Here is a 115343-nt window from a genome sequence, read left to right as displayed (position 1 = left end):
TGTCGATGCCCATGCTGCTGCGTTGGCGATGTTCGTTGGTCTGCGCGTCGAGGCCGCTGATCAGTTGCACATCGGCCCAGTGCCAGGTGGCCTTGATCCGCGCGCCAAGGGTGCGGCGGTCGACGTTGGAAGCCATGGGGCCCGCCATCATCCCGGTGCCGGACGGCGTGCGCAGGGTGTAGTTGTCCATCACGTGGTCGGCATAGTTGTAGTAGACCTGCGCCTCGACCTTATCCAGCACGTCGCCGATGTTGGATTTCTCGAAGCGCAGGCCGAGGCTTTCGCGCTTGAACTGCGAACCGTCCATGCCGCGCCCGGCGTACCGCGCCTCGCCATCGCCCTTGCCGGCGGTCAACTCCAGCAGGGTGTCGGCGTCCGGGGTCCAACCCACCGCGACGTCGCCGTTCCATTTGTCATAACGCGACGCCACGGTGTCGTTGTTGCCGTCCCTGTAGTCGTCGGCATGGGCGGTGTTGCCGATCACCCGCACGTAGCCCAACGGCCCGCCAGCAGCGGCGTCCACCACTTTGTCGAAGCGACCGTTGGAACCGGCCAGCACGCTGGCGTTCACCCGCGTACCGAGTTCGCCGAAGCTTTCAGGTTCGCGATCAAACAGGATGGTCCCGGCCGATGCGCCCGGCCCCCAAAGTACGGTTTGCGGGCCTTTGATCACGGTAAGTTTGTCGTAGGTTTCCGGCGAGATGTACGAGGTCGGTGCGTCCATTCGGCCCGGGCAGGCGCCGAGCAGCATGCTGCCGTTAGTGAGGATGTTCAGCCGCGAGCCGAACATGCCGCGCAGCACCGGATCGCCGTTGGTGCCGCCGTTGCGTACCAGGGCGAAGCCGGGAATGGTCTTCAGATAATCGCCGCCGTCGCTGGCCGGCACCGGTTGGCGCGGATCCTTGGGGTTGGTGACGATGGTCAGCGGTGAACTCGGTGCAATGGCGGTGATCACCGTCGGGGTCAGTTCTTCGGCGTGGTCGGCGTGTTCCTCGGCCAGTGCCAAGGGGGCCAGCAAAACGCCGCAAAGGACGGCGGTGACAGGGGTGCAACTCAAGCGTGTGTCAGCAGAAAACCTGGACATGACAATTTCCATCGAACAGTCGTAAACGACACGGCCGGCAGCCTGCGGCTGTCTTCTAAACCGTGTGAGATCAGCGGTGCGTGCTTACGAAGCGATGGGCGGGGCGCGGGTTCGGGCGCCGGGGAAGAAGGGTTGCCGGGCGTGGCCCAGGCGCGGGGAAGGTGTGGCGAAGGTGGTGGCGGGTGGGGTGTCGAAGGCGACGAAGGACTGGCCGCCGGTCAGCGCCGGGCAGTTGAATAGCAGGCTGCAATAGCCGCATTTCTCCCAGAGCGCGTGATGTTCGGCGGCTGGCGGGCAATGTTCGCTGGCTTGTTTTTCGGCGTGTTCGCCGTGTGAATCCATGCTCATGTCCATCGACATGCTCATGGCCATCGAGGCGCGTTGATCCATCGGCATCGACTGGGAAATCAGCGGACCGATAAAGATCATCATCATGGCGAACAGGCTGATCCAGCTACCGCGGGTCAGGCTCAGGGACTGACGGCGAGGCCTGAATGACCTGGCGCTAAGGGCGCGCATGGCGTTTTCTGCTCAGGTGTCTATTGGGCGTGAGCGTGCATCTGCATGTCTTCAGGCGGCTTTTTCTGCACCGAGACTTCAATCGTTACGTTGCCGGACTTCTCGAAATGCAGGGTCAACGGGAACTGCTTGCCGTCACTCAACAGGCTGCGATCTTTCAGGTTCAGCAGCATCACGTGATAGGCCATCGGCGCAAACGTGACGTTGCCGCCCGCAGGAATTTCGACGCTCGGCACCTGCTGCATTTTCATCAGATCGTTCTGCATGACGTGTTCATGCAACTGCGCTTCACCCGAAATCGTCGAGTCGACACTCAACAATCGATCAGCGGTTTTGCCGTTGTTGTGAATCACGAAGTAAGCCGCGACGGTCGGCGCGTTGGGTGGCAACTCCTGCGACCACGGATGGGCGATTTCCAGTTCGCCGGCCTTGTATTCGTGAGCATTGGCGAAACAGGCAGGCAGCAGCAACGCGGCCAGAACGATGAGTTTGTTCAACATGGCAGTTCTCCAGGACGATTCAAAACGCAGGTCAATTGCGAGAAGGAATCACACCAGAGGGGAGGCGCGGGGGTTGAGGCTCGGCCATTGCTGGCGCGGCGTAGGTGTATCGAGAGAGGCGGCGGGCGGGCTTCGATTAGCCTCGAACCGCGCGAAATACAGCTGCGGCACATGCCCCGGCAACGCCACCAGTGGCGCCGAGCCTGAGCAGCACCAGCAATGCTGCATGTTGGAATGATCGTCGTTTTGCGGGGTTTTCTGGTCGAGTTTACCCAGGGAAATCGCCACCATCTTCGTCCCGCTGGACGTGCAGAAACTGCCCCACAACAACTGCTCGGCGGGTGACTTCGCCGACTGCGCCATCGCTCCGGTCATCGGCATGGCGAGCATATTGAACAGCACTGCAAAGCAGGCGATCCAGGCAAATGCGAGCCGTTGTCGGGACATGGGACAGATCCGGTGGGGTGGGCGATCAGGCGCGGCTATTTAGCCTGATCAGGGCCGATAAGTAAAAAAGCGGTGTGCGGTGTGGTGTCGCAGCAAGCTGCCTTCATAAGCTTCATGATAGTCGTCATTTTCAGTTTGCCAGTGCCGTACAACTCAGGACTCCCACTTTTTTGTAGCCGCTGGCGAAGCCTGCGTTCGGCTTCGCCAGCTGCTACAGGTGTGTGGTGGTTTCCGCTTTCAGGGCTGTCAGCACGTCCGCCACCGACCCAAACTCCCGATCAACCCCCGCCAACACCGGTCGCTTCAACACCAGCACCGGCACCCCTCGCTCCCGCGCCACTTCCAATTTCGGCTCGGTGGCGGTGCTGCCGCTGTTTTTGCTGATCAGTACATCGATCTGCCGACGTTCGAACAAATCCCGCTCATCCTCGACCACAAACGGTCCACGGGCGCCGATGACTTCGCAGCGTTCGTTACCGGGGTAGACGTCGAGTGCGCGCAAGGTCCAGAACTGCTCTGGCGGGATTTCGTGCAGGTGCTGTAACGGCTCGCGACCCAGGGTGAACAGCGGTCGCTTGAAGGGTTTCAGCGCATCGATCAATTGCGTCCAGTCACTGACTTCGCGCCAATCGTCCCCGGCCTGTGGTTGCCAGGCCGGACGCCGTAGCGCCCAGCACGGGATGCCGCTCAACTGCGCGGCGGTGGCGGCGTTTTGACTGATTTGCGCGGCATAGGGATGGGTAGCGTCGAGCAGCAATTCGATGCCTTCATCGCGAATGAACTGCGCCAGACCTTCGGCTCCGCCGTAACCACCGACCCGCACTTGGCAAATCAAATCCGTCGGCACCCGACCGACACCCGCCAGGCTATAAATATGTTCCGGCCCAAGCGTCCGGGCGATGGCCAACGCTTCCGTCACGCCACCGAGCAACAACACACGCTTCATTGGAACGCTCCCGCATGGCCAACAATCCCGCCCTGGCGATCAATCGCAAACACCTCGACCTGCACCTGCGCCGGCACCACGCTGCGGGCGAATTCCAGCGCATGTCGGCACACTTCGTCCCCCAATGCGATGCCGACAGCGCGGGCCATGGCCAACGCCTGCTGACTGGTATTGGCCTCACGAATCGATTGCTGCAAAGAACCATCAGCACCCATCGCCGCCGCCCACTCAGCCAGTTGCGGCAGGTCGATGCTCGAATGCCGACTGTGCAGATCCATATGGCCGGCCGCCAGTTTGCTGATCTTGCCGAAGCCGCCGCAGATACTCAGTTTATCCACAGGCACTTTACGCAGATGCTTGAGCACCGCGCCGACGAAGTCGCCCATTTCGATCAGAGCGATTTCCGGCAGGTCGTAGACCCGGCGCATGGTGTCTTCGCTGGCATTGCCGGTGCAGGCGGCGATGTGCAGGTAGCCGTTGGTTTTGGCGACGTCGATACCTTGGTGGATCGAGGCAATATAAGCCGCGCAGGAAAACGGCCGGACGATGCCGCTGGTGCCGAGGATCGACAGCCCGCCGAGAATCCCCAGGCGCGGGTTCATGGTTTTCAGCGCCAGGGCCTCGCCGCCCTCGACGTTGACCGTGACCTCGAAACCGCCGCTGTAACCCGATTCCTCGGCCAGCAACGTCAGGTGCTCGGTGATCATCTTGCGTGGCACCGGGTTGATCGCCGGTTCGCCGACGTTCAACACCAGACCGGGGCGCGTCACTGTGCCGACGCCACGGCCGGCAATAAAGCGAATCCCCGGTTCGGCGCCCAGGCGCACATGGGAATAGAGCAGCGCGCCGTGGGTCACGTCCGGGTCATCACCGGCGTCCTTGATCGTTCCGGCCTCGGCGCCATCGTCGTTCAAGCGACAGAATTCCAGGCGCATCTGCACCTGTTTGCCCTTGGGCAGAACGATCTCGACAGCGTCCGCCGTCATGCCGCTGAGCAGTAGTCGCGCAGCGGCGAGGCTGGTGGCCGTGGCGCAGCTGCCGGTGGTCAGGCCGCTGCGCAGGGGCGCGGGTTGTTCGGCGGTTTCGTCACGCATCGAGTGGCTTCGTCACATCTAGCAAGGTAATCGGCAGCGCCTGGCGCCAGGTGTCGAACTCGCCCAACGGTTGCGCCTGGGCGACATGAATGCGCGTCAGTTCGCCGCCATGTTGTTCGTACCAGGCCATCAGGGTCATTTCACTTTGCAGGGTCACGGCGTTGGCGATCAGTCGGCCGCCTGGCTTCAATGCCGCCCAGCAACTGTCGAGCACACCGTCGCGGGTCACGCCGCCACCGATGAAGATCGCATCCGGGCGTTCGAGCTCTGCCAGTGCCTGCGGTGCGCTGCCGCGAATCAATTGCAGGCCCGGGACGCCCAAGGCATCGCGGTTGTGTTCGATCAACAACTGCCGACCGTCATCGGCCTCGATGGCCAGTGCCCGACAGCTCGGGTGAGCACGCATCCATTCGATGCCGATCGAACCGCTGCCGGCGCCGACGTCCCACAGCAATTCGCCGGGTGTCGGCGCGAGGCGGGCGAGGGTGATGGCGCGCACGTCGCGTTTGGTCAGTTGGCCGTCATGTTTGAAGGCCGAATCCGGCAAACCGGCGAGGCGCGACAGGCGTGGGGTGCCGGGCTCGGCGATGCATTCGATGGCGATCACATTGAGATCGGCAACGCCTGATAAGGTCCAGTCGTTGGCAACCCCATCGATGCGCCGCTCGGCCTCACCACCCAGGTGTTCCAGAACGGTCACCCGGCTCGGTCCGAAACCTCGTTCACGCAGCAGCGCCGCAATCGCCGCCGGACTCTGCCCGTCATTGCTCAACACCAACAACCGTACGCCACTGAACAGCTGCGCATTGAGCGCCGCCACTGGGCGCGCCACTACCGAAAGCGTCACCACGTCCTGCAACGGCCAACCCATGCGCGCCGCTGCGAGGGAGCAGGAAGACGGCGCCGACAGGATCAGCATCTGCTCCGCAGGCACCTGTCGCGCGAGGCTGGCGCCCACGCCAAAGAACATCGGATCGCCACTGGCCAGCACGCAAACCGGTTCGCCGCGATGCTCAAGCACCGGGGCCAAGGAAAACGGACTCGGCCACAACTGCCGCTCGCCACGGATGCACACCGGCAGCAAATCCAGTTGGCGCTGGCCACCAATGATCCGCGAAGCGCCCAGCAAGGCCCGCCGGGCATTCTTGCCCAGGCCTTTGAAGCCGTCTTCACCGATGCCTATTACTGTCAGCCAGGGTGTCATGTCGTATCTCAACCAGCAGCGTGTTTTAAAGTCAGCATGATAACGCGGTCGTCAGGGCCTGACGCTTTCAATTGTGCATTGACATGGGGAGTGGAGTTATTGGCTTTGAGCCTGGTCCGCCCGAAATTCGATGTACAACATTGATGGTTAACTTACTAAATGTTTGTTGTTAGTTTGGCGGTGTTGCAGGTTGTTGATTCATTACTAGTTAGAATAGTCAGGAGAAAATGTGATCATGGAAGAAGATGTGAGTGCCAGGCGTGACTTGGGTTTGTCAGAAGAAGCCGAAGGGCAAAGTGCCTCGATGGTGCAAAGTAATGTGATGAGTTTTTTTGCGGGCTTATCGAAACAAGACAAGCGTTTTGTAAAGGACAGTATTGCGTATGCTGAGGCGCGCGCGGATGCCAGAGCTAATCGCAAGTACTATCCAGCCGATTGGTTTGAACAATATACCGGGGCGTTATGGTCCGTTGGCTGGGTTATTGAAGGTCAACCCGTAGAAAAGATCGATAAACAGTATCGAGGAAGCCTGATGGCCGCCTGGGTAGACGTGATGAAATCAAAAATCAGCCCTAACAAGTTAAAGGTGTCCCTGGATGCGGTATCGATGATTGAAAGCCATCAGGAGACGCGTGAAACCTTCAATGGGAGTATTCGAAGGGATGGCGATATGCGAGTGTTGCCGATTTCGATAATCGGCGATAACAGAATTGAGCTCTGGGTCACTGATATGCGCCTGATTGTAAGCTCGTGGAGTTCCGATTATCTGTTCTGGAAAGTCCAGCACGTCATGTCTCAATTGGATATTAGAGCGCAGCGTTTTACGATCAATCGTCGGAATATGGACGCTAGCCGGTCGGAGTTGCGACAAGTAGTGGACTCCATCGAGTTTAATCTTCCGGTTTGAAAATTGCCCGGTGTAGCCTGTGGCCAGAGTATGTCCACCAAAATGTCCGGTGCTGGATCCGGTCTGTGATGAGACGGCGGCGACGGCATTCTGCCCGCCGGCTTTTCATGCTTGGGGGCAAAGCAGGCATAATGGCGGCTTTTCGCCCCTCAGGCACTCCTAGCCAGCCGGTCACCCCTTGAACGAACGCCCGATGTCCACCGCCTTACGCCCCTCGGCTTGCCCGGGGTTGCTGCGTATCGTCCAGGCATTGGACGGCGGTATCTGTCGGATCAAGTTGAATGGCGGTTCGATCAGTGCCGATCAGGCTGACGCAGTGGCCAATGCCGCCGAGCGCTTCGCCTGCGGCGTGATCGAGGCGACCAACCGCGCCAATCTGCAGATTCGCGGGATTGGCTGTGAAGAAGCGGCGTTGATCGACAGCCTGTTGGCTGCCGGGTTGGGACCACGCACCGCAGCGGGCGACGATGTGCGCAACCTGATGCTCAGCCCGAGCGCCGGGATTGATCGGCAGATGTTGCTCGATACGCGGCCGTTGGCCGAACAGATCCTCAACAGCCTGCAAAGCCATGAACGTTTCCACGGGTTGAGCGCCAAGTTCGCCGTGCAACTCGACGGCGGCGAAGGCTTGGCGATGCTCGAACATCACCATGACCTGTGGTTGAGCGCGGTCGAGCAAAATGGCGAGTGCCTGTTGGCGTTCGGCCTGGCCGGCTGCCCGACGGACGTGGCCCTGGGCGCGGTGCAACTGGAGCACGGCCACGCACTGGTGATCGCAGTGCTCGATGTGTTCCTCGACCTGGCGCGCCCCGAGCAGACCCGCATGCGTCATCTACTGGCCGAATACCCGCTGGCCGGGTTTGTCGCGCAACTGGCCGAGCGTGTACCGCTATTGTCTGTCGTCGGTGTGCCGCGTGCTTCGGGTGTCCTGCATCTCGGCGCACATCCACAACGTGAAGCAGGCCGAGTTTATGTCGGCGCGGTGCCGCCGCTGGGCCGGCTCGACTCCGGCATGCTCCGGGGCGCCGCACAACTGGCCCGCGAACACGGCGATGGCAGCCTGCGCTTCACACCGTGGCAAAGCCTGCTGCTGCCCAATATCCACGAGGGCGACGCTGCTGAAGTTATCCACAACCTGGAAAAACTGGGCCTGCGCTGTTCCGTCGACGATGCCATGGCGCATCTGATCGCCTGCACCGGTTCCGCCGGTTGCGGCAAAGGCCTGGCCGACACCAAGGGCGATGCCCTGCAACTGGCGGCATTGCTGCAACGCCACGGCCAAGTGCTGGATGTTCACCTGTCCGGCTGCCCGCGTTCCTGCGCCGCCGCGCACATTGCGCCAGTCACCTTGCTGGCGATTTCTGCCGGTCACTACGACCTCTATTTTCGCGATGCCACGCTGCCGGGTTTCGGCGCGCTGCATGCAAGCAACCTTACTATTGAAGCGGTCGCGGCCTTGCTCGACGCCCGCTCACGGAGCCCCCTTGATGCTTGATTACATCCGCGACGGTCAGGAGATCTATCGCAACTCCTTCGCGATCATTCGTGCCGAGGCCAACCTCGAACGCATCCCGGCCGACCTGGAAAAACTCGCGGTGCGGGTGATCCACGCCTGCGGCATGGTCGAGGCCATCGACGGTCTGCAATTCTCCGAAGGTGCCGGCAAGGCTGGGCGCGATGCCTTGGCCGCCGGTGCGCCGATTTTGTGCGACGCACGGATGGTGTCTGAAGGCGTGACCCGCGCGCGCCTGCCCGCCAACAATCAAGTGATCTGCACCCTGCGTGACGACAGCGTTCCAGAGTTGGCCCGAGAGTTGGGCAACACCCGTTCCGCCGCCGCGCTGGAGCTATGGCGTCCGCACCTGGAAGGCAGCGTGGTAGTGATCGGCAATGCGCCGACCGCACTGTTTTACCTGCTGGAGATGATCGACGCCGGCGCGCCAAAACCGGCGCTGATCCTCGGCTTCCCGGTGGGTTTCGTCGGTGCCGCCGAATCCAAGGCGATGCTCGCGGCGGACAGTCGCGGTGTGCCGTTCGTGATCATGCAAGGCCGGCTGGGCGGCAGCGCCATGGCCGCCGCCGCCGTCAACGCCCTCGCCACGGAGATCGAATGATGCAGCCAACTGGACGCTTGATCGGCCTGGGCGTCGGCCCCGGTGATCCGGAACTGATTACCGTCAAAGCCCTGCGCCTGCTGCGCGAATCGCCGGTGGTGGCGTACTTCGTCGCCAAAGGCAAAAAGGGCAATGCGTTCGGCATCATCGAAGCGCATTTGCAAGAGGCGCAGAACCTGCTGCCGCTGGTGTACCCGGTGACCACCGAAGCGTTGCCGGCGCCGTTGTCCTACGAGCAAGTCATCAGCGATTTCTACGACACCGCCGCCGAACAGCTTGCAGAGCATCTGGATGCCGGCCGCGATGTGGCGGTGATCTGCGAGGGTGATCCGTTCTTCTACGGCTCCTATATGTACCTGCACGATCGCTTGGCCGAGCGCTACGTGGCCGAAGTGGTGCCGGGTGTCTGCTCAATGCTCGGCGGCGCTTCGGTACTGGGTTCGCCGCTGGTGTATCGCAATCAGAGCCTGTCGGTGTTGTCCGGCGTGTTGCCTCACGACGAGCTCAAGCGGCGTCTGGCCGATGCCGATGCGGCGGTGATCATGAAGCTGGGGCGCAACTTCCCCAAGGTGCGTCAGGTGCTGGAAGAACTCGGTCTGGCCGGGCGCGCGCTGTACGTCGAGCGCGCGACCATGGCCAACCAGAAAATCGTCCCGCTGGATGAAGTAGAGCCGATGTCCTCGCCGTACTTCTCGCTGATCATCGTGCCCGGCGAGCGGTGGCAAGGGTGATGGGCCGTCGTGCTCCGGCCATTGTCATCCTCGGCAATGGCAGCCTCGCTACGGCGCGGCGGATTCAGCAGCGCTACCCGGATGCAGTGATCCACGGCCTGGCCGGGCGGGTCGACGGTGCCGACCACGACTATCAAGCGTTCGGCGCGACCCTGCGCGAGCTCTATCAGCTCGACACGCCAATTATCGCCCTGTGTGCGGCGGGCATTGTCATCCGCACCCTGGCGCCGTTGTTGCTGGAAAAAGGTGTCGAACCGCCTGTGCTGGCCGTGGCCGAAGACGGCAGCGCCGTGGTGCCGCTGCTCGGTGGCCTGGGCGGCGTGAATGTGTTGGCGCGCGAGATCGCGGCTGCGCTGGACGTCGCCGCCGCCATCACCACCAGCGGTGAACTGCGTTTTGGCACCTGCCTGCTCAACCCGCCCAGCGGTTACGCCCTCGGCGATCTGGAGTTGGGCAAGCGCTTCGTTTCGGATTTGCTGGCGGGCGAATCGGTGCGCATCGAAGGTCCGGCGCCGTGGTTGGCCGAAGCGCAATTGCCGGAGGATCAGCAGGCACGATTGGCGATTCATGTCGGGCATGTCGAGCGTCAGCCGGACGCTAATGAACTGCTGATTTATCCGCGCAATGTGATCGTGGCGCTGACGGCGGGAGCAGCCGAAGCCATTCGCACCGCATTGCATGACGCCAATATTGCCCTGCAATCACTGGCCTGTTTGTTGGCCGATGACAGCGAAATGGCCAACCCGGCGCTGCGCGAGGCGGCGCTGGAACTGGGTGTGCCGCTGCGTTTCAGTGCATGCCCCGGCAGTGTGCTTGAGCTGGCCGAAAGCGCAGTGCCGGGGCTGCTGACATCAATTGAAATCAACGACTCGATGGCCATCGCCGTCGCTTCCGACCCCCTCGATCCATTGCTGATCGGCCGCCCCCGCGGGCGTCTGGCGGTGATCGGCCTCGGTCCCGGCGCCGCCGAGCTGATGGTGCCGGCAGTCAAGGCCGAACTGGCCCGCGCCAATGACGTGCTGGGTTATGAGACGTATGTGCGCATGGCCGGGCCGTTTCGCCCCGATCAGGTGATGCACTGCACCGACAACCGCGAAGAAATGCAGCGTGCCCGTCACGCCTTTGAACTCGCGGCGCAGGGGCGCTCGGTGGTGGTGGTGTCGTCCGGTGATCCCGGCGTGTTCGCCATGGCCGCCGCAGTGCTCGAAGCCTTGCACGAGTCGAGCGATGCCACCTGGCACAACGTCGATCTGGAGATTCTTCCCGGCGTCTCTGCCTCCCTGGCCACGGCCGCCCAGGCCGGTGCGCCGCTGGGGCATGACTTCTGCGTGATGTCGCTGTCGGACAACCTCAAGCCGTGGTCGATCATCGAGAAACGCCTCGATCTGGCCGCTCAGGCCGACCTGGCCCTGGCCTTCTACAACCCGATCTCCCGTTCGCGCCCGTGGCAATTGGGACGCGCCCTGGAGATCGTCGCGCAGCACCGAGCTGTCGCAACGCCGGTGGTGTTGGGGCGTGACATTGGTCGCCCGGGCCAGACTTTGCGTGTGACCACGCTGGGGCAGTTGACCCCGGATCAAGTGGACATGCGCACGATGGTGCTGATCGGTTCGTCTACCACCTGCGTATTCCCACGTGTCGGCGGCGGCGAGTGGGTCTATACGCCGCGATGGTATGGCGACAAGCCTGCGGGTTGAGTGAAAACGCCTCTTCTGAGGCGTTTTTTTTTAGCACTCGTTATATCCAGTATTAGTTATCGGGTAGTTGCTGGAGTTTCAAGTTGTGTAGAAACTAATTGAATATCTTTGCGATTTGATAAGTCTGGGATGAGTCGTTAGTTTGGATGGCCGGTGATGATCCGGATCGCGAATAAATATTACCGTCTGATTAGCCTGTTACAAGCGCCGTATTGCCGCGCCTGTTCTATGTGCTCGGCTGTGCCCAATGATGTGTTTTGTTAAATAAGGATATTTAACTATGAGTCAACAGGAAGTTGTGAGTGGTCATGAGTATGTCGGTGTTGCCGATCTTATAAAGTTTTCCGAACTGGAGCGCGTGCTTGAGCCTTATAAATCGACGGATGAGTACAAGGCCATTTTTCGTTATTACCAGGGCTGCATTGACGCCGAGAATGATCAGGCGCTGCTTCACCCGTTGGCATTGCTGGATGAAGCATTGGGCTCACTGACTTCCCCGGTACGCGCACGCCGGGATACGGAGGAACCGCTGTCTGCCGACAACAGTGCAGAGACTGTACTCGATCTTTATCAAAAGGTTAGCGACTACGGCGTCCGCGTGGCGCAGAGTGTCGAGACGCTGAACAGCGCATTACCGCAAGTTCCCAAGAAGCTGCATTTTGTCTGGCTCGGCGGTGGCATTGGGGAGATTCAGCGAGACTATATAAATGTCTGGAAACAAGTATTGGCGGCAGAAGGCTATGAACTAAAACTGTGGTATGACAGTGACGCCTTACTGGCGTACGAGACCAATCGTATCGTGGTAGAAGCGGCCAAGGCTGACGCCATGAAAGAGGGCGGTGACGCAGCGGGCATTTCAGGTTTCGAACTGGCCGATTTGTACGAGGAGCGCGTAGCCGCTTCGAAAGAACAAGTGTTCAACCACGTTACGAACGCGCCAGTCAGTGCCGATGAGGCGCGAATCGATTTGCTGGTTAGAGGCTATGCGCAAAACGAAAGTGCGCTCAGAGCGCTTCGGGAACGCAACCTGAACACCTTGCAGGCACTGACTGACGCTCAATTGCAATTGGTGGATATTCGTCCCGCTGCCGGGTCCTTTCCCTTGTTTGATATCTATGAACGGGAGATTGGGTTACGCGCTAATCTTGCCGCCGCCTCGGATGTTGTGCGCTACCAGGTACTCTATAACGAGGGTGGTATTTATTGTGACAGCGATTATCTCCCTGCATTTGTGGATGAACTGGGTGAGACGCCATCAAAAGATATTATCGGACCGAAAGCCAATCTGGGTGTCTTGCAACTGATCTTTGAACGTAACCCCCATCTCATGCCCGGCCGTGTGAAGGTGGCCGAAAAATATGCCAGGTACATCGAAGAGATTCCTGCGCAATACTTGAGTAAGTTGGAGCAATTCGCCAATAGCCATCCGTCCATTCCTGATATTTTTACGGCGACTCGGGATCTGAATGTTGCCAGCAACGCATTACGAGCGGCTTTTGTCGATAACACAAGTTTGAACAATTCGTTCCTCATGGCTCATCCAAAATCCAAGGTCATTGAGTCGGTGATGGACCGTGTGCGATTCATGTACGAATTACGAGATGAGTTCGTTGTTCTGTCGACTACTCAAGGGGTCTCCATCACTGATCAAAAACGAGTGCAAAACGCCGAGGAGCTCTTTGCAAGCAGAGAGCATTCGCTGGCGTTGGCGGAACCCCAATTTATCAATCGCGCGGACGCGCTCACGAGCTATATGGCGGATGGGCTCATCCCCAAGGCCCAAACAACGATTTTCATGACCGGCCCGGATGCCATGCGGGTGGGCATGGACCTCTACGAAGCGGCAAATCTTACGCCCGATGCGGCCATACAGTTCCGCAAGGAAGCGGAACTGAGGCAAGGTTTCAATTACTTCACTGAAGAAGAGCAAGATCATAGTTGGAAGGAATCGATAACAGACTGGGAGCAATGGCGCGACAGCGAACAGGGAAAATGGAAACAAGGGCTATTCAAAGCCCACTACAAAGGTGACATGGCAGAACTGCTCAAACGCCAATCCATCGAGTTCGACGCAGGCTGGCCTTTGATCGAAGGCCGACATGTGTTGTTGACCGATATCCTCCAGCGGCTGCTCGATCACTTCGGCGAGCCATTCTTCAAAGCGATGAGTCAAGGCATTGATGGCATCGTAACGTTCGACAAGTTACTGCCGCTGAGTTTTGACGATCGACAGGCGATCATCGCTCAAGACCCTTTGGCACTCCCGCCCGTCACGCTGAGCGACGCCACGACTCGGGACCTTTCCCTTATTGAAGTGCTTGAACGCCTGGCCAGTGGTTCGTGGCTCAAGGAGCATTTAAGTGCCGCCCAGCGCTTGCTGCTCGGTCCAGTGCTGGGGCTTGAGTCACTGGATAATCGCAGCTTTGCAGCGATGACCGGAGAACTCGATGACCTGGCTGCAAGACTGAGTAATCAAGGCGTCGCGAGCCAGTATGCGGTGATCGAAGAGCAGTTGCTCAAACACAAGGGCTCGGAGTTCGTGGCGGGGCTCAAAAATTCGGAGCACGGTGATTTGGCGCTAACCGAAACGGCGTTGCTGCTGAAGAAAAATGCCCTGCAGTCGCCCTTGAGCCTGCGCCAATGGGGGCGGCGGGTCGCCAGGATCGAGAAAGTCGCCAAAGCCGAATTCCGTGACCGGCTTACCGAGCGTGCCGCTGACCTGATGGAAACTTTCAAAGAAGGTGAAGCCCGGTTTGTGCCTCAGAACCTGTTGTACGATGGATTCGGTGACACCATCGGTCGACGGTGTTACCCGTTGGTGCTTGCCATGGCGGCAGCGATTGCCAAGGGTGACGCGGCTGTCACAACACTGCGCGAGCGGTTCTTCCTGAGCGTTGAGACGCGTGAGCAGAGCCATTCGCAAACCTTCATGCGCGCCATCGAAGCGCTGCATAGCGTGGATGTGAGCGAGGTCGGAATTCCCCCGCGCCTCAGCTTGCAACACGTCGTGAAGGTACTTGAAGCCCGGACGACGACCGGTACCCTGATGCTCAACGCCGACAACCACGCCATGCTGGTGGCCAAGACGTGGGACGGTGATCGCAGTGCCTATCACTTCTACGATCCGAACGTGTGCGTTGTTGAGTTTGCGACGCCCGAGGCCATGCTCCGTGAGCTCAACAGCTATTTCGGGTCGATGGGCATGGCCGAGTTTTACAGCGCCTACGGCGAACGCAGTCTGCCGACCTTTGACCTGATCGAAGTGCAAGGCGCACAGATTGCGCAACTGGAACTGGCCCCCGGCGTGCGGGTAGAAGATGTGCTGTCGCCCGGCGACTTGAAAGGGATCGACGCGCCCGGTGGGCGAAAACGCCTGGCCAGTGCCCGCGGCCAGTCACTGGTGAACAACCCGCGACTGGGTAAAAGCCTGATGGAGCTGGACAGTCACTGGTGGGGACAACAAATCACCGAGGCCAGCAATGATTTGCTGGGCAAAAACAAGCTGACCTCCGACTTCATCCCGTTATTCGAGACCCTGGAAATCAACGCCAGTGGCGACTATCACCTGAGCCTGATCAAACCTGAAAAGCCCGGCAGCCCCGAGCAACTGGTGCGGGTGACAACCGACGATTCGCGGTTCTTGCGCATCAAGAACCATCTCACCGAACTCTTCGACCAATTGACCACGCGCCGGGTCGGCTCGCTTGATCCGACCAACGTTGGCGCGGTACACACCCTCAATGTCGGTTTCGCGATCCAGGCCCTGATGAAGCTGTTACGCAGCCACGACGGAGAGGATCGGAACCTGACCCTGGCGGTGCGCCTGCACGCCTATGTGAACTACGCACAGTTGATCCATGGTCTGGTCACGGATATCGCAGGTGTCATTAGCCTGGTGCGTCAGGGTCTGGCCCAGGAGCGGCTGATTGCCGAGACCAGTTCCACGGTGGCGGGCGAAGCGCTGGGACGTATAGCGGGGGAAGGTCTCGGTACGGTGCTGGGGATGGTCAACGTCGGGTTCGATCTCTACCAATTGAGCCAGGCGGACAACGATGTCGACGTCGCCCGGTTCAGCACTCAACTCGCTTTTGACTACGCCAGTCTCGTGCTCGGTGCTGCCGGCATGGGCGCCGGCCTGGCGTCGGCTGCTACGGCGGCTGCTTTCCTGGGCGGGGCGTCGGTGATAGTCGGCGGGCTGGCCGTGGGCGTGGCGGCATTGGCCGAGGGCTTCGCCATGGTCGCCGAACGGTCGAAACAGGTTGGCGTGTTTTTCTACGAACTGGATCAGGCCTATCGCGGCGCTGCCTTCAGTTGGGACAAGAAACAGAAGGCCTGGCAGGCGCATCCGAAACTGGTGATCCAGAGCCTGAACCTGCGCGACGGCGTGGTGACGTATGGCAGTCAGCGGTTGTTCCCGCTGCGCGATCATTTCGGCGTACCGGATTTCGATGTCGATTACGACCGTGCGATCAATCTCCGCCAAAGCCTTGGGTTGCCTGGCTCGGCCAGGTTCAGCCCGGCCGCCGGTGAGGTGATTATCCTGCCCTGCACACCTCAAACGTTTTATGGCTACGACTACCATTCGTTGCCCTTTGCCTCGACGCGGCATGACACCGGTTTTGATATCGCTCGTCGCCTGGAAACGAAGAACGCGCAGGGACAGTGGCAGTTTCTCTTCACGTTTTATTCGTTCCCCGGGGAATACATCGTCCAGGCGATTCACCCGGCTTACCGCCCCGGGACCAGAACCGTCATCCAGGTCACACTCGACGATGAGTCCCGTACGCTGGTGGTGCCGACGCTGCTCAAAAGCTGGCATGACCGGATCGCCTATGAGATCGAAGCGGGCGATGCGCCTTGCACGCTGATGCTGAGCGAAGGCATCAACGTGGAGCTCAAGTCTTCGCTGCTCAAGACCCTGCAATGGGTGTTAGTGGCGAGCTGGGCGCAGGTGGAGGACGTTCAGTTCGTGCGCGGCGCAGGCCTGAAAATCGGCGGGGTCGACATCACATTCAGCGGCAAGGCCGGCTTCGATATCACCCTCCATCTGGCGGGCAATAACCGCTATCGGATCGACCATCATCAACAGGTGCTGATGCCCCTGGAGGTGGACGCGACGCCGGGAACGGATGCACGGGCCTTGCAAACGCACTTCAAGGCACTGGCGCGGGAGCATCGCCTGGAGCAGCCGTACACCCCGGTGCACAAGTTTTTGATCCCGTTCGATGACCCGCAGGAACAACGCTACACCACCGCCTACTACGACTCGGCCCAAGACCGTTTCCTCTACATTCAGGACGACGATGCCCGGGTGCCCGACGATTCGCAGCTGGGTGCCGTGGTCGATGGTTCCGCGTATTTCTATCACCCGCAGGGGGCTGACGTGTTCAAGACCGATGCGGTGAGCGGCTTGATCAGCCACCGCTATCGCCTGATGCTCAAGACCGGAACGTCCACCATCACTCAATGCACCGCATTACCCGGTGGCGAGGTCAAGGTTGTCCAGGCATTCATTCAGGATGACCAGAACTACAGTGTCGAGTATTTACTGACCGACGACGGCGCGTTCCTGAGTTCGCTGGCCCGAGGTCTCGATACCACCCTGGAGGACGTTCTGGGGCTGGCATCGACGCTGGTCGACTGGAAACCGTTACTGGGCGATTACATCGCATGGCCCACGGTGCCCTCGCTCGAACGTTTCGATACATCGACCTGGCAGTTGGCGGCGTTCGTTGCCATTCACTGGAATCCGGAACAAGGCCGCAGCGACATGAGTTGGGTGCGCAGCAGCGACGGCTTGATTGTTCGACCGATACCGCCGCGACACCACGCCCGGGGGTGGCCGGACTTGGAGAAAGACCAGAACCAACTGAGTCTGCTGACGCCAGCCGGCACTGACGGCGATGTATTTGTCATCTACAGACACGCCAGCGCGCGACTGTGCGTACAGCGTCGCACCATGGTGGATGAACAGGTAGCGCTGACGGTCGAGTGGAAGTCCCTCGAAGGTCTCAAAAACGTTGTGGTGGCGCAAGAAGGTTGCGTGGCGCTGACCGAGAAGGGGGTGTACTACGAGGTGACACCTCAGGGCGAGTTGCAATTGAGGGGAGTGACCGAGGCCTGGTTCAAGGACCGGCCGCAATGGTGGTTGCAGTTACCTGCGGTCGTCGCGCAGGTACCTTCGGCCACGCTGGCCCTGATCGGACTGAGCAATGCTCGCGGTGATGCGCGGTTATGTGCCTGGTACCTTGAAGGTCGCTTGCTGCTGGCCGATCCGGGGCATGGCAAGGAAGTGCGATTGCTGGGGCCTACCCCGGACAGTAAGGCGGCCTGGCTGTTTGACGTCACTACTGGCGAGATCTATCGCCAGGCCTTTATCGACGACAAGCAACTGTCAAAGGCCTTTGGTGAGGGCACCCGGCTGCTGGCGCCTGAAGCACTGCCAACACCACAACCGTCATGGAGCCCATGGGTCTTCACCGACGTGACGCGCCGTGGCGCCGGCCTGCTGGCCACGACCGTGGAAGGCATCGAGATGGCGCTGAACCATCAAGAGCCTGCATTGATCACCGGTGTCGACAGCCAATGGGTGCGGACACACGACAGTGCCTTGACCAGACACCTGCGTGCGCTCGTGGAGAACTGGCAGCATTGCGCGCCGTTGCTTCGCGTGGCTCATCCGTGGCGCCAACAATGGTTTGTCAGCAGCAGTGGGCGTTTGATCGACGCGGCCAACGTCGCCCATCCCGACTCATCCGTTGTGGTGGGTACTCGGCAGCAGACCAACGTCATGCTGTTCGACGGCGCCGATGGCGTATTGCGCAGCTATCCGCTTACCGAGACCGTCGTGCCGTTGGCGTACATGCAACGCAACGTCGACACGCTGACCGTTGAAAGCAACTCGACACTCGATGATGTACTGCCGCTGATTCCCGATGACGTGACTACCCTGGTTTTGCGGCTGGGCCATGGCGGTACTACGTGTCGACTGTCGCAGGCGGCCTGGCGAAGACTGGAGTCGGTGATCGTCGACTGCCGGCCACCCTTGGGCAGCCAGGCCACAGTACCGGTAATCCTGGCATTGACGCTGGATTCACCTGAGCAACTGATCGTCAGTCTGACGGATGAACACTTGGTGATACTCGATCCTGATACGTGCCATAGCCTGATCTTTCGTGACGCCAATGCGAAAGATGTCACGCTGCGGGGGGAGGTGTTGCTGTCGATAAGTGGTTATCGGGACTTTGCCGTTTCGGCCTTGGCGCGTGTTTTGGCGGTCAACCCGGAGCCTGCGGCGGGTGAAGCGCTAAAAGCGTTTCTGCCAGCCGTGCAAGTTGCAGAAGAAGAATTGCAAGCATGATCTCTGACACTCGGTGCGCTTCAGTCTGAGGATTGGAGAACAAGTCATTGTTCGATCGTCGGTGGCCGTGGTAGGGCCACCTTATATTCGTCTGTTTGTTTGATTTTTATAGGGGGTCGTGGGTATTTGATCTCTTGTTAGTTTGAGTTGTGATAGTGCGTAATGTTCTTCTTTAGTTGCTGGTGCGCCGGCTTTGAAATGTTTTGTTCTTCTTGTTGAGTTGAAGTTGGAGCGCGGAGTGCGTTAATTTTCTCGTCGGGCCGGAGTTGGCTCATATCTATTAAAAAGGAACTTTGATTGTGAATGATGTACTTGATCTGAAAATGACCGAAGCCGAAAGTCTGGCATTTATTAATGACTGTATGGAAACTTGCATGCCAGTGCTCCAGGCATTGGCACCCCGTCAAACAATGCGTGCTGCAGTGAGTTTGCCCATTGATACAGATAAATTGAATGCGGCCATTACGAATTCAACGCTGATTGGTTTTCCCCAAGGTATGAGTCGTCGTTATAAGACCATTATCAAGCGGACTCAGTTTTTTGCAGACCTTACCGCTGAAATCAAATATCCAAAAAAAGAACAGCAGGTTCAACGCTGGGAGCACTACATCCTTGGTATGAAGGCGATGGGGTGGACCAAAATGCACGAATCTTATACGGGTTATGATTCCAAATACAGTGGTCTTACCATGAGCAATATTGTTCTCGATATTGTTCAGGCAGCCATCGGTGGTGTTGCTGGCTCCACCGCGGCCGTCTTGAAAGCGGTCGCGAACAAGACGATCGAAGGATTGGCGAAGAGCCCGGAAGCGCTGAAGTTGTATGAGAAAAACGGCCAGAAAGCCTACGGCGCCTCGATGGGGGTAATGACCGTGGCGCAGGACGCCGGAGAGGATGTCTGGGCGGTGCTGGGATCAACTTCCTATTTCACTGACGCAGGCAACACAAAAGTAGCCTTCTTCGACAAATTACATTCCGGAGCACAGGTGTACCAAGGTAAAGCCACTTTTACCATTTATGAAGATGACTACACCGCCAGGAAAGAAGCTAGAGCCAATGAGTTCTTTGAGGCCGCGGACAGAGCGCTGGAACTGGAATTTGGCATCAAGTAATTTTTTGGAAGCCAAGCGTTAACGCGCTTGGCTTTTTTTTGCCAGGAGGAGGTTCAAATTATGGGCAGTCACAGTTATGTCAGTGGGGGTAGTGTTTTAGTTTTATCTCCAATGCTGGAAAGTTCGCAGCGTGATGACTTTACGGCTTCTACGCTTTACATGCAGCTGGCATCAACTAATAAGTATCCGGAGTTTAAAGACTTTGATTCGTGGTGCGAGGTGTATTCGATATTGCTGCGCAGGTTGCATTTTAGTGTTTTTGGAACGGTGGGGGATGTTTATACATTAGGGCGAGAAGGCCACGTATCGGTTGCCAGTGTTTTCGACAACGTGTTGGGCCGTTTTTTTTCACATGAGCAAATAGCGTTAATCAGTCCGGCTCTACAGTCTCTTTCCGCTGGTGCTTCGCCCCGCACGAGCCTGCAAGTGCTGACGCGGCACGCTGTGGAGCCGGTTAATGGACCGAGCGATTCAATGGATAGCCAAGGCCTGACCAGAATCCGGATGCAAGTCGGCCTTGTCGACGAAACCGCGACGTTAAAGATGCTGAGAATTAGCTTTGCAGTCGCCGAGCCGTTGAACTCAAACTTAATGAATCAAAAGTTTATGGCTGACCGTATCAATGGCAGCGTTCATCTATCGTGCTTTCAGGCCCAGCTAAGTGAGGAGTACGAAGAGTTTTCCCGATCAACGGTTCTGTCGATACTCAGTACGCGGCGCGAGGGCGAGATTGTAAAACTGGATTGATCTCTTTTACACCGCGCGACAGGTCAAGGCGCACAAGGAGGCGGGGTGCCAGCGTCTGACAAAACGTCTACGGCACCAGGTACCCCTTCACCCCGGTAAAAATAATCTGCGCCGCCAATGCGCACACAAACAACCCCATCAACCGACTGACAATCTGCAACCCCTGATCACCCAGAATCCGCTCGATGCGATTGGACAGATACAACACCACCCCTACCGTAAAACTGGCCAGGGCAATACTGAGAATCGCCGTGAGTTTGTCGTCCCAATGCGGTTGGCTCACGCCCATTACCAACAATGCACCGATAGTGCCGGGGCCGACCGTCAGGGGGATGGTCAATGGCACGATGGTCACGTCCTGCTGCACGTTGTCGGTCTGTACCGCCGACTTGCCTTGGGCCATGCCCAGTGCCGAGATGAACAGCACGCTGCCGGCGCCGATGCGGAACGCATCCACGGTGATGCCGAACACGCTGAAAATTACCCGCCCGAACAGGTACAGCAAAACACTGGAAACCAGCGTTGCGACCGCCACTTTCCAGGCCAGGCGCCGTTGCTCCTTGCGCGAGTAACCGCGGGTCAGGCTGATGAAACAGGACAAGACGAAGAATGGGCTGTAAAGCACCAGCATCTTCAGGTAAACGCTGAACAACACATGGAGCATGGTGCTAGCTCACTGGCGAGGGAAGTCGAGGCGGAGTCTATCAGGCGCCATGGCGTCTGTGGGTTCAGGACGTTTGCGTCGTGACCCGGTTCTGCTGATCACGCTGGGCCACCCAATGCTCAATCAGTTCGCGCAACTGCGACAGCTCCACCGGCTTGGCCATGTGCCCGTCCATGCCGGCCTGCCGTGCGCGTTCTTTATGCTCGGCGAGGATGTGTGCGGTCAGCGCCACTACCGGGGTGCGGATCCGCTGGTTGCCGACTTCCCACGCCCGCAATTGCTGGGTAGCAGAGAAGCCGTCGAGGATCGGCATTTCGCAGTCCATCAGCACCAGGTCGTAGCGCTGCGCCTTCATCGCCTGCAAGGCTTCTTCGCCGTTGCTGGCGGTGTCCGGTTGCAGGTTGAGCTTGCCCAGCATGCCGCGGATGACCTTGGTCGAAATACTGTTGTCTTCGGCCACCAGAATGCGGAAATCGCTGGGCACCTTGACCGGCAGGGTCGGGCCGGCGGGCAGGTGATGCGACACGGCCTGACCTTTGTTGCGCTGGTTCAGCTCGTCGGCCAGGGTGGTCTTGAGCGTGTAGCCGGCCACCGGTTTGGCGAGGATGCGCTTGATCCCCGAATTACGGGCGATGATCTTGCTCGGCGCATTGCTGATGCCGGTGAGCATGATCAGCAGGATGTCGTGGTTCAGGCTTGGGTCTTCCTTGATCTTGGCTGCCAGTTGCATGCCGGTCATGCCGGGCATGTTCTGGTCCAGCAAGACCACGTCGAAGTAGTCACGCAGGTGCGCCTTGGTGCGCAGCAACGCCAGCGCTTCCTTGCCGGACGGCACGGCGCTGACATTCAGGCCCCAGGCGCTGCACTGTTGCACCAGCACCTTGCGGCAGGTGTCGTTGTCGTCCACCACCAGTACGCGCGCGCCTTGCAACGGACTATCGAGATCGGAGGTCGGGTGTTCGAGGCGGTCCGGGTCCAGCGGCAAGGTCAGCCACAGGGTGCTGCCCTGATTGGTGCCGCTCTTGATCCCGAATTCCCCTTGCATCAGGCGAATCAATTGGCGAGCGATCACCAGCCCCAGATTACCGCCCAGGCGGGTGGCCGAGAGGAAGTGCTTGCTGTGCAGTTCGGCGTGCATCAGCGCATCGCGCTCTTCGGCTTCCATCGGCACGCCGCTGTCCTGCACGGCGATGCGCAGGCGCGGTTTGGCGCTGCGTTCGTCGAGGGCAACGACGATCAGGATCTCGCCTTCGTCGGTTTTTTTCAGCGCGTTTTCCAACAGGCTCAGCAGGGTCTGGCGCAGGCGGGTCGGATCTCCGCTGATCACCCGTGGCACTTGCGGCTGGATAAAGCTGATCAGCTCGACGTTCTGCTGCTCGGCCTTGGCGCGGAAGATACTCAGGCAATCTTCGATCAGGGCATTGAGGTCGAATTGCACGTCGTCCAGTTCGATCTGCCCGGACTCGAGCTTGGAGATGTCGAGAATCTCATTGATCAGGGTCAGCAGTTCATTGCCGGCGCTGTGGATGGTTTGCACGTAATCCCGTTGCTTGACCGACAGCGGCGTACCCAGCAGAAGTTCGGTCATGCCCAGCACGCCATTCATCGGGGTACGGATTTCGTGGCTGATCTTGGCCAGGAATTCGGCCTTGGCGTTGATCTCGGCATTGCTGGCCGCCAGGTCGCGGCTGACGCTGAAACGGTCTTCGGTGATACTGCGCTGGCGTTCGCCCAAGGCGATGCTCATGAGCAGGCCACTGATGCAAATGAAGGCCAGCAAGGTGATGATCAGGCCTTGCGGCGCCACCAGGGTCAACCCCAGCAGCGCGGGCAGGATGATCAGCGCACCCATGTTGAACACCACCATCGCGGCCACGAACAGCCGCGCCGGGCGATAGCCTTTTTGCCAGTGGAAGCCGCTGACAAACAGCATGCTCAGGCCCGCGAGCGCGACCAGGGCGTAGGTGATGATGTTCAGCGGCAGGGTGTTGACGAACAACAGCAGCAACCCGCAGACCACCGTGAACAGGATGGCCCCGAGCAGCAGTTTGTTCAGCGGGTGCGGGCCCAGCGGGGCAAAGAAGCGATAGGCGAACATCAGGCCGCACGGTGCCGTCAGCAACAAGGCGAGATAGGCACCAGGAGTCTGGATTGCGTGCCAGTTCGGCAACCACGGCCCGGCCAGGTTCAGCAACAGGATCAGGCTGAGCATCAACAGGAATTCGCAGGCGGCCAGCCACAGGCTGCTGCGCGAGCGGGTGTAGGCGTAACGCACGATGTTGTGCAGGATCAGCATGCCGATGCAGCCGAACAACAGGCCGTAGATCAGCGTGAGGTTCTGATTCGCCGCGGTCATCACCGCCGATTGCAGGGTGATGTAAGGCCGCAACTGGTGTTCGGAAACCAGTCGCAGGTAGACGTCGAGGGTTTTGTCGCTTTGCGGCAGCGGCAGCATGAAGTCGCTGCTGGGCAACGGCCGATCAGCCTGGGGTTGTTGGGTGCCGGTGTTCAGTTGCTCGACCAGCTTGTCGCCGTCCAGCACATACAGGTTGAGGTGCGACAGGTCAGGCGCGAACACTCGCAGCAATTGTTCGTGCTTGCCCGGTGCCAGTCTGAATCGCAGCCATAACGCACCGTCGGGCTCGGCCGCGGTGAGGCGGTCGAGTTCGATGGGGCTGAATTGATTGGTGAAGCGAGCGGAGCGGATGTCGCTCAGCGCCAGGTCGCCCTGTTCGTCGAGCAATACCGACCAGCCACTGCCTTGCGCGGCCTGGGCCGGGAGCATGCAGAGCAAGGTCAACAGAGTGACGGTAAGACCTATGGCAATCCTGAGCCAGCGCACGGCGAAATCCCTTCGTAGGTTGATGCCAGAATATAACTATGCGCGGCGCCGGAATAGTCCGGCAAGGGCATCACGCCCTTGCCTGGCCGAATGGCTGGCCTATTCCTGATTTTCGCCACGCTCGCGGGCAATGGCGCGGTAGCCAATGTCCTTGCGATAGAAGCTGCCTTCCCAGTCGATCTTGGCCGCCAGCTTGTAAGCCTGCTGCTGGGCAGCATCGACGCTGGCGCCCATGGCCGTGGCGCACAACACCCGACCACCGGCAGTCACCACCTGACCGTCCTTGAGCGCAGTACCGGCGTGGAAGACTTTGCCTTCCAGTGCCGCCGCTGCATCCAGACCGTTGATCGCCACGCCTTTAGCGTAGTCGCCAGGATAACCGCCTGCCGCCAATACAATGCCGACGCTCGGACGTGGATCCCATTGCGCTTCGACCTTGTCAAGGGCTTGCGCCAGGGCTGCTTCGACCAGCAGCACCAGGCTCGATTGCAAGCGCAGCATGACCGGTTGGGTCTCAGGGTCGCCGAAACGGCAGTTGAACTCGATAACTTTTGGGTTACCAGCTTTGTCGATCATCAGGCCGGCGTAGAGGAAACCGGTGTAGACGTTGCCTTCATCGGCCATGCCACGCACAGTCGGCCAGATCACCAGGTCCATGACGCGCTTGTGCACTTCAGCGGTCACGACCGGGGCAGGGGAGTAGGCACCCATGCCGCCAGTGTTCGGACCGGTGTCGCCGTCGCCGACGCGCTTGTGGTCCTGGCTGGTGGCCATCGGCAGTACGTTCTTGCCGTCGACCATCACGATGAAGCTGGCTTCTTCGCCATCGAGGAATTCTTCGATCACCACGCGGGAACCGGCGTCGCCGAACGCGTTGCCGGCGAGCATATCGCGCACGGCGTCTTCGGCTTCGGCCAGGGTCATGGCGACGATCACGCCTTTACCGGCGGCCAGGCCATCGGCCTTGATCACGATCGGTGCGCCTTTCTCACGCAGATAAGCCAGGGCCGGCTCGATCTCGGTAAAGTTCTGGTAGTCAGCAGTCGGGATCTTGTGGCGGGCCAGGAAATCTTTGGTGAACGCTTTCGAACCTTCCAGCTGAGCTGCGCCAGCGGTCGGACCGAAGCAATCCAGGCCACGGGCGCGGAACAGGTCGACAACGCCGGCAACCAGCGGGACTTCCGGACCGACGATGGTCAGGGAAACGTTCTTCTCGGCAAAATCGGCCAGTTGCTCAAGGGCCAGCACGTCAATGGCGACGTTCTCGCACTTGGCTTCAATGGCGGTGCCGGCGTTGCCCGGAGCCACGAAAACCTTCTGCACGCGCGGATCCTGAGCCACTTTCCAGGCCAGGGCGTGTTCACGGCCACCGCTGCCAATGATCAAAACATTCATTTCAAAAACCTCGGATGACGCTAATTCTGTGGGGGTTGATCGTTCCCACGCTCCGCGTGGGAATGCCTCAATGGACGCTCTGCGTTCGCTCTTGGGACGCAGAGCGTCCCGGGCTGCATTCCCACGCAGAGCGTGGGAACGATCAATCAGTGACGGAAGTGGCGCATGCCAGTGAAGACCATGGCGATGCCGGCTTCGTCGGCAGCGGCAATCACTTCGGCATCACGCATCGAGCCGCCTGGCTGGATCACCGCAGTGATGCCAACCTTGGCCGCATTGTCCAAACCGTCGCGGAACGGGAAGAACGCGTCGGAGGCCATCACCGAACCTGCCACCTGCAACCCGGCGTGTTCAGCCTTGATCGCAGCAATACGCGCGGAGTTCACGCGGCTCATCTGGCCCGCGCCGACACCGATGGTCTGACGGTTCTTGGCGTAGACGATGGCGTTGGATTTAACGTACTTGGCCACTTTCCAGGCGAAGATCAGGTCGTTGATTTCCTGTTCGGTCGGAGCACGCTTGGTCACGACTTTCAGGTCTGAGCTGCTGATCATGCCGACGTCGCGGCTCTGTACCAGCAAGCCGCCGTTGACGCGCTTGTAGTCCCAGGCAGCGGCGCGGTCAGCCGACCACTCGCCGCAGGACAGCAGGCGCACGTTGGCTTTGGCGGCGACGATGGCGCGGGCTTCTTCGCTGACGCTTGGGGCGATGATCACTTCGACGAACTGACGCTCGACGATGGCCTTGGCGGTTTCAGCATCCAGTTCGCGGTTGAAGGCGATGATGCCGCCGAACGCGGATTCGGTGTCGGTGGCGTAGGCCAGTTCGTAAGCCTGGCGGATGCCGCCTTCGGCGTCCGGGCTTACGGCCACGCCGCACGGGTTGGCGTGCTTGACGATCACGCAGGCCGGTTTGACGAAGCTCTTCACGCATTCCAGCGCGGCGTCGGTGTCGGCTACGTTGTTGTACGACAGTTCCTTGCCTTGCAGTTGGGTCGCGGTGGCGATGCCGACTTCGGCAGGCTTGGCTTCCACGTAGAACGCCGCGCTCTGGTGCGGGTTCTCGCCGTAGCGCATTTCCTGCGCCTTGACGAACTGGCTGTTGAAGGTGCGCGGGAACTCGCTGCGACCGGAGGTCGAGAGGGTGTCAGCGGCCTGGTTCACGGTGCCCATGTAGTTGGCGATCATGCCGTCGTAGGCGGCAGTGTGTTCGAAGGCCTTGAGCATCAGGTCGAAACGCTGAGCGTAGGTCAGGCCGCCGGCCTTGAGGCTTTCCAGGACGTTGGCGTAGTCGCTGGCATTCACCACGATGGCCACGTCTTTATGGTTTTTGGCTGCCGAGCGGACCATGGTCGGGCCGCCGATGTCGATGTTCTCGATGGCGGTCGGCAGGTCGCAGCCTGGCTTGTTGATGGTGGCTTCGAACGGGTACAGGTTGACCGCCACCAGATCGATCGGCTTGATGCCGTGCTCGTTCATGATTGCGTCGTCGATACCGCGACGACCGAGGATCCCGCCGTGGATTTTCGGGTGCAGGGTCTTGACCCGACCGTCCATCATTTCCGCGAAACCGGTGTAATCCGCGACTTCCACTGCGGCAACGCCGTTGTCACGCAGCAGCTTGAACGTTCCGCCGGTGGAGAGGATCTCGACACCCAGGGCTTCAAGCTCCTTGGCGAATTCGAGGATCCCTGTCTTGTCGGAGACGCTGATCAAGGCGCGGCGGATCGGCAGGCGGGTAGTCTGGTCGGTCATTTCAATTTCCATCAAAAGCAAAGGAGTCAGCAAAAAAGGCGACCGGTTTTACGCGGGCGCCTTTCTGGTTTGATTGAATGCTTACAGCAAATCGTACTGCTTGAGTTTCTTGCGCAGCGTGCCTCGGTTCAGCCCGAGCAACTCGCTGGCCTTGGTCTGGTTGCCCTTGACGTAGTTCATCACGCATTCGAGCAGGGGCGCCTCGACTTCGGAGAGCACCAGGTTGTACACATCCGTGACGGCAGCGCCTTCAAGGTGGGCGAAATAATTGTGCAGCGCCTTCTCGACACTCCCGCGAAGGGTCTGACCTTCTTCGCTCGGCGTATTGAGGTGCTGTTTCAAATTCACGTTGTCGCTCACGGGTGTTGTTCCACTCACTAAAGTCTCGGTCATCATCGTCATGCGGCCACCCCTTCTCCGTCCCCTGTCAGGCTCTTGTAACGCTCGGCGAAGAACTCCCGAACGTTGGCGCATTGTGTTTCCGTACCATCCAAACGATTGAAGTGGGCGCGGAACTCCCTGGCGCCCGGCAGGGTTGCGAGGTACCAGCCCACATGCTTGCGAGCAATGCGTACGCCCATCACGTCTCCGTAGAAAGCGTGCAGCGCGGCCAGATGCTCAAGCAGAATACGTTCCACCTCGATCAGCTCCGGTGCCGGCAGTTTTTCGCCGGTACGCAGAAAATGGTCGATCTCACGGAAAATCCATGGCCGCCCCTGGGCAGCCCGGCCTATCAACAGGCCATCGGCACCGGTCGCGTCGAGCACGTACCGGGCCTTCTCGGGTGAATCGATGTCGCCATTGGCAAAGACCGGAATCGACACCGCCTGCTTGATCGCGGCAATGGTGTCGTACTCGGCTTCGCCGGTGTACAGGTCGGCACGGGTGCGGCCATGGACCGCCAACGCCGTAATGCCCGCCTGCTCGGCGATCTTCGCCACGGTCAGGCCGTTCTTGTTGTCCCGGTCCCAACCTGTGCGGATCTTCAACGTCACCGGCACATCAACCGCAGCCACCACGGCCTGCAGGATCTCGGTGACCAGTGCTTCATCTTTCAACAGCGCGGAACCGGCGGCCTTGTTGCAGACCTTCTTCGCCGGACAGCCCATGTTGATATCAATAATCTGTGCGCCCAGTTCCACGTTGGCCCGGGCTGCGTCCGCCAGCATCTGCGCATCGCCACCGGCGATCTGTACCGAGCGTGGCTCGGGATCACCTTCGTGAATCATGCGCATCCGCGATTTGCGGGTGTTCCACAAGCTCATGTCGCTGGTGACCATTTCCGAGACTACAAGCCCCGCACCCAGTCGCTTGCACAGCTGACGAAAGGGCTGGTCGGTGACCCCCGCCATCGGGGCGAGGATCAAGCCGTTGTGCAATGTATATGGACCGATGCGTACCGCCGACATAGGACTTCCCTGTTGTGGGGCCGGATCATTAGAGTTCGAAAAAGGGTTGGCATGATACCCGCTCTCGATGACTGGATAAAGGCTGAATTGAACAAAATCTGAACAGTTATTCTGTTATCGCCAGCAGTTTGGTTCGCGGGGGCAAAGTCAGAAAACCGCCGTCAATCCCGGAACACTGAAGCGTTTCACTCGGGCGAATGGAAGCTCAGGCTGTAGTTCACCGCTTTGGGGCCTGGATCGAGGATGTCCAGCGCGATGTGGATTGGCGTTTGTGGAGGCATCTCGGCCATCCCCTCCAGGTCGCCGTTGAGGTACTCGCCGGGTTTGAAGCGACGACTGGCGATCAGGTGGCCGTTGAGATCGGCGAAACGCAGTTCCAGCAGCGGGAAGGGCTGGGAGAATGCCGCGCGGTTATAGATGATCGCATCCACCACCAGTGCCCCACTGAAATCCGGGTGGCTGCGCACCACAAGATTGCTGCTTTTGACCTTGGCGATGTCGACCTTGGACGGCACCGTACAGCCGAGCGTTGGGCACAGTTGCTGGAACCATGGACGGTATTGGTCCTGGCGGGCCATTTCGTCGAAATGGTAGGCAATGTATTGGCCAGCAAGGCCCGCGGCGGCGAGCAGGGTCAATACCAGCCATAACATCCGTCGGCCCCACGGCGAACGGCGTTTTTGCCAGCCGAGTTGCAGCGGGTCGTCGGTCAGGTCGTGCAAGGCTTCGTCACGTTCGGTTGCTTCGCTGCGCTCGTGTCGCTTGCGCAAGGGGGCAATCGGGGGCAGGCCGTCGTCAGTGGTATCGGTTGCCGACAGACGATCATGGCGCAGGGGTGTGTCGAGTGGATCATTCAGGCGCAGTTGCGGCACCTGGGGTTCGTCGTCCAGATCAACCGGCTCCAGCGAGAACGAAGGTTCAGTGCGCGAGTGCTTGCCCGGTTCTGTCTGCGTTTCCCGTTGGTCGGCTTCGACGGCCTGGGCGCGATCAGCCGCCGATTCGCTGAACAGACTGTCGGACCACGGCTCTTCGTCAGCCTCGATGCTGTCCCGGCGCGCGCTCAAGGCGTCTTCGCGATGATGACCGAACTCCTTGGTCGGCTGGATTTCCCGCTGTTCGAGCCGGGCGAGTTCCTGATCCAGGTCGAGGCTGTCCAGGTCCATTTCAGCGGCGGACCACTGCTTTTGGCTGATGGCCCGGACCGGCGGCTCGACGATGGCCGGGGCGATCGGTTTGACGGCTTCTTTGCCGGCCCGTTGCTCAAGCAGTTGCTTGGCGGCGTTGAACACCTGCAAGCAGGAGCCGCAACGAACCACTCCACGGGCGACGCTCAATTGAGCATGGCTGACGCGGAAGCTGGTTTGGCAATGCGGGCACTGGGTGACGAAGCTGTCGGTCATGCGGCGATCCGGATTATGCAGGCGCTCATTCTAGCGCCGACGGCCAGTGATGCGCACCCAGCCATCGCGATTGGCAATCGGGTCCAGATCGAAGTCCTGGGCGTAGGCCTTGGCCACTTCTTCGCCTTGTTCGGCGAGGATGCCCGACAGCGCCAGACGGCCGCCCGGCTTGACCAGGCTCGACAGTTGCGGCGCGAGGGAAACCAGCGGGCCAGCGAGGATATTGGCGACCAGCACGTCGGCCTGAACCTGCGGCAGATCTTCTGGCAGGTACAGCGGGAACAGTGCTTCGGCAATGTTGTTGCGCCCGGCGTTGTCGCGGGAAGCTTCCAGGGCTTGCACGTCGATGTCGGTGCCGACGGCTTCCTTGGCGCCCAGCAACAGGGCGGCGATGGCCAGAATCCCCGAGCCGCAACCGAAGTCGAGCACGTTGCAGTCTTTCAGATCCTGACCGTCGAGCCATTCCAGGCACAGCGCGGTGGTCGGGTGCGTGCCGGTGCCGAACGCCAGGCCCGGATCGAGCAGCAGGTTCACCGCGTCCGGTTCCGGTGCGGCGTGCCAGCTCGGGACGATCCACAGGCGCTCACCGAAACGCATCGGCTGGAAGCCATCCATCCAGCTGCGTTCCCAATCCTGGTCTTCGATGATTTCGCTGTGATGCTCGGGCAGCGGGCCGCCGGTCAGCAATTCCATGTGGGCCAGTACGCTGGCGGCTTCGGTGCCGTCCTCGAACAGGGCCAGCAGATGGGTGTGAGACCACAGCGGTGTGGTGTTGAGTTCCGGTTCGAAGATCGGCTGGTCTTCGGCGTCCATGAATGTCACCGACACGGCGCCCACTTCAAGGAAAGCGTCTTCGTAGGTTTCGGCTTGTTCTGGGCTGATGGCGAGACGGACTTGCAGCCAAGGCATGGCGGGCACCTTTGAAAAATATTGATTGCAGCCTAGCGGGCTGCGAGAAGCGCGCAAGTTTACGCGAGCGCAGCCCAGAAGACGACCGGATTGCTGTGATGAGGAGGAGTGGTCGCGTTCTTACTCATCGACGGGAAAGGCCCCTACCGGCTTCGCGGAATCATCTCGCAATGTTTCCGGAATTACCTTCTATTGGCTCGCTTACCGCTGCAGGACTATGGGGCACTCATGGCGCTCCCAATACCTGGGGGCCCTAGCAGCGGTGCTTTATTTCATGGAAGAACACCTTTATATCCGTGGCCAGGTGGCCGGCAAGGACATTGACTCGAGTCGGCTGGCGGACTTTCAGATCAAGGGGGATGCGGGGGACCGGGCGCTGATCGATACATTGACTGACGCCCTGTCGACCGCCATCCGTCGGGAGACTGTCCGGTATGAAATGCCCGATACGTTCGATCTCCCTGAGCATTGCATGTTGTGGCAATGGCTGGACGTTTACCTGAAGGCCATCCAGCACTCGGAGTTTCGGGCCTGGGCCGTTCAGCGCCATCTGGACTTGAGCAGCCTGCGGGTGCGGGGCGGGACTTTGTACGTCAATGCCGTCGAGGGTGGTGTCACGACTCCAAGCGTCATGGCACTGCACGATGACTCGGGGTGGTGGGGCGTGGCTGACCCCATCACCGCCGTTGTGCAAATCATCGACCCCGCCGGCGTTGATCCCTTCGGTATTCGAGATCCATCGACGGCCTCCAATCACGTGTTTTCCCTGCGTGCGGCACTGGCGTTCTACGGCTATCCGCTGCCAGCCAATCGGCCTCAGGCCCACGTCATGGTTGACGAGTTACGACGGCTGTCCGGGTTTCCCGTCATCGATAGCAGTGGCCATATTTCCACGTCTGTTTCGGTGGAGCAGGCGGAACAGGCCCAAGACTGCGTGAAGCTGGCCACCGAGTTGGGCAGAGCCATGCAGGACCAGCTCGCGAGCAATACGGATTACGATTTTGTAGAAACCTATCGGAGGCGAATCAAGCTTGATTCCGGCTCGATGCTGGCCCAAACGATGAATTCGGCGCTGCGTGTGCTGCAAGGCCTGAGCATTAAATTGAATGTGGGGAGAGCGTCCGCGCCGACCGGTTACTATTTTTCCCGGATCGAGCAAACGCTGATGGAGATCGACCGTTTTGCGGTCCCGAAGCCAGTCGCCGCCGACAGGCTCTCGGCGCCGCAAGTGGCTGGGGATTTTAGCGAGCTTGCCGCGCAGGCCGAGAAGCTGGGTTCTGACGTTCATCCGGATGGCTGTTTCAGCCTTGCTTTCGTATTGGCGGCCTATGAGCTGGAAGCTCCGACTGATGCAGCCGAAGTCAGGGCGCTGATCCTGTCCCTTGGCCAGTCAACAGAGTTGTCGACACCCTATGTCCATGCGTCGGCACATTCCACGGCGGCGCTGCTCAGGCATCGGCGTTACATCGGTTTGCTCAATAACCGCTATTGGATGGGCTTCGAACTCGAAACCTTGAGCAGTGGTAAAGCGGACACCGAAACAGTCTCGACAGCCGCCCCGAATGTTTCCATCGATCCTGATTCGCCGCTGGCGGAACTCACGGAGTTTGGCCGCAAAGAGCTGTTGGCGGTGATGGAGAGTGATGAGTTCAGAAGAATCAGGACTGCCGAGAAGATAGATCCTGCCGGACATGTTCTGGTGAGTGGTTCCGGTTATGTCGGGGCCTGGCGACTGGACGGCTCCTGGGCCGATCTGGACCACGCCGTGAGGGCTGTCGCCGTGCTCGCCGACAAGTTCAAGTCACTCGCCCTGATTGCCAAGCGAGCGGGTGGAGCCTTGCGATCCAGCGGCGAGGTCACGCTGGAGCAGATGCTGAAGTTCTACAGCTTCGGGGCCCCGGTCACGGCGCTGCAAGCCCGCAGCCTGGCGCAGCGATTGCGGGCGATTCCTCTGCGGCCGCGCTCGTCCGTTGAGTACTGGAATGCGCTGGGTGGGATGTTCGCCTCGGTGTCGTCGCCATTGTTGGCTCGCCGCCTGCAGATCATCGAAGAGCCCGAGCATTTCATGCCCAGGATCGGAACGTCGTTGTATTACTGGTCCGCCCTGAAGAGGGTTGAGGTGACGGTTGTGCTTTCAGCGTCGCAGCGCCAACAAGTACAGGCCGCGGCCGTGCAGTTCATGGCCGGGCGCGAGGGCGTGTTGTTCGACTACCTTGCAGAAACTGTCGTCAGGGGGAAAACCGGAGAGAGTGTGCGGGCCGAGGCTGATCTATTGTTCTCGCAAATGCTCGCTGGGCCACGGGCGCAAAAACTGGCCGGTTTGCTGACCCGAGCCGTGACCTGGCAAGGGGAGCAGGCCGCGCATGCAATAACCCGCGCCGGTCGCCACTCGCTGGTGCTGGCTGCCGTGATCCTCAGCCTCGACCCGCAGGCGGGTCAGAGCAGGAACCGGATTGCCGGGGTCGACCTGGCCGATGAGCGATTTTGGGCAGACAGCTATGGCAATTTGTTACGCAGTGTCGAGACGTGGCTCAAGTCTCACTGCACGATGAGCGCTGATGCTGCACCGCTGGCGGCCCACCTGTTGTTCAGTGGCATTGCGCCCGAGTTCCTGGTGCGTGACATTCCGGAGCAGATGGCCTACATGACGGGGCTGGTGTGGGTGCATTTCAAGCACTGCGTCGCCTATCTGGAAGGGAAGTACCCCGGATCGTCTCGGCGCCTGACGTTCGGGAACATCATGAGCGGGGACAAACTGCGGTCCATGAAGCCGGAGTACTGGAGCCTGAAGGAATTCACCGGCCCGGTAATCGACTGGGCGAGTGCCAATGGCCTGTTGCCGAAAAACAGGGAGCTCTTTACCGATGCTGAATTTGCCACGGCGAAAAGGGCGTTGCTGACGCAATTTGATGCGCTTGAAACAGCCATTGCCTCCTTTCATCGGGTAGTCGTCACTCGCAGAGACCTGGCGTTGGCTGATCTGCGCCGGGTTTATCCGGGCAACGAGGTGCTGGAGCAGAAAGTCCTGGCCCGACTGCCGGTTGATTCGCAAGGTTCGCGAGAAACCGGGGCCGAGCAGGAACTGAGCGTGCAAAAGGCTTCGTTGCTCGATTTGCACCTGTCCGGGCAATTGGCCTCGGCTTCGAATAGCTGGTACTCCACGAGCGGCAGCCTCAATTACTCGCTTATGGCGGAGCGTTTTCATTTGCTGGGCGACGTCAACCGGTCGTACGGCGAGGTATTCGTCACCCAGGAAGCAGAGCTTTGGTCTGCCTACGCCCAGGCCCTTCGCTACTGCGTGTCGTTATTGTCGCTGAGTCATCGCAAGCGCCTGGAATATGGAGCGTTGACGCTATTCGGCGTGAGCCAGTCGGAGGCTGGCGCAGCGACGAAAGGGCGTTTCGGCATCGTAGTACTTTGTCGGCATCCGGCCTTTCCCGATTGTACTTATGAGTTTTTCCCTGGGCAGTTGATGATCGTCGAGCGGACGGACTTGAATGCCCAGAGTCTGTTAGGGGTTACCGAAACGGTGTCCGGCCAGGCGTCTGCGAAAAGTTTGCCGCCAAGGCCTCTGCCTCTTGACTGGGCAGCCTATGACAAGGGAGAACTGCCCAAGCCAGACGTGACGTCTACGATTATCCTGGAGGCGTTCGGTCACTTTGCGCCAGCCACCGCTCAGGCATCTGCTGATGCCAATGTGTTGACCGTGCCGCAAACCCTGACGTCATTCAGAATCCGTAGCCTCGTCTCTGACATTCTCAGCAACACTCTGTTTGCGGCGAGCTTGGGGTTGCGTGCATCGGCAGGTAGCGCGATCAGTCTGGAGGAGGCCATCAGTGGTCGTGATCCCTGGGCTGACTATCTCCAGCGCGCGGCCAGCCATGAAGGCATTCAGGTGTAGCTCACTGGCGGGAAACGCGTAAGGCAGAAACAACAAAGCCGCTCGAAAGCGGCTTTGTTGGTCTGGATCACATCTTAATGCTGGTTGGCCAGCTTGTGTTCCAGATAGTGGATGTTGATTCCACCTTTGCAGAAGCCTTCATCGCGGACCAGATCGCGGTGCAGCGGGATGTTGGTCTTGATCCCGTCGACCACGATTTCGTCCAGCGCATTGCGCATGCGCGCCAGGGCTTCGTCACGGGTTGCGCCGTAGGTGATCAGCTTGCCGATCAACGAATCGTAGTTCGGCGGAACGGCATAGCCACTGTACAGGTGCGAATCGACGCGAACGCCGTTGCCGCCTGGAGCGTGGAAATGCTTGACCGTGCCTGGGCTCGGCATGAAGGTTTTCGGGTCTTCGGCGTTGATCCGGCATTCAAGTGCGTGACCGCGGATGACAACGTCTTCCTGGGTGTACGACAGCTTGTTGCCAGCGGCGATGCTGAGCATCTCCTTGACGATGTCGATGCCGGTGACCATTTCCGAAACCGGGTGCTCAACCTGAACGCGGGTGTTCATTTCGATGAAATAGAACGCGCCGTTCTCGTACAGGAACTCGAAAGTGCCTGCGCCACGGTAGTTGATGTCGATGCACGCCTTGACGCAGCGAGCGAGGACTTCAGCACGAGCCTTCTCGTCGATGCCCGGTGCCGGCGCTTCTTCGAGAACCTTCTGGTGACGACGTTGCAGCGAGCAATCGCGGTCGCCCAGATGGATCGCGTGACCCTGGCCATCGGAAAGTACCTGGACTTCCACGTGACGTGGGTTGGTCAGGAATTTTTCCAGATAGACCATCGGGTTGCCGAACGCCGCGCCAGCTTCGGAGCGGGTCAGTTTGGCCGAGGAGATCAGGTCTTCTTCTTTATGCACAACGCGCATGCCGCGACCACCGCCGCCGCCAGCGGCCTTGATGATCACCGGGTAACCGACTTCACGGCCGATGCGCAGGGCAGTTTCTTCGTCTTCCGGCAGCGGGCCGTCGGAACCCGGAACGGTTGGAACACCGGCCGCGATCATGGCGTGCTTGGCCGATACCTTGTCGCCCATCAGGCGAATGGTGTCGGCTTTCGGGCCAATGAAGGCGAAGCCGGAGTTCTCGACCTGTTCGGCGAAATCGGCGTTTTCCGCGAGGAAACCGTAGCCTGGGTGAATGGCGGTAGCGCCGGTCACTTCAGCGGCGGCGATGATCGCAGGGATGTGCAGGTAAGACTTTGCAGCCGATGCCGGACCGATGCAGACGGATTCGTCCGCCAGACCCAGGTGCATCAGCTCTTTGTCAGCCGTGGAATAAACGGCGACGGTCTTGATGCCCATCTCTTTGCAGGCACGCAGGATCCGCAGGGCGATCTCACCGCGGTTGGCGATCAGAACTTTTTCCAACTTCGCAGTCATCAAAGTCTCTCCGCGGTTCAAACGATGGTGAACAGCGGTTGGTCGTACTCAACCGGCTGGCCGTCTTCGACGAGGATGGATTCGATCACACCGCTGGTTTCAGCTTCGATGTGGTTCATCATCTTCATCGCTTCAACGATGCACAGGGTGTCGCCTTTCTTCACGGTCTGGCCGACTTCAACGAAGGACGGCGAGGATGGCGAAGACTTGCGATAGAAAGTGCCGACCATTGGCGAACGGGCAACGGTGCCGTTCAGTACGGGTGCGGCTGGAGCAGCAGGAGCGGCGGCAGCAACCGGAGCAGCGGCAACAGGTGCCGGGGCCGGAGCGTGCATTGGCGCTGGAGCGTAGTACTGCTGAGCCGGGGTCTTGCTGTGACGGCTGATGCGTACGGACTCTTCGCCTTCCTTGATCTCGAGCTCGTCGATGCCGGACTCTTCCAGCAATTCGATCAGTTTCTTAACTTTACGGATATCCATGAATCATCAACTCCCAAGGGTCGGTCAGGGGCGTTTAGCTTGTGTATCAAGCTGTTCCAGGGCGGCCTCCAGGGCCAGTCGATAACCGCTGGCGCCAAGGCCGCAGATCACTCCCACCGCAACGTCGGAGAAGTAAGAGTGATGGCGGAAAGGTTCGCGTTTGTGCACGTTAGACAAATGCACTTCGATGAATGGGATGCTCACCGCCAGCAGCGCGTCACGTAATGCGACACTTGTGTGCGTAAAAGCTGCTGGATTAATCAGAATGAAGTCCACACCTTCGCTGCTGGCAGCGTGGATGCGGTCGATCAATTCGTACTCGGCGTTGCTTTGCAGGTAGAGCAAATGATGACCGGCTTCACGGGCACGGCGTTCCAGGTCCTGGTTGATCTGCGCCAGGGTGGTCGCCCCGTAGACGCCCGGTTCGCGGGTGCCGAGCAAGTTCAGGTTGGGTCCGTGCAGAACCAGTAGCGTCGCCATCTGCTGTTCCTTGTTATCTGTGTGCAATTGTCAGAACCCGGCGACTATGCCGCAAAGCCTTTGTGACTGTCCAGTTCTATGCAATAGCCAGCACGATGGCCGATGTTTGCGCGAAATATATGACCGAGTGATTAAATCCGGTCATTCGCTTTGCCGACACGTTCGGCGAAGTCTTGCGCATTGATCTCGCCGATCACCCGCACATCGGTACGTTCGGCGCCATCCTTGCCGAAAAACATCAGCGCGGGCGGACCGAACAGTTTGTAGCGGTCGAGCAGGGCGCGTTGTTCGGCATTGCTGGCGGTGATGTCGAAGCGGATCAACCGATAACCCTTGAGGCGTTCGATGACTTTCGGGTCGTTGAGCACTTGGCGTTCGATGACTTTGCAGCTGATGCACCAGTCGGCGTACCAGTCCAGCAGCAGCGGGGTGCCGGACGATTTTGCTTCGGCGAGGGCGCGGTCAAGATCGGCCGGAGTGCTGACTGTTTGCCAGGCACTGGTGGCTTGCGGTTTGCTGGCAATAACAGTTCTTCCAAGCGGGTTCAGCAAGTCGCCCTGGCCGCTGAAAGCGCCATACCAGCAAGCCATCGCATAAAACAGCAGGAACAGGCCGAGCAATTGCCCGAGGCGTTTTCGCGGCGGTTTATACACAAATTCCAGCGCACCAAGGAACAGGCCGACGCCCCCCCACAGCAAACCCACCAGCAGCAACGTCACCTGGCCCGGCACCACGCGGCTCAGCAAACCGATAGCCAAGGCGAGCAGCAACACGCCAATGGCGTTTTTCACATAGACCAGCCATGGGCCACTTTTCGGCAGCCAGGCCGCGCCGCCGGTGGCCACCAGCAACAGCGGCGTGCCCATGCCCAGGCCCAGCACAAACAGTTTCAAGCCACCGCCCAGCGCATCACCGCTGGCGCTGATGTACAGCAACGCACCGGCCAGTGGCGCCGAAACGCAGGGCGACACCAACAGGCTGGAAACCACGCCCAGCACCGCAGCGCCCCACAACGAGCCACCTTCGGTGCGACCGGCGATTCGGTCCAGTCGATGGCTGATGGCGTGGGGCAGTTTCAGTTCAAACACGCCGAACATTGCCAGCGCAAACACCGCAAAAAACGTCGCGAACGGCACCAGCACCCAGGCCGATTGCAGGCGGGCCTGAAGATTGAGCTGCGCACCGAACATCCCCATCAACGCGCCGAGCAGGGCGAAACACGCGGCCATCGGCAGCACATACGCCAACGACAGATTGAAGCCGCGAAGCCCACCGATCTGCCCGCGCAGCACCACACTGGAGAGGATCGGCAGCATGGGCAACACACACGGGGTAAATGTCAGGCCCAAACCGGCGAGGAAGAACAGCGCCAGTTCACGCCAGCTCCAGCTCGCCGTCGTGGGGGCAACTTTGTCGGCGATCACCGCGCCGCTGCCATCGACGCTCAAGCGCTCGGTTTCCGGCGGATAGCACAGGCCTTTGTCGGCGCAACCCTGATAGGTCACTACCAACGTGAACGCGCGTTGATCGGTACGCGGCAGTTCTACATCGAGAATCCCGTGGTAAACCTCGACGTCGCCGAAGTATTCATCGTGCTTCTTTTCACCGTCGGGCAATTGCGCCGCGCCGAGGGCCACATCGGCTGGATCGGCGCGAAACTGGAAGCGGTGCCGATAGAGGTAGTAACCCTCGGTGGCGACGAAACGCAGCTTGATCGATTGCGGCGTGCTCTCTACCAGGCTCAACTGAAAGGCTTCGCGCACCGGCAGGAAATCGGCGCTGTTGTTGATCGAGCCCAATGTCGAACTGGGCCGACTGTCCAGCAACCCGGTGGCGGAGGCCGGCAGGGCGAGGACTAACAGCAGCAGGCAGAGCAAACGGCGCATGACAATCTCGCGTATCGGACGTGGAGGGCATGATAGCGGACAGCGACGCGGAATGCCCCGCCACACTGATCGTTCCCACGCTCTGCGTGGGGGAATGCAGCCCGGGACGCTCCGCGTCCCAACAGCGGACGCAGAGCGTCCATTGAGGCATTCCCACGCGGAGCGTGGGAACGATCAGTGGGGCGGGCTATCAGACGCGGAAGGCTTGAACTGCCGTGTGAAGTCGCCCGCCCAGCACCAACAGATTCTCCCCCTGCTCACGCCCCTCACCAATCCGCAGCAAGTTATCCCCACCCAACTGGTGGATCCGCTCACTGTGATCGCGAATCTCACTGACTGCACCGCTCTGCTGGGCGGTGACATCGGCAATGCGCACCGCCGTGTCGGCAATGGTCTGGATCGCATCGACGATCTTATCCAGCGCACCGTCAGCCGCTTGCGCCTGATCGGCAGTCGCTTCGGCGTGTTCGACCTGGGCGCGCATGCCTTCCACCGATTGCCGCGCTGCGGTTTGCAGGCCGGCGATCAAGGTCTGGATCTCGGCCGTGGCGCCGGCGGTACGTTGCGCCAACGAGCGAACTTCCTCGGCGACCACCGCAAAACCACGGCCCATTTCCCCCGCGCGAGCCGCTTCAATGGCTGCGTTAAGTGCCAGCAGATTGGTCTGGTCGGCAATCGAGCGGATCACCGTCAGCACGCCGCCAATGGTCGCCGACTCTTCGGCCAGATGCTCGATCATCTGCGCGTTGCCCTGCACTTCGCCCACCAGCGCATGCAGCCCGGTGAGGCTCAGGCCGATCACTTTTTGCCCGTGCTCCACGGCCAACCCGGCATTGCGGCTGGCGTCGGCAGCCTGGCTGGCATCGCCGGCCACTTGTTGAATGGTGGCTTCGAGTTCGCCAAGGGAGTCGCGGATCAGCGCGGTGTCGCCGGCCTGATGCTGGGCGCCGCTGTGCAGGTCGTTACTCAGCTCGGCCAGGGTCCGGCTGCTGCCGGCGACCTGTTCGGCATTCAGGCGAATAGTCCCGACCAAGTCCACCAGATAAGCACGCAGGCGATTGAGCGAAGCTTGAATGTCATGCAGTTCGCGGTTGGTCTTGCCCAGTTGAATGTCCTGGCTGAAGTCGCCTTCGGCCCAGGTCGATAGCGCCGGTGCCAGGTTAGTCAGGGTCCGGGCCAAACGGCGCTGCAAGGTATCGATGAGCAGCGCGATCAGCAGAATCAGGCCGATCATCAAACCTTGCATCAAGCGCACTTCGCCCTGGATCTGCCCGTGCTGGGCGCGCACCACTGGCTCCAGGCCGGCGATGGCTTGTTGCACCGCGGCGATTTTCAGGTGCGTGGCGGCGCTCAAGTCGGCTCGTTTTTGAATCTGGTCGCGGGTGCGCGCCAGTTCCGCCGGGTAGCGCGTCAGCAGACTGTTGAGTTCGCGCTTGAGGCCGACGCCGGCATCTTCGGCCACGGCTTTCTCGGTGTTCTCCAGGCCCATTAGCGAGGCGAAGTCATCGGTGTTCGATTCGCTGCTGCCGGTCACACCGAGCAACGGCAAGGCGTCCAACAACGCTGCCTGGGCGCGGATGTTGGCGACTTCGCGCTCGACATCGACGGCCAGTTCACTGCGACCGCTGCTGACCAGTTTGTCCCGGGCCAGGGACAGCTTGCCCAAATGCTGGGAGGCAGCGAGTAACGGCGTCAGGTAGGTTGAATTGGCGCTGGCGTATTGGCTGAGTTGGTCGAGGCTGGCGCCCAATTCGCGCTCGGCTTGCAACAACAGCGCTTGCGGGTCTCCGGCGAGTTTGCCAGCAGCCAGCAGGTCGGTCTTGCTGAATTCTTCAAGGCTCGACAGGCTCGGGCGCAAGGTCTCGGCCAAGGCCGGCGGCAGTTCGCTGAGTTCTTTTTGCAAACCGTCGATGGCTTGGCCAGCGCTGCTCAAGCGCAGGGCATCGCCGCTGGACAGGTAGTCCTCGACGTTGCGCGCCACTTCATTTTGAAATTGCTGGGACAAACCCAAGTAGCGCTCCATCAACAGATAAGGGCGCTCCAGGGCTTTTTGCGACCACCACAGCGTGGCGCCGAGGGCGACGCACACGGCGACCAGCAGGAGGGTATTGAGGTTGGTCAGCAGCTTCAGGCGCATAACGGGTCTACCAACGGCAGAATGGTAAGCGCCTGAATTTATTGCGTTTGTATTACAGGGTTATGACCGACTCGGTGGATTCCGATGAAAAAGTGGCACTTTGCTTTGACGCCCGCGCGGCTTGCACGCGGTTGCGTCCGGCGTCCTTGGCGCGGTACAGCGCCTCGTCCGCCTGGCTGGCCATCATCAGGCTGTCGGAATCTTCCCGCAGCTCGACCACCCCGGCGCTGAAGGTGCACCAAAGGTCCTGGGGCTGGGCCGGGTAGTGAATTTCGGCAAAGCGCTGACGGATTTCGTCGAGCACCTTGTGGGCCGATTCGACATCGGTGTCGGGCATGACAATGGCGAACTCTTCACCGCCGTAACGGCCAATGAAGTCGGTCTTGCGCAGCCGTTGCTTGAGAAACAGCGCCAGACTCTTGATCACCCGGTCGCCCATGGGGTGGCCGTGGCTGTCGTTGACCCGTTTGAAATGGTCGATGTCGAGCATTGCAAAGCTGAGCGGCTTGTTCTCGCGACGGGCGCGGAACGAGCAGTCCTCGAGCAATTGCAGAATGTGCGTGTGGTTGTACAGACCGGTGAGGCTGTCGCGGACCATCCGCGCTTTCAGGTTGCGCGCACGGGCGGCGCGGTTGCGCACGGTGGTGATCAGGTGCCGGGGCTTGATCGGCTTGGTCAGGAAGTCATCGCCGCCTTCGCTCATGGCGTCGAGTTGCTTGTCCAGGTCGTCTTCGGCCGACAGATAAATGATCGGCACGCTGACGTAACGGTCGTTGTGGCGGATCACTTTGGCCAGTTCCGTACCGGTGCAGGCTGGCATGTACATGTCGAGGATGATCAGGTCGGGCTGGAAATCCGCCAGTTCGGCCATGGCCTGGATCGGTTCGATCAAGGTCCGCGTGACGATCCCGGCGCTGTTGAGCAGGCGCTCGGTGTGCAAGGCCTGGGCGCGGGAGTCGTCGATGATCAACACTTTGTAGGGTTCGTACTGGGCGACGCAGGTCAGGACTTCGATTTTCTCCAGCAGGCTCGAGGCTTCGAGGGTGCCGGTGAGGAATTCCTGGCCACCGGCGCGCACGGCGGCGAGGCGGGTCGGGGTGTCGGTTTCGAGCAGGCTGAAAAACAGCAGCGGCAGCGGTTCGTCGAGGCCGACCTGGGCTTCGGCGGCAAGTTTAAGACCGATGCCGGGGCCGCTGAAGTCCACGTCCATGACAATCGCCGCGGGCAAGCGCTCGACCATCGAAGAGCGAAACGCCGACACGCTGTCCAGGGATTGGGCGCTGAGGCCGAAGAATTCCAGTTGTTTGGCCAACCGCTCGGCGCGATCGTGATCTTGCAGCATCACGTAGATCGGCTTGCGCAGCGGCGGCAGGAAAGTCTGGTCCAACTGATCGCCGTGACGCAGGCCGGTGCGGGACAGGCGTTGCATCAAACGGTTGAGGTCAGTGATCAGGCCGCTGCTCAGGCGTCCGCGATTGGCGTCCACCGCTTCCAGCGACTGGCCGATGTGGCGCGCCAGTTGCGAGTGTTCCGGCTGTTCGAAGCGCTCGGCAAAGCGCAGCAGGCGCAGGTTGGCCTCGCTCAGCTCGGATAAATCGGTGGTGGACCACTCGCTGCGTTGCAGGCGCTGCCATATCTCAAGAATTTGACGTGCCTGATGAATTACCCGCTGGGCAAAGTGGTGCTTGAGGCGCTCACGGCTGGGGTCTTCTGGCTCGGTCATATCCTGACTACTAGTTAGGGTGCATGCTGAGGTCGACTGGTGGCTCTATGCTAGCACCTCTTTTCAATCACATGAGTGTCGTACGTCAATAATCTGCAAAGCGACCTCATTCAGTTCCTGACCAGGCGGTCGAGAACGATCCGTGTAGCAGCTGCCGAAGGCTGCGTTCGGCGGCGAAGCCGTCGTGAAATCAGACAACGCGGTGTTTCAGGAAAATCTCGCGCTCAGGTTTTACGACGGCTGCGCCGCCGAACGCAGCCTCGCGGGCTCGGCAGCTGCTACAAGGCTGTGCTTCATTTATAGTGGCGCCTCGATCGCTGCGATTGTATGGCACGCTGTTTCGCGCAGGATTTAGGCGCGGCAAAAAGCGGCACGATGGCGTAGGGTTGTGGTCGAACCGATGAACTCAAGTGATTGAAAGGATATCGCCATGCTGGACTGGAAGAACCGCGCGGGCAGCGCACCTGAACGTGCCGCTGAACCGAAATCGGCCACCCGCAGCTACGTCAGCGGCCTGTTGTTCAGCCGGGCGCTGGCCACCCTGATTGCCATTTACCTGTTGGTGACCATTGGCCTGGGCTGGTACTGGAGCGAAGAGCCTGCGCTGTTTCCGGTCCAGCAAAACGCCCAGGTCGCTGCCGAGCAACAAGGCAAGCAAATGGTCGTCGGCTACACCACGGTGGAAACCCTCAAGACCGTTGCCGGTACCTTGCTGACCAAGCCGGGCGGCTACATTTCCAACGACCGCTTCCCGCCGGGCCTGTGGATGGACAACATGCCGAGCTGGGAATATGGCGTGCTGGTCCAGGTCCGCGACCTGACCCGCGCCCTGCGTAAAGACTTCGCACGCTCGCAGTCGCAATCGGCGGAAGACTCGGACCTGGCCAAGGCCGAGCCGCGTTTCAACTTCGATAACAAGAGCTGGATCTTGCCGTCCAGTGAGTCGGAGTATCAGGAAGGCATCAATTCCCTGAGCCGCTACCAGGCGCGCCTGTCCGATCCGTCGCAGAAAAACGCGCTGTTCTACGCCCGCGCCGACAACCTGAACAACTGGCTGGGCGATGTCGGGACCCGTCTGGGTTCGCTGTCGCAACGTCTGTCGGCCAGCGTTGGCCGGGTCAAGCTCAACACTTCGCTGAAAACCGAAGTGGTGGTGCCAGGCCAGGTACCACAGGTTGACGAAGAAATCGTCGAAACCCCGTGGATGCAGATCGACAACGTGTTCTACGAAGCGCGCGGCCAGGCCTGGGCCTTGTCCCACCTGCTGCGCGCCATCGAAGTCGACTTCGCCGACGTGTTGGCGAAGAAAAACGCCACGGTCAGCGTGCGCCAGATCATTCGTGAACTGGAAGCCTCGCAAGAGCCGGTCTGGAGCCCGATGATCCTCAACGGCAGCGGCTTCGGGGTCTTGGCCAACCACTCGCTGGTCATGGCCAACTACATTTCTCGGGCCAACGCGGCGGTGATCGATTTGCGTCAACTGCTTAACCAGGGCTGAGTCATGGTCGATAACGCCAGGGAGGCCGCCCATCGCGCGGCCTCGGATGCCGAACAGATCGCCTGGGTCGACGAGCAGGACAACCTGCTCGGCGGCCTGGTCCGCCGCGACTTGCGCGAACGCGGGCTGATCGGGCGCGGCACCTACATCATGCTGTTCAACTCGGCCGGTGAACTCTGCGTACACCGGCGCACCCTGAGCAAAGCCATTTATCCCGGTTACTGGGACGTGGCGGCGGGGGGCATGGTGCAGGCGGACGAGAGTTACGCCGAGTCAGCCGCCCGTGAGCTGGAAGAAGAGTTGGGGGTGAGCGGTGTGGAACTGACCGCCCATGACCATTTTTTCTTCGAAGACACCGGTAATCGCCTCTGGTGTTCGGCGTTTTCGGCGGTGTGGGACGGCCCGTTGATCCTGCAGCCGGAAGAAGTGCTTGAAGCGCGCTTTATTCCGATCGATCAGGTGATGCTGGAAATTACGCAAAAGCCTTACTGCCCGGACTCTTTGGCCGCGTTGAAGCGTTATCTGCGGGCTCAGCAAACCGACGTCGCAAAACAGCTATAAATTGGCGCCGATTGGCTCTTAGCAAGTCGGCTTTTTGCCGTTACACTGCGCGACCTTTTCAAGCTGAACCGACATTGCTCTTTGTAGGAGCGAAGCTTGCTCGCGAAGACGGCGGCACATCCGGAATGGATGTACCTGACACACCGCTTTCGCGAGCAAGCTTCGCTCCTACAGGGTTTACCGGTTCAGTAGCGCTGCCCCTGCCTGAGTGGGGCTTCGCGGTCGATGGCGCCTGCCCAGGTTGCCGCGGCCAGTCTTTGTCCTCCCAAGAGGATTGCCGGTGGCCAAAAAAGCCGCATCCTTCGCCGCCCTTGGTGGCCTGGTATTTTCCACCGACGCAGGTCGTCATTGCCCGGATTGCAGCCAACCGGTGGATGCCTGTATCTGCAAACAAACCGTGATCCCGGCCGGCGACGGCATTGCTCGCGTGCGTCGCGAAAGCAAGGGCCGTGGCGGCAAGACGGTGACCACCATCACCGGCGTGCCGCTGGCCCTCGATGCGCTCACGGCCCTGGCGACCACGTTGAAGAAGCGTTGCGGCACCGGTGGGGCGTTGAAAGACGGCATCATCGAAATCCAGGGCGATCATGTCGAGCTACTCTTGGCCGAGCTGATCAAGCTGGGTTTCAAGGCGAAGAAGTCCGGCGGCTAGCAGCTTCTGTGAAAACCACCCTCGGCTTGACCCGGTCCTGACAGCAGGCCTGGCGTCGCCCACATGGTTTTCACAGAGCCTGTTCTGACTGGTTTCTAAACTCACTGCGCTCAGCGAGGTCTATCCCCTCGTTGACGAACCGTCATTTTCATTCTTTAGACTGCGCCGGCCTGAACCCAGGCGACGCTCTATGACTTCTTTATAGGGGACTTCAATGTCCGTAAGACGCACACGCAAAGACGATGGCAGCCAATGGACAGTTGCGGACAGCCGCAGTGTTTACGGGATCCGCCATTGGGGGGCCGGATATTTCGCGATCAATGACGCCGGTCGCGTCGAAGTTCGTCCGAACGGTCCGACCAGTTCGCCTATCGACCTGTTCGAGCAAGTCGACCAGCTGCGCAAAAGCGGTTTGTCCTTGCCATTGCTGGTGCGTTTCCCGGATATCCTGCAAGACCGCGTGCGTCAGCTGACCGGCGCCTTCGATGCCAACATCGAGCGCCTGGAATACCAGAGCAAATACACCGCGCTGTACCCGATCAAAGTGAACCAGCAAGAAGCGGTGATCGAGAACATCATTGCCACGCAGGACGTGTCCATCGGCCTCGAAGCCGGTTCCAAGCCTGAGCTGCTGGCGGTGCTGGCACTGGCGCCGAAGGGCGGCACCATCGTTTGCAACGGTTACAAGGACCGCGAGTTCATCCGCCTGGCGCTGATGGGCCAGAAGCTCGGCCACAACGTGTTCATCGTGATCGAGAAAGAATCCGAAGTTGAGCTGGTGATCGAAGAAGCGGCCTCGCTGAAGGTCAAGCCTCAGGTTGGCCTGCGCGTGCGCCTGTCGTCCCTGGCCTCGTCCAAGTGGGCGGACACCGGTGGCGAGAAATCCAAGTTTGGTCTGTCGGCGGCGCAACTGCTGTCGGTGGTCGAGCGTTTCCGCGCGGCGGGCCTGGATCAGGGCATTCGCCTGTTGCACTTCCACATGGGCTCGCAGATCGCCAACCTGGCGGACTACCAGCACGGTTTCAAGGAAGCGATCCGCTACTACGGCGAACTGCGCAACCTCGGCCTGCCGGTGGACCACATCGACGTCGGCGGCGGTCTGGGCGTGGACTACGACGGTACGCACTCGCGTAACGCCAGTTCGATCAACTACGACATGGACGATTACGCCGGTGTCGTGGTCGGGATGCTCAAGGAATTCTGCGACGCGCAGAGCCTGCCGCACCCGAACATCTTCTCCGAGAGCGGCCGCTCCCTGACCGCCCACCACGCCATGCTGGTGGTGCAAGTGACCGACGTCGAGAAGCACAACGACGACGTGCCGAAGATCGAGAACAAGGAAGAGCTGCCGGAAACCGTGCAGTGGCTGGTTGACCTGCTGGGTCCGACCGACATCGAGATGGTCACCGAAACCTACTGGCGTGCCACGCACTACATGAGCGACATCGCCGCCCAGTACGCCGATGGCAAGCTGACCCTGGCGGAAAAAGCCCTGGCCGAGCAATGCTACTTCGCCGTATGCCGTCGCCTGCACAACTCGTTGAAGGCGCGTCAGCGTTCGCACCGCCAGGTGCTCGACGAACTCAACGACAAGCTCGCCGACAAGTACATCTGCAACTTCTCGGTGTTCCAGAGCCTGCCGGACACCTGGGCCATCGGCCAGGTATTGCCGATCCTGCCGCTGCACCGTCTCGACGAAGAGCCGATGCGCCGCGCGGTGCTGCAAGACCTGACCTGCGACTCCGACGGCAAGATCAAGCAATACGTCGACGAGCAGAGCATCGAGACCAGCCTGCCTGTGCACGGTTTGAACGAAGGTGAAGACTACCTGCTGGGGATCTTCCTGGTCGGCGCCTATCAGGAAATCCTCGGCGACATGCACAACCTGTTCGGTGACACCGACTCGGTGAACATCTACCAGAACGCCGACGGCAGCGTGTACCACGCCGGGATCGAGACTCACGACACCATCGAAGACATGCTGCGCTACGTGCACTTGTCGCCGGAAGAGTTGATGACCCACTACCGCGACAAATGCGCCAGTGCACGCATCACCGCGGCCGAGCGCACGCAGTTCCTCGACGCACTGCGCCTGGGCCTGACCCGTTCGTCTTACCTGTCCTCTTGAGGTAAGGCACTGCTCCCATCGGGTTGTCTGAAAATGTTCCGTACACCGCGGAAATTTCAGATGGCCTGATGGGACATTTCTCTATTTTCATGCGAAATCACTCATATCAACCGCTACTAAGGCGATCTGGTCTTCTTTTCGCGTAGGTCATTTCCTAAGTTGTACTTCAGCTCTCTACTCGGCCATGTCTCTCAGCGAGAATCCCCGGCCGCCCCTCCTGTAGAGAATCGCCGATGTTCGATCCAGTCAACGAGCCGTCCTTTCGGCTGGATGTAGCGGGCCTGCCCGACGCCTTTGAGGTCCTGGCCTTTACCGGCAGTGAAGCCATCAGCGAGCCGTTTGCGTTCGAGGTGGATTTGCTGATCGATGACCCGACACTCGACCTTGCCAGCCTGCTTTATCGCGGGGCGTTCTTGCAGTTTGAAGCCTCGGGAAACGGTATCCACGGGCAATTGCATGAACTCGTCCAGCGTGAACATGGCGCCTTGTCCCGGCTGTGTCGTGTCCGTCTGCGGCCGAAACTGGCGTGCCTGGCCCAGCGTTTCAGCCGGCGTATCTTCAGCGCGCGTTCGGTGCCGCAGATTCTTCGCCAGGTGCTCAAGGAGCACGGCATTGCCGGCAAGGACTGGCGTCTGGCGTTGAGCGACGATTACCCGCCCCGGGATTTCTGCACGCAATACCGTGAGTCGGACCTGCAATTTTTCCAGCGTTTGTGCGCCGAAGAGCGTCTTCACTACCACTTCGAGCATTCCAGTCGCGGCCACTGTTTGATCATTGGTGACGATCAGGGGCTCGCGCGCCGTGCAGAAACGCTGGTGTTCCCGGGCGAAACCGAGCCGTGCGCAGTGTCTTGGTTCGAGGTGCAAGCCGGAGTGCAGACGACACCGGTCGCCGAAGGTTGTACCGCGCTGACGACGCTGCGCAGTGGACAACTCATGCCAGTGGCCGGGCATCCGGTCAGTGAGTGGAATGCTATGTGGCGGTTGATTGAGGTTGAGCACCGGGGTGGGCAGGAGCCGCTGTTTGCCTATTCCAACACGATACGCGCGGTGCCGTGGCAGGCGCCTTGGGTGGCAGCCCACGGGCCGGCGAAACCCAGGATGCTCAGCCTGCAACGGGCCTGGGTTGTCGATGTTGAAGAAACCCGGCCCGATCCATCTCGTCCCGTGGCTGTGCAGTTCGACTGGCTCTATCAGGGCGAAGGCGCAAAACCGGATCACTGTTGGTTGCCGTTGGCCCCCGAACTGGACAACGCGGCTTCTTCGCAGTGGGGGCGGGGGCCGAGGTGGTGGTCAGTTTCATCGAGGGCGATCCGGATCAACCGTTGATCACCGGGTTGCTTCAGGGCCCGCCTTGCGCCAGCGAGCCTGAAGTGCCGAGCCCGGTGCAGCCTGAACCGGAAGGTTTACTGGCCTTGCTGCGATCGAGCGAACCCTTGCTGCTGCTCTGCCTGCTGCCCGGCGGCGGCAGTTTCAGTCATTGTCGGGAATCGGTCTGCACTTGTCGGGCGGTAACGCTGTTTGGTCAGAGCGGTGCGGCATGATCGGCGCTCAGACGCCCGACCCGACCTCGCAATGGCTATTGCTGGATGAGCCCGGTGTCCCTGGCGCGGCGGCCATGCTGCAGCGGCGATTTACCGATGTGCCCTGGTTCTGGTTGTTCGAAGACACTGAGTTGCATCCGTTGCGCGAGCAAGGACCGGCCTTGATCGAGCTGCAGGATTGCCCGGCGCTGATCGAGCTTTGCTACCGTGAGCCGCACACCTGGCAAGGTTTGCTGCTGGTCAGCGAGGCATCGCCGGCGCCGCTGCTGGCGCATTTGCGGCGCATGCTCACGGTGACGCTCGGCGTCCATCACCGGGCGCTGCTGAGCTATTACAACCCGCACTGTGCCAGTTACTTCTTCGATGCCTGCGATGCCGAGGAACTGAGTCGCTGGCTCGGCCCGATCAGTCAGTTGCGCTGGTTCGGCGGGACTTGGGCCGACCGGGCGATTGGCAGCCAGGGCTGGCAGCAGTTGCTCAATCCAGGACTTGCGGTCAGTCCGCTGGCGGTCGAAGAAAACCTCAGCCCTCGCCAGCGGGAAAAACTGCAAACCTGCTTGCTGGAGCAACACACCTGGCACTGGAGCCGATCCACCGGTACCGACTACAACCGCCTCTGGTCCCATGTGCAGGAAGGCCTGGCGCTGGGCTTCAGCGAACGCCCGGTGCTGGATGGCTGGTTGTGGCTGCGCTTGCAGCACCCCGGCGCGTTGCCGACGCAGCCCTTGCCGGGGCTGAGCCAGCAGGAGCGTCTCGATCACCTGCGCAACCGCTGGCAGGGCGGGCAACCCTGATTACCGATGCGTGCCGGCGAACCAGCCATCGTTCTGGCGCAGGAGCCAGGCAAACACACCAAGCGTCAGGCTGCGCAGCAACATGAACAGTAGAAAGGTTATCCACAGCCCGTGGTTGCCCAGACCTTGCAACGCCCAGGCAAAGGGCAGCAACAGCAGCATGGTCAACAGCATGCCGTTGCGCATTTCCCGGGCGCGGGTGGCGCCGATGAACAACCCGTCCAGCAGGTAACTCCAGACCGCGATCAGCGGCAGGGCGGCGAGGTAGGGCAGGTAGATGAACGCCGTGTCACGTACGCTCTGGATGTTGGTTTGCATCTCGATGAACAAGTGTCCGGCGAATAGAAACAGCGCGGCAAAGCCCAGGCTGGCGATCAACGACCAACCAGCGGCGACCACCAGTGAGCGGCGCAGAGAATCGCGATCCCGGGCGCCGATGGCGTGGCCGCACAGGGCTTCCACGGCGTGGGCCAGACCATCGAGGGCGTGGGCGGTCAATAGCAAACCGTTGAGCAGCAGCGCGTTGGCCGCGACCGTGGCGTCACCGAGCCGCGCGCCTTGTACGGTGATCAGAAAAAACACCGATTGCAGCACCAGGCTGCGGATGAAAATGTCGCGGTTGACCGCCAGCAGCGGGCGCCAGCTCTGCCACAACGCGAGGGCGGCCCAGGCGATGTGCCCGGGATAGGCGCGCAAGGCCTTGCGGGTCATCAACAGGCCGATCAGCGCACCGGTCCATTCGGCAATCACCGACGCTCGGGCGGCACCGACCACGCCCCAGTCCAGCCCGAGGACGAACCACAGGTTCAGCGCGATGTTCACCAGGTTGGTGCCCAGCAGAATTACCAGCGGTGCCCGCGCATTCTGGGTGCCGAGGAACCAGCCCACCAACGCATAACTGGCCAGCGCGGCGGGCAGGCCAAACAAGCGGGTGTGGAAAAATTCGCGAGTCAGTTGATCCAGTTCCGCCGACGGTTGCATGAAGTGCAGCGCCACGCCGCTCAACGGAATCCCCGCCGCTCCCAACACGATGGCCAGGCCCATGGCCAATAACAGGCCCTGCAACAAAATCTGCCGCAACGCCGTGCCATCCCCACGCCCGGCCGCTTGTGCGGCAAAACCGGTGGTGCCCATGCGCAGGAAACCCATGCCCCATGCCAGGAAGGTATACAGGCTGGCGCCCACCGCAACGGCGCCCAGTTGATGGGCGTGGGGCAAGTGACCGATGACGGTGCTGTCGACCAGCGCCACCAGCGGTACGGAAATGTTCGAGAGGATCATGGGCGCGGCGAGGGCCCAGACCTTGCGATGGGTCGGGCGGTCGCGCCAGTCGGCGATCAGGTTGGACATGCAGGCTCCTTGGGGAGCGGGCATTGTAACGACAGTTTGCGATGATCGTTCCCACGCTCTGCGTGGGAATGACTCCCGGGCTGCATGCCCACGCAGAGCGTGGGAACGATCAGGGGTGCTAGTGGATGATCCAGCTAAGCAACCAGAGCCCCAGCAACAACCAGATGATCCCCATGATGATCGACGCATTCATGAACGCCCGGATCGCCGACCATAACAGCATCAGCCCGATGATCAGCGCGATGATGCTGATGATCGATGTGTCCATGCCCAGCGTCCGGGACAGCCCTTCGACAAAGTTGGCGCCCGCGTGGCTGAGGATGTTGAACAGGCCACTGAGGCCGTCGACGATAAAGCGGATGACCGAACCGAGTGCCTGGCCGAGCCATTCAAAGAAACTTTCTACCTGCATGTGGGCGTCCTGATGATTGTGGTGGCAAGGTTGCCGCGCCTGACTTGGGCCGCGGATCGTAGTGCCGAGTTCCCTACTAGCATAGAGGGTTTGGATCGTCCCCACGCAGAGCGTGGGAACGATCAGCGCAGGAAAACGCTGGCACTTGCCTTCACTGCCCATCCCCCCGAAGCTATACGCCTTCAGGAGAGCCCGATGAACCTTGTTGAACTGACCGAACGCCTGCACGCCATCCGCGACCGCAATGACTGGCGGCAATTTCACAGCCCGAAAAACCTGGCCATGGCCGCGAGCGTGGAAATGTCCGAGCTGGTGGAAATCTTCCAGTGGTTGAGCGAAGACCAGTCACGCCAATTGCCGGCCGACAAACTGGCCCACGCCGGGCAGGAAGTCGGCGACATCGTGCTCTATCTCTTATTGCTGTGCAGCGAGTTGGGGTTGGACATGAACGAAGTGGTGCGCAGCAAACTCGCGGACAGCGAACGGCGGTTCAGCTGATGAGCGACCGTCATTTCGATCAATTGGCGACCCGTTTCGCGGAAAAAATCTACGGCGGGGCCAAAGGCGCGATTCGCCTGGCCGTGCTGCAAGCCGACCTGGCCGAAACCCTGCCGGACCGTCCGCTGCGCGTCCTCGACATTGGCGCTGGCCTCGGCCATATGTCGCTGTGGCTGGCCCAGCGCGGGCATGACGTGACCCTCGCCGAACCCGCCGCACCAATGCTCGAAGGCGCGCGCCAACGCTTCGCCGACGCCGGGCAGAGCGCGACCTTCATTCAGGCGCCGTGGCAGGATCTGCTCGGCCAGCTCACCGAACCCTACGACCTCGTGCTGTGTCACGCCGTGCTGGAATGGCTGGCCGAACCCCACGCGATCCTGCCGGTATTGCATCAACTCACGACCAAGGAGGGCTGGTTATCCCTGGCCTTCTATAACCGCGACGCGCTGATCTACCGCAACCTGCTCAAGGGCCACTTCCGCAAAATGCGCAAGAACGACATGGCCGGCGAGAAGCAGAGCCTGACCCCGCAACAGCCGCTTGATCCGCGGGAACTGGCGGCGCAACTTGAAGGTATGTGGCAGGTCGAAACCCAGAGTGGGGTGCGGGTTTTTCACGACTACATGCCGGTGGAATTCCAGGCCCGCGCCGAACTGGTGGACTTGCTCGAAATGGAACTGGCCCACCGTCGTCACCCAAGCTTCGCCGGGCTTGGGCGTTACTTGCACTGGATCTGTCGGCCGATCTGATCGGAGAACAACATGAACGCGCGTTCAGGGTTACTGCTGATGTGTCTGGGGTTGGCCGCCTGCCAGGGCAGCAACCCTTATGTGGCGACGTCCAATCCCTTGCCGCCGGCGCCAGCGCAAGCGGCGAATACTTTCGACCGCAGCGCCTACCCGGCACCGCCCCGGGACTATGGGCGCTACCGCAGTTGGGCCTGGCTCAACGGGCAACTGCCGCCGGGTTCGGCCTGGGCGGATTCGGCGCAAGTGGCCGAAGCGGTCAGCAGCGCCCTCGATCAGCGCGGCTTGCGGCCATTGCACGACAATCGCCCGGCCGACCTCTTTGTCAGCGCCAACCTGCATCTGGAAACCCGCTTGCGTCAGGTTCAGGACGATTACGGTTACTACGGCGGTGGATATGGCGGCTACAACCGCTACGGCAATGGTTATGGCATGTACAACAGCGTGCCGATCGTCCGTACGTATCAGGAACAGGTCGTGGTAGTGCGCGTCGATCTGTTCGACGCCGGCACCGGTCAACCGGTGTGGAGCGCCAGCGCCGAGACCGGCAATCAGGGTAACCAGAGCCAGCGCGTCGATGCGATACGGGAGGCTGTGGAAAAGGCGATGTCGGCGTATCCTCCAAGCTAGCTTCTGTAGATAAGAAGCATTCCCAAGGTTCATGTCTTCAATTGGAGAACCATCATGTTCCGCCGTCTCGCAATACTGACCGTGGCCGCACTGCTCAGTGCCTGCGCCCACCAGGTCAATAATGACTTCGACGCCAGCCGCGACTTCGCCGCTTATCGCAGCTGGAGCTGGAAAGAACCCGCCCTGCAATACCGCCCCGATGATCCTCGGATCAAAAGCGATTTGACCGAACAGCGCATTCGCCAGGCAGTGGCCGATCAACTGGATCAACGCGGTTTGCGCCCGGCCGCCGGGGGCCAGAAGGGTGAGGTGAACGTGCAGGCCTACCTGATCGTCGAAGACCGTCAGCAACAAGTGACCACCAATTACGGCGGCGGTTGGGGCGGCCCATGGAACGGCTATTGGGGCGGCCCGATGTACAACGAAACGCGCAACGTCAGCTACAAAGTGGCGACCATCCAGATCGACCTGCTCGACGGCAAGGACGGCAAACTGGTGTGGCGCGGCAGCGACGAGCAAATACTCAGCAGCACCCCCAACCCGGCGGATCGCAGCAATGCGGTGCGCGAAACAGTGGGCCGGATCCTGGCCAACTACCCACCCAGATAAACCCCCTGACCCTGTAGGAGCGAAGCTTGCTCGCGAAGGCGTCGGCACATCCAAAACGGATGTGCCTGACACACCGCTTTCGCGAGCAAGTTTCGCTCCTACAGGTTTTGTGTGGCCAGCAACCTCGCCAACCCTTGTCTACACTGCATTTCACCAATGGAGGCAGCACAAGGTGTGCGCCGGCGAAGGAGTGCGCGATGTCGCAGTTTCGCGGCCCGGTCCGGCAACGGGGGGCTATCGGTTTGATCGCGGCGCTGACCCTGGGCATGGCCCTGGTGTTCCTGCTGCTGGTGGTCGATAGCGGTCGGCTGTACCTGGAAAAACGCAACCTGCAACGGGTGGCAGACATGGCGGCCCTGGAGGCGGCCAGCCGGGGTGGCGATTGCGCCGCCGCTGCCACGGCCACCACCTATGCCACCGCCAGTGCGACGCGCAACGGTTTCATCCTTCCCGACCCCACTCGCACCCTGGCCGTCACTTGCGGCGCCTTGACTCTGGACGCCAACAACCTGCGGGTCTTCGGCGCCGATCCGAGTAAAAGCGAAGCCATTCGAGTGATCGCCAGCCATGCGGTCCCGCGCAGCATTGCCGGTGGCATCGGCGCGCTGTTCGGCGGCGCGCCCGCCGGATCGACCCTTAACCTGAGCGCCACCGCCGTCGCTGCGTTACCGCCGCCAGTGGCATCGCTGACCATTCGCAGTACCTTGCTGAGCGTTGATACCAGCAAGTCCGCCATGCTCAACGCACTGTTCGGTGGCTTGCTCGGTGGCAACCTCAATATCAGCGTCGCGGGCTGGAACGGCTTGATCAATACCAACATCAACCTGCTCGGTTACCTGGACCGCTTGAAGATAGACCTTGGCCTGACCGCCGCTGGTTATGACCAGGCGTTGGGCGCCACTGTCGATGTCAGCCAATTGATCCAGACCGCCATCAATGTGCTGGACCCCGGCGGCACGCTGGGGGCGACCGTGACCATCGCCAGTTTGCAAGCACTGAAGGTTGCGGCGGGTACCACCAAGGTGATGCTGGGCAATCTGCTGCATGTCGAGGCGGGGAGCAACATCACGGCGCTGGCGACCAACCTCAAGGTGTTCGATCTGGTGGAGTCATTGGTGCAACTGGCCAACAAGAAAAACGGCCTGGTGGCGACCCAACAAATCAACCTCGCGGGGCTGGCGCAAATCACGGCCCGGGTGCAGGTGCTGGAACCGCCGCAGTTGTCGGCCATCGGCAACCCGAAAAATGCGGCGCTCGCGCCGTTGGGCCCCAATCGGATTTATGTGAAAACCGCCCAGGTGCGCACACTGCTGTCGATCAATTTACCGGTGCTGGACGCCATTACCCCGCTGGTCAATGCAGTGGCCGATCTGGCCGGGCCGTTGACCAATACGCTCAACGCCTTGCTCAACCTTAATCTGGTCGGCGTGCTCGATTCGCTCACCTGCCTGTTGGGTGTGCCCTGCCAGACGCCCGACATCATCGTGCTGCAGGCGCCGATCCGCCTCGATGTGGCGCTGGACGTCGCCAGCGCCAACAGCTACGTCACCGCCTACAGCTGCGTCAGTCCTACCAGCAAAACCCTGACCACCAACACCAGCACGTCATTGGTGAACCTGAAAATCGGCACGATCGATCCGGCCACGGCATTCGGCAGCAATATCACGCCGCCAACGGTGGTCGCGCAGCCGTTGAAGGTGATCGATATCGGCGTGAAAACCTGCCAGCGCTTCCTGCTGATACTGCCGTTCAACTGCACCCAGCGTACGCCGGGCGTCGGCGGTGGGCTCAGTATCTCGGCCAATACCACCGTGGGCGCGAACGCCAACATGCCCCACGTCTATGCTGCGCCGGCCGCCGCCAACCTGCCGGAAATCAACCAGCCACCGTTCTATTATTCCTTCGCCACCACCAACGTGGTCAGCAGCCTGAACGACACCCTGAACAACATCCAGCTCAACATGTATGGCCCGTCGGGCAGTCTGGTCAGTGTGCTGGGGACGATCCTCAGTTCGGTCAAAACCTTGCTGGTCAACGCGATCAATAGCGTCCTCAGCCCCTTGCTCGATACGCTGATCAACACCTTGCTGGTGAGCCTGGGCATTGACCTGAACAAAGTCGATGTCGGCGCCAACCTCAGCTGTCATTCAGGACGTGCCACGCTGGTGATCTGATCGTCCGGGGCAATCGGCAACTCGATACAAAACCGCGCGCCCTCGGCCGAGTTGCGCACGCTCAAGCGGCCGCCCATGTTCTCGACGATGCCGTAACTCACCGACAACCCCAGCCCGGTGCCGACGCCCACCGGTTTGGTGGTGAAGAACGGTTCGAAAATCCGCTCCAGCAAGCGCGGATCGATGCCGCCGCCGTTGTCCTCGACCCACAGCCTCACCGACTGAGCATCGCGTTCGGCGTACACCGAGATCCACGGTTTGAATTCCCGGTCAGCCTCGCGCTTGCTGAGCAGCGCGTCCCGGGCGTTGACAATCAGGTTGATCAGCACCTGTTCCAGTTGATCGACATAACCGCGCACCTGCACGGTAAAACCGAGCTCGCTGACCCGCAGTTCCACGCCCTTGCCGCGCATGCCTTCGGCCAGCAGCGCCAGCGTGCCTTCGATGGCCTCGGCCGGGTTGAACGGATGCTGCTCGTTCTCGGAGCGGCGGCCGAACACGCGCATATGGTCAACGACCCGTGCCGCCCGTTGCACCTGCGCATCGATTCGCTTGAGTTTGTCGGTCAGGTAATCGATCTGCACATCGCCGTTGCCCAGGCGCTTGAGCACGTTGACGATGGCCATGCGCATCACGTTCAGCGGCTGATTGATTTCATGGGCCAGCCCCGTGGCCATTTCGCCGAGGGTGGCCATTTTTGCGCTTTGGGTCAGTTGCTGCTGGGAGCGGCGCACTTCCGTGTTGTCACGGCCCACGGCCTGGACTTCGAGCAAACGGCCCTGTTCATCGAACACTCCTCGATCCGACCAGACCCACCAGGCGTGTTCCCGTCCCGGCAATTGCAGGTTGATTTCCGCAGTGCTGACCGGGAGTTCCGGGCTCAGTTGCCCGATCCGCTGAAGGAAGGCTTCCCGTTGTTCCGGCGACATCCAACTGCCCAGATTCACCCCGGGCAGTTGTTCGGGCTGGCATTCCAGATACGTCGCCAGCGGCCGGTTGCCAAAGCTCAGGGTCAGGTCCGGGCGATAACGGCAGATCATCGCCGGGGAATCTTCCACCAGTATTCGATAGCGTTCTTCGCTCTGTTTCACCGCCTCGGCCGCCAGGGTTGCTTCGGTGACGTCCAGCCACAAACCGACGGCTTCCACCGGCAGGCCGAGGTCATCGCGCAGTAGCTTGGCTTCGTCGAGCAGCCAGTGATAATCGCCGCGACTGTCGCGCAGTCGATAGCGGGCGCGCACCGAGCCCTGACGTAACAACTGTCGGGTGCGTTCGAAGTAGCGCTCGCGGTCTTCGGGGTGAACCCGTTCCACCAGTGAGCCGTTGCTGATATCGGCCAGGTTCCAGCCCAGCAGCGGCAGCAGGCTGTCGCTGAAAAACGTCGGTTGCAGCGCCCCTTCGACGTAGCGTTGCACGTAGATCACCGCCGGTGAACTGGCGATCAGATTGTCCAGCCGCGCATGGGCCGCGGCGGCGTGTTGCTCCTGGTTCTTGATGTCGCTGATGTCGAGCATGAACCCCACCAGACGACGGTTTTGGCCGATGCCCAGGGCCTGGCCTTGCAGGCGATACCACGCGGCGCTGTGTGGCGCGTCGGGGTGATGCAGGCGCACGCACGAGACGAATGTCGTGCCTTCGTCGCGCAAGGTTTGCAGGTGGCTGCGCAGTTCTTCGCGGTCGGCAGGGTGGACCTGATCCAGCCAGTCGTGCAGCGGCAGTCGGCTGCTCGCCAAGTGCAAGGTATTGGCCAGCGACGGCGCCAGTTGCACCTCGGCCTGCGCGCTGAAAAGTTCCCACCAACCGGTACCGAGCAAGGCTTGCAACGACTCCAGCCGCTCCAGTTGCAAGTGATGCCAGTGTTCGCGCAAACGCTCCAGCAACGGGCCGGCGAGGGCGGCGCACAGTTGCAACCAATCGCGCTCGCTCAAGTCCGGCGCGTGTTGTTGCACCGGGTAGAAACCGCAGAGCAGCCAGGCGACCACACCCTGGGCATCGTGATAGGGCACGGCCAGGCCCTCGGCATTGCCGAACGTACTTTGCAGGCGTGGATGCTCAGTGAGGGTCATGCGCTGGGGCGCGGAGCCGCTCAAGCTGTCGAGGCCGGCGCCAAGGTGTTGCCCGGTCTGCCACAGCGCCGGGGCATCGAAGGCGGCAAATTGCTGGTGAACCTGCCAGCCTTCTTCGTGCTCGTCGAGCAAGGCCACGGCGAGGCACGGGATGTGGAAGCGTTGCGCCAGGCCTTGCAGTTGTTCTGTCAACACCTCGGGCAGGCGCGTCAGGCTGCACAAACGCAGTTGTTCGCTGATCTGCGTCGCCAGGAACTGGCAGTGTTCGCGGCTGCGCGCTTGCCGGCGCTCGAGTAACAAATCGCCGATGTCCATGAGCTGTAACAGCCAGGTGTCGGCCAACGGCTGGACCCAGCCGCGCAAGTGCAGGGGCTGGCCGCTGAGGCTGAAAAAATCCAGGTCCAGGCTCTGTCCCTGCCAGTCCTCAGGCTTGCCTTCGGCCACCAGGATGCTCTGCGGCATGAGGTAGTCAAGCAAGTGTGAGGTTTGCCCGGTGGGCATTTGCTGGGCCAACAGATGGCGCAGCGGACCGGTCAAGTGCAGCACCTGGCCCTCGGCATCCAGATGCACCTGCAAACCGATGCCGGGCATGCTCAGGGGCTCGGACGCGGGTGAGGAGGCCGGCGATTGGCGATTGAGCAGGCGCCCGAACAGCGTGTCTCCGGAACTCAAAATTGCAGGCTCGAACTGGCCGTCAGATTGGCCGGCAGATTGGGCACCGCGCCGATGCCCGGCAACACCAGGAACGGGATCACCTGATTCAACTTGGCGACTGGATAGGTGATGGTGACCTTGAGTACTCCGCCGCTGTAAGTAGCCGCGGTGTCGGTGGCCACATTGAAATTCAGGGCAGCGGGAATCCACGTCAGTTGCCGGGCCAGTTCGGTGGTCGCCAGGGCGGTGACGGCAGTGTTGTAGTTGGCGGTGCCTGGGTCCAGCGCTACGCTGCGGCGCACCGCCTCGGCGGTCGCCTGGTTGAATGACTGCATCAGCAACAGCGGCAGGCTGTAACTCACCAGCCCATAAAACACGGCAAAAAAGATCACGAACACCAAGGCGAACTCAATCGCGGCGGCGCCTTTTTGCTTGCGGGGGAGGCCTGCTTTCATGACTGCGTCTACCCTGACAATCACTGCGTAATATCAGCATAGAATCATTCAGCCAAAACGGACGGTTTTTACCGGATGCAGAGCCTTGTCTTGATTATCTGGCTGGCGCTGTGCGCCGTGCAGGATGCTCGCCAGCGCCACATTGCCAACGCCTTGACGTTGGGCGCCGGCGGGTTGGCCCTGGCGTATTTGTTATGGACCGGCAACACGTGGCTGGGCGCGGGGGCAGAGCAGGGCGGCTGGGCGGTGTTGCTGGCGTTGGCCTTCACCTTGCCGGGCTACGTGATGAAGCGCATGGGCGCCGGCGATGTGAAATTAATGACAGCTTTGGGCTTGGCGACAGACGGTATGCATCTGCTCGGTGCGTTTATCGGTGCCGGGCTGGCCAGTGCGTTGTGGTTATTGATTGCGCCAAAAGTCTGGCTGCATATGAGTCAAGGACTTAGGCAGCGTCTTCGGTATTTTCGCCACGAAGTGTCAAGGAAGCAGCCTTACGCACCGTTCGTGCTGATAGGCATGGTGTGTACGCTCCTTTGGATCCATTAGTCGCAACAGGCCACTAGTGCTATGTACATAGTCGGAAAGTGCGACTACTTTCAAATTAGAGTAGTTATACAACAAGCGGCTATTAGTACAGGAATGGTCAGCTTTCGGCCTGGGCATGGAGTAGCACGTGAACAAGCTTACGTCCGCAGTAAAAGTCCTTGTGGTCGACGATCAGCCTCTGGTCGTCGAAGAACTGTGTGAGTTCCTGGAGAGCAGCGGTTATCGCTGTGTGCCGTGCGAGTCCAGCACCCAGGCGCTCGAGCGCTTCACCCAAGACCCGGACATCGGTCTGGTGCTGTGCGATTTGCACATGCCGGACATGGACGGCATCCAACTGGTGCAGGAGCTGAAACGCCTGTGCGGCCGGCACCGGGCGTTCGAGGCGATCATGCTCACCGGGCGCGCCGACAAGCAGGATGTGATCAAGGCCTTGCGCGCCGGGATCGCCGATTACTATCAGAAGCCGATTGATCTGGATGAATTGCTGGAAGGTTTGCAGCGCCAGGAAGTGGCGTTGCAGGAGCGGCAGAAAGATGTGCAGCTCGGGCATTTGAATCAGAAGTTACAGTACTTGTCCGAGTCGATTGACGACCTTTACCAGGATCTGGACCGGGTGCGCCGCGCACCGCGTTCGTCGGCGTTGCTGGGTACTGACAACCGCGAGCCGAGTGAGGCGGAGCGGCAAGAGATCCCGGCGATTTTCAATCAGCTGTCGCCCCGCCAGCTCGATGTGGCGCGGTTGGTGGGCAAGGGCCAGACCAACTATCAAATTGCCTGTGAGCTGGGGATTACCGAGAACACGGTGAAGTTGTACGTGTCCCAGGTGCTGCGCCTGACCCACATGCATAACCGCACGCAATTGGCGTTGGCCCTGTCGCCGAGCAATTCCGGGTTGCGCCAGCGTGTGACCGCGCACTGATAGAGGCCGAGCGCGCAGAGGCAGTGAGGGAGCAAGCCCCCTCACTGCCGCGCCTGGCGGTTACCCAGGCTTGTGGTTGTCCAGCACGCGATTGACCGCTAACTCACCCATCAAGATCACCCGATGCAGCACCAGCATCGTATGGCGTCGCTCGCCGTCCGTTAAGTCGACGAGATCGTTGACCATCTTGCGGGCTGATCCCAACGCCTCGCTGGCGTCGACCAGCAACGTTTCGTCATCCACCGCTGCGTCGATGGTGTAGAAGTTGTTGGGCTTTCGGGGCGGTATCTGCGTTTTCGTCGCCCCGGGGTTGAGGTAGAAGTTGAGCGCGCGGTCGGCCGCCAATTTCATTTTCTTGGGATCAAGATCGAAAGAGGCGTCGTAGGGTACTGGACCGGTGTTCGGGGGGTTAGGCGTAACTTTGAACATTGTTAGAACTCCGTCGCAAATCTCAAGGAGCCATCACCCTCGCTACCAAACGAATGGGTGGCGGCCATGCATGGGTTGGTAGACCGGTCGCGACAGAAAACCCGGCGCTCACGAATGAGCCCCACGCATGACCACCATATAAAGCGAGTCCCAACAACAGGGCTGCATAAGGTGTTGCCATACGACTGTCACGACGGGCTACCAAACCCGATCACTGTTTTGCAGTGACCCGGAAACGATATAGCCCACCCCACAGCCGCACAAGCCGGCGGATTCTGGCTTACGCGTAGGCAACGACGCAAGGCGTTGTAGCCGTTTATGACGTAACACTGGGTGTCTATAAACGCTCACGAAAAAACTGTTTAACCGTGGCAAAAACCGAACAACATCGAGCCCGGTGTCTTTGCCACCACACTCTTGAAGCGATAGCAGGAACTCACTATTCCCCCGACCCACTGTCGACTTTCCCGCCCTCATCCTGATCAAAGAACTTCGGTATCTCATGCAGGTAGCTTTTCAACCAGCGCTGCATGCTCAGTTCGCGCTCGGTCGCGGTTGCGGTTTGCAACTTAAGCGAGGCCACCGTGTTGCGGCTTTGCAGCTGCAACCAGCCTTCGGTTTCCTGTTGTTGCGGCGACGCGGGGCCGGCGTCGATGGCGAATGCGCCCAGTGGCAGGGTCAGCAGGGCGAGGCCGCACAGGGTGGTTTTTTTCATCAAGGACCTCGTCTATTGAAGGGGCGATGCAGTGACGGCGGCGACCTGCGCCGCCACAGTTGGCGCAACCTTGCCCGGCGCCTTGAGTCTTTCTGCGCGAGCCTGGGCCTCAGTCACTTGCGCCGGGCTCAGGCCGACACGGCTGACCAGTTCGGCGGCGCGGCTCCAGTCGTCCTGGTAGATCAACAGTGTCACCAGGTTCACCGCCGCCAATTGGTCGCTCTGTTTCAATTCCATCGCGGTGAGAAATTCGAACTTGGCGTCTTCGACCCGCAGTTGATTGAGGTAGACCACGCCCAGGTCGTTGCGGATTTTTTCGTCGGTGGGCGCCAGGCGTGCGGCCCGTTGCAAGTGGGCCTGGGCTTGACCGTTATCGCCATTGGCCGCGGCGAGTTGGCCCAGGCCATGTTCGGCTTCGGCGGCCATGCAACTGCCGAGCAGGCTGCGGTACAACGGCTCGGCTTCGTTGCGGCCCAGCAGCCGATAGACCTTGGCCTTGCGCAAGCGCACGTCGGCCAGGTTGTCGGGCAGGTTTTGCAGGTTGGCCAGGCTGGCGTGCAGTTTGCCGTCCTTGGCCATGTCGTCGGCCAGGTTCAACGACAGCTGTTGCTCGGAGCTGGGCTTGCTGCAACTGGCGCTGTTGGTCAAGGCGCTCCACGGGTCCTGCCCGTTGCTCGCGCAGCCACCGAGCAACAGCAGACTCAAACCGGCCATCATCGCTTTCATCACATTCCCCTCAAGAAGCAAAGGCCCGGGCCAGGGCGGTGAAGCCCGGGCCGGCCAGCACGATCAATAACGCCGGGAAGAGGAACAGCATCATCACGACGGACATTTTGGCGGACATCTTGGAGATGTATTCCTGCAAGCGCGTCAGGCGCCGGTCATCGAGCACCCGTTTCAGCGCCAGCAAGGATTTCATCGCGCCGCCGCCCTGGTGGATCAATTGCTGGAGGATCACGCAGGTGTCGCTGAACTCATCCACCGCCAGCAACCGACTGGCCTTGTTCAGTTCCTCGCCCAACTCCAGGCCTGAGTCGACCCGGGCCAGCACCAGGCGCAACTCATGGGTCAGCGCCGGCAGTAAATGTTTGCCTTCGATGCTCAACACCCGCAGCGCCTGTTCCACCGCCATGCCCGACTCAAACAAAATGCGCAGCAACGGAATGAAGGTGGAAATCTCGGTCGCCAGTTGTTTTTGCCGGTGTTGCGCGGCCGCGACCAGCAAGCGTTTGGGCAGTAGATAACCGATGCCGGTGGCGAAGGCCGGGGCGATCCAATGGTTGTCCTGGTCAGGGAAAAATATCCCCTGGATCAGCAACGTCAGCGCCAGCGCCAGTACCGGCACGCCGACCTGGAACGCCGCGAACAGTGAGCGCCGCCGCGCACTGCGCCAGCCCAGACGGTTGAGCAAGACTTGGGTTTCAGTGTCCAGTTTGACCGAGCGCTGACCGATCCGGCTGTTGCCCAGCACTTGCAGCCAACGGCTGAAGCGATGCCGGTCCGGCGTTTTTCCATCCAGCCGCCGCGTCACTTGGCGCACCCGGCGTTGTTGGTCCAACAGGCCGGCGAACAGCAACACAACAGCGGTGAGCAGTAGCAGTGCGCTGATCAGCAACGGAATGTTCATAGGCTGCGCAACATGCGCCACAGCGCCAGGCAACCCACCACCTGCAAACCGAACGCGGTGGCGAGCATGATCTGCCCCGAACCGTCGTGCCACATGGCGAGCAGGTATTGCGGGTTGGACAACAGGAAGTAACCGGCAAGGCTGATCGGCAACCCGGCGAGGACGATCGCGGTGACGCGGGTTTCACCGGTCATGGCGCTGAGCTGACGCGCGGCCTGGTCACGTTCGCGAATCATCTTGATCAGGTTTTCCAGCAGCTCGCTGGCGTTGCCGCCGTAGCGGTGATTGACCTTCAGCCCCAGCGCGAACAGGCGAAACTCCTCCTGCTCATACAGCTCGGCGAAGTCTGACGCGGCATCCGGCAGGCTGACTCCCAACTGCACGTTACGCCGGACCCGGCTCATGGCGTTTTTCAACGGGTCTTCGGCGGCATCGATACCACCGAGCACGGCATCGGCCAGGGTGCGTCCGGATTTCAGGCTGCGCACGGTATGGTCGAGCAACTGCGGCAATTGTTCGATCATGCGCTTGAGCCGGCGCTGGTAACGCCAACCGACGTACAGCCGCAGGAGCAACGGCGGCACCGCCAGCAACACCAAAAGGCCGGGCCAGCCACCCAGCGCAAAACCGATCACGATACCCAGCGCCCACAGCAGCAACCACACGCCGAGGCGTTCGGTGGGGCGTCCGAGGCCGGCGCGCAGAAAGGCCCGCTCCAGGCCGACCCACGACGACTTTTGCACCAGCAATTGCGGCTGCCCCTGGGTCAGGCGACCGATGACCCTTTCGGTGGCGGTCTGGCGTAATCCGCGCTGGAACATCCGCGCCGATAACCCGAGCAGCGTCAGGCACACCAGGATGAGCAGCAGCACCTTGAGCATGCTCGGGCCCTCAGTTCGGAAACTGAATGAGCGCCGACTCGCGGCGCAATTTGTCGCCGGCGGGGTTGATCGCCTCGCGCAGAAAGCCGAAACCGGTACGCCGGTCGAGGCGGAATAACGTGTTGGTCACGTAGACGTCGTCGCGCACGCCGACCACCTCCACCACCTCACTGACACAGCGCCGGCCATCGGGCAGACGGGTCAACTGGATTACCACATCCAGTGCCGCGCAGATCATCTGGCGCAGGGTGCGCTCGGCGATGGTCCGGCCGGTCAGGCCCACCAGGGTCTCCAGGCGCAACAGGGCATCCTGGGCGTTGTTCGCGTGCACGGTGCTCATGGAACCGTCGTGGCCGGTGTTCATCGCGGTGAGCACATCGAGCACTTCGACGCCGCGAATCTCGCCGAGAATGATCCGATCCGGGCGCATGCGCAGGGCGTTGCGGATCAAGTCGCTGGACTTCACTTCGCCGTGGCCTTCGGCATTCGGCGGACGGGTTTCCAGGCGAACCACATGGGGATGGCCCAACTGCAATTCCGCGACGTCTTCGATCGTGACCAGACGCTCGTGAGGGTTGATCAACTGGCTGAGAATGTTCAGCAATGTGGTTTTGCCGGTGCCGGTGCCGCCGCTGATCAGGATGTTGCAGCGCTTGCCCACGGCGTCCTGAAAGAAATCGAAGATCGCCTGATCGATGGTCTGCATGGCCATCAGGTCATTGCTCTTGAGCATGTCCTTGCGAAATTTACGAATCGACAGGCACGGGCCATCGAGGGCAATCGGCGGAATGATCGCGTTGACCCGACTGCCATCAGGCAGCCGCGCATCGACCATCGGTGAGGACTCATCGAGCCGTCGCCCGAGTGGCGCGAGGATCCGTTGCATCACCCGTTCAACGTGGTGGGCGTCGATAAAACGCAGGTCACTTTGATGCAGCACGCCTTCGCGTTCGATGAAGACCCGGTGTGGACCGTTGACCAGAATCTCGGTCACCGCCGGGTCGCGCAACAGGACTTCGAGCGGACCGAAACCGGTGAGTTCGTCGACGATTTCTTCGGCCAGGCGTTCCATTTCATAGCGCGATATCGCCAGGTGCAGGCGGGCGATGTACTCGGCGACCTTGTCGGTCACGAACTGCGACAGCACGGGTCGCGAGCCTTCCAGCAGGTTTTTCCCGGACTCCTCGATGGCGTCGATGATGTAGCGATGCAACACCAGTTTCAGGCCTTCGTGGTCACTGTTGCCGACCGGTCCGCGCTGGGGCGCGCCGAACAGTTTTTCGCCGCTCATGGTGTACCCCTCAGGCGGTTGAACCAGCCGGCCTTGGGTTTGGCCAGGCCTTCGGAACGTTTTGCCAGCCGTTCGCCGAGGGTGCGCAGGCTCTGGGTGAGGACTTCGCGGGGGGCAAACTGGAACAGCGTCACGCCCTGGTTCTTAGCGTTGAGCCGCACTTCGGGGCTGTAGGCGAGGACGGCAATGACCTCAAGGCCGAAGCTCTTGCCCAGGGTCTCGGCGTCCGGGGCGACGCTGCGCAAATAGCGGTCCACCAGCAGCCGTGCGTGATCGAGTTTCATGCCTTTTTCGCGCCACAGATTGAGCACTGCCAGGTTGCGCCGGCAGTCGAGCACGTTCTGATCGGTGTACCACAGCAATTTGTCGCAGTGGCTGACAAAGGTGCGCAACGCTTCGCTGTCCGGCTGGCCGGTGAGGTTCACCACAATGTGCTGGAAGTGTTGGCGCAAGGCGCTGAGCAGCATGTACAACTCGGCGGCGCTGGTGTGTTCCAGCGGCTCGTCGCTGCTGGCGTAAGCGAGGATGCGCAGCCCGGCCTCGGCACTGGTGAAGGCGCTGTCGATCAGCGTCGCGTCGAGGCGCCGCAAATGCCGCAACGCGTCGCCGAAGTGGAATGAACTCTCAAGGCCGAGCAAGGCCAGGCTGTCGCCGCGGGGCAGGCCCAGGTCCAGCAGCAGGGTTTGCTGCCCGCTCTTCTGCACCACTTGCGCCATGTGATTGGCCAGCAGCGCGCCGTCAGCGTTGCTTTGCACGCCATACAGCACTGTCAGGCCACCGAGTTGCGTGTTGGGTGCCACCGGCGGCAGGCGTTTGCTCAAGCGTCGCACCAGCCCGGCGACCTCACTGGAACGCGAGCCATAAGCGACGAAATCCCGCGCCCCGGCACGCATGGCGTTGAGCACCAATTGGTTGTCCATGCCGTCGCCCAACGCGACCACCGCCAGCATCGGTTTGGCTTCCAGTGCGCCTTCGATCAACGCGCTCTGGGCCACCACGTGTTCACGGTCCAGGCCCACGAACACCAGGCTGGCGAAGGTCACGTCGACCAGCGCCAGCAACTCGTCAAGACTGCCGCCACCGGCGCTGACCACTTGCCCCAGCGGTGCGAGCGCGCCTTGCAGCCACTCAAGGTCGGTGCTGTTGCGGGTGATGGCGAGGAAGGTCTGGTTCAGGTTCTGGCTCATTGCGATAACCCGCTGCGTTTATCGAAATTGCCGTTTTCGAGGAAGTACAGGCGATACCAGTTGGGGTCGTAGTTGCGCAGTTTTTCCCCGGGCAGCGACGGCAATTGCGCGTTGGCCGCCAATGGCTGCACCAGGTGCGGGGTGACGATCATCAGCAGTTCGCGCTCTTCGCGTTTGATCGACGAGTTGCGAAAAAACGCGCCGATCACCGGGATGTCGCCCAGGCCGGGAAATTTTTCGACCTGTGACGAGTTCTGGGTGCTGATCAAGCCGCTGATAACGAAGCTCTCGCCATCGGCCAGGGAAATGCTGGTGTCGGTGCGGCGAATGGTGAACGCCGGCACGGTGGTGCCGCCGATGGTCACGCCGTTGTTGTAGTCCAGTTCACTGACCTCTGGCGCCACTTTGAGGGCGATGCGATCGCGGCTGACCACGGTCGGCGTCAGGGTCAGGCGAATGCCGAATTCCTTGTACTCGATGGAGTAGCTGTTGCTGTTGGCGCTGGGCACCGGGATCGGGATTTCACCGCCGGCGAGAAAACTTGCGCTCTGGCCGCTGATCGCCACCAGGCTCGGCCGCGCCAGGGTGTAGGCAAAGCCGCTGCCTTCCATGGCATTGATGATGGCGAGGAAATTACCGCCGCCAGCGACGATGTTGAACATGTCGTTGGCCAGGGGAATGCTCGGCACGGCGATGCGCGGGTCGAGGTTGCGCAGCGGCAACACGCGAGGGGTGACGGCGGTGTTGGGCACCGTGCCCGGCGAGCCGAACAGGAAGTTGGAGTTCTTGCCGTAGATCGAGGTGCCGGCTTCTTTCAGTTTGGTGCGGCTGACTTCGACGAAGCGAATATCGGTCTGCACTTGCGACGGCAGCAACGGGTCATCGGACGGCAAACGGGTGGCGCTGGTCATGGCCGCCGTGGCCTTGCCTTGCACGAATACCATGCTCTGGCGCGGTGCGCTGGCGCAGGCTGTCCAGACCATCAGGCTGGTAGCGCCGGGGGCCATGCCGGTGACCAGGAACGCCTGATTGCCGTTGACCCGCACATCGGCGATTTTCGGATCGCCCACCGCCACCCGAGTGATCGCCACCGCCGATTGCAGTTCTTGTTGCAACCCTTCACCAACTTCCAGCACCGCCGGCAACGGGCCCAGTGCGGCGCAATTGCCGACGGCCGCCACGGCGGCAGTCAGTGGCAGGCCGCTGAGCAAGGAGGCCCACAGCAGGCCTTGGAACATGGGCATGGAACGTCTGCGCATTTAGATGCGTCCTTGCTCGACTCAGGGGGTTTGTTGGGTGATTTCATTGCCGCGAATCACTTCCACACTCGGTGTGCGCGGTACGGCGCGACTGGCGGTGGCGAGCGGTTTTGGTGTCGGCGTCATGGCCAGTTGGTTGAACTGAATCAAGTCGCGATTGGCGCTGGCCAGGTTGGTTGATGAAGCGCTTTCACCGGCCCAGTAATGGGCCAGGCGTTTCTCTTCGGCGCTGCGTACTGCCAGGCGCAAGACCCCGGCCTGGGCGGCGAGCATCAGGCGACTCAGCAACGGTTCGGGCACCGCGAGCAGCACCGAACGGGCGCTGGCGCGCAGTTGATCCTGCTTCAGTTTGTCGTCGTTGCTGAGCCCGGGTCTGGCGGGTTGGCCGTCGTTGGTCAGGCCTAATTGTTCACCGATCCCGAGCACCCGCAGCGCCGGCACTACGACCTGGGCCGATTGCTGTGGGTTATTCACGTCCGAGCGCAGAAACAGCAGCACGTCGACATAGTCACCGGGGCTCAACTGGCCGCCGGCATTGATCACTTCATCCACGGCCACCGCGAGGGCGCGCTCGTCGGGGCGGATCATCCGTGCCAGTGCGCCACCGCTTTCGAAACTCTCATCGTTAAGCCAACTCCCGGCACTCAAGGCACGCCAGGGCGCACGACCGATCGCCTGATCGAGACGGCTCAAACTGCCGGCCGGCGCGTTACGCAGTTTTTCCAGGGCGACGTCGGCCGCGGTGATTTGCACAAACGGTGCGACATCGCGCAGCAACACCACCACCGGTTGGCGGGTAGGGTCTTCCTCGGGCGCGGCGGCCACGGCCGGTGCGCTGACCGTCACGACGTTGGGCGGCGCGACAGGCTCCGGGTCCGGCTGACGGCCCAGCACCAGGCCCCAGTAACCGGCAATGAGGGCGCCTACCAGAAATAATCCGGCCAGGCCCAAGGTAACGCGACTGTTCATGACGGCTCTCCCTTTCGCCGCTGCTTAATGACTCGCTACTTCCAACGAGATGACTTCGCAATCAGGCAGCTATGAACATGCAACTATTTCGCTATTTGACGGTAGCGCAGGTAAATCAAAACGCCATTAGCACTCTTTAAATATCGAACGAAAGTAGGAGGCTAAAGCGCCAAACGCTGTTTTTTAGTGTGATTTGTCGAGCTAATACTTAAGTGCTAATTCGTTCTTACAGTTGTTGGTAAAGCCTTTGCCGACAATGCTGATGCTGGCATAGGGGAATCATGTTGTGACCCTGCAACACCCGCAGTCATCAGGAGAAATGCCATGTCCTTCAAAGCAACCGCTCAGAAGATCAAGTCCGAACTTTCGTTCTACGTAAATCTGGTCAAGGACACCGAAGGGGCTTCGGGTATCGAGTACGCGATCATTGCCGGTATGGTGGCGGTGGCCTTGGCGGCTTTCGTTACACCGATCAAAACGGCGGTGACCACCATGTTCACCACCATTTCGGGTGCGCTCTGAATCCTCTCGATGCCAATGGACGGCCACTTGCCAATCTGCCAAAGGGCTTCTAACGTCAGCGCTTAGTCCACAGCGGGTACCGTCCTATGAACGCTTCTCAAAAACGCCAACAGTTGCTGCTGGTTGATGACGAAGAGGACGCGTTGCTGGAGCTGGCGGAATTGCTCGAGGGCGAGGGTTTCAGTTGCTTTACAGCCACCTCGGTCAAGCTCGCCCTGCATCATCTGACCCGCAACCCTGACATCGCCCTGGTGATCACTGACCTGCGCATGCCGGAGGAGAGCGGCATGTCGCTGATCAAGCGTTTGCGTGAACACACCTCACGCCAGCACTTGCCGGTGATCGTGACGTCCGGGCATGCGGACATGGAGGATGTCAGCGACATGCTGCGCCTGCAGGTGCTCGACCTGTTTCGCAAGCCGATCTATCACGTACGGTTGCTGGAAACCTTGAACAATCTGTTTCCGCTGCCGGCGACTCACCTGGTTAATCCTTGATCAACTAAATTTGACGCCATCACGTTGACATTTCAGTAGTGTCGAAATGATGGCTCGTGTACATTTGCCGCCCCCGATCAGCACCCTGCTGAGGGGACGGTAGGGATGCCTGATTAATTCGTCACCCTGCTGAAACTGCCATTTCAAGTTTCGGAAGGGACTCTCGATTGAATACCTCTTGCCTGCGCCGCTCGTTGTTGGCGTTGTCCGTGGCGACCGCCGCGTTTCAGACCTCTGCCGTTGAAGCGGCGGACCTCAATTACGATTTGAGCAATGGTTCGTACTCCGGCACTGGACAGACGTGGCGAGCCGCCACGTTGACCGGGAGTATCAACTTAGTAACCGCATCGCCTGGATTGGTTGATGCGGTGAACTTCCAGGCGCTGACCCTCCAGGAAAACCTGACCAACAAAGGCTCGATCCTCATTGACGGTCTGGAGTTCGCCCGCGGCATCTCGATCGGCAATGGCAGTGGTGCGACGGTGATCGGCGGCTCCCTGATCAATGACGGCTCGATCAAGATCAATGGCCTTGCCACTAGCGGGTCCTTGATGGGTATCGACGCCAGCGGCATCACGCTGACGAATTCGTTGGTCAATAGCGGCGAAATTACGGTCAATGGCATGCGCCCGATAGGGGTGCTGCTGTCCCACACCACGCTGACGGGGATCAACAACACCGGTTCGATCAGCGCCAATGGTGAAGGCGCGATGGCGGTGGATCTGGACCGCGCGACGCTGAGCAACACCGTCTTTAACGAGGGCAGCATCCGCGCCACCGGCCTCGACGCCGAGGCGCTGGCATTTGAAGGTGTGGTGCTCGCGCCCGGCAACCGGTATGCGGCCTGGAACCGCGGCACGATCTCGGGTGAGGCTTACGGCATCCATGTCAGCCTGCCCGTCGCGGGCCAGGGCGCCTTCAATTTTTATCAGGACGGCGGCCTCATCGAGGGCGGTACGGCCGCGATCCAGGTTGACGGTGGCGACAGCTATTTCTACTGGAATGGCGGCAACGTCAAAGGTGATCTGCTGGGCCTTTCGGGGGTGCTCATCGACGGCGACGTGAACTTCGATGGTTCAACCATCCGCTCGGGGTACGTCACGGTCGAGAGCGGCAAGCTGACGCTGATGCAACCGCACACCACGATCATCGGCGACTTCGACATGGAAGGGTCCGACTCGGTGCTGGAAATGTACCTGGGCAACGACACCAACCCCGCGTTGCCGGTGTTGAAGGTCACCGGCGACACGGATATCGCACCGGGTGGGCAACTGAAGTTGCTGGCGCGCTCCAGCGACTTCCGCATCAACGCGGGCGGCACTCGCTACACCTTGATCAGTTCCGGCTCATTGACCGGCGGTGAGAACCTGAGCGTGACTTCGTCCTCGGCCTTGCTGGATGTCAAAAGCTTTGGCGTGGAAGGCAACGACATCAAGGCCCTGGTGACGACCAAATCCGAAGCCGTGGTTGCACAAAATATCCTCAGCGCCGGCGGTACGCGCAACGCGGTTGGGGCCATTGGGCGTTTCTCGACGGCCGTCATGCCGTTGCTCGACGAGCAGGACCCGGTGTTCCAGGCCTTCGCCAACGCGGGCACTGACGCCGAGCTGGCGCAACTGTCGGAAAAACTCAGCCCGGACGTCAGCCGTGGCGTGTTGCATGCAACCACCAACAGCCAGACGCTGATGACCAATGCCATCCACGACCGCTCCAGCCGCGCCCGTACCGGCACCGGTTCGACGGACAAAGGTGTGTGGTTGCAAGCGCTGAGCAGCGATGCCAATCAGGACGAGCGCCATGGCGTGGCGGGTTATGACGCCGACAGCCACGGGATTGCGGTCGGTGCTGACGGTCAGTTGAATGCCGACACCGTCGTCGGCCTGGCCTACAGCTACCTCAAGAGCGATGTGAAATCCGATCTGGGCAGCAAGACCGATATCACCGGACATGCGTTGACCCTGTATGGCAACTGGACCCATGACAATTGGTTCGTGGATTCGTCGTTGATGTATGGCTGGAACGATAACGAATCGAAACGCTACATCGCCGGCACCCGGGCCAAGGGCGATTACGACAGCGATATCTTCGGTGTCAGCGCATTGGCCGGTTACACCTTCCGCTTGCAACCGAACCTGGTACTCGAACCTCAGGTGGGCGCGCGTTACGCCAACGTCGGCATGGATGCGTACCGCGAGAAGGGCAGTTCGGCGTCGCTGAACGTCGGCAGCCAGCGCTATGAAGTGGGCGAAATGGGCGTGGGCGCACGCCTGGCCGCAGCGTTCGATGTCGGCACCGGCAGCCTTGAACCTGAAGCCAAGGTCATGGCGTGGCACGACTTTATCGGTGACAAGACCGCGACCACGTCGGCCTTTGCACTGGGCGGCGATTCGTTCACTACGCGCGGTACGACGCCGGTGCGCGACAGTTACGAAGTGGGCCTGGGCGCCAACTATGTGATGGGCGCCTGGAGTGTCGGTGGGTCTTACAACTACGTGACCAGCACCGATTTCAACGCCGATTCCTTTACGGCGAAGGTGCGTTACGCGTTCTGATTTCAGACCGCGTTTTTGTTCATCGCGAGCAAGCGTGTTGCCTGCTCGCGATGGCCTCTACAACTGATAGCTGAAACTCACGCTATAGCGCGGTCGCCGGTTGAACGTATCCAGCGCCTCATCCGACATCGGCTTGGCCGCTTCCAGCGCGACGTTGTAGTACTTCGCATCACCAAACCGCAGCCCCACCGCCGCCGAAGACAAGTTGTTGCCCTGCACCGGCAACTGGTTGAACCAGGTTTTCGAGCGGTCCAGCACCACATAGGGTTGCAGCACCCGCAGCCAGTTTCCATCGCGGTTGAAGCTGTAGTTCACTTCGTACGCCACGCCCCAACCCTTGTCACCGGACGCTTGGTCGTCGGGGTAGCCGCGGCCGAAATTCTGTCCGCCAAACACCGCGCGTTCACTGTCGGGCAGGGTGTCGTCGCTCCAGTACAGCGCAGCCGAGAGCACGCCTTGCCAGTTGTCGAAGAACTTGTCGCTCTGCACCCCCGATAAGCGCAGGCGCAGGAAATCGAGGTCGACATCGGCACTGGTTTTCGCCCCCATGCCATCGATGCCCTGGTACACACCGCCACTGAGAATCCGCAGTTGCCGGGTGTCGGCCTGGCGCCAGTCGCTCTCGAAGGCGAGGGCACGGATGTCGGTGCGCACTTCGACGCTGCGCGGGTCGTCGACCACGTCGTAGCGGGTTTTGTCGTTGACCGCATACAGCCGCGCGCCGGCGCTCAGTTGTTCATTGGGCGAGGCGATCAGCGGGTGGCTGAAACCGATGGAGTAGCGATCGTTTTCCCGGTGCGGCTTGAGTTGCAGGCCATTGTCGAGCAGCACGTTGGTGCCCGGATCGGCGCGGTAGCGTGAGGCCGACAGACTCAGTTGCGTGCCTTCAGCGTTGAGGAACTGGCTGTAGTCCAGACGGTAGTAATGTTCTTTATCGTCCCCCGGCGGGAACAGCCCGCTGAGGCTCACTTGTTCGCCCATCGCGGTCTGGGAATTGCTACTGACCCCGAGCAAGGCCTGGGTGCCATTGCGACTGTTTTCGGTGGCGCTCAAGCTGCTGGTGAACGGTTTGCGACTGGCCTGCACCGCCAGGTACGCCGCGCCATCGGTGGTGCCCGGCGGCGGCACTTGCGCCTGCAAGGTCACGCCGGGAATGCGGCTCATCAAGGTGGTGTAGCGTTCGAAAGTCTTGCGCGTCAGCGGTCGTTCGGCCTGGAGCTTGGCCACCAGTTTGTCCAGCAGGCTTTGTACCCGGCCGAGGTCGCCCTGCACCTGGTAGCCCTTGATGTAACCCTCCACCAGCACCACCCGTGCCACGCCCTGGCTGAAATCCTGTTGCGGCAGGAAGGCGTAGGACAACAAGTAACCGTCCTGTTGGTAACGGCGGGTGATATTGCGGGTGGCTTCGATCAACTCGGCGAGGCTGGTTTCGTGGCCGAGCAACGGTTGATACAGCGCCGCCAATTCGTTGAGCGGGTAAATCGTCCCACCTTCGATCTGCACATTTTTGATCGTCACTTTAGTGCCCATCATCAACGGTTGCGCGGCCGTGGCGCCGGGTTCCGGTACTTGCAATGGTGCGGCTGTCGGGCGGTAGGCGTCGGCGGGCAGGTTCGGTACGGGGAGATTGCGGATGGTTTCGTTACTGTTGAGGAAGCTCGGAAGGGTATCGGCGAGAGCGAAAGAACTGACGGTCAGGCACAGCAGGGAAGCCATAACGCGCATAGGACACTCCATGGTCATATCGCGACATCCCGGGGCTCGTCAGCTGACTGAACCAGAACCGCAGGCTGTCTTGCTCCAAAAGAAAAAAGCGGAAGACTCATTCGAATCTTCCGCCTCCAACCAAGCGTAGGCGCTGCAGATAAGGCCGTCGAATCGGCCAGGTGCAATTCAGTGTTTAGTGTTCAGGCCTCCCAGCAAACCGCCGAGACCACCGGTGGTGCCGGTGCCGCCAGCGACCAGTCCACCGACGGCACCGACCGTGGCGCCGACCGTTGAGACCGTGTTGCCGACGGCGGCCACCACCGGGTTGGGTGTGGCGCCGGCCACGGTGCTGCCGACATTACCGACGGCCCCACCCACCTGAGTCAGCAGACCGTTGACCGGCGCACCGAGGCCGGTGGCGCCGCCCACTTGTTGGGTGATGTTGCTGACGCCGCTGGTGACCGGATTCAGCGCCGTGCCGATGGCGCCACCGACGCTGGCCAGGGGAGCGGTCGGGCTCAGATTGGGCGCGCTCGAGCCGCCTAATGCGCCGCCAATCGAAGCCACCGCGCCGCCAACGGCACCCAGGTTTACTCCACCGGCACTGACGACCGGATTGGTGTTGCCGGCGTTCAAACCAGCGCCGACATTTGCCACGGCACCGCCGACGGTTTGCAGCAGGCCGGTGTTGCCCAAACCGCCGGTGCCGGAACCCGAAGTGGTCAGCAGGCCGCCCGCCGTTCCCGTGGTCGTTGCCACGTTCGTCAGCGCTGTACCGACGAGGTTGGTCACCGGGTTGCCGTCGCCGGCGGAAGTCACTTTGCCGCCCAGCCCGCCAACGGCATTGCTGACGTTGCTCAGCAGACCGTTGACCGGATTGCCCAGGCCGGTGGTGCTGCCGACTTTGCCGGTCAGGCCTTCCGCCAGTGTGACGACCGGCACCAGCACCTTATTGCCGACGCCGTTGGTGACGGACCCCAGCGGGCCGGTGCTGGTGGCAATGTTCAAGGTGTCGCCGAGCATGGTGACTTTTTCACCGACGCCGTTGAGTACGGGGGTGACTTGACTGACCACGCCGCCGACCAGGGGAATGCTGCTGGTGGCGGTGTTGAGCTTGCCGCTCAGGTCCGACACGCCATTGCCAGCATCGGACACCACGTCGCCGACGACTGCCGTGGTTTTACTGAGGGCTTGCGGGTCGCTGCCCAATTTGCCCAGGCCATTGGCGAGATCGTCACCGACGGTGCTGACCACATTGCCGGTGGTCTTGGCCACGCTTTGCACCACACCGCCGACCACGGGCACCGTGCTTAGCGAGTCGCCGATTTGCCCGACGCCATCGCCTACGCCGCTGACGGTTTTGCCGGCATCCTGGACCAGCGTGCTGGTCACCAGTGGCGCAGGCCCGGCGGGATTGGTCGGGTTGGTTGGATCAGTCGGATCTGTCGGATTGGTTGGATTGGTTGGATTGGTCGGGTCGGTGGTGCCTCCTGTGCCGCCAGTCCCTCCGGTGCCCGCAGTTCCGCCCGTGTCGCCAGTCCCTCCGGTTCCCGCAGTTCCACCCGTGCCGCCAGTCCCTCCAGCCCCGCTCGTACCTCCGGTGTCGCCACCCGTTCCGCTGGTTCCGCCGCTACCCGTTCCTGCCGTATCCGCGGCACCGTCGGACGAGCTGCCGGACGTGCTGTGATGACCGCCACCGCCACTGCTGCAACCGGCCAAGCCGAGGGACAGGACCAACGCCAATGCTGTTGCCGACTTGCACCACACTTGAGTTTTCATGAGAGTGATTCCTTGCACCTGTTACAACGTTCGTTGTCTTCGATGGCTTGCCGATCTGTCGCCGGCAATGCCTTCGTCCGTTGTGCACATCACAATCCCAGGCGTGCTTTGAGGCCATTCTCAAGTTGGTATTAACCCGTTTATGTAAGGGCGTGCGGGTGCTGCCTAAGGGCTAATACCTTGGGTGTAAGTCGTGAGAGGAATTCTTTTTAAATCAATGGGAGCGGTTTTTTCACGAGGCAGGTGAAGGCAGGAAGAACACTTAAGTTATATACACAATTGACCATGGTTCCCCGGTAGCTGATCGTTCCCACGCTCTGCGTGGGAGTGCCTCAACGGACGCTCCGCGTTCGGCTCTGAAGGGACGCGGAGCGTCCCGGGCTGCATTCCCACGCAGCGCGTGGGAACGATCATCAGGTTCAGGCCACCGGCCGCCAATGCCCGACCATATGCTCGAGCTCCCCGGCACCAACCAACTGCAAATCACCACTGGACGCCGCCGCGCTGGCCAGCAACGTCACCTCGCTGGGCAAGCGCACCGGTTTGCGAAACTGCACCGCAATCTCGATGTTCGCCGTCGGTAGATGATCCGCCAGCGCTGCCAGCGTCCGCGCCTTGTTCCACAAGCCGTGGGCAATCGCCGTAGGAAAACCGAACAGCTTGGCGCTGGCCGCACTCAAGTGAATCGGGTTGTAGTCCCCGGACACCTTGGCATATTGCCGGCCAATGTCCGCCGGCGCTTTCCAGTGCGCCACTTCCGTCAGCGCCAGGGTCGTCGCCAACTCGTCCTCCACCGGCTCGCCATCGAGCTTGACCCCGCGACACAGCATCTGGCTTTCAGCCTCCCACAACGTGCCCAGTTGATCGTCCAGCGTCGTCACCAGATCGAACGTCGCGCCTTTGGCATGGGGTTGCAGGTTCTGCACTTGCACGCTGACCCGCGCGCGATGCACACCGCCCATGGGCCGCAACACCCGAATGCGATTGCTCAAGTGAATCAGCCCCAGCAACGGAAACGGAAATTCCTTCGCCGTGAGCAATTGCATCTGCAAGGCAAACGCGAGGATGTGCGGATAGGTTGGTGGCAGCAAGCCGTTGTCAGTAAAACCACAGACCTCGCGATACGCCGCCAGGCGTTTTGGATCGACGTCCAGCCAGCAGCGCAAACCCGTATCGGGCAGGGTGGTGCCGGTGATTTTTCGCCGCGTGGCCGCCCGCACATACAACCCGGGCAGGCTCGGTTCACGGTTGAGGGTGTGCCAGTCGATGATCATCGCTACGCTCCCAAAACACTTTGCCCACACACCCGCAACGCTTGCCCGGTAAACGCGCCGGTGCCCGGTTGCGCCAGCCACGCCACCGCTTCGGCGACGTCTTGCGGCAAACCGCCCTGGCCCAGCGAACTCATGCGCCGCCCGGCTTCACGCAGGGCGAACGGAATGTGCGCGGTCATCTGGGTTTCGATAAACCCCGGCGCCACGGCGTTGATGCTGATGCCGCGCTCGTGCAACAGCGGCGCCCAGGCCTGGGCCAGGCCGATCAGCCCGGCTTTGCTCGCGGCGTAATTGGTTTGCCCGCGATTGCCGGCGATGCCGCTGATCGAGGCCAGCAGAATCACTCGGCCGTTGTCGCGCAGGGTGCCGGCGTCGAGCAGGGCCTTGGTCAGCACTTGCGGCGCATTGAGGTTGACCGCCAGCACCGCGTCCCAGAATTCCGGGGTCATGTTGGCCAGGGTTTTATCGCGAGTAATGCCGGCGTTGTGGACGACGATGTCGACGCCATCGGGCAACTGTTCGATCAATTGCGCGGCGGCATCGTCGGCGCAAATATCCAAGGTAATGCTGCGCCCGCCGAGGCGCGCGGCGAGGGCTTCGAGATCCGCCTTGGCTGGTGGCACGTCGAGCAGGATCACCTCGGCGCCGTCCCGGGCCAGGGTTTCGGCAATCGAGGCGCCGATGCCGCGAGCCGCGCCCGTCACCAGCGCCTTGCGCCCGGACAGTGGCCGCGTCCAGTCTTCGACCGGCGTGTCGCAGGCGTTCAAGCGAATCACTTGGCCGGAGACAAACGCGCTTTTCGGCGAGAGGAAAAACCGCAGTGGCCCCTCCAGTTGATTCTCAGCGCCTTCGCCGACGTAGATCAGTTGCAAGGTGCCGCCGCTGCGCAGTTCTTTGGCCAGGGAGCGACTGAACCCTTCCAGGGCCCGCTGGACGCTGGAGGCGATCGGGTCGCTCAAGGACTCCGGCGCCCGACCCAGAATCACCAGGTGCGCGCTGTGGTCGAGATTTTTCATCAACGGCTGAAAGAACTCGCGCAGCTGTTTGAGCTGATCGGTTTGCAGCAAATGACTGGCATCGAACACCACGGCTTTGAGTTTCGGGCCGTGGCCGGGAATCCACGCGGTGGCCAGGGACGGCTCGGTGCCGTAGCTGTAGATCGCATCGGTCAGGCGGTTGGCGAAGGCGCTGACATTCTCGGTCAGCGGTCCGCCACCGATGAGCAATGCGCCCTCGACCGGCCGCAGGCGCCCGGCCTGCCAGCGTTCCAGACGCACCGGCGACGGCAGGCCCATGGCCCCGACCAGACGATGGCCGATGGACGAATTGGCGAAGTCGATATAACGGTCTGACATGGAACGCTCTCCGGCAGCTGGGGTTCAAAGTGTGGACCATGAATGGCGATCAGTCGTTCGATCTATGAGATAAGGCCTACGCTAGAACACAGGTGATTGATGTGTAGCAGGACTTTCGGGGAAATGCAGAACCTGTGGCGAGGGAGCTTGCTCCCGCCGGGGCGCGCAGCGGCCCCCTCGTTACCTGAAAAGAAGGGGACTGCTGCGCAGTCCAGCGGGAGCAAGCTCCCTCGCCACAGAGGGGATTGCGTTCACATCTAAATTTTTACAAGGAGCTTTTCATGACTCAGCTGCGCCGCGTCGCGATTATCGGCGGTAACCGTATTCCTTTCGCCCGTTCCAATGGGCCGTACGCCACCGCCAGTAACCAGGCGATGCTCACCGCAGCGCTCGAAGGCTTGATCGAACGCTTCAACCTGCACGGCCTGCGCATGGGCGAAGTGGCGGCAGGGGCGGTGCTCAAGCATTCCCGGGATTTCAACCTGACCCGCGAATGCGTACTCGGCTCGCGATTGTCACCGACCACCCCGGCCTACGACATCCAGCAGGCCTGCGGCACCGGTCTGGAAGCGGCGCTGTTGGTGGCCAACAAAATCGCCCTCGGCCAGATCGAGTGCGGCATTGCTGGCGGTGTCGACACTACCTCCGACGCGCCGATCGGCATCAATGAAGGTCTACGCAAAATCCTCCTGCAAGCCAATCGCGCCAAGACTACCGGCGACAAACTGAAAACCTTCCTGCAACTGCGCCCAGGCCACCTGATCCCGGAGTTCCCGCGCAACGGCGAACCACGTACCGGCCTGTCCATGGGCGAACACTGCGAGTTGATGGCCCAGACCTGGAACATCCCCCGCGCCGAGCAGGACCAACTGGCCCTCGAGAGTCATCAGAAACTCGCCGCGTCCTACAGCGAAGGCTGGCACAACGACCTGATGACGCCGTTTCTCGGTCTGACCCGCGACAACAACCTGCGCCCGGACCTGACCCTGGAAAAACTTGCCTCGCTCAAACCCGCGTTCGAGAAAAGCGCCAAAGGCACGATGACCGCGGGCAACTCCACGCCGCTTACCGATGGCGCTTCACTGGTGTTGTTGGGCAGCGAAGAATGGGCGAAAGAGCGCGGCTTGCCGATCCTCGCCTATTTGCGCGATGGCGAAGCGGCGGCGGTGGATTTCGTCAACGGCGCCGAAGGGCTGCTGATGGCGCCGGTGTATGCCGTGCCGCGCTTGCTGGCGCGCAATGGCCTGACCTTGCAGGACTTCGATTACTACGAAATCCACGAAGCCTTCGCCGCGCAAGTGCTGTGCACGCTGAAAGCCTGGGAAGATCCCGAATACTGCAAAACCCGTCTCGGCCTCGACGCACCGCTGGGCTCCATCGACCGCAGCCGGCTTAACGTCAAGGGCAGTTCACTGGCGGCCGGGCACCCGTTTGCGGCCACCGGCGGGCGCATCGTCGCCAACCTGGCGAAGCTGCTGGACGCGGCGGGCAAGGGGCGCGGGTTGATCTCGATTTGTGCGGCGGGTGGGCAGGGTGTCACGGCGATCATCGAGCGCTGAGCCCACTGCCACAGGGAAATGTGTTTGTCAGGAAGGGAGAGTTGGCCTAACGTCGGCCCTATCTGCCGTCCTGCGACACAAGGCCCAGTAATGACGTCCAACGGACAACTTTCTCTCGAACGCTCGATCCCCGCCCTGACGGCATTACCGCGCCCTCTGTTCGCCCGCGCCGAAAGCCTCAACGCCGGCTCATGGACGCCACCTCATCGCCACGACTGGGTGCAGTTCTCCTACGCCATCAGTGGCGTGCTCGGCGTGCACACCGCCGAGGGCAGTTTCTTCGCGCCGCCGCAGTGGGGCATCTGGATTCCCGCCGATCTCGAACACCAGGTGGTGACCTCGATGCGCGCCGAGATGCGCAGCCTGTATGTGCGCCGCGAGGATTGCGCATGGGCGGACGAGCGATGTCGGGTGCTGGAAGTGACGCCGCTGGCTCGAGAGCTGATCAAGAGTTTCTGCCTGTTGCCGGTGGAGTATCCACAGGGCGACAGCCAGGAAGCGCGGCTGGTGAATGTGTTGCTGGATCAGTTGGCGAATCTGCCAGAAGTGGCGTTCTCGCTGCCATTGCCCCGGCATGAACGCTTGCTCGGGTTATGCAACGAGCTGATCGAGAACCCTGAGCTAAACGTGACGTTGCAGGTGTGGGCGGGACGCTTGGGCACGTCGGAGAAAACCCTGATGCGCTTGTTTCAGCGTGAAACCGGCTTGAGCTTTCGCGGCTGGCGCCAGCGCGCGCGGCTGTTGTCGTCGCTGAGTTTGCTGGAGGAGGGCGACAGCGTGACCAATGCCGCGCTGGCCTGTGGGTATGACTCGACGTCGGCGTTTATCGCGGCGTTCAAGGGGTTGTTCGGGTTTACCCCGGGGGAATTGTTTCGGCAGTAATTGTGGCGAGGGAGCTTGCTCCCGCTGGAGCGCGAAGCGGTCCCAATTCGGTCAACGCGGTGTATCAGGTATTTCGCGTTTTCCGGTTTGCGACTGCTTCGCAGCCGAGCGGGAGCAAGCTCCCTCGCCACAGGTATCGGTGCGGATCAGGTCCTGAACCGCCGAACCAACCCATCCAGCTCATTCGACAACCCGGCCAGGCTCTGGGAATCCAGGCGCGCCGAGTTCGCCAACTCCGCCACCAACTGCGCATCACCATGAATCTGGCTGATATGCCGATTGATGTCTTCCGCCACCTGATGCTGTTCTTCGGCTGCCGTCGCGATCTGCGTGTTCATATCGCGAATCACATCCACCGACTCACGAATCAGCCCGAAGCTGCTGCGCGCTTCGCCAATGCGCGTGACCGATTGCTGCGACACTTCCAGGCTCGCATGCATCTGCTGCGTGACCTGGCTGGTACGTTTGGCGAGGTTGCCGAGCAAACCGTCGATTTCCGCTGTGGAGTCAGCAGTCCGTTTCGCCAGTGCCCGGACTTCATCCGCCACCACCGCAAAGCCACGCCCTTGTTCGCCGGCCCGTGCCGCTTCAATCGCCGCGTTCAGCGCCAGCAGGTTGGTCTGTTCGGCAATCGAGCGAATCGTCCCCAGAATCGACTGAATGTCATTGCTGTCGCGTTCCAGTTGCTGCATCGACTGCGCCGACGATTCAATTTCCTGGCTCAAGCGATCGACGCTGGTGACCGCGGCATCGATCTGCTGCTGACCTTCGCGGGCCTGGCGCTGGCCGCTGTCGGCCGACTCGGCGGCCTGGCTGCATGAGCGGGCGACTTCGTTGGCGGTGGCGACCATTTCGTGGAACGCCGTGGACACCATGTCCACCGCTTCACGCTGGCGCCCGGCGGCTTCGGCCATGTCGCTGGAGACCCGGGTCGAGCTCTGGGAGGTGGCGAGAATTCGATTGGCGGCGCCGCCGATGCTTTGAATCAGGTTGCGAATCGCCGACAGGAACTGGTTGAACCAGTTGGCCAGTTGCGCGGTTTCGTCGCTGCCACGGATTTCAAGGTTCTTGGTCAGGTCGCCTTCACCTTGGGCGATGCCTTCCAGACCGCTGGCCACGCTGCGGATCGGCCGCACGATGACACTGGCAAAGCTGGCGCCGACGATGGCGAAAAACACCGCCAACACGGCGGCGATGATTGCGATCAGCCAAGTCAGTTGGGTGGCCGAGCTCATCACGTCGGTTTGCTTGATCAGGCCGATAAAGGTCCAGCCCAGTTGCTCCGACGGCCAGACATTGGCCATGTAGCGCTCGCCATTCAGCTCCACTTCCACCAGGCCTTTGCCGGCCTTGGCCAGTTGCGCATAGCCTTCGCCGAGGCTGCTCAGGGCCTTGAAGTTGTGCTCAGGCTGCTTCGGATCAACCAGCACGGTGCCGCTGTTTTCCAGCAGCATCAGGTAGCCGGTTTCGCCGAGCTTGATCTGTTTGACGATTTCGGTGAGCTGCTTGAGCGTCACGTCGATGCTGACCACGCCGCCGTTGCTGCCCAACTTGTTGTCGATGGTGCGCACGGTGCTGACGTAGGTCGCATCGTCCTGGGCCCAGTAATAGGCCTCCGTGCGAAACGGTTTACCCGGTTTGGCCTGGGCCGCCTTGTACCAGGGGCGCTGGCGCGGATCGTAATTGCTCAGTTTTGCGTCGTCGGGCCAGGACACATAACCGCCGGCCGCGGTGCCGACGATCGCGTAGGCGTAGGACGGGTGGCTGTTGCCCAGGTCCTGGAGGAAGGCGAAGACCTTTTTGTCCATCTCGCCCTGGGGGATGCTCTCGGCGTTGGCCGCCATGTAGGTCTTGAGGCTGTCGTCGGTGTTCTTGATCAGCGGTTGCGACGCCAGGTAGTCGACGTTCTGGCTGATACCGTCAAAGAACAGCTGCATGGCATTGCTGACCTGACGGATCTCGCGGCCGCTGCTGTCGACGAAATCGTCCTTGGCATCGCTGCGCAAGTTCAGCACGACCAGGGTGGCGACCAGCACCACGGGTAAGCAGGCGATGATTGCAAACGCCCAGGTCAACTTCTGTTTGATGTTCATCCGCGCTCCAGATTTTCTTGTTGGCCCACGCAGTGCAGATGACTCGCGGATTATTGGCAGCCGAAAACGGTGTAGAAGGGCTCGGTTCCTTGAGGGCGGCATCGTCTTTTTAGTCGGGACGATTGTCGGACAAATCCTTTTCTCTCTGAGGACTTCGGCCGAAAAAAGGGGAAATTGAGGCCCGTTGAGAAAAATCCGACAAATAGGAGGAATGCAGATGTCAGCTTCTGTCGTAAATGCCCTCGCATCCCTGCACCAACACGTGCCGGCGGGTCGGCTATGATCTTCAGCGGTCGCTGATAGGGGCGTGATTTTTCGGATAAATTCGGCACATTGTGTGCATCTGCAATGTTCATAGGTCGGCAACCCCTCCCCGAGTTGCGAGGATTGCCGTATAACGAATGACTTTCGCGTGTTTGGTAATAAAGGACCCACAATAAAAGCTGATGAAGACTCCAAAACGCATTGAACCCCTGATCGAGGACGGTCTGGTCGACGAGGTGCTGCGCCCACTCATGAGTGGTAAAGAAGCAGCTGTTTATGTGGTGCGCTGCGGTAACGAGCTACGTTGCGCGAAGGTCTACAAGGAGGCGAATAAACGCAGTTTCCGCCAGGCGGCCGAGTATCAGGAAGGCCGCAAGGTCCGCAACAGCCGACAGGCTCGGGCGATGGCCAAGGGCTCCAAGTTCGGCAAGAAAGAAACCGAGGACGCCTGGCAGAACGCCGAAGTGGCGGCCCTGTTTCGTCTGGCCGGTGCCGGGGTGCGGGTGCCCAAGCCGTACGACTTCCTTGAAGGCGTACTGCTGATGGAGCTGGTGGCCGATGAATACGGCGATGCCGCGCCGCGTCTGAACGACGTGGTGCTGGAGCCGGACCAGGCCCGTGAATACCACACGTTCCTGATCTCCCAGATCGTGCTGATGTTGTGTACCGGTCTGGTGCACGGTGACCTTTCGGAGTTCAACGTGCTGTTGACCCCGAGCGGCCCGGTGATCATCGACTTGCCGCAAGCGGTCGACGCAGCGGGCAACAACCACGCGTTCACGATGCTGGAGCGCGACGTGGGCAACATGGCGTCTTACTTCGGGCGGTTTGCGCCGGAGTTGAAAAAGACCAAGTACGCCAAGGAAATGTGGGCCCTGTACGAAGCCGGCACCTTGCACCCGGCGAGCATCCTCACCGGCGAGTTCGATGAACCGGAAGAGCTGGCCGATGTGGGCGGCGTCATCCGCGAAATCGAGGCGGCACGCCTGGATGAAGAGCGCAAGCAAGCGGTGCGCGCAGCCGATGATGCGCCACCGAGCAAAACCGAAGAACCGCCTCCACCGTGGATGCAGTGATCGGTTGACGAAAAACCCGGTTTAGGCCGGGTTTTTTTGCAAGACACGCAACACCCCGTAGGGATCTAAAACACCTCTCACACTCAAGGATTGAATGTGAACTCCACCCGCAATGCCCACCTGATCATCACTGCCCGCCTGATCTCCGATTTCGGCGCGTTCCTCAACATGGTCGCCCTGGTCACTTACGTTTATGTCCTCAGCAACAGCGCGATGAGCGTGGCGATCTTCCTTGCCAGCCGCGTGTCCGGGGGGATTTTTGCCAGTCTGATTGGCACTCCGTTCTACCGTCGCGTGGCCGGGCGCCTGCCGCTGATTGCCTTCGATTTATTGCGCGCCGGGGTGCTCGGTTTGCTGCTGATTCTGCCGGTGGCCCAGCAAGCGTTGCTGCTGCCGGTGATTGCCTTCGGCCTGGGCTTCGGTAATTCGATGTTCGCCATCGGCCTCAACAGCCAGTTGCCGAACCTGATCGACCGCGAACACTTGCTCAAGACCAACGCCTGGATCACGTCGGCAGCATCCATTGCCATGGTCGCTGGCAGTCTGGTGGCGGGGCTGGTGGTCGCGGCGTTTGGCTTTGAAGCGGTGTTCGCGCTGAACGTGGTCACTTACCTGCTGGCGGCGTTGTTGATTGTGCCGTTGCGTTTTCACACGGTAGCAACGAGCACTGAATCAAAAAGCGAGCGCGGAGAATGGTCAGCCTTGCTGCAAGGTTTGCGCAGCGCCCCGGTGTTGGCGGCGATGCTCGCGGTGGCCATGGCAGATACGTTGGGCAGCGCGGCGCACAACGTCGGTTTCCCGATCATCTCGCGGCTGCTGACGCCAGAATCCGCCAGCACCACGCTCGGCCTGATGCTGGCGGTGTGGGCCAGCGGCAAACTGATCGGCGCGCGGATTGCCAGTCGGCTCAAAGGCTCGGACAACATCAACCTGGAACGACGTTTTTTCTATGGCGTGCTGTTGATGTCCTGCGGCTTCATCCTGATGTTCCAGCAGCAGACGCTGTACGGTCTGCTGCTGTTCTCTTTGCCGGCCGGGTTGGGCGATGGATTTTCCGAAGTCGGCCTGATGTCGCGCCTGCAACGGGAGCCGGATCACCTGCGCCTGCCGATCTTCAGTTTCCTGACGTTGCTGCAAATGACCGGTTTCGGCATCGGCATGCTGATCGCCGCGCCGTTCTATGCCTGGTGGACGCCCGGCGCGGTGGTGCTGTTGTTCCATGGCATTCCCCTCACCACGTTGCTGGTGGTAAAGGGTTTGTCCTTCAGGCGCGGGAAGGTGCAGCGCAGCAACCCGACGCCAGCTCCTTGAGAATCGGGCAGTCGGGGCGATGGTCGCCCTGGCAGTGCTCGACCAGGTCCTGCAAGGTGTCGCGCAACTGGCCGAGTTCGCGGATCTTCTGGTTCAACTCGTCGATGTGCTGACGGGCCAGGGCCTTCACGTCGGCGCTGGCCCGCTGGCGGTCCTGCCATAAGGTCAGCAACTTGCCGACCTCTTCCAGCGAAAACCCCAAGTCACGGGAGCGCTTGATGAACGCCAGCGTGTGCAGGTCGTCATCACCATAGACCCGGTAGCCGCTGTCGGTGCGATGGGCGGCCTTGAGCAAGCCGATGGACTCGTAATAACGGATCATCTTCGCACTCAGGCCACTGTGGCGGGCCGCTTGGCCGATGTTCATCGGTTGTCCTCCAGATCCTTGGGTTTCCAGGTTTTCAACAGTAGCGCATTGCTCACCACGCTGACGCTCGACAGCGCCATCGCCGCGCCCGCCAGCACCGGGTTGAGGAAGCCGAACGCCGCCAGCGGAATGCCGATCAGGTTATAGACGAAGGCCCAGAACAGGTTCTGGCGGATCTTCGCGTAGGTCTTGCGGCTGATCTCCAGCGCCGCTGGCACCAATCGTGGATCGCCGCGCATCAGGGTGATCCCGGCAGCGTGCATCGCCACATCGGTGCCACCGCCCATGGCGATGCCGATATCCGCCGCAGCCAGGGCCGGGGCGTCGTTGATGCCATCGCCGACCATCGCCACCACGCCGGTTTTCTTCAGCTCGGCGACGGTGGCGGCTTTGTCCGCTGGGAGGACTTCGGCGTGCACATCGCTGATGCCCAGCGCTTCGGCGACGACTTTGGCGCTGCCACGGTTATCGCCGGTCAGCAGATGGCTGCTGATGTTTCGCGCGTTGAGCTGCTGCACTGCTTGCAGGGCGCCGGGTTTGAGGGTGTCGCCGAAAGCGAAGAGGCCAAGGACGCGGGGCTCGGGGCTTTGCTCGATCAACCACGACAAGGTCCGGCCTTCGGTTTCCCAGGCTGTTGCGGAGTCGGCCAAGGAACCTGCGCTCAACGCGCTTTCTTCCAACAGACGACGATTGCCCAACGCCAAGCGACGACCGTCGAGTGTGCCGGCGATGCCGCGCCCGGTCAGCGATTGGCTGTCGGTGACGTCGGCCACGTCCAGCCCGCGTTCGGCGCAGACATCCAGAACAGCCTTGGCCAATGGGTGTTCGCTGCCCCGTTGCAGCGCACCGGCCATTTGCAGCAGGGCGGCTTCGTCACCGTCCAGTGCACTCAAATGCGCGATACGCGGCGCACCGGAGGTCAGGGTGCCGGTCTTATCGAAGACCACGGCGCTGACTTCATGGGCGCGTTCCAGTGCTTCGGCGTCCTTGATCAGAATCCCGTAGCGCGCCGCCACGCCGGTGCCGGCCATGATCGCTGTCGGTGTTGCCAGCCCCAAAGCGCAAGGACAAGCGATCACCAGCACCGCGACAGCATTGATCAGCGCGGTTTCAATCGGCGCGCCGTACAGCCACCAACCGATCAAGGTCGCCAGGGCCAGCACCAACACTGTCGGCACGAACACCTGGCTGACTTTATCCACCAGTTTCTGGATCGGTGCCTTCGCGGCTTGGGCGTCTTCGACTAGACGAATGATGCGCGCCAATACGGTTTCGGCGCCGAGGGCCAAGGTGCGTACCAGCAAGCGGCCTTCGCCATTGATTGCGCCGCCGGTGACTTTGTCGCCGGGTTGTTTCGGCACCGGCAGGCTTTCGCCGCTGATCAGCGCTTCGTCGGCATGGCTCTGGCCTTCCACCACTTCGCCGTCCACCGGGAAACGTTCGCCAGGCTTGACCATCACCAGATCATTCAGGCGCAAGGCGCTGATGGCGACGTCTAGTTCACGGCCGTCGATCACCTGAATCGCCCGTTCCGGACGCAGCGCTTCCAGTGCGCGAATGGCGCTGGCGGTCTGGCGTTTGGCGCGGCTTTCCAGGTATTTGCCCAGCAGCACCAGCGCGATGACCACTGCCGAGGCTTCGAAATACAGATGCGGCATGCGCCCGGCGGCAGTCGCCCATTCGTACAAACTCAAGCCATAACCGGCGCTGGTGCCCAGGGCGACGAGCAAATCCATGTTGCCGGCACCGGCGCGCACGGCTTTCCAGGCAGCGACGTAGAAGCGTGCACCGAAGATAAATTGCACCGGTGTGGCCAGGGCAAATTGCGCCCAGGCCGGCAGCATCCAGTGCACGCCGAACGGTTGCAGCAGCATCGGCAACACCAGCGGCAAAGCGAGGGCGATGGCGGCGAGCAGGATCCAGCGTTCACGTTGCAGGCGGGTTTGTTGATTATCGGTGGGGTGTTCGACTTCCCAGACACTGGCGTTGTAGCCGGCCTTGGTCACGGCGGCGATCAGGATTTGTGGGGCGATCTGGCCGAGCAATTCGAGGTGGGCGCGTTCGTTGGCCAGGTTGACGCTGACGCTCTTCACCCCCGGCACCTTGGTCAAGGCGCGTTCGACCCGGCCGACGCAGGAAGCGCAGGTCATGCCGTCGATGCTCAATTCCAGACTTTGCTGCGGCACGCTGTAACCGGCTTGCTGCACTGCGTCCATCAACGCCGGCAAGCTGTCGCTGGGGGCCTGGATGCGCGCCTGCTCGGTGGCGAGGTTGACGCTGACGGCAGTGGCGCCGATGACTTTGCTCAAGGCACGCTCGACACGCCCGGCGCAACTGGCGCAGGTCATGCCGGCAATCGGCAGATCGAAAGTGGTGGATTCGGACATCGGTCACGCTCCCTGTAGAAAGTGCCTACAGGATCAACCTTGCCATGCGGGCAAGGTCAAGCGCCATGTCTCAGATCAAAGGATCGCCGCATGATCGCATGATCGTTCCCACGTTCCGCGTGGGAATGCCTCAACGGACGCTCCGCGTTCGGCTTTTGGGACGCAGAGCGTCCCGGGCTGCATTCCCACGCAGAGCGTGGGAACGATCAGGTGGGGATCAATATTCGAGAGCGGCGGGCTTGAGGTACATCCCTTCCTGTGTCATCGCAATCCGGTACTTCAACACGTCCCCGGCCTTGAGCGTAATGTTCTGCGAGCCCGGCGCGAGCATTCCCGGGTTGCAGCCCGGCGCCTGGCCCGGCAGCAGTTTCAGGCGCAGCGAAACATTGCCCGGCGGCAGGTTGAACGAGGTGCTCTGTTCCTGGAACAGCCGCGCCGACAGTTGATCCTGGATGTACACGCCGATCTCACAGGAGGTCGCGACTTCCAGGCGCTCGCGGGAAATGATCAGTACGCCATAGTCCTCCCCGGCGGCATTGGCCGAGGGCAGGGCGGCAAAAAGGCTGAGGAAGCCAAACAGGCTGAGAGCTGACCATCGCATGGCTGAATCTCCTGAGGTCGGGTCATTGATGACGCAGCTTGGCCGAGCGCGACGCCGAATGCCAGCCCGGCAGTTTGTTTCAGAACTTGACCTTGCCATGGTGGCAAGCTCAAGAATGCCCGCAACCTCACTCAAGGAGTTACGCCATGCAAGTGTTCAACGTTCAAGGCATGTCCTGCGGTCACTGCGTCAAGGCCATCACCCAAGCCGTGCAAGCCAAGGACCCTGCGGCCAGTGTGCGGGTGGATCTGGCGACAAAAGAAGTCGGCGTCGAAAGCGGTTTGACGGCGGAGCAAGTGATCGCTGCCATCACCGAAGAAGGCTACGACGCCAAAGTCGCCTGAAGCCATCCTCCCACATTGGTTTTGCATTCATTCAGGGGTTTTTAATAGTTAGCGACCTATCGGAATGTTCAAGGCGTCCCCACGCGGCTAGACTGTCGAGCTGCCGACTCACGCCCAACTGGATGCCTGATGAACTTCCGTACCATTCTGATTCTTGGTGCCCTGACCGCTTTCGGTCCGCTGGCGATCGATTTCTACTTGCCGGCGTTCCCGTCTATCGCGCAGTCGTTCGGCACTGACGAAAAACACGTGCAAATGACCCTCGCCGCGTATTTCCTCGGCCTGTCCATTGGTCAGTTGCTCTACGGTCCGGTAGCGGATCGTTTCGGCCGGCGTATTCCGTTGCTCACCGGCGTCGGCTTATTCACCGCAGCGTCCCTGGCCTGTGCCTTTGCGCCGAACCTGGAATGGCTGATGGGCGCGCGATTCGTCCAGGCACTGGGCGGTTGCGCGGGGATGGTGATCTCCCGGGCGGTGGTCAGCGATAAATGCGATGCGGTGGGCTCGGCAAAAGTCTTTTCGCAACTGATGCTGGTGATGGGCCTGGCGCCGATTCTTGCGCCGATGCTCGGCGGGTTGTTGGTCAACACCACCGGCTGGCAATCGATCTTCCTCGTGCTGACCGGGTTCAGCGCCCTGGCCGCCTTGGCCGTGGCCCTCGGCTTGCCGGAAAGCCTGCCGGACTATGTGCCGCGTCAACCGTTGAAGGGGGCGTTGCGTCAGTACGGTCGCTTGTTGGCCGATCCGGTCTACCTCGGCCACGCCCTGACCGGCGGCCTCGCCGTCGCCGGGATGTTCGCCTACATCTCCGGTTCGCCGTTTGTCTTTATCAAGCTCTACGGCGTGCCGGCCGAGCATTTCGGCTGGTTGTTCGGCACCAACGCGGCGGGCTTTATCCTGGTGGCGCAGGTCAATGCGCGACTGTTGGCCAAGCGCGGGCCGGCGTTCCTGTTGGCTCGGACAGTGTGGATTTACCTGGGCGCGGGCCTGACATTGCTGGCGGTCAGCTCAATGCACACCGAACAGCTATGGCCGCTGCTGATTCCATTGTTTATCTGTATTGCCAGCCTCGGCTGCATCCTGCCCAACGCCTCGGCCTGCGCCATGAACGGGCAGGGCGCCCGCGCCGGCAGTGCGTCGGCGCTGCTGGGGTGCCTGCAATTCAGCATCGCCGCCGGGGCGGCATCGCTGGTGGGGTTTTTGCACGATGGCAGCGCCATGCCGATGGCCATGGTCATCAGCCTGTGCGGAATTCTGGTGGTGAGCGTGGCGATGCTCACCCGACGTTTGCAAAATGCCCGGGCGCTGGCCCAAGCCGAAGTGTGAGTGCGGACTCAGCCAGCGGCACGCTGCTGGCGGTCGGGGATTTGATGAGGGGCGTGTAGCCGCGCTTCCAGGGTTCGGGTGAAGGCGCGCGCTTCGGCTTCGCTGCGGAAGGTGACGGCGTGTTGGTCCAGACGGACTTGCCACTGGGATGTTGCCACTTCTTTTATCAGGATCTTCATTGCTGACCTCCTTAAGTAAAAGACTGCGTCGCAGAGGTCTCGATTGTAGACCTGAATACGATCGCAATTGTGACAACGGTCAACTCTCTGACTGACGGTGCAACATCGCTTTTGTAGGAGCGAGGCTTGCCCGCGAAGGCGATCTTGAGCGCGCCATCGCGGGCAAGCCATGCTCCTACGCAAGCGGTTAGAAACCTTCTAATACAATTTTGCCTTTCGACTTGCCGCTCTCCAGCAGTTCATGGGCGCGACGCAGGTTGGCTGCATTGATGGTGCCGAAGTGCTCGCCCACTGTGGTTTTCAAAGTCCCGGCATCGATCAGCTCCGCGACGCGGTTGAGCAGTTTGTGCTGCTCAATCATGTCCGCGGTCTCGAACAGCGAGCGGGTGTACATGAACTCCCAGTGCAACGAAAGGCTCTTGCGCTTGAGCTTGGTCACGTCCAGCGCCTTCGGATCATCGATCAGCGCCAGTTTGCCCTGAGGCGCCAGGGCCTCGACCAGTTGATCCAGATGCTCATCGGTCTGGGTCAGGCTGGCGACGTGGGTCACCTGCGCGACGCCTGCACGCTTGAGTTCTTCACTCAGCGGCTGGCTGTGATCGATCACCAGATCGGCGCCCAGCTCACGCACCCAGCTCTGGGTTTGCGGACGGGAAGCGGTGCCGATCACCTTCAACCCAGTGAGTTGATTGGCCAGCTGAGTCAGGATCGAACCGACGCCACCGGCCGCTCCGACGATCAGCAAGCTCTGGCCTTCATCGGTCTTGCCTTCACGTACTTGCAGGCGTTCGAACAACAATTCCCACGCGGTGATCGCGGTCAGCGGCAACGCAGCCGCTTCAGCAAAGCCGAGGGTTTTCGGCATGTGCCCGACGATCCGCTCATCCACCACATGCAACTCGCTGTTGCCGCCGGCACGGGCGATGGAACCCGCGTAAAACACCTTGTCGCCAGCCTTGAACAGCGTCACGTCGCTGCCCACTGCCTTGACCACACCGGCCACGTCCCAGCCCAGCACTTTCGCCGCGCCTTCTTCAGGCTGGACGTTCTGCCGGACCTTGGCGTCCACCGGGTTGACCGAGATGGCTTTGACTTCCACCAGCAGGTCACGTGGGCCGGCGACCGGTTCTGGCAGTTCGATGTCTTGCAGGGATTTGGCGTCGCTGATCGGCAAGGAGGCGTAATAGGCAATGGCTTTCATGGAGGGCTCCGTCAGTAATAAAGGAAGGGATCAGCCGAGAGTGCGCAGGCGCTTGAGCTCGAAGTGTTCGAGAAAGTCACCGGCCTTGGCGCGGAAGTTCTGGATGTGGGCGCTGGCGTCATGGGCTTGCAGGGCCTCGTCGCTGCTCCATTGTTCGATCATGTAGAAACCCAGCGGATTGGCCAGGTCCTGGTGCAAATCGTATTGACCGCAACCGGCTTCGGCACGCGTCGGTTCCAGCAGCGCCCGCAGGTGCTGTTCGAGGGCGTCTTGCTGGCCGGGTTTGGCGATGAGGGTGGCGATCGCGGTAAAAGGCTGGGACATGTTCGACTCCTGGCACTGAGTGGTTTTCGATGGGGCAGATGATTGGCTATTTCCCGGCAAGATAAAACCCGCTAAAAGAGCAGTCTCTTTCAATATTTTTTTGATAATCGGGGCTGAAGATGCTGCGTTTCGATGACTTGCAGTTGTTTGTCCGGGCGGCGGACCTGGGCAGTCTGTCGGCGGCGGCACGGGTGATGGACATGTCGGCGGCGGTAGCCAGCGCGGCACTCAAGCGCATCGAACAGCAACTCGGCGCCCGATTGCTGGCCCGTTCCACCCGCAGTCTGCGCCTGACCGCCGAAGGCGAAGGCTTTCTGGAATATGCCCGGGCGGCCCTGAGCAATCTGGACGAAGGCCGGCGTCTGTTGGCCAGCGGTCAGGATCAGGTCAGCGGCGTGTTGCAACTGTCGGCGCCTTCGGATTTCGGTCGCAACCTGTTGCTGCCGTGGCTGGATGAATTCCAGCGCGAGCACCCGAAGTTGACCATGCGTTTGCTGCTGGGCGATCGCATCGCCGACCTGTTTCGCCAACCGGTGGACATCGCCCTGCGTTACGGCGAACCGGAGGACTCAAGCCTGGTGGCGCTGCCCATCGCCCCGCAGAACCGGCGCGTGCTCTGTGCGTCGCCCGCGTACCTGGCCCGGCACGGCGAGCCCCGCCAGCTGGAGCAATTGGCGCAGCACAATTGCCTGCTGTTCATGCTTGGCAGCCGGGTGCATGACCGTTGGAGTTTCCACGATGGCAAGCGCGAAGTCGGGCTGACGGTCAGTGGCGACCGCTTCAGCGATGATGCCGATGTGGTGCGCCTGTGGGCGGTGGCGGGGGCCGGGATCGCTTACAAGTCCTGGCTGGATGTGGCTGCCGATGTGCTGGCCGGTCGCTTGAAAGTGCTGTTACCGGAGTTGCTGTGTGAGCGCGCACCGCTGAATTTGCTGTGCGCCCATCGCGCGCAATTGAGTAAGCCGGTGAACCTTTTGCGGGAAATGCTTGCCAGCCGATGCGCTCAGTTGAGTAGTCAATTTCCAGCGTTACCGGGCGTTGATCATTAGTCGCAGGCAAATAGCGAAATTTCTGTCAGGAACTATCACCACCCACGACCTCCCAAGGGCAGGAACCGGCGGTCAACCCGCTTATACTAGCGCCGCCTCATGCCTGCACCGTCGAACCGGCCCGGACGCGTTCACCTTGCAGTCGTCCTTGCCCGGGAGTCGGCCCGGGTTGTTCGACAGAACGCGTTGTGTGGGTGGCTTGCCTGACTCGGTTCATGACGGTTTTCGCGTCTTGGCCGACGACACATTACTGGTCAAGATGTCTCTGAGCAGTAGACGAAACGATTCAACAGGGAGTGAAAACATGGAACATGCACCTTGCATCAGCCAGATCGCCACGCTGCTGGCTGACCCCAAGCGCAGCGCAATGATGTGGGCCTTGATGGATGGCTCGGCACGGCAAACCGAAGAGCTGGCGTTGCTGGCCGGGTTGTCGCCGTCTTCGGCCAGTGCACACCTGGGGCGTTTGTCCGCCGGAGGTCTGTTGAAAGTCGAAGAGCGCGGGCGCAAAAGGTTCTTCCGCCTGGCCGCGCCCGAAATCGGCGCCGCGGTAGAGGCGCTGGCCAGTGCGACCCTGGCCAGCAAGCCGCGGGACATTCCGGAGACGATCAAGCGCGGCAACCTCCTGGGCAAGCGCCAGGCAGCACCGTCTTCACTGTTGCAGGCGCGGCTGTGCGATGACCATCTGGGTGGCACGCTGGCGGCGGACCTGTACCAGCGTTTGCTGGATGCGGGCTGGATCGAGCAATTCGATCAGCGCGTCGTCGTCACCCATAAAGGCTCCACACAGCTGGCCACCAGAGGGGTGTTCATCCAGGCCCTGGCCCACCGTAACGGGCAAGTCGCCTGCGCCTGCCCCGACTGGAGTGAACGCCGTCCGCACCTGGGGGGCTCGCTGGGCGCGGCGTTGTTGCAGTTGTTCATGCAGTCCGGCTGGTTGACCCTGCCCAATGAGTCGCGGGCCTTGCAGATCACTGCGGCCGGGCAGCGAGAAGTTCACCGTTTCGCCAAGGAGTCCGAGCTGGAAATGGCGTTGTAGACGCTTCGAGACCGACGTCTGAGGTGTTGGGCGTCGTTCAGGGTTGCGAGCAGGTCGCATCCAGCAATTACCCCCAGCCGCTATCGCGCACACTCGATCCGGGGACTTTCGGATGGGGGAATGCGGCATGGAAATACCAGGATTCAGCGCGGCAGAACGCTTGGAACGACTGCCCATCAGCGGTTATCACCGCATCATTTTCATCATCATTGCCTTGGCGTTTTTCTTCGATTCCATGGACTTGGCGATGATGACGTTCCTGTTGGGGTCGATCAAAACCGAGTTCGGCCTGAGCAGCGCCCAGGCCGGGTTGCTGGCCAGTTCGAGCTTCTTCGGCATGGTGCTGGGGGCATCGCTGTCCGGCATGCTGGCCGACCGTTTCGGGCGCAAACCGGTATTCCAGTGGAGCATCGTGTTGTGGGGCCTCGCCAGTTACCTGTGCTCCACCGCGCAGACGGTGGAAACCCTGACGCTGTTCCGCATCCTGCTGGGGATCGGCATGGGCATGGAGTTTCCCATTGCGCAGTCAATGCTCTCGGAGCTGATCCCGGCCAAGGGGCGCGGGCGTTATATCGCGTTGATGGACGGCTTCTGGCCACTGGGTTTCGTCGCCGCCGGGGTGCTGTCGTACTTCCTGCTGCCGGTGATTGGCTGGCGCGACATCTTCCTGGTGTTGGCGGTGCCGGCGGTGTTTGTCCTGGCGATTCGGTTCTTCATTCCCGAATCACCGCGCTGGCTTGAACAGGCCGGCAAGCATGAGGCGGCGGACAAGGTGTTGCTGCGTATTGAAGAGCAGGTTCGCAAATCGCTGGGGCGTGCGGAGTTGCCCGCACCGATTCGCTTACCGCGCGTGGCAAGTACGCCGGGCAACTTCTTTTCCGCGTTGCGCCAGATCTGGTCGCCGCTGTACCGCCAGCGCACGATGATGATCTGGAGCGTCTGGTTCTTTGCCTTGCTCGGCTTCTACGGCTTGACCTCGTGGCTCAGCGCCTTGCTGCAACAGTCGGGTTTTGCCGTGACCCAGTCGGTGTATTACACGGTACTGATTTCCCTCGGCGGCATTCCCGGTTTTCTCATGGCCGCCTGGCTGGTGGAACGCTGGGGACGCAAACCGGTGTGTATCGTCACGTTGCTGGGCGGCGGGGTGATGGCGTTTCTCTACGGCCAGAGTGCGGTGTTTGGCGGCAACGTCGCGCTGTTGATCACCTCGGGCCTGCTGATGCAGTTCTTTCTGTTCGGCATGTGGGCGGTGCTCTACACCTACACGCCGGAGTTGTACCCGACCTCGGCGCGAGCCACGGGCTCGGGCTTTGCCTCGGCGATCGGGCGCGTCGGTTCGTTGCTCGGGCCGTTGGTGACCGGGCTGGTGTTCCCGATTACCGGGCAGGGCGGGGTGTTCGCCTTGGGGGCGATGTGTTTTGCGATTGCGGCGGCGGTGGTGTGGGTGTTCGGGATGGAGACGCGGGGCAAGACGTTGGAGGAGCTGAGCGAAGCGGTAGCGCAATGATCGTTCCCACGCGGAGCGTGGGAACGATCATGCGACGGAAACTTAGGGTTTCACCAACCGCGCATCCAGACTGTTCTGCGCCAACCGCTTGGCCTGATCCTGGGTCATGCCCAGATCGGTGTACAGCGCATGGAAGTTCTCCGTGACATAACCGCCGAAGTACGCCGGGTCATCGGAATTCACCGTCACTTTCACCCCACGTTCCAGCATGTCGAGGATGTTGTGCTGGGACATGTGATCGAACACGCAAAGCTTGGTGTTCGACAACGGGCACACGGTCAACGGGATCTGCTCGTCGATGATTCGCTGCATCAAGCGCTCGTCTTCGATGGCGCGCACGCCATGGTCGATGCGCTGGATTTTCAGCAAGTCGATGGCTTCCCAGATGTACTCCGGCGGGCCTTCTTCACCGGCATGGGCGACGGTCAGGAAGCCTTCGTGGCGGGCCCGATCAAACACGCGCTGGAACTTGCTCGGCGGATGACCCATCTCCGAACTGTCCAGACCGACAGCGACAAACGCATCACGGAATGGCAGCGCCTGGTCGAGGGTTTTCTGTGCTTCGTCTTCGCTCAAGTGGCGCAGGAAGCTCAGGATCAAACCGCTGGTGATGCCCAGTTGCTGCTCGCCATCTTTCAGTGCGGCAGCGATGCCGTTGAGTACCACTTCGAACGGCACACCACGGTCGGTGTGGGTCTGCGGGTCGAAGAACGGTTCGGTGTGAATCACGTTCTGCGCCTTGCAACGCAACAGGTAGGCCCAGGTCAGGTCGTAGAAATCCTGGGAGGTGCGCAGCACGTCGGCGCCCTTGTAGTACAGGTCGAGAAATTCCTGCAGGTTGTTGAAGGCGTAGGCCTTGCGCAGGGTTTCGACGTCGTCCCACGGCAGGGCGATCTTGTTGCGTTCAGCCAGGGCGAACAGCAGCTCGGGCTCCAGCGAGCCTTCCAGGTGCAAGTGCAGTTCTGCCTTGGGCAGGGCGTTCAGCCAGTCGTACATGTTCGAATTCTCATCAGGTGCAATGACGGCATTCTACAGATGCTCGCCGCAACAATTGGTAAAACCTGACCGGACGGTTGATCAAACTGTTTGCGGTTCCCGTCTATAGGCGTAGGTATCGGCGAAGCGTGACAGCAGGAATTCAGCGCAGGTGGTGACCGGATATTTCGCCGGGTGCAGTTCATCCTGGCAACCAGGCAGGCATTCGATGGGTGTGTCGGGATGCGGCTCGGCGAAGAACGGCATCGAATAACGGTCCACGCCCAGCGGGCTGATGACCCGATGCGGTGTCGACAGGTAACGGTCGTTGCTCCAGCGCGCCATCATGTCGCCGAGATTCACCACGAACGTGCCTTCGATCGGCGGCGCGTCGATCCATTCACCTTTGACGTTGCGCACTTGCAGGCCACCGGCGGCGTCCTGGTAGAGCAGGGTGATGCAACCGTAATCGGTGTGGGCGCCGGCGCCTTGTTGTTCTTCGGAGCTGGCGGTGTGGCGCGGCGGGTAATGGATCATTCGCAGTACGCTGACTGGCTCGTTAAACCGTGTGTCGAAGAAGTCCCGCTCAATGCCGAGGGCCATCGTCATGGCTCGCAACAAAGTTTGCGCGAGGGCCTGCATGTCGAGGTAATGCTGCTCCATCAGTGCTTCCCAACCGGGCATCGACGGATGGCGATTGGGGCCACGCAGCGGTTTTTCTGCCAGCACTTCAGGATGATCGGCCGGCAGGTGCAGGCCCATGTCGAAGGTTTCTTTCAGATCGCTGGGTTTGCTCGGGTCCAGTTGCTCGGTGGCGATGGCGCCGTAGCCGCGATGGTGTCGGGTCTGGGTGATGTCGATCTTGAGCTTTTCGGCGGCGGGCAGGGCGAAGAAGCGTTGGGCGTGGTCGAGCACCGCTTCGATGCGGTTCGCGCTGATCGGATGACCCTTGATGTAGAAAAAGCCCCAGTCGCGGCAGGCGCGGTCGATGTGGTTGGCGACGGTTTGCCAGGCATCCTGGTCGTCGGTGTAGAGCGGGGCGATGTCGATGATCGGGAGCTGATTCATGCTGAGTTCTCGCTAATGATCGTTCCCACGCTCCGCGTGGGAATGCAGCCCGGGACGCTCCGCGTCCCACAAAGCGGGCGCGGAGCGTCCATTGAGGCATTCCTTTGCTGCGCGTGGGAACGATCTGCAGAAGGGAGTTACTTCGGAATGTCGGCCTTCATGCCTTCCACGTAATAATTCATCGACGCCAGTTCCGCATTACTCGCCGTCGCCCCCGCCCGGATTTTCTCGACACCGGCCTGGTCCTTGATCGGCCCGGTAAACGGATGCAGCGCACCGCTCTTGATGTCGGCAATGATCTGCTCGGCTTCGGCTTTCACCGGCGCTGGCACCAAATCGCTGATCGGCAGTTCAACCGTGCCTTCCTTCAAGCCGCCCCAGTAATCCTGGGATTTCCAGTTGTGGTCGAGCACGCTCTGCGTCGCTTGAATGTAGTGCGGGCCCCAGTCGTTGACGATGGAGGTCAGCACCGCTTTCGGCCCGAAGTGCGCCATGTCCGAAGCGTAGCCCACGGCGTACACGCCGCGCCGCTCGGCGGCCTGGATCGGTGCCGGGCTGTCGGTGTGCTGGAACACCACGTCCACGCCCTGGTCGATCAGCGCGTTGGCGGCATCGGCCTCTTTGCCCGGATCGAACCACGAGTTGACCCACACCACTTTGATCTCGGTGCCCGGGTTGTACTTGTTCAGGGCCAGTTGAATGGCGTTGATGTCGCGGATCACTTCCGGGATCGGGAACGAAGCGACGTAGCCGATCTTCTTGGTCTTGGTCATCTTCGCCGCAAGGAAGCCGCCGACGTAGCGCCCCTCGTAGGTGCGCGCCAGGTAGGTGCCAAGGTTCTTGTCCTGCTTGTAGCCGGTGGCGTGCTCGAAGGTCACCTTGGGGAATTGCTTGGCGACTTTCAGCGTCGGGTTCATGTAGCCGAAAGACGTGGTGAAAATCAGGTCGTAGTTGTCCTTGGCCATGTTGCGGATCACCCGCTCAGCGTCGGCGCCTTCGGCGACGTTCTCCACGTAGTTGGTGGTGATCTGCGAACCGAACTTCTCCGCCAGCGCCTTGCGCCCCTGTTCATGTTGATACGTCCAGCCGTGGTCACCGATCGGGCCGATATAGACGAAGCCGACTTTCAGCGGGTCGGCGGCACTGGCGCTCAGGCTGGCGCTCAGACCGATGGCCGCTGCAACGGCGCACAGCAACTTCTTCAACGGACGTTTATGCATGAACTCGAACTCCATTTTGTTTTGAGGTTGGCGAGGTCAATGCAAATTGCTGACCAACAGGACAACAAAAAAACCGAAACCGTGTGAAGGCCTTCGCGGGCAAGCCTCGCTCCTACAAAAGCGACGCGAACACCGCCCCTGTAGGAGCGAGGCTTGCCCGCGAAGAGGCCCTGACGGCTACCGCAGAACTATCCCGGTGCACGCTTGCCAATCCACGCCATCCACTGGTGCGCTAAGGTGTAACGAAACGTTAGCGCCGCCCCGCAGTCAGTAGCTCATCACCCTGTTTACGCTCCACTGTGCAAAAGGCTCGCAATGCTCACACTCCTCAAGCAAGAAAGTTTCCTGCTGCTGGCCGTCCTCGCCGCCGCCATCGCCTACCCGCTGGAGCACTTGATGTTGCACAGCGGCCAGGCCGTCGCACTGGCCGCCGGCCTGGTGCTGATCGCCTTCATCGTCGCCGCGTCCATGCGTGTCGCCCATCACGCCGAACTGCTCGCGGAGAAAGTCGGCGACCCCTACGGCACGATGATCCTGACCCTGGCGGCCGTGCTGGTGGAAGTGGTGATCCTGGCGATCATGATGAGCAACGAAGCCTCGCCGACCCTGGTGCGCGACACGATTTATTCGGCAGTGATGCTCGACATCAACGGCATCCTCGGCCTGGCCGCGTTGATGGGCGGAATCAAGCATGGCGAGCAGTCCTACAACGACGATTCGGCGCGCAGCTACAGCGTGATGATCCTCACCGCCATGGGCGTGTCGATGGTGGTGCCGGAGTTCATTCCCGAAGCCAATTGGAAGATTTATTCGGCGTTCACCATCGGTGCGATGGTCGTGCTCTACACCTTGTTCCTGCGCATGCAGGTCGGGCCGCACAGTTATTTCTTCAGCTACAGCTACCCGGAAAAACGCCGCAAGAAAGACCCCGAGGAAGAAGCCGAAGCGGTCAACGTGCCGCTGAGCATCGCGACCCTGGTGTTTGGCGTGGTGGTGATCGGCGCATTGGCCGAAGTGATGTCCAAGACCCTCGACCTGGGCCTGGAAGGCACAGGTGCGCCGCCGGTCATCACAGCGATCCTGGTGGCCGCAATCTCCGCCGCCCCAGAGATCCTGACCGCGTTGCGCGCAGCCCTGGCCAACCGCATGCAGTCAGTGGTCAACATCGCGATGGGGGCTTCGCTGTCAACCGTGATCCTGACCGTGCCGGTGATGGAAGCGATGGCGCTCTACACCGGCCAGCCGTTTCAAATGGCGATGACCCCGGTGCAGACGGTGATGATCTTCCTGACGTTGATTGTCAGTGCGATCAACCTCAATGACGGGGAGACCAATGCCATTGAGGGCATGACGCATTTTGTGTTGTTTGCGACGTTTATCATGTTGTCGTTGTTGGGCCTCTGATCGTTCCCACGCTCTGGTCTGCACCCCAAAAGTTGGACACAACCGATGGGGTGTTTCATGGGGAAGTACACGGTTCAAGCGAAGCTGTCAGCGGTACAGGATTACTGCACCGGCGAAGCGGGGCTTAGAGATGTAGCGCATCGTCACGACGTGGATTTTTCGTCGTTGCGCCAGTGGGTCGCGGCCTACAAGGTGCACGGCCCGGCCGCTCTGGAAGTAAAAAAAGTGCAGCACTACAGTGCTGAATTCAGGATGTCCGTCTTGAAGCGGATGCGTGAAGAGCAGCTTTCCTACCGTCAAGTGGCCGCGCTATTTGATATCCGGAAATTCAACATCGTCGGCGATTGGCAGCGCCGCTATGATGAGGGCGGTGAAAATGCCCTGCTCAGCCAACCCAGACGAACTGGATCTACAAAGAAAATGCCCAAACCGCCCGAACCTGCCCAGCCTCTGTTACCTGATGAGTCCCGTTCCCGGGATGAGTTGATCGCAGAACTGAATCAACTTCGGCTGGAAAATGATTATCTAAAAAAGCTCGATGCCTTGGTTCAGAAGAAACGAGCAGCGCAACAGAAAAAGCGCAAATCGTAATTGAACTGAGGCAGCGGCACTCTCTCGACGCCTTGTTGAAAATCACCGGATTGGCGCGCAGCACGTTCTACTATCAGCAGAAAGTGCTCCAGGCGGCTGATAAGTATGCGGAGCTGAAAGCCAAGATATGTGAGGTCTTCAACAAAGAAGAAGGTAAGTTTGGCTATCGCCGCGTAACGCTGGCAGTGCGCAAGGCCGGTTTCTTGATCAACTACAAGACCGTGCAACGCCTTATGGCTGAACTTGACCTCAAATGCCGAGTACGTGTGAAGAAGTACCGCGCCTACAAAGGTGAAGTGGGGCGAGCCGCCCCCAATCTTCTGAACCGCGATTTCCAAGCATCACAACCCAATCAGAAATGGGTAACCGACGTCACGGAGTTTAAGGTGGGAGGACAGAAGCTGTATCTATCGCCAATTCTGGACCTCTATAACGCCGAGATCATTTCCTACGATATCGCCAGACGGCCGTTGTTCAGCATGGTCGGGGCAATGCTTAGTAAAGCTTTTGCGCGACTAAAACCGGGCGAAAAACCCATCTTGCACTCAGACCAAGGCTGGCAGTACAGGATGCCTATTTATGACCAGCGCCTAAAAGAGCACTCGGTCACAGCGAGCATGTCGCGCAAAGGGAACTGTTACGACAACGCGGCCATGGAAAGCTTCTTTGGCACGCTCAAATCCGAATTCTTTTACCTGAACAAATTCAGTAATCTTGACGAGCTTCAGACCGGATTAGTGGACTACATCGACTATTACAATCACCGGCGCATCAAGCTGAGACTAAATGGAATGAGCCCTGTGGAATACAGGACCCAATCCGTTCAGGCCTAGAGCCACAATCGTCCAACTTTTGGGGTGCAGACCACTCTGCGTGGGGATGCAGTCCGGGACGCTCCGCGTCCCAACGCGGACGCAGAGCGTCCAATGAGGCATTCCTTTGCTGCGCGTGGGAACGATCGGGCGGTGTTGTGTCAGACGCCAGCAATCAACTGCCGAGCCGCCTGGCTGTGATCTGCAATCAACCCCTTCAGATCCAACCCCTCAACCTGCCCATCAATCACCCGCCACTTGCCGCCGATCATCACCCGATCCGCGCGATCCGCCCCGCACAACAGCAGCGCCGACACCGGATCATGGCTGCCGGAGAACCGCAGTTCATCCAGTTTGAACAACGCCAGATCCGCCTGCTTGCCCACCGCCAGCTCGCCGATATCGCTACGCCCGAGCAAACTCGCCGAGCCCTTGGTCGCCCAACCGAGGACCAGTTCCGGGGTGATCTTCTCGGCGCCATAGCGCAGGCGCTGGATATAAAGCGCCTGACGGGTTTCGAGCATCATGTTCGATGCATCGTTGGACGCCGAACCGTCCACGCCCAGACCCAGCAACGCACCCGCGGCGGTCAGGTCCAGCGTCGGGCAGATGCCGGAGGCCAGGCGCATGTTCGAGCTTGGGCAGTGGCAAATGCCGGTACCGGCGGCGCCGAGACGGGCGATTTCGTCCGGGTTGAAATGAATGCCGTGGGCCAGCCAAGTGCGGGGGCCGAGCCAGCCGACGCTGTCCAGGTAATCGACGGTGCGCAGGTCGAAGCGTTGCAGGCAGAAGTCTTCTTCGTCGAGGGTTTCGGCGAGATGAGTGTGCAGGCGCACGTCGAGTTTGTTCGCCAGTTCGGCGCTGGCGGACATGATTTCCGGGGTTACCGAGAACGGCGAGCACGGCGCCAGGGCGATCTGGATTTGCGCGCCGTCGCCACGTTCGTGGTACGCGGCGATCAGGCGCTGGCTGTCGTCGAGGATCACTTCACCTTGCTGCACGGTTTGCTGCGGCGGCAGGCCACCGTCCTTTTCGCCGAGGCTCATCGAGCCGCGGGTCAGCATGGCGCGCATGCCCAATTCGCGAACACTTTCGACTTGCACGTCGATCGCGTTTTCCAGGCCTTCGGGGAACAGGTAATGGTGATCGGCCGCCGTGGTGCAGCCGGAGAGCAGCAATTCCGCCAGCGCGACTTTGCTGGCGAGGGCGAGTTTTTCCGGGGTGAGGCGCGCCCAGACCGGGTACAGGGTTTTCAGCCACGGGAACAACGGCTGGTTAACCACCGGCGCCCAGGCGCGGGTCAGGGTTTGATAGAAATGGTGATGGGTGTTGATCAGGCCGGGCAGGATCACATGCTCGCGGGCATCGAACACGTGTCCACAGGGCGCGGACGGTTGCTGGCCGGCGGCGAGCAGTTCGACGATCACACCGTCTTGCACCACCAGGCCGCCACGGGCATCGAGGCCATTGGCAGTGAAGATCGCGAGGGGATTTTTTAACCAGGTACGGGTCGCAGGCATGTTGGCCGGCTCCTCTGAAAGTGGGTTCAGGTTAGCCAGCTCAGTGATTACCCTGTCTGCTGATCCAGGGTCGTCGCGGGGACGAGGTGCGGAGTTTCAAACAAAATGGCGTTGCGGGCAAGCCCGACCCGACGACACACCCCCTTGTAGGAGCGAGCGGGCAAGTCGAATCGTCGCACCGCTCGCTCCTACAAGGTATCTGGGGTTACCAGGGAATGGTTTCACCCTTGTAGTTCACGAAGTGATGCCCGCCCTTGCCGGTGTATGCGTTCACCTGATCGACCAAGCCACGGGTGCTGGTTTCCACATCCAGGTCCGCGCCTTCGCCGCCCATATCGGTTTTCACCCAACCCGGATGCAGCGACAGCACGGTAAGTTTCTGCTCGCCCAGCTGTGTCACAAAGCTATTGGTCATGGAGTTCAACGCTGCCTTGCTGGCCTTGTACAACGCCAGTTCCGGCGCGTCGGGCATGGTCACGCTGCCCAGCACCGAACTCATGAATGCCAACACGCCGCTGCCATCACGAATCTGCCCGACGAAACGCTGGGCCAGGTTGATCGGTGCCACGGCGTTGGTGAAAAACAGCTGCCCGACTTCGGCCAATGTCGCGCCGCCCGGCGTCTGCACGTCCGGCCCCTTGACCCCGGCGTTCACGAACAACAGATCAAACACTTCGCCCTTGAGTTGCTGGCTCAGCGCGATGACGGCCTGCTGATCATCCATGTCGAGTTTTTCAATCCGTACCTTGCCCAGCGCTTGCAGCGCCTCGGCGTTCTGCGGGTTGCGCACGGTGGCGGTGACTTGCCAGCCGTCGGCCAGCAGGGTTTTCACCAGGCCGAGGCCCAGGCCCCGGGAGGCGCCGATGATGAGTGCGGTTTTTGCCGTGGACATGAGTAGCTTCCTTGATAAGTGAGAATCATGGATTCAAAGGACAACGCTGACCGAGCCTTTGCTGCAACTCGTTGCGCAGGGCGCCGAGTTCGTCCATTCGGGTTTCGATCAGCTTGAGCTTGTCTTGCAGCAATTGCGTAACGGCACTGTCCGGGTCGGGCGACCGCCACAACGCGGCGACGCTATTGCCGATCTCGCCGAGGGTAAAGCCCAGTCGTTGAGCGGTCTTGATGTACAGCACCAGTTGCACCATGTCCGCCGGGTAGTCGCGATAGCCATTGGCACTGCGTTGCGCCGCGATCAACCCGCGCTGCTCGTAGAAGCGCAGCGTGTCGCGGCTGACGGCGCTGGCCTGGGCTAATTCACCGATGCGCATCGTGACGTCTCAGAGAGGGCTTGACCTTGGAGCATACTCCAGGCTTTAGCCTTGTTGCTCCCTGATTTTTTGGAGCAGCGCCGATGTGGACTTCAACGCAATATCGCCGAGTGGTAAGAGGCAGTGCCTGGTATGACTTGATCGTGACGGCGGCGTTTGCCACGCCGTGGAGTTTTGCTTTACTGCATGGCGCGCTGTCGGGGTTGAGTCAGGCGTTGGATTTACCGGGTGAGTTACCGGCATTTGAGCCGATGCACATGTTGATGGCGAATCTGCTGGGGTCGATTGTGTGCGTGTGGGCGGTGTTGCGGATTCGGGATCCGCAATTGATTTTTGGGCGGTATGACGCGGTTGGAAGATTTCTGTTTTCGGCTTGGCAGCTGTATGCCTTGCTCCATGGCGCGAGTTCGTTGTTGGTGATTTTCCTGTTCTTTGAATTGGCGTGGGGCGTGGCTCAGGTGTTGCCGGTTCGGGCGCCTTCGCGGGCAAGCCTCGCTCCTACGGGGGCTGCGTCGCTTTTGTAGGAGCGAGGCTTGCCCGCGAAGAGTCCGGACCTGCCAACCGCTAATGCCCTCCCTGCCACGGCTGCCCCAACGACACCGGCGCATATAACCGCGTGCGCACCGCATCCCGGGACAACAACACCAACACCACAATGGTCGCGACATACGGCAGCATCGCCAACAAACTGGAAGGAATCGCCAGCCCCAACCCCTGCGCCACCAAATGCAGGATGCTGGCGAGTCCGAACAGATACGCCCCGAGCAGCAACCGCCACACCCGCCAACTGGCAAACACCACCAGCGCCAAGGCAATCCAGCCGCGCCCGGCGCTCATGTTTTCCGCCCACATCGGCGTATAGGCCAGGGACAAATACGCCCCGGCCAACCCGGCCATCGCCCCGCCGAACAACACCGCCAAGGTACGCACACCGAGCACCGGCAAGCCCATCGCACTGGCGGCATCCGGGTTTTCCCCGACCGCTTGAATGATCAAACCCACACGACTTTTCACAATTACCCACGCCACCAGCGCAAACAGCGCGAACGACAAGTACACCAGCAGATCCTGAGCAAACAGCATCCGCCCGATCAGCGGAATCTCACTCAAATACGGAATCGCCACCGGCTCAAAACCCGCCAGCGGTTTGCCGACCCACGCGGCACCGACAAACGTCGACAGACCCACACCGAAAATCGTCAGCGCCAGACCGGTAGCCACCTGATTGGCGTTGAACACCAACGCCACCAAGGCAAACAGCGACGACAGCAGCATCCCGGCCAACATCGCCAGCAACACGCCGAGCCACAGATTGCCGCTGTTCAACGCGACGATAAAACCGATCACTGCGCCAAACAGCATCATGCCTTCCTGGCCCAGGTTGAGGACGCCGCTCTTCTCGCAGATCAGTTCGCCCAGCGCCACCAGCAGCAACGGCGTACCGCAACGGACCATGGCGTAGAAAATATTGCTCAGCAGATCGATATCCATCACAGCGCTCCTGCGGTTACGGCGGTGGCGGGTGCGCGGCGGGCCCAGCGCAGGTTCAAACGCGGTCGGTAGAGAATCAGCACATCACTGGCCAGCAGGAAAAACAGCATCATCCCCTGGAACAATTGGGTGATGGCTTGCGGCAGGTTCATGCTCATCTGCGCGCTCTCGCCGCCGATGTACAGCAGCGCCATCAACAGGCTGGAAAACAGAATGCCGATGGGATTGAGCCGACCGAGAAACGCCACGGTGATCGCCGCATAGCCGTAGCCCGGCGAGACTTGCGGCACCAATTGACCGATTGGCCCGGTGACTTCACAAACCCCAGCCAGCCCGGCCAAACCGCCGCTGATCAACAGCGCCAGCCAGATCAAGCGCTTCTCGCGAAAGCCGACAAACCCTGCCGCGCGCTTGTCCAGGCCGAGCACTCTGATCTGGAACCCGACAAAGCTTTTCTGCAGCAATACCCACACGGCAACCAACGCCAGCAAAGCGAAATACACCCCGGCGTGAACCCGACCGTCCTCCATCAACAACGGCAAACGGCTGGCATCACCGAACATCGCCGACTCCGGAAAGTTGAACCCGGCCGGATCTTTCAGCGGCCCGTGCACGCAGAACAGCAGCAGGTTGAGGGCGATGTAGTTGAGCATGATGCTGGTGAGGATTTCGTTGGCGTTGAAGCGTGTGCGTAACCACGCCGTCAGCCCGGCCCACGCGGCCCCGGCGAGGGTGCCGGCCAACAGGATAAACACCAGCGCCCAGCGGCTTTGCATGCCGATGATATTCACCGCGAGTGCGCTGCCGGCCAGGGCGCCGAGCAGCAACTGGCCTTCGGCGCCGATGTTCCAGATTCGTGCCTGATACGCCACCGCCAGGCCCAACGCGCAGAGCAGAATCGGCAGCGCTTTGACCAGCAATTCGGAGATGCCATACAAGTCGCTGATCGGTGCGATCAGCAAGGTGTGCAAGGTCAGCAACGGGTCGTGGCCCAAGGCGATAAACAACATAGAGCCGCAGCCCAGCGTCAGCACAGCCGCCAGCAACGGCGAGCACCACAACATCAGGCGTGATTGCTGGCCACGGGGTTCGAGAGAAAGCAGCATGTGAAACTCCGTTAAACCGTTGCGGATGCAGGTGAGTGAGGGGCGTTGAACTGACCGGCCATCCAGCCACCGACGTCGCTCAGCCGCGTATCGACAGTGGCCTGGAGCGGCGACAATCGACCGCTGCACAAAGCACCGAGCCGATCGCCAATCTGGAACAGTTCATCAAGGTCCTCGGAGATCACCAGGATCGCCGCGCCGGCATCGCGCAGGGCAATCAGCGCCCGGTGAATGGTTGCCGCCGCACCGACATCCACGCCCCAGGTCGGGTGCGCGGCTACCAGCAATTTCGGCTGCTGGAGGATTTCCCGGCCGAGGATGAATTTCTGCAAATTGCCGCCGGACAGGCTGCGAGCCGGAGTTTGGGGATCGGGCGCCTTCACCCCGAAGCGGCGGATGATCTCTTCGGCCAGCGCTTCAACTTTGCTGCGCTGGATCAAACCGTTGCTGACCAGCCCTTGTTGAAAAGCGGTGAGCAGGGCGTTGTCGGCCAGGCTCAGTTCAGGTACCGCGCCATGACCCAAACGTTCGGCGGGAACGAAGGCCAATCCGAGTCTGCGGCGGGCGTCGGGGCGTAAATGGGCGACGGCTTGCCCGGCAAAACTGATCGTCTGGCCGTCGTTGCGATGTAGGCATTCTTCACCGCTGAGCAACGCCAGCAATTCATCCTGACCGTTGCCCGCAACCCCGGCGACGCCAACGATTTCACCGCTGCGCACTTCAAGGTTGATGTCTTTGAGCGAGCAACCGAACGGGTCCGGGTTGTGCCAGGACAATCCACTCACCTTCAAAAATGCTTCCCCGCCGAGGACCTTCGGGTAGTCGGTGATCAGCTCCGCCGCGTCACCGACCATCAACCGCGCCAATTGCTGATCCGAACACTCGGCGGGCACGCAATGCCCGGCCACTCGACCGCCGCGCAATACCGTAGCGCTGTGGCACAACGCGCGCACTTCACCGAGCTTGTGGCTGATAAACAGAATGCTGCAACCCTCGGCCGCGAGGCGGCGCAAGGTGACGAACAATTCGTCGGCTTCTTGCGGCGTCAGCACCGAGGTCGGCTCATCGAGAATCAGCAGGCGAATGTCTTGCATCAGGCAGCGAATGATTTCTACGCGCTGGCGTTCGCCGATCGACAGGCTATGGACAAGTCGTTCCGGTTCCAGCGCCATGCCATAGCGCCGCGAGACTTCGCGAATTTTCGGTTCCAGTTGCCTTGGCGTCCCGGCCGCCGCGCCCATGGCCAGCGCAATGTTCTGCGCCACGCTGAGGGTTTCGAACAGCGAGAAGTGTTGAAACACCATGCCAATCCCAAGTCCCCGCGCCTGGGCTGGATTGCGCATGGTGATGCGCTGCCCTTGCCAGATCATTTCCCCGGAATCAGCGTGGGTGACGCCGTAGATGATCTTCATCAACGTACTTTTGCCTGCGCCGTTTTCGCCGAGCAGGGCATGGATTTCACCGGGTGCGATGCTCAGGTCGATGGCATCGTTGGCCAGGCAACCGGGGTAGCGTTTGCTGATGTTGCGCAGCTGCAAGCGAGGGGTTTGATCGGGGATCGGCATGACAGGCTCGGGTCGATTTGAGTTATGCCTGTGGATAAAGCAATTTTCTGGCCATTGAGTCAGGAATTTCGTAAAGCCATGACGATCAAGGGCTTTGTGCGTGTTCCAGAAAGTGTTTCGCTGTTGAATCAAGCACCAGATGAGGGCGAAGCCGTTGATCAGGCTCCGGTTTTGCCCGCGCTAACTTGATCAAAAAACGAGCAGTCGGCCGCGAGCTATGCCGGGCATGGGGCAGCGCCAGCCATGAACGGGTTATCCACAGATTGCTCCACAGTATTTGTGCGCAAGCTCGGCGCGTGGGCATAAGCACTGGGCGGCTATCTTCTAAAGGTGATAAACCGCGCTAACTGTTTGTTTTTTCGTGGATTTAGAGATTTTGATGGCACTTTGGACGAAAAGTGAACAAACCCCGCAAAGCCGCATGACAGAAGGGTTACAGCGGAATGTACTCAGGTTATCCACAGCCGGGTGCACAGCAGATGTGGGCAAGTGTGGGAGGCGTTGAAAATCAGTTATGCCCCAAAAGATCGCGTTTCCCTTCAGGCGCTGCCGAAGGTTGCGATCTTTTGATCCTGCCCTTATCGCTCCAACAAAATCCGCCCGCGACTCAAATCCGCGAGATGCGTTTGCAACAAATCAATCTGCTGCTCACCGACGGCCAGCTGCAATTCAACCCCGTTAGCCGTAAACACTTCCTCCACGACCAACCCACCCAACTCCGCCACCCGTAACTTCAACAGCGCCAACTCGGCAAACCCACAGGCACAACTCACCGGCACCCGGCTGATCAACTCAACCTTCGGCGCACCTTGCAGACATTTATTCGCGCCGCCGCCATAGGCTCGGGCCAAACCACCGGTGCCGAGTTGAATGCCGCCATACCAGCGAATCACCAGTACCGCGACTTGATCGCAATCCTGCGCTTCAATCGCCGCCAGAATTGGCCGGCCCGCCGTACCGCCAGGTTCGCCATCGTCGTTGCTGCGGTACTGGCCGCCGAACTTCCATGCCCAGCAATTGTGCGTGGCGTTCAAGTCGCTGTGCTGTTCGATGAACGCCTGGGCTTCGGCCGGGCTGCTGATCGGCCCGGCCAGGGTGATGAAGCGGCTTTTGCGAATCTCTTCGCGGTACTCGCAAAAACCGCTGAGGGTAAAAGACATAAGTTTCTTAAATGGCAGGTGTGAGGCCGCAGCCCTTGAGGATGATGCGGATCAGGTTGTCACCGGCGTCTTCCATGTCTTGCTTGGTCAGCTTGGTGCGGCCGCTGACCCGGCAGATCTGGGTGGCGAAGTCGGCGTAATGCTGAGTGCTGCCCCACAACAGGAAAATCAGGTTCACCGGGTCGACCGGGTCCATCTTGCCGGCGTCGATCCATGCCTGGAACACCGCAGCGCGGCCCTGGAACCAGGCGCGATAGTCCTGGTTGAAATACTCGGTCAGGCACTCGCCGCCACTGATCACTTCCATGGCAAAAATCCGCGAGGCTTGCGGCTGGCGGCGGGAAAATTCCATTTTGGCGCGGATGTAACGAGTCAACGCTTCCGCCGGATCGTCTTCGGCCGTCAACGTGTTGAAGGTGCTGTCCCACAATTCGATGATGTTGCTCAGCACCGCCACGTACAACCCAAGCTTGTTGGTAAAGTAGTAATGCAGGTTCGCCTTGGGCAACCCGGCATTCTGGGCGATGGTGTTCATGCTGGTGCCTTTGAACCCGTGGCGGGCGAATTCATCTTCGGCGGCTTTGAGGATCGTCTCTTCGTTCTTCTGACGAATGCGGCTGGCAGGTTTGCCGCCGTGGGCGGGGACTTCAAAGGTCATAGGCACTTCCGAAATAGTCTGTGGGTGCAACCCATGCGTTGATAGCGCACCCACAGGTTTCAGACAAGTGCCGATACGATAAAACCTTGCCCTTGTAGGAGCGAAGCTTGCTCGCGATAGCGTCCTCACATTGAACATTGATGTGACTGACACGTCGCCATCGCGAGCAAGCTTTGCTCCTACGGGGCGGTTCAGGCTTTAGCGGGTGGCCGCCAGGCTTTCGAGAAAGCTTTCCAGCACCAAATGCGGGCGCCGACCCTTGCGCGTGACCGATGCGAGGCTCAAGTCATAAAAACGCGCGTTGGGTTTGAGCGCGCGCAACCGGCCTTGCTGTACCCAGAGGCTGGCGTAGTGATCGGGCAGGTAACCGATGTAGCGCCCGGTCAGAATCAGAAACGCCATGCCTTCGCGGTCGGATGCACTGGCGGTGCAATTGAGTGCCTGGTAATGGGCCTGGATCTCGGCGGGCAGGCGGAAAGTTGGAGCGATGGCGTCTTGGCCGTTCAGACGTTCATCGTCCAGCTGTTTGTCATCGACATAAAACAACGGGTGGCCGACCGCGCAGTACAGCAGCGAGCGTTCGCTGTAGAGCGGTTGATATTCCAGCCCCGACAACGCACTGGCCTGCGGTACCACGCCAACGTGCAGGCGCCCGTCGAGCACGCCTTGTTCGACTTCGTTGGGGGCGATCATGCGAATCTGGATTTGCACATCCGGCCCGCGTTCCTTCAATTGCGCCAAGGCGTGGGTGATGCGCATGTGGGGCAGGGTGACCAGGTTGTCGGTCAGGCCGATGGTCAATTCGCCGCGCAAGTGTTGATGCAGGCCGTTGACCTCGGTGCGGAAACTTTCCAGCGCACTTAATAGCTGCAACGCCGATTGGTAGACCTCGCGGCCTTCTTCGGTCAGGGAAAAACCGGCGCGACCGCGTTGGCACAGGCGCAGGCCGAGGCGTTGTTCGAGGTCGCTCATTTGCTGGCTGATGGCCGAGCGGCCGATGCCCAGCACCGATTCCGCCGCGGAGAAGCCGCCACACTCCACGACGCTGCGGAAGATCCGCAACAGGCGGATATCAAAGTCGCTGACTTGGGCCAGCGGATCGGGGCGTCGAGTGCTCATAAGTTTAGTGAAGGCCTGACTGAACGTTAGAAGAGTTGGATTTCACCGACTTTATCCCCGTGGCAATTTAGCTGCAAGAACGCTTTTGATCTCTACGCCGCTTATTGCCCTGCGAGGTTTTAATCATGAACTTGCCCGAAAACGCCCCGTCTTCCCTGGCCAGCCAGCTCAAGCTGGATGCGCACTGGATGCCCTACACCGCCAACCGCAATTTCCAGCGCGATCCGCGACTGATCGTCGCCGCCGAAGGCAGTTGGCTGACAGACGACAAGGGCCGCAAGGTCTACGATTCGCTCTCTGGTTTGTGGACCTGCGGCGCTGGGCATACGCGCAAGGAAATCCAGGAGGCAGTGGCCAAGCAGTTGGGCACGCTCGATTACTCGCCAGGCTTCCAGTACGGCCATCCGTTGTCGTTTCAACTGGCCGAGAAAATCACTGACCTGACCCCGGGCAATCTGAACCACGTGTTCTTCACCGACTCGGGTTCCGAATGCGCGGATACCGCAGTGAAAATGGTCCGCGCCTACTGGCGTCTGAAAGGCCAGGCGACCAAGACCAAAATGATTGGTCGTGCCCGTGGTTACCATGGCGTGAACATTGCCGGCACCAGCCTTGGCGGCGTGAACGGCAACCGCAAAATGTTCGGTCAGGCGATGATGGATGTCGATCATCTGCCGCACACCCTGCTGGCAAGCAATGCTTACTCCCGTGGCATGCCGAAAGAGGGCGGTATCGCCCTGGCGGATGAGTTGCTCAAGCTGATCGAATTGCACGACGCTTCGAACATAGCCGCGGTGTTTGTCGAGCCAATGGCCGGCTCCGCTGGCGTACTGGTGCCGCCTGAGGGCTACCTCAAGCGTCTGCGCGATATCTGCGATCAGCACAACATCCTGCTGGTGTTCGACGAAGTGATCACTGGTTTCGGCCGTACCGGTTCGATGTTCGGCGCCGACAGCTTCGGCGTGACTCCGGACCTGATGTGCATCGCCAAACAAGTCACCAACGGCGCGATCCCGATGGGCGCGGTGATTGCCAGCTCCGAGATCTATCACACCTTCATGAACCAGGCGACGCCGGAGTACGCGGTGGAATTCCCCCACGGCTACACCTACTCGGCCCACCCGGTGGCGTGCGCCGCTGGCCTGGCGGCACTCGACCTGCTGCAAAAGGAAAACCTGGTGCAGAGCGTGGCCGAAGTCGCGCCGCATTTCGAAAATGCGCTGCACGGTTTGAAAGGCTCGAAGAACGTTATCGACATTCGTAACTACGGCTTGGCTGGTGCGATCCAGATTGCCCCGCGTGACGGCGACGCGATCGTGCGTCCGTTCGAAGCCGGCATGGCGTTGTGGAAAGCCGGGTTCTACGTGCGCTTCGGCGGCGACACCCTGCAGTTCGGCCCAACCTTCAACAGCAAGCCGCAAGACCTTGATCGCCTGTTCGACGCGGTTGGCGAAGTGCTGAACAAGATCGACTGATTTCTCTTCTATATAGAGGCGCTCTTAAAGGGCGCCCGTGAACAATTTTTCTGGAGCCCCGCATGAGCCTTATCCCGCATTTGATCAATGGCGAACTGGTAACCGAAGACGGTCGTACGGCTGACGTGTTCAATCCGTCGACCGGCCAGGCGATCCACAAGCTGCCATTGGCCAGCCGCGAAACCATTCAAAAAGCCATCGACTCGGCCAAAGCTGCGTTCCCGGCCTGGCGCAACACGCCGCCGGCCAAACGTGCGCAGGTGATGTTCCGTTTCAAGCAATTGCTGGAGCAGAACGAAGCGCGTATCGCGCAGTTGATCAGCGAAGAACACGGCAAGACTTTGGAAGATGCTGCCGGTGAGCTGAAGCGTGGGATCGAGAACGTCGAGTTCGCCTGCGCGGCGCCGGAAATCCTCAAGGGCGAATACAGCCGTAACGTCGGCCCGAACATCGATGCATGGTCGGACTTCCAGCCGTTGGGCGTGGTGGCCGGTATCACCCCGTTCAACTTCCCGGCCATGGTGCCGCTGTGGATGTATCCGCTGGCGATCGTCTGCGGCAACTGCTTCATCCTCAAGCCGTCCGAGCGTGATCCGAGTTCGACACTGCTGATTGCTCAGTTGTTGATCGAAGCCGGTCTGCCTAAAGGTGTTCTGAGCGTGGTGCACGGCGACAAGGCTGCGGTAGATGCGCTGATCGAAGCACCGGAAGTCAAGGCGCTGAGCTTTGTCGGCTCGACGCCGATTGCCGAATACATCTATGCCGAAGGCACCAAGCGCGGTAAACGCGTCCAGGCACTGGGCGGCGCGAAGAACCACGCGGTGCTGATGCCGGATGCGGATCTGGATAACGCCGTCAGCGCACTGATGGGCGCGGCGTATGGTTCCTGCGGTGAGCGTTGCATGGCGATCTCGGTGGCCGTGTGCGTCGGCGACCAGGTGGCGGATGCGTTGGTGGCCAAATTGGTGCCGCAAATCAAGGCGTTGAAAATCGGTGCCGGTACGTCGTGTGGTCTGGACATGGGGCCGCTGGTTTCCGGTCAGGCTCGCGATAAAGTCAGTGGCTATATAGAAGACGGCGTTTCTTCTGGCGCAACCTTAGTGGTTGATGGCCGTGGTCTGAGCGTGGCGGGGCATGAGGAAGGTTTCTTCCTGGGTGGCTGCCTGTTCGATAACGTCACGCCAGAGATGCGCATCTATAAAGAAGAGATCTTTGGGCCTGTGCTGTGCGTCGTCCGGGTGAACAGCCTGGA

General features: G+C 60.8%; 96 protein-coding genes and 2 pseudogenes (2 of these 98 cut by a window edge). 40 read left to right on the top strand and 58 right to left on the bottom strand.

Annotated features, from left to right (window positions below; all coding sequences use genetic code 11):
* The 7 genes from HKK53_RS17260 to cbiE form a co-directional block, all read right to left on the bottom strand.
* On the bottom strand, positions 1 to 1084 hold the 5' portion of the coding sequence (locus tag HKK53_RS17260) for a TonB-dependent copper receptor (RefSeq protein WP_169371824.1). The gene continues 992 nt to the left of window position 1, outside the view; only the first 1084 of its 2076 coding nucleotides appear in the window; the start codon lies at positions 1082 to 1084; its stop codon lies beyond the left edge, outside the window.
* An 84-nt stretch (positions 1085 to 1168) separates the two neighbouring features.
* Positions 1169 to 1603, bottom strand: coding sequence for a DUF2946 domain-containing protein (locus HKK53_RS17255; RefSeq protein WP_169371823.1), 435 nt, complete (start codon positions 1601 to 1603; stop codon positions 1169 to 1171).
* A gap of 20 nt (positions 1604 to 1623) precedes the next feature.
* Positions 1624 to 2103 carry a copper chaperone PCu(A)C gene (locus HKK53_RS17250; protein WP_169371822.1) on the bottom strand — a complete coding sequence of 160 codons (480 nt, stop codon included), beginning with the start codon at positions 2101 to 2103 and terminating at the stop codon, positions 1624 to 1626.
* Between the two features lie 48 nt (positions 2104 to 2151).
* On the bottom strand, positions 2152 to 2550 hold the full coding sequence (locus HKK53_RS17245; protein WP_169371821.1) for a DUF2946 domain-containing protein: 399 nt from the start codon (positions 2548 to 2550) through the stop codon (positions 2152 to 2154).
* Between the two features lie 211 nt (positions 2551 to 2761).
* Positions 2762 to 3496, bottom strand: a complete 735-nt coding sequence (locus HKK53_RS17240) for a cobalt-precorrin-6A reductase (protein ID WP_169371820.1) — start codon at positions 3494 to 3496, stop codon at positions 2762 to 2764.
* Complete coding sequence (locus HKK53_RS17235) at positions 3493 to 4590, bottom strand: cobalt-precorrin-5B (C(1))-methyltransferase (protein WP_169371819.1); 1098 nt, start codon at positions 4588 to 4590, stop codon at positions 3493 to 3495. The genes HKK53_RS17240 and HKK53_RS17235 overlap by 4 nt, the downstream gene beginning before the upstream one ends.
* Positions 4583 to 5794: a precorrin-6y C5,15-methyltransferase (decarboxylating) subunit CbiE gene (cbiE, locus tag HKK53_RS17230; protein WP_169371818.1), complete on the bottom strand. Its 1212-nt coding sequence runs from the start codon at positions 5792 to 5794 to the stop codon at positions 4583 to 4585. Before cbiE ends, HKK53_RS17235 begins: the two co-directional genes overlap by 8 nt.
* Positions 5795 to 6029: 235 nt before the next feature.
* Here cbiE and HKK53_RS17225 point away from each other — a divergent pair, with 235 nt between their 5' ends.
* The 8 genes from HKK53_RS17225 to HKK53_RS17190 all read left to right on the top strand — a co-directional run bounded on the left by HKK53_RS17225 (position 6030) and on the right by HKK53_RS17190 (position 20462).
* Positions 6030 to 6701, top strand: coding sequence for a hypothetical protein (locus HKK53_RS17225; protein WP_169371817.1), 672 nt, complete (start codon positions 6030 to 6032; stop codon positions 6699 to 6701).
* Between the two features lie 193 nt (positions 6702 to 6894).
* Positions 6895 to 8196 carry a precorrin-3B synthase gene (cobG, locus tag HKK53_RS17220; RefSeq protein WP_169371816.1) on the top strand — a complete coding sequence of 434 codons (1302 nt, stop codon included), beginning with the start codon at positions 6895 to 6897 and terminating at the stop codon, positions 8194 to 8196.
* On the top strand, positions 8189 to 8815 hold the full coding sequence (locus HKK53_RS17215) for a precorrin-8X methylmutase (RefSeq protein ID WP_169371815.1): 627 nt from the start codon (positions 8189 to 8191) through the stop codon (positions 8813 to 8815). The genes cobG and HKK53_RS17215 overlap by 8 nt, the downstream gene beginning before the upstream one ends.
* Positions 8815 to 9546 carry a precorrin-2 C(20)-methyltransferase gene (locus tag HKK53_RS17210; protein ID WP_169374257.1) on the top strand — a complete coding sequence of 244 codons (732 nt, stop codon included), beginning with the start codon at positions 8815 to 8817 and terminating at the stop codon, positions 9544 to 9546. The genes HKK53_RS17215 and HKK53_RS17210 overlap by 1 nt, the downstream gene beginning before the upstream one ends.
* Positions 9546 to 11243 carry a precorrin-3B C(17)-methyltransferase gene (cobJ, locus tag HKK53_RS17205; RefSeq protein ID WP_169371814.1) on the top strand — a complete coding sequence of 566 codons (1698 nt, stop codon included), beginning with the start codon at positions 9546 to 9548 and terminating at the stop codon, positions 11241 to 11243. The genes HKK53_RS17210 and cobJ overlap by 1 nt, the downstream gene beginning before the upstream one ends.
* Positions 11244 to 11523: 280 nt before the next feature.
* Positions 11524 to 18603 (top strand): TcdA/TcdB pore-forming domain-containing protein, encoded by a 7080-nt coding sequence (locus HKK53_RS17200; RefSeq protein WP_169371813.1) that lies wholly within the window; start codon positions 11524 to 11526, stop codon positions 18601 to 18603.
* Between the two features lie 299 nt (positions 18604 to 18902).
* The gene (locus HKK53_RS17195) at positions 18903 to 19715 is read left to right on the top strand and encodes a hypothetical protein (RefSeq protein ID WP_169371812.1); all 813 of its coding nucleotides are present in this window, start codon (positions 18903 to 18905) and stop codon (positions 19713 to 19715) included.
* 60 nt (positions 19716 to 19775) lie between these two features.
* The gene (locus HKK53_RS17190) at positions 19776 to 20462 is read left to right on the top strand and encodes a hypothetical protein (protein WP_169371811.1); all 687 of its coding nucleotides are present in this window, start codon (positions 19776 to 19778) and stop codon (positions 20460 to 20462) included.
* Between the two features lie 67 nt (positions 20463 to 20529).
* Here HKK53_RS17190 and HKK53_RS17185 read toward each other — a convergent pair whose 3' ends face one another.
* The 8 genes from HKK53_RS17185 to prmA form a co-directional block, all read right to left on the bottom strand.
* A complete protein-coding gene (locus HKK53_RS17185) occupies positions 20530 to 21126 on the bottom strand; it encodes a MarC family protein (protein ID WP_054044032.1) in 597 nt (198 codons plus the stop codon).
* Between the two features lie 64 nt (positions 21127 to 21190).
* Positions 21191 to 23968, bottom strand: coding sequence for a hybrid sensor histidine kinase/response regulator (locus HKK53_RS17180; RefSeq protein WP_169371810.1), 2778 nt, complete (start codon positions 23966 to 23968; stop codon positions 21191 to 21193).
* Positions 23969 to 24067: 99 nt separating this feature from the next.
* Positions 24068 to 25363, bottom strand: a complete 1296-nt coding sequence (purD, locus tag HKK53_RS17175) for a phosphoribosylamine--glycine ligase (protein ID WP_054044030.1) — start codon at positions 25361 to 25363, stop codon at positions 24068 to 24070.
* 146 nt (positions 25364 to 25509) lie between these two features.
* A complete protein-coding gene (gene purH / locus HKK53_RS17170; protein WP_169371809.1) occupies positions 25510 to 27117 on the bottom strand; it encodes a bifunctional phosphoribosylaminoimidazolecarboxamide formyltransferase/IMP cyclohydrolase in 1608 nt (535 codons plus the stop codon).
* Positions 27118 to 27198: 81 nt separating this feature from the next.
* Positions 27199 to 27519, bottom strand: coding sequence for a DNA-binding transcriptional regulator Fis (fis, locus tag HKK53_RS17165; RefSeq protein WP_007907419.1), 321 nt, complete (start codon positions 27517 to 27519; stop codon positions 27199 to 27201).
* Positions 27516 to 28526, bottom strand: a complete 1011-nt coding sequence (gene dusB, locus HKK53_RS17160) for a tRNA dihydrouridine synthase DusB (RefSeq protein WP_149660668.1) — start codon at positions 28524 to 28526, stop codon at positions 27516 to 27518. The genes fis and dusB overlap by 4 nt, the downstream gene beginning before the upstream one ends.
* Positions 28527 to 28711: 185 nt before the next feature.
* Complete coding sequence (locus HKK53_RS17155) at positions 28712 to 29926, bottom strand: DUF3426 domain-containing protein (RefSeq protein ID WP_169371808.1); 1215 nt, start codon at positions 29924 to 29926, stop codon at positions 28712 to 28714.
* 30 nt (positions 29927 to 29956) lie between these two features.
* Positions 29957 to 30835 (bottom strand): 50S ribosomal protein L11 methyltransferase, encoded by an 879-nt coding sequence (gene prmA, locus HKK53_RS17150; RefSeq protein ID WP_054044027.1) that lies wholly within the window; start codon positions 30833 to 30835, stop codon positions 29957 to 29959.
* Positions 30836 to 31109: 274 nt separating this feature from the next.
* Here prmA and HKK53_RS17145 point away from each other — a divergent pair, with 274 nt between their 5' ends.
* Positions 31110 to 34736, top strand: a complete 3627-nt coding sequence (locus HKK53_RS17145; protein WP_169371807.1) for a hypothetical protein — start codon at positions 31110 to 31112, stop codon at positions 34734 to 34736.
* A gap of 74 nt (positions 34737 to 34810) precedes the next feature.
* Here HKK53_RS17145 and accC read toward each other — a convergent pair whose 3' ends face one another.
* The 6 genes from accC to gcbA form a co-directional block, all read right to left on the bottom strand.
* On the bottom strand, positions 34811 to 36166 hold the full coding sequence (gene accC, locus HKK53_RS17140; protein ID WP_054044025.1) for an acetyl-CoA carboxylase biotin carboxylase subunit: 1356 nt from the start codon (positions 36164 to 36166) through the stop codon (positions 34811 to 34813).
* 17 nt (positions 36167 to 36183) lie between these two features.
* The gene (gene accB, locus HKK53_RS17135; protein WP_054044024.1) at positions 36184 to 36645 is read right to left on the bottom strand and encodes an acetyl-CoA carboxylase biotin carboxyl carrier protein; all 462 of its coding nucleotides are present in this window, start codon (positions 36643 to 36645) and stop codon (positions 36184 to 36186) included.
* Positions 36646 to 36669: 24 nt separating this feature from the next.
* Positions 36670 to 37125, bottom strand: a complete 456-nt coding sequence (gene aroQ, locus HKK53_RS17130) for a type II 3-dehydroquinate dehydratase (protein ID WP_169371806.1) — start codon at positions 37123 to 37125, stop codon at positions 36670 to 36672.
* A gap of 131 nt (positions 37126 to 37256) precedes the next feature.
* Positions 37257 to 39011 carry a protein-disulfide reductase DsbD gene (locus tag HKK53_RS17125; protein WP_169371805.1) on the bottom strand — a complete coding sequence of 585 codons (1755 nt, stop codon included), beginning with the start codon at positions 39009 to 39011 and terminating at the stop codon, positions 37257 to 37259.
* A 190-nt stretch (positions 39012 to 39201) separates the two neighbouring features.
* The gene (locus tag HKK53_RS33025) at positions 39202 to 40245 is read right to left on the bottom strand and encodes a methyl-accepting chemotaxis protein (RefSeq protein ID WP_429528427.1); all 1044 of its coding nucleotides are present in this window, start codon (positions 40243 to 40245) and stop codon (positions 39202 to 39204) included.
* Positions 40246 to 41200: 955 nt separating this feature from the next.
* Entirely contained in the window at positions 41201 to 42871 is a 1671-nt protein-coding gene (gene gcbA, locus HKK53_RS17115) for a diguanylate cyclase GcbA (protein WP_123510785.1), read from the bottom strand.
* 430 nt (positions 42872 to 43301) lie between these two features.
* Here gcbA and HKK53_RS17110 point away from each other — a divergent pair, with 430 nt between their 5' ends.
* The 6 genes and pseudogenes from HKK53_RS17110 (at position 43302) to HKK53_RS17085 (ending at position 50047) form a co-directional block, all read left to right on the top strand.
* Positions 43302 to 44369, top strand: coding sequence for a DUF2333 family protein (locus tag HKK53_RS17110; RefSeq protein ID WP_149660676.1), 1068 nt, complete (start codon positions 43302 to 43304; stop codon positions 44367 to 44369).
* A gap of 3 nt (positions 44370 to 44372) precedes the next feature.
* Entirely contained in the window at positions 44373 to 44930 is a 558-nt protein-coding gene (locus HKK53_RS17105) for an NUDIX hydrolase (RefSeq protein WP_169371803.1), read from the top strand.
* Positions 44931 to 45210: 280 nt separating this feature from the next.
* Positions 45211 to 45582 carry a translation initiation factor Sui1 gene (locus HKK53_RS17100; protein WP_169371802.1) on the top strand — a complete coding sequence of 124 codons (372 nt, stop codon included), beginning with the start codon at positions 45211 to 45213 and terminating at the stop codon, positions 45580 to 45582.
* Between the two features lie 214 nt (positions 45583 to 45796).
* Entirely contained in the window at positions 45797 to 47710 is a 1914-nt protein-coding gene (speA, locus tag HKK53_RS17095) for an arginine decarboxylase (RefSeq protein ID WP_149660678.1), read from the top strand.
* Positions 47711 to 47943: 233 nt separating this feature from the next.
* Positions 47944 to 49253, top strand: a pseudogene (locus tag HKK53_RS17090) (contractile injection system protein, VgrG/Pvc8 family).
* Entirely contained in the window at positions 49250 to 50047 is a 798-nt protein-coding gene (locus HKK53_RS17085) for a DUF4123 domain-containing protein (RefSeq protein WP_169371801.1), read from the top strand. The pseudogene HKK53_RS17090 and the gene HKK53_RS17085 overlap by 4 nt, the downstream one beginning before the upstream one ends.
* Here HKK53_RS17085 and HKK53_RS17080 read toward each other — a convergent pair whose 3' ends face one another.
* Together HKK53_RS17080 and HKK53_RS17075 are read right to left on the bottom strand one after the other, a co-directional pair.
* Positions 50048 to 51397 carry an MATE family efflux transporter gene (locus HKK53_RS17080; protein ID WP_169371800.1) on the bottom strand — a complete coding sequence of 450 codons (1350 nt, stop codon included), beginning with the start codon at positions 51395 to 51397 and terminating at the stop codon, positions 50048 to 50050.
* A gap of 118 nt (positions 51398 to 51515) precedes the next feature.
* On the bottom strand, positions 51516 to 51809 hold the full coding sequence (locus tag HKK53_RS17075; protein ID WP_169371799.1) for a hypothetical protein: 294 nt from the start codon (positions 51807 to 51809) through the stop codon (positions 51516 to 51518).
* 195 nt (positions 51810 to 52004) lie between these two features.
* Here HKK53_RS17075 and HKK53_RS17070 point away from each other — a divergent pair, with 195 nt between their 5' ends.
* The 5 genes from HKK53_RS17070 to HKK53_RS17050 all read left to right on the top strand — a co-directional run bounded on the left by HKK53_RS17070 (position 52005) and on the right by HKK53_RS17050 (position 56466).
* Entirely contained in the window at positions 52005 to 52307 is a 303-nt protein-coding gene (locus tag HKK53_RS17070) for a MazG-like family protein (RefSeq protein ID WP_017336358.1), read from the top strand.
* A complete protein-coding gene (locus tag HKK53_RS17065) occupies positions 52307 to 53056 on the top strand; it encodes a methyltransferase (protein WP_169371798.1) in 750 nt (249 codons plus the stop codon). Before HKK53_RS17070 ends, HKK53_RS17065 begins: the two co-directional genes overlap by 1 nt.
* A 12-nt stretch (positions 53057 to 53068) precedes the next feature.
* Positions 53069 to 53683 (top strand): DUF4136 domain-containing protein, encoded by a 615-nt coding sequence (locus HKK53_RS17060; RefSeq protein WP_169371797.1) that lies wholly within the window; start codon positions 53069 to 53071, stop codon positions 53681 to 53683.
* Between the two features lie 54 nt (positions 53684 to 53737).
* Positions 53738 to 54292 (top strand): DUF4136 domain-containing protein, encoded by a 555-nt coding sequence (locus tag HKK53_RS17055; protein ID WP_169371796.1) that lies wholly within the window; start codon positions 53738 to 53740, stop codon positions 54290 to 54292.
* A 197-nt stretch (positions 54293 to 54489) separates the two neighbouring features.
* The gene (locus tag HKK53_RS17050; protein ID WP_169371795.1) at positions 54490 to 56466 is read left to right on the top strand and encodes a pilus assembly protein TadG-related protein; all 1977 of its coding nucleotides are present in this window, start codon (positions 54490 to 54492) and stop codon (positions 56464 to 56466) included.
* Here the strand turns inward: HKK53_RS17050 and HKK53_RS17045 are convergent.
* Positions 56436 to 59204, bottom strand: coding sequence for a PAS domain-containing sensor histidine kinase (locus HKK53_RS17045; RefSeq protein ID WP_169371794.1), 2769 nt, complete (start codon positions 59202 to 59204; stop codon positions 56436 to 56438). The two genes, HKK53_RS17050 and HKK53_RS17045, sit on opposite strands and share 31 nt — an antisense overlap.
* Entirely contained in the window at positions 59201 to 59641 is a 441-nt protein-coding gene (locus HKK53_RS17040; RefSeq protein WP_169371793.1) for a TadE/TadG family type IV pilus assembly protein, read from the bottom strand. The genes HKK53_RS17045 and HKK53_RS17040 overlap by 4 nt, the downstream gene beginning before the upstream one ends.
* A gap of 75 nt (positions 59642 to 59716) precedes the next feature.
* On the opposite strand from HKK53_RS17040, the gene HKK53_RS17035 reads away from it, so the two are divergent.
* Entirely contained in the window at positions 59717 to 60187 is a 471-nt protein-coding gene (locus tag HKK53_RS17035) for an A24 family peptidase (RefSeq protein WP_169371792.1), read from the top strand.
* Positions 60188 to 60314: 127 nt separating this feature from the next.
* A complete protein-coding gene (locus HKK53_RS17030) occupies positions 60315 to 61106 on the top strand; it encodes a response regulator transcription factor (protein WP_169371791.1) in 792 nt (263 codons plus the stop codon).
* A gap of 60 nt (positions 61107 to 61166) precedes the next feature.
* On the opposite strand, the gene HKK53_RS17025 is transcribed toward HKK53_RS17030, so the two are convergent.
* The 9 genes from HKK53_RS17025 to cpaB all read right to left on the bottom strand — a co-directional run bounded on the left by HKK53_RS17025 (position 61167) and on the right by cpaB (position 69464).
* Positions 61167 to 61535 (bottom strand): DUF6124 family protein, encoded by a 369-nt coding sequence (locus tag HKK53_RS17025; RefSeq protein WP_169371790.1) that lies wholly within the window; start codon positions 61533 to 61535, stop codon positions 61167 to 61169.
* Between the two features lie 439 nt (positions 61536 to 61974).
* Positions 61975 to 62250: a DUF3613 domain-containing protein gene (locus HKK53_RS17020; RefSeq protein ID WP_169371789.1), complete on the bottom strand. Its 276-nt coding sequence runs from the start codon at positions 62248 to 62250 to the stop codon at positions 61975 to 61977.
* A 12-nt stretch (positions 62251 to 62262) separates the two neighbouring features.
* The gene (locus HKK53_RS17015; RefSeq protein WP_169371788.1) at positions 62263 to 62976 is read right to left on the bottom strand and encodes a tetratricopeptide repeat protein; all 714 of its coding nucleotides are present in this window, start codon (positions 62974 to 62976) and stop codon (positions 62263 to 62265) included.
* 10 nt (positions 62977 to 62986) lie between these two features.
* Complete coding sequence (locus HKK53_RS17010; protein WP_169371787.1) at positions 62987 to 63877, bottom strand: type II secretion system F family protein; 891 nt, start codon at positions 63875 to 63877, stop codon at positions 62987 to 62989.
* Complete coding sequence (locus HKK53_RS17005; RefSeq protein WP_169371786.1) at positions 63874 to 64758, bottom strand: type II secretion system F family protein; 885 nt, start codon at positions 64756 to 64758, stop codon at positions 63874 to 63876. The genes HKK53_RS17010 and HKK53_RS17005 overlap by 4 nt, the downstream gene beginning before the upstream one ends.
* Before the next feature lie 10 nt (positions 64759 to 64768).
* Positions 64769 to 66049, bottom strand: a complete 1281-nt coding sequence (locus HKK53_RS17000; RefSeq protein WP_169371785.1) for a CpaF family protein — start codon at positions 66047 to 66049, stop codon at positions 64769 to 64771.
* Entirely contained in the window at positions 66046 to 67236 is a 1191-nt protein-coding gene (locus HKK53_RS16995) for an AAA family ATPase (protein ID WP_169371784.1), read from the bottom strand. Before HKK53_RS16995 ends, HKK53_RS17000 begins: the two co-directional genes overlap by 4 nt.
* Positions 67233 to 68495, bottom strand: a complete 1263-nt coding sequence (locus tag HKK53_RS16990) for a type II and III secretion system protein family protein (protein WP_169371783.1) — start codon at positions 68493 to 68495, stop codon at positions 67233 to 67235. Before HKK53_RS16990 ends, HKK53_RS16995 begins: the two co-directional genes overlap by 4 nt.
* A gap of 21 nt (positions 68496 to 68516) precedes the next feature.
* Positions 68517 to 69464, bottom strand: a complete 948-nt coding sequence (cpaB, locus tag HKK53_RS16985; RefSeq protein WP_169371782.1) for a Flp pilus assembly protein CpaB — start codon at positions 69462 to 69464, stop codon at positions 68517 to 68519.
* 324 nt (positions 69465 to 69788) lie between these two features.
* On the opposite strand from cpaB, the gene HKK53_RS16980 reads away from it, so the two are divergent.
* The 3 genes from HKK53_RS16980 (at position 69789) to HKK53_RS16970 (ending at position 73035) form a co-directional block, all read left to right on the top strand.
* Positions 69789 to 69986, top strand: a complete 198-nt coding sequence (locus HKK53_RS16980; protein ID WP_169371781.1) for a Flp family type IVb pilin — start codon at positions 69789 to 69791, stop codon at positions 69984 to 69986.
* An 86-nt stretch (positions 69987 to 70072) separates the two neighbouring features.
* Complete coding sequence (locus tag HKK53_RS16975) at positions 70073 to 70483, top strand: response regulator (protein WP_169371780.1); 411 nt, start codon at positions 70073 to 70075, stop codon at positions 70481 to 70483.
* A 167-nt stretch (positions 70484 to 70650) separates the two neighbouring features.
* Complete coding sequence (locus tag HKK53_RS16970) at positions 70651 to 73035, top strand: autotransporter family protein (RefSeq protein WP_169371779.1); 2385 nt, start codon at positions 70651 to 70653, stop codon at positions 73033 to 73035.
* A 57-nt stretch (positions 73036 to 73092) separates the two neighbouring features.
* Here the strand turns inward: HKK53_RS16970 and HKK53_RS16965 are convergent, their stop codons facing one another.
* From HKK53_RS16965 to HKK53_RS16950, 4 genes are all read right to left on the bottom strand, one after another.
* Complete coding sequence (locus tag HKK53_RS16965) at positions 73093 to 74760, bottom strand: ShlB/FhaC/HecB family hemolysin secretion/activation protein (RefSeq protein WP_169371778.1); 1668 nt, start codon at positions 74758 to 74760, stop codon at positions 73093 to 73095.
* A gap of 168 nt (positions 74761 to 74928) precedes the next feature.
* Positions 74929 to 76521, bottom strand: a complete 1593-nt coding sequence (locus HKK53_RS16960; protein ID WP_169371777.1) for a collagen-like triple helix repeat-containing protein — start codon at positions 76519 to 76521, stop codon at positions 74929 to 74931.
* A 419-nt stretch (positions 76522 to 76940) separates the two neighbouring features.
* Positions 76941 to 77795, bottom strand: coding sequence for a MaoC family dehydratase (locus HKK53_RS16955; protein ID WP_169371776.1), 855 nt, complete (start codon positions 77793 to 77795; stop codon positions 76941 to 76943).
* A 2-nt stretch (positions 77796 to 77797) separates the two neighbouring features.
* On the bottom strand, positions 77798 to 79150 hold the full coding sequence (locus HKK53_RS16950) for a 3-oxoacyl-ACP reductase (RefSeq protein WP_169371775.1): 1353 nt from the start codon (positions 79148 to 79150) through the stop codon (positions 77798 to 77800).
* A gap of 281 nt (positions 79151 to 79431) precedes the next feature.
* Here HKK53_RS16950 and HKK53_RS16945 point away from each other — a divergent pair, with 281 nt between their 5' ends.
* Together HKK53_RS16945 and HKK53_RS16940 are read left to right on the top strand one after the other, a co-directional pair.
* A complete protein-coding gene (locus HKK53_RS16945; RefSeq protein ID WP_169371774.1) occupies positions 79432 to 80709 on the top strand; it encodes an acetyl-CoA C-acetyltransferase in 1278 nt (425 codons plus the stop codon).
* 90 nt (positions 80710 to 80799) lie between these two features.
* A complete protein-coding gene (locus HKK53_RS16940) occupies positions 80800 to 81591 on the top strand; it encodes an AraC family transcriptional regulator (protein WP_169371773.1) in 792 nt (263 codons plus the stop codon).
* 146 nt (positions 81592 to 81737) lie between these two features.
* On the opposite strand, the gene HKK53_RS33020 is transcribed toward HKK53_RS16940, so the two are convergent.
* Entirely contained in the window at positions 81738 to 82466 is a 729-nt protein-coding gene (locus HKK53_RS33020; protein WP_429528426.1) for a methyl-accepting chemotaxis protein, read from the bottom strand.
* A 129-nt stretch (positions 82467 to 82595) separates the two neighbouring features.
* Positions 82596 to 83684: pseudogene (locus tag HKK53_RS33015) on the bottom strand (cache domain-containing protein); the annotation flags it as partial.
* 446 nt (positions 83685 to 84130) lie between these two features.
* Between HKK53_RS33015 and HKK53_RS16930 the strand changes: the two are divergent.
* Both HKK53_RS16930 and HKK53_RS16925 read left to right on the top strand, forming a co-directional pair.
* Complete coding sequence (locus HKK53_RS16930) at positions 84131 to 85024, top strand: PA4780 family RIO1-like protein kinase (protein WP_169371771.1); 894 nt, start codon at positions 84131 to 84133, stop codon at positions 85022 to 85024.
* 96 nt (positions 85025 to 85120) lie between these two features.
* The gene (locus HKK53_RS16925) at positions 85121 to 86335 is read left to right on the top strand and encodes an MFS transporter (protein WP_169371770.1); all 1215 of its coding nucleotides are present in this window, start codon (positions 85121 to 85123) and stop codon (positions 86333 to 86335) included.
* Here the strand turns inward: HKK53_RS16925 and cueR are convergent.
* From cueR to HKK53_RS16910, 3 genes are all read right to left on the bottom strand, one after another.
* Positions 86289 to 86702 carry a Cu(I)-responsive transcriptional regulator gene (gene cueR / locus HKK53_RS16920; protein WP_169371769.1) on the bottom strand — a complete coding sequence of 138 codons (414 nt, stop codon included), beginning with the start codon at positions 86700 to 86702 and terminating at the stop codon, positions 86289 to 86291. The genes HKK53_RS16925 and cueR overlap by 47 nt on opposite strands.
* Complete coding sequence (locus tag HKK53_RS16915) at positions 86699 to 89089, bottom strand: heavy metal translocating P-type ATPase (RefSeq protein ID WP_169371768.1); 2391 nt, start codon at positions 89087 to 89089, stop codon at positions 86699 to 86701. Before HKK53_RS16915 ends, cueR begins: the two co-directional genes overlap by 4 nt.
* A 217-nt stretch (positions 89090 to 89306) precedes the next feature.
* Positions 89307 to 89690, bottom strand: coding sequence for a hypothetical protein (locus HKK53_RS16910; RefSeq protein WP_169371767.1), 384 nt, complete (start codon positions 89688 to 89690; stop codon positions 89307 to 89309).
* A 146-nt stretch (positions 89691 to 89836) separates the two neighbouring features.
* Here HKK53_RS16910 and HKK53_RS16905 point away from each other — a divergent pair, with 146 nt between their 5' ends.
* On the top strand, positions 89837 to 90034 hold the full coding sequence (locus HKK53_RS16905) for a heavy-metal-associated domain-containing protein (RefSeq protein WP_169371766.1): 198 nt from the start codon (positions 89837 to 89839) through the stop codon (positions 90032 to 90034).
* 129 nt (positions 90035 to 90163) lie between these two features.
* A complete protein-coding gene (locus tag HKK53_RS16900) occupies positions 90164 to 91360 on the top strand; it encodes a multidrug effflux MFS transporter (protein ID WP_169371765.1) in 1197 nt (398 codons plus the stop codon).
* 8 nt (positions 91361 to 91368) lie between these two features.
* Here the strand turns inward: HKK53_RS16900 and HKK53_RS16895 are convergent, their stop codons facing one another.
* The 3 genes from HKK53_RS16895 to HKK53_RS16885 form a co-directional block, all read right to left on the bottom strand.
* Entirely contained in the window at positions 91369 to 91539 is a 171-nt protein-coding gene (locus HKK53_RS16895) for a hypothetical protein (RefSeq protein WP_166656054.1), read from the bottom strand.
* A 187-nt stretch (positions 91540 to 91726) separates the two neighbouring features.
* Complete coding sequence (locus tag HKK53_RS16890; RefSeq protein ID WP_169371764.1) at positions 91727 to 92740, bottom strand: zinc-binding alcohol dehydrogenase family protein; 1014 nt, start codon at positions 92738 to 92740, stop codon at positions 91727 to 91729.
* A gap of 30 nt (positions 92741 to 92770) precedes the next feature.
* The gene (locus HKK53_RS16885; protein ID WP_169371763.1) at positions 92771 to 93064 is read right to left on the bottom strand and encodes a putative quinol monooxygenase; all 294 of its coding nucleotides are present in this window, start codon (positions 93062 to 93064) and stop codon (positions 92771 to 92773) included.
* Between the two features lie 119 nt (positions 93065 to 93183).
* On the opposite strand from HKK53_RS16885, the gene HKK53_RS16880 reads away from it, so the two are divergent.
* From HKK53_RS16880 to HKK53_RS16870, 3 genes are all read left to right on the top strand, one after another.
* Positions 93184 to 94113, top strand: a complete 930-nt coding sequence (locus HKK53_RS16880) for a LysR family transcriptional regulator (protein ID WP_169371762.1) — start codon at positions 93184 to 93186, stop codon at positions 94111 to 94113.
* Between the two features lie 304 nt (positions 94114 to 94417).
* Entirely contained in the window at positions 94418 to 95152 is a 735-nt protein-coding gene (locus HKK53_RS16875; protein WP_169371761.1) for an ArsR/SmtB family transcription factor, read from the top strand.
* Positions 95153 to 95279: 127 nt separating this feature from the next.
* Complete coding sequence (locus HKK53_RS16870; protein ID WP_169371760.1) at positions 95280 to 96659, top strand: MFS transporter; 1380 nt, start codon at positions 95280 to 95282, stop codon at positions 96657 to 96659.
* 42 nt (positions 96660 to 96701) lie between these two features.
* On the opposite strand, the gene HKK53_RS16865 is transcribed toward HKK53_RS16870, so the two are convergent.
* The 3 genes from HKK53_RS16865 to HKK53_RS16855 all read right to left on the bottom strand — a co-directional run bounded on the left by HKK53_RS16865 (position 96702) and on the right by HKK53_RS16855 (position 99922).
* Complete coding sequence (locus HKK53_RS16865) at positions 96702 to 97655, bottom strand: adenosine deaminase (RefSeq protein WP_054043972.1); 954 nt, start codon at positions 97653 to 97655, stop codon at positions 96702 to 96704.
* Between the two features lie 81 nt (positions 97656 to 97736).
* A complete protein-coding gene (locus HKK53_RS16860) occupies positions 97737 to 98702 on the bottom strand; it encodes a 2-oxoglutarate and iron-dependent oxygenase domain-containing protein (protein ID WP_169371759.1) in 966 nt (321 codons plus the stop codon).
* 137 nt (positions 98703 to 98839) lie between these two features.
* The gene (locus HKK53_RS16855; protein ID WP_169371758.1) at positions 98840 to 99922 is read right to left on the bottom strand and encodes a BMP family ABC transporter substrate-binding protein; all 1083 of its coding nucleotides are present in this window, start codon (positions 99920 to 99922) and stop codon (positions 98840 to 98842) included.
* 315 nt (positions 99923 to 100237) lie between these two features.
* Here HKK53_RS16855 and HKK53_RS16850 point away from each other — a divergent pair, with 315 nt between their 5' ends.
* Positions 100238 to 101326 (top strand): calcium:proton antiporter, encoded by a 1089-nt coding sequence (locus HKK53_RS16850; protein ID WP_169371757.1) that lies wholly within the window; start codon positions 100238 to 100240, stop codon positions 101324 to 101326.
* A gap of 57 nt (positions 101327 to 101383) precedes the next feature.
* Positions 101384 to 102750, top strand: a protein-coding gene (locus HKK53_RS16845) for an IS3 family transposase (RefSeq protein WP_169369089.1) whose coding sequence is annotated in 2 segments (ribosomal slippage) — positions 101384 to 101852 and positions 101852 to 102750 — 1368 coding nt in all. Because the reading frame shifts where the segments join, the coding sequence is not laid out codon by codon here.
* Between the two features lie 140 nt (positions 102751 to 102890).
* Here the strand turns inward: HKK53_RS16845 and HKK53_RS16840 are convergent.
* The 3 genes from HKK53_RS16840 to HKK53_RS16830 all read right to left on the bottom strand — a co-directional run bounded on the left by HKK53_RS16840 (position 102891) and on the right by HKK53_RS16830 (position 105517).
* Positions 102891 to 104249, bottom strand: coding sequence for an 8-oxoguanine deaminase (locus HKK53_RS16840; RefSeq protein ID WP_169371755.1), 1359 nt, complete (start codon positions 104247 to 104249; stop codon positions 102891 to 102893).
* Positions 104250 to 104454: 205 nt separating this feature from the next.
* Positions 104455 to 105141: an SDR family oxidoreductase gene (locus HKK53_RS16835; protein ID WP_169371754.1), complete on the bottom strand. Its 687-nt coding sequence runs from the start codon at positions 105139 to 105141 to the stop codon at positions 104455 to 104457.
* Between the two features lie 25 nt (positions 105142 to 105166).
* A complete protein-coding gene (locus tag HKK53_RS16830; protein WP_169371753.1) occupies positions 105167 to 105517 on the bottom strand; it encodes a MerR family transcriptional regulator in 351 nt (116 codons plus the stop codon).
* Between the two features lie 83 nt (positions 105518 to 105600).
* Between HKK53_RS16830 and HKK53_RS16825 the strand changes: the two genes are divergently transcribed.
* A complete protein-coding gene (locus HKK53_RS16825; RefSeq protein WP_169371752.1) occupies positions 105601 to 106041 on the top strand; it encodes a hypothetical protein in 441 nt (146 codons plus the stop codon).
* Positions 106042 to 106081: 40 nt separating this feature from the next.
* Here HKK53_RS16825 and HKK53_RS16820 read toward each other — a convergent pair whose 3' ends face one another.
* Genes HKK53_RS16820 through HKK53_RS16810 form a run of 3 tightly spaced genes read right to left on the bottom strand, consistent with a single transcriptional unit; the run spans position 106082 to position 109679 of the window.
* On the bottom strand, positions 106082 to 107008 hold the full coding sequence (locus tag HKK53_RS16820; protein ID WP_169371751.1) for an ABC transporter permease: 927 nt from the start codon (positions 107006 to 107008) through the stop codon (positions 106082 to 106084).
* A complete protein-coding gene (locus tag HKK53_RS16815) occupies positions 107008 to 108114 on the bottom strand; it encodes an ABC transporter permease (RefSeq protein ID WP_169371750.1) in 1107 nt (368 codons plus the stop codon). Before HKK53_RS16815 ends, HKK53_RS16820 begins: the two co-directional genes overlap by 1 nt.
* Positions 108115 to 108125: 11 nt before the next feature.
* Positions 108126 to 109679 carry an ABC transporter ATP-binding protein gene (locus HKK53_RS16810; RefSeq protein WP_169371749.1) on the bottom strand — a complete coding sequence of 518 codons (1554 nt, stop codon included), beginning with the start codon at positions 109677 to 109679 and terminating at the stop codon, positions 108126 to 108128.
* 30 nt (positions 109680 to 109709) lie between these two features.
* Here HKK53_RS16810 and HKK53_RS16805 point away from each other — a divergent pair, with 30 nt between their 5' ends.
* Positions 109710 to 109868, top strand: coding sequence for a hypothetical protein (locus HKK53_RS16805; protein ID WP_169371748.1), 159 nt, complete (start codon positions 109710 to 109712; stop codon positions 109866 to 109868).
* A gap of 389 nt (positions 109869 to 110257) precedes the next feature.
* Here the strand turns inward: HKK53_RS16805 and HKK53_RS16800 are convergent, their stop codons facing one another.
* From HKK53_RS16800 to HKK53_RS16790, 3 genes are all read right to left on the bottom strand, one after another.
* Positions 110258 to 110839: an IMPACT family protein gene (locus HKK53_RS16800; protein WP_169371747.1), complete on the bottom strand. Its 582-nt coding sequence runs from the start codon at positions 110837 to 110839 to the stop codon at positions 110258 to 110260.
* A 7-nt stretch (positions 110840 to 110846) separates the two neighbouring features.
* Positions 110847 to 111497: a TetR/AcrR family transcriptional regulator gene (locus HKK53_RS16795; RefSeq protein ID WP_169371746.1), complete on the bottom strand. Its 651-nt coding sequence runs from the start codon at positions 111495 to 111497 to the stop codon at positions 110847 to 110849.
* A gap of 198 nt (positions 111498 to 111695) precedes the next feature.
* A complete protein-coding gene (locus HKK53_RS16790; RefSeq protein ID WP_169371745.1) occupies positions 111696 to 112616 on the bottom strand; it encodes a LysR family transcriptional regulator in 921 nt (306 codons plus the stop codon).
* 125 nt (positions 112617 to 112741) lie between these two features.
* On the opposite strand from HKK53_RS16790, the gene HKK53_RS16785 reads away from it, so the two are divergent.
* Together HKK53_RS16785 and HKK53_RS16780 are read left to right on the top strand one after the other, a co-directional pair.
* Complete coding sequence (locus HKK53_RS16785) at positions 112742 to 114091, top strand: aspartate aminotransferase family protein (protein ID WP_123402283.1); 1350 nt, start codon at positions 112742 to 112744, stop codon at positions 114089 to 114091.
* A 62-nt stretch (positions 114092 to 114153) separates the two neighbouring features.
* Positions 114154 to 115343: the 5' portion of a CoA-acylating methylmalonate-semialdehyde dehydrogenase gene (locus HKK53_RS16780; RefSeq protein ID WP_046044700.1), read on the top strand. Its footprint extends 304 nt past the window's final position; 1190 of the gene's 1494 nt are visible here — the first part of the coding sequence; the start codon lies at positions 114154 to 114156; its stop codon lies beyond the right edge, outside the window.

The organism is Pseudomonas sp. ADAK7, assembly GCF_012935675.1.
GTDB lineage: Bacteria > Pseudomonadota > Gammaproteobacteria > Pseudomonadales > Pseudomonadaceae > Aquipseudomonas.
The sequence above is the reverse complement of the archived record's forward strand: the minus strand, read 5'-3'. Positions and strand labels throughout refer to the sequence as shown.

Excerpts from the sequence above, each read along its gene's own strand:
- HKK53_RS17085 (WP_169371801.1), top strand. The coding sequence starts at position 49,250 with ATGATCGGCGCTCAGACGCCCGACCCGACCTCGCAATGGCTATTGCTG.
- HKK53_RS17015 (WP_169371788.1), bottom strand. The coding sequence starts at position 62,976 with ATGAAAGCGATGATGGCCGGTTTGAGTCTGCTGTTGCTCGGTGGCTGC.
- HKK53_RS17145 (WP_169371807.1), top strand. The coding sequence starts at position 31,110 with ATGGAAGAACACCTTTATATCCGTGGCCAGGTGGCCGGCAAGGACATT.
- cbiE (WP_169371818.1), bottom strand. The coding sequence starts at position 5,794 with ATGACACCCTGGCTGACAGTAATAGGCATCGGTGAAGACGGCTTCAAA.
- HKK53_RS16865 (WP_054043972.1), bottom strand. The coding sequence starts at position 97,655 with ATGTACGACTGGCTGAACGCCCTGCCCAAGGCAGAACTGCACTTGCAC.
- HKK53_RS17020 (WP_169371789.1), bottom strand. The coding sequence starts at position 62,250 with ATGAAAAAAACCACCCTGTGCGGCCTCGCCCTGCTGACCCTGCCACTG.
- HKK53_RS17000 (WP_169371785.1), bottom strand. The coding sequence starts at position 66,049 with ATGAGCGGCGAAAAACTGTTCGGCGCGCCCCAGCGCGGACCGGTCGGC.
- speA (WP_149660678.1), top strand. The coding sequence starts at position 45,797 with ATGTCCGTAAGACGCACACGCAAAGACGATGGCAGCCAATGGACAGTT.
- HKK53_RS17215 (WP_169371815.1), top strand. The coding sequence starts at position 8,189 with ATGCTTGATTACATCCGCGACGGTCAGGAGATCTATCGCAACTCCTTC.
- HKK53_RS16950 (WP_169371775.1), bottom strand. The coding sequence starts at position 79,150 with ATGTCAGACCGTTATATCGACTTCGCCAATTCGTCCATCGGCCATCGT.
- HKK53_RS17190 (WP_169371811.1), top strand. The coding sequence starts at position 19,776 with ATGGGCAGTCACAGTTATGTCAGTGGGGGTAGTGTTTTAGTTTTATCT.
- HKK53_RS16855 (WP_169371758.1), bottom strand. The coding sequence starts at position 99,922 with ATGCATAAACGTCCGTTGAAGAAGTTGCTGTGCGCCGTTGCAGCGGCC.
- purD (WP_054044030.1), bottom strand. The coding sequence starts at position 25,363 with ATGAATGTTTTGATCATTGGCAGCGGTGGCCGTGAACACGCCCTGGCC.
- HKK53_RS17125 (WP_169371805.1), bottom strand. The coding sequence starts at position 39,011 with ATGCGCCGTTTGCTCTGCCTGCTGCTGTTAGTCCTCGCCCTGCCGGCC.
- HKK53_RS16800 (WP_169371747.1), bottom strand. The coding sequence starts at position 110,839 with ATGTCTTTTACCCTCAGCGGTTTTTGCGAGTACCGCGAAGAGATTCGC.
- HKK53_RS17210 (WP_169374257.1), top strand. The coding sequence starts at position 8,815 with ATGCAGCCAACTGGACGCTTGATCGGCCTGGGCGTCGGCCCCGGTGAT.
- HKK53_RS17185 (WP_054044032.1), bottom strand. The coding sequence starts at position 21,126 with ATGCTCCATGTGTTGTTCAGCGTTTACCTGAAGATGCTGGTGCTTTAC.
- HKK53_RS16850 (WP_169371757.1), top strand. The coding sequence starts at position 100,238 with ATGCTCACACTCCTCAAGCAAGAAAGTTTCCTGCTGCTGGCCGTCCTC.
- HKK53_RS16980 (WP_169371781.1), top strand. The coding sequence starts at position 69,789 with ATGTCCTTCAAAGCAACCGCTCAGAAGATCAAGTCCGAACTTTCGTTC.
- HKK53_RS17245 (WP_169371821.1), bottom strand. The coding sequence starts at position 2,550 with ATGTCCCGACAACGGCTCGCATTTGCCTGGATCGCCTGCTTTGCAGTG.
- HKK53_RS16820 (WP_169371751.1), bottom strand. The coding sequence starts at position 107,008 with ATGGATATCGATCTGCTGAGCAATATTTTCTACGCCATGGTCCGTTGC.
- HKK53_RS17070 (WP_017336358.1), top strand. The coding sequence starts at position 52,005 with ATGAACCTTGTTGAACTGACCGAACGCCTGCACGCCATCCGCGACCGC.
- HKK53_RS17080 (WP_169371800.1), bottom strand. The coding sequence starts at position 51,397 with ATGTCCAACCTGATCGCCGACTGGCGCGACCGCCCGACCCATCGCAAG.
- cueR (WP_169371769.1), bottom strand. The coding sequence starts at position 86,702 with ATGAACATCGGCCAAGCGGCCCGCCACAGTGGCCTGAGTGCGAAGATG.
- HKK53_RS17005 (WP_169371786.1), bottom strand. The coding sequence starts at position 64,758 with ATGCTCAAGGTGCTGCTGCTCATCCTGGTGTGCCTGACGCTGCTCGGG.
- HKK53_RS16995 (WP_169371784.1), bottom strand. The coding sequence starts at position 67,236 with ATGAGCCAGAACCTGAACCAGACCTTCCTCGCCATCACCCGCAACAGC.
- HKK53_RS16835 (WP_169371754.1), bottom strand. The coding sequence starts at position 105,141 with ATGTCCACGGCAAAAACCGCACTCATCATCGGCGCCTCCCGGGGCCTG.
- HKK53_RS16930 (WP_169371771.1), top strand. The coding sequence starts at position 84,131 with ATGAAGACTCCAAAACGCATTGAACCCCTGATCGAGGACGGTCTGGTC.
- gcbA (WP_123510785.1), bottom strand. The coding sequence starts at position 42,871 with ATGACCGAGCCAGAAGACCCCAGCCGTGAGCGCCTCAAGCACCACTTT.
- HKK53_RS16955 (WP_169371776.1), bottom strand. The coding sequence starts at position 77,795 with ATGATCATCGACTGGCACACCCTCAACCGTGAACCGAGCCTGCCCGGG.
- dusB (WP_149660668.1), bottom strand. The coding sequence starts at position 28,526 with ATGTCGGCGGTACGCATCGGTCCATATACATTGCACAACGGCTTGATC.
- HKK53_RS17055 (WP_169371796.1), top strand. The coding sequence starts at position 53,738 with ATGTTCCGCCGTCTCGCAATACTGACCGTGGCCGCACTGCTCAGTGCC.
- HKK53_RS16785 (WP_123402283.1), top strand. The coding sequence starts at position 112,742 with ATGAACTTGCCCGAAAACGCCCCGTCTTCCCTGGCCAGCCAGCTCAAG.
- HKK53_RS16965 (WP_169371778.1), bottom strand. The coding sequence starts at position 74,760 with ATGCGCGTTATGGCTTCCCTGCTGTGCCTGACCGTCAGTTCTTTCGCT.
- HKK53_RS16870 (WP_169371760.1), top strand. The coding sequence starts at position 95,280 with ATGGAAATACCAGGATTCAGCGCGGCAGAACGCTTGGAACGACTGCCC.
- HKK53_RS16895 (WP_166656054.1), bottom strand. The coding sequence starts at position 91,539 with ATGAAGATCCTGATAAAAGAAGTGGCAACATCCCAGTGGCAAGTCCGT.
- HKK53_RS16890 (WP_169371764.1), bottom strand. The coding sequence starts at position 92,740 with ATGAAAGCCATTGCCTATTACGCCTCCTTGCCGATCAGCGACGCCAAA.
- HKK53_RS17240 (WP_169371820.1), bottom strand. The coding sequence starts at position 3,496 with ATGAAGCGTGTGTTGTTGCTCGGTGGCGTGACGGAAGCGTTGGCCATC.
- HKK53_RS17110 (WP_149660676.1), top strand. The coding sequence starts at position 43,302 with ATGCTGGACTGGAAGAACCGCGCGGGCAGCGCACCTGAACGTGCCGCT.
- accC (WP_054044025.1), bottom strand. The coding sequence starts at position 36,166 with ATGACTGCGAAGTTGGAAAAAGTTCTGATCGCCAACCGCGGTGAGATC.
- purH (WP_169371809.1), bottom strand. The coding sequence starts at position 27,117 with ATGACCGACCAGACTACCCGCCTGCCGATCCGCCGCGCCTTGATCAGC.
- HKK53_RS16795 (WP_169371746.1), bottom strand. The coding sequence starts at position 111,497 with ATGACCTTTGAAGTCCCCGCCCACGGCGGCAAACCTGCCAGCCGCATT.
- HKK53_RS16885 (WP_169371763.1), bottom strand. The coding sequence starts at position 93,064 with ATGTCCCAGCCTTTTACCGCGATCGCCACCCTCATCGCCAAACCCGGC.
- HKK53_RS16900 (WP_169371765.1), top strand. The coding sequence starts at position 90,164 with ATGAACTTCCGTACCATTCTGATTCTTGGTGCCCTGACCGCTTTCGGT.
- HKK53_RS16825 (WP_169371752.1), top strand. The coding sequence starts at position 105,601 with ATGTGGACTTCAACGCAATATCGCCGAGTGGTAAGAGGCAGTGCCTGG.
- HKK53_RS17225 (WP_169371817.1), top strand. The coding sequence starts at position 6,030 with ATGGAAGAAGATGTGAGTGCCAGGCGTGACTTGGGTTTGTCAGAAGAA.
- aroQ (WP_169371806.1), bottom strand. The coding sequence starts at position 37,125 with ATGGCGACGCTACTGGTTCTGCACGGACCCAACCTGAACTTGCTCGGC.
- HKK53_RS17035 (WP_169371792.1), top strand. The coding sequence starts at position 59,717 with ATGCAGAGCCTTGTCTTGATTATCTGGCTGGCGCTGTGCGCCGTGCAG.
- HKK53_RS16910 (WP_169371767.1), bottom strand. The coding sequence starts at position 89,690 with ATGCGATGGTCAGCTCTCAGCCTGTTTGGCTTCCTCAGCCTTTTTGCC.
- HKK53_RS16860 (WP_169371759.1), bottom strand. The coding sequence starts at position 98,702 with ATGAATCAGCTCCCGATCATCGACATCGCCCCGCTCTACACCGACGAC.
- HKK53_RS16875 (WP_169371761.1), top strand. The coding sequence starts at position 94,418 with ATGGAACATGCACCTTGCATCAGCCAGATCGCCACGCTGCTGGCTGAC.
- HKK53_RS16810 (WP_169371749.1), bottom strand. The coding sequence starts at position 109,679 with ATGCCGATCCCCGATCAAACCCCTCGCTTGCAGCTGCGCAACATCAGC.
- HKK53_RS17075 (WP_169371799.1), bottom strand. The coding sequence starts at position 51,809 with ATGCAGGTAGAAAGTTTCTTTGAATGGCTCGGCCAGGCACTCGGTTCG.
- HKK53_RS16905 (WP_169371766.1), top strand. The coding sequence starts at position 89,837 with ATGCAAGTGTTCAACGTTCAAGGCATGTCCTGCGGTCACTGCGTCAAG.
- HKK53_RS16880 (WP_169371762.1), top strand. The coding sequence starts at position 93,184 with ATGCTGCGTTTCGATGACTTGCAGTTGTTTGTCCGGGCGGCGGACCTG.
- fis (WP_007907419.1), bottom strand. The coding sequence starts at position 27,519 with ATGACGATGATGACCGAGACTTTAGTGAGTGGAACAACACCCGTGAGC.
- prmA (WP_054044027.1), bottom strand. The coding sequence starts at position 30,835 with ATGCCTTGGCTGCAAGTCCGTCTCGCCATCAGCCCAGAACAAGCCGAA.
- accB (WP_054044024.1), bottom strand. The coding sequence starts at position 36,645 with ATGGATATCCGTAAAGTTAAGAAACTGATCGAATTGCTGGAAGAGTCC.
- HKK53_RS17050 (WP_169371795.1), top strand. The coding sequence starts at position 54,490 with ATGTCGCAGTTTCGCGGCCCGGTCCGGCAACGGGGGGCTATCGGTTTG.
- HKK53_RS16830 (WP_169371753.1), bottom strand. The coding sequence starts at position 105,517 with ATGCGCATCGGTGAATTAGCCCAGGCCAGCGCCGTCAGCCGCGACACG.
- HKK53_RS33025 (WP_429528427.1), bottom strand. The coding sequence starts at position 40,245 with ATGATCGGCCTGATTCTGCTGATCGCGCTGCTCATCGATACCTTGCAG.
- HKK53_RS17065 (WP_169371798.1), top strand. The coding sequence starts at position 52,307 with ATGAGCGACCGTCATTTCGATCAATTGGCGACCCGTTTCGCGGAAAAA.
- HKK53_RS17235 (WP_169371819.1), bottom strand. The coding sequence starts at position 4,590 with ATGCGTGACGAAACCGCCGAACAACCCGCGCCCCTGCGCAGCGGCCTG.
- HKK53_RS17155 (WP_169371808.1), bottom strand. The coding sequence starts at position 29,926 with ATGACCGACAGCTTCGTCACCCAGTGCCCGCATTGCCAAACCAGCTTC.
- HKK53_RS17060 (WP_169371797.1), top strand. The coding sequence starts at position 53,069 with ATGAACGCGCGTTCAGGGTTACTGCTGATGTGTCTGGGGTTGGCCGCC.
- HKK53_RS16790 (WP_169371745.1), bottom strand. The coding sequence starts at position 112,616 with ATGAGCACTCGACGCCCCGATCCGCTGGCCCAAGTCAGCGACTTTGAT.
- HKK53_RS16815 (WP_169371750.1), bottom strand. The coding sequence starts at position 108,114 with ATGCTGCTTTCTCTCGAACCCCGTGGCCAGCAATCACGCCTGATGTTG.
- HKK53_RS17255 (WP_169371823.1), bottom strand. The coding sequence starts at position 1,603 with ATGCGCGCCCTTAGCGCCAGGTCATTCAGGCCTCGCCGTCAGTCCCTG.
- HKK53_RS16945 (WP_169371774.1), top strand. The coding sequence starts at position 79,432 with ATGACTCAGCTGCGCCGCGTCGCGATTATCGGCGGTAACCGTATTCCT.
- HKK53_RS16990 (WP_169371783.1), bottom strand. The coding sequence starts at position 68,495 with ATGCGCAGACGTTCCATGCCCATGTTCCAAGGCCTGCTGTGGGCCTCC.
- HKK53_RS17025 (WP_169371790.1), bottom strand. The coding sequence starts at position 61,535 with ATGTTCAAAGTTACGCCTAACCCCCCGAACACCGGTCCAGTACCCTAC.
- cpaB (WP_169371782.1), bottom strand. The coding sequence starts at position 69,464 with ATGAACAGTCGCGTTACCTTGGGCCTGGCCGGATTATTTCTGGTAGGC.
- HKK53_RS17250 (WP_169371822.1), bottom strand. The coding sequence starts at position 2,103 with ATGTTGAACAAACTCATCGTTCTGGCCGCGTTGCTGCTGCCTGCCTGT.
- HKK53_RS17010 (WP_169371787.1), bottom strand. The coding sequence starts at position 63,877 with ATGAACATTCCGTTGCTGATCAGCGCACTGCTACTGCTCACCGCTGTT.
- HKK53_RS16960 (WP_169371777.1), bottom strand. The coding sequence starts at position 76,521 with ATGAAAACTCAAGTGTGGTGCAAGTCGGCAACAGCATTGGCGTTGGTC.
- cobJ (WP_169371814.1), top strand. The coding sequence starts at position 9,546 with ATGGGCCGTCGTGCTCCGGCCATTGTCATCCTCGGCAATGGCAGCCTC.
- HKK53_RS16940 (WP_169371773.1), top strand. The coding sequence starts at position 80,800 with ATGACGTCCAACGGACAACTTTCTCTCGAACGCTCGATCCCCGCCCTG.
- HKK53_RS16840 (WP_169371755.1), bottom strand. The coding sequence starts at position 104,249 with ATGCCTGCGACCCGTACCTGGTTAAAAAATCCCCTCGCGATCTTCACT.
- cobG (WP_169371816.1), top strand. The coding sequence starts at position 6,895 with ATGTCCACCGCCTTACGCCCCTCGGCTTGCCCGGGGTTGCTGCGTATC.
- HKK53_RS33020 (WP_429528426.1), bottom strand. The coding sequence starts at position 82,466 with ATGGTGTCCACGGCGTTCCACGAAATGGTCGCCACCGCCAACGAAGTC.
- HKK53_RS16975 (WP_169371780.1), top strand. The coding sequence starts at position 70,073 with ATGAACGCTTCTCAAAAACGCCAACAGTTGCTGCTGGTTGATGACGAA.
- HKK53_RS17040 (WP_169371793.1), bottom strand. The coding sequence starts at position 59,641 with ATGAAAGCAGGCCTCCCCCGCAAGCAAAAAGGCGCCGCCGCGATTGAG.
- HKK53_RS16915 (WP_169371768.1), bottom strand. The coding sequence starts at position 89,089 with ATGTCCGAATCCACCACTTTCGATCTGCCGATTGCCGGCATGACCTGC.
- HKK53_RS17200 (WP_169371813.1), top strand. The coding sequence starts at position 11,524 with ATGAGTCAACAGGAAGTTGTGAGTGGTCATGAGTATGTCGGTGTTGCC.
- HKK53_RS17105 (WP_169371803.1), top strand. The coding sequence starts at position 44,373 with ATGGTCGATAACGCCAGGGAGGCCGCCCATCGCGCGGCCTCGGATGCC.